Here is a 113690-nt window from a genome sequence, read left to right as displayed (position 1 = left end):
CTGCGTCAGCCCTTCGGCTTGCCGCCATAGACATGTTCCGGTCCCGGAAACGCGCGCGAGCGCACGTCGGTGGCGTAGCCCTCGATGGCGGCCTCGATCATGGGTCCGAGATTGCCGTAGCGCTTGACGAATTTCGGCACCCGCGCCGACAGGCCGAGCATATCTTCGAGCACCAATACCTGACCGTCACAAGCCGGGCTCGCGCCGATGCCGATGGTCGGGATCGGAATCGTCTCGGTGATCTTTCGCGCGAGTGGTTCTGCGACTGCTTCGATGACGACGGAGAACGCGCCGGCCTGCGCGACAGCAATCGCATCGTTCTGAATTGGCCCCGGCACGTTCTCGCCGCGCGCAATCGCTTCGGCCTCTTCCTTGCCCTGTGAGCGGAACGAACCGAGCGCCGCGATCGACTGCGGCGTCAGGCCGATATGCGCCATCACCGGGATGCCGCGCTCGGTGAGGAAGGCGATGGTCTCGGCCATACGCGCTCCGCCTTCCAGCTTCACGGCGCCGCAATGGGTCTCTTTCAGGATGCGCGCGGCAGAATGAAACGCCTGTTCCTTCGAGGCTTCATAGGAGCCGAACGGCATGTCGACGACGACCAGCGACTGCTTGGAGCCGCGCATCACAGCATGACCCTGCAAGATCATCATCTCCAGCGTCACGGGGATTGTGGTCTCGAAGCCATGCATCACATTGCCGAGCGAGTCGCCGACCAGGATCACGTCGCAATAGCGATCGACCAATGAGGCCGTATGCGCATGATACGAGGTGAGCATCACGATCGGCTCGCCGTTCTTGCGCGCGAGAATATCCGGTGCGGTCTTGCGCTTGATGGCCGACTGAACTGACATGAACTTAAGCTCCGAACACGGGAACGCCGATCACCACCGGATGGAAGGCGAAACCCAAAGCGATATAGGCGACGATGCCGACCGCGACCGCAATCGCGTCATTCATCGGACCGCCGACCGGGATCGGTGGACCGCCGGCGTCAGTGCGATGTTTCATCGAGATACGATCGATCACCGCCCAGGCCAGGAACGATCCAAACAGGATGATCGAGCCGAGATCGCCATTGGCGAGCAGATGCGCGGCGGCCCACAGCTTGATGCCGGCGAGCATCGGATGTTTCAGCGTGGTGTAGATGCGGCCGCGGATATAGGACGCAGTGACCATGATCACCGCCGGCAGCATCAGGGCGACGGTGATGTGCTTCATCGCCAGCGGCGGCGTCCAGACATTGATCCAGCCGGTCGCGCGATATTGCGCGAAGCCCCAGATGATCAGCGCGAGGCCGATAGCGGAGATCAGCGCAAAGCCGAGCTTGTAGACGCTCTCGCCCAGGCGTGCGATCAGCTCCGCGCGCGCCTCGCGCCTGATGATGAACAGGTGAATGCCGAGAAACAGCACGAGGCCGAGGATCATCACGCTCAGTCCCATGATGTTCAGTCCTCTCGCCCGGGCGGTTGCGTGCCGGATGGGTTGCCCGCCCTGAAATTCCCACTATGGTCCCGCCCGGCCAGCGGATTTTAGCCGCCTTTGGTGCCGGTCAGACGGCTTCCGGGTATCACTTTTCAGGGGACGCACGCAATGCTGCGAAACGACACGACACCTGCCCGCCTTCACCTTGCGCTCGCAGCGCTGCTGTTCGCGACGCTGCCCTTCGCAGCGCACGCGCAGGCGCCCGTTTGGCCGCCCAAGCTTGTTCGCATCATCGTGCCGTTCGGCGCCGGTGCGAGCCCGGACATCGTGGGTCGCGTGCTCGCCGACAGTCTGCAGACGCGGCATCCCGGCACCAATTTCGTCGTGGAGAATAAGCCCGGCGCCTCCGGCAATATCGGCACCGACGCCATCGCCAAATCCACGCCGGATGGTTCGACCATCGGCATCTCGCTCGGCGGCCCGCTCGCCATCAACACGCTGCTGTTTGCCAAGCTGCCCTACAATCCCGACACCGACATCGCACCGATCACTTTGCTGACGCAGCTCCCCAGCGTGCTCGCAGTGCCGACCAGCCTCGGCGTCAATACGGTCGCGGAATTCCTCGCCAAGGCCAAAGCCGATCCGAAGGGCCTCGGCTACGGCTCGATCGGCGTCGGCACGCTGTCGCAGCTCTGCATGGAAGCGATCGCGCAGAAGGCCGGCGCCAATATGGTGCACATCCCCTATCCGTCGTCCCCCGCGGCGACCACCGCGCTGATCCGCGGCGATGTGCAGGTCGCATGCCTCCCCGCCATCGGCGTCACGCCGCAGCTCGCCACCGGCGCCGTAAAGATCCTCGCCGTCACCACTGCGAAGCGCTCGCCGTTCCTGCCGGACGTGCCGACACTCACCGAGAGCGGCATCGACGTGCAGTCCGACGCCTGGAATGCGCTGGTCGGCCCGGGCGGGCTGTCGAAGGAAGTGGTGGCGACGATCAATGCCGAAGTGACGCAGACGCTGGCCGAGCCCGCGGTGATCGAGAAATTGAAGCTGCAGCTCATCACGCCCTCGCCGACCACGCCCGATCAGCTCCGCAGGCGCATGGCCGACGAGAAGGCGCTGTGGGCCGAGGTGATCAAAGCGGCGAAGATCAGGATCGATTGAGGTCTAACCTCTCCCCGTTCTTTACGGGGAGAGGTCGCCGCGTCTTCGCGGCGGGTGAGGGGCATGGCTCGAGGCCTGCCACAAACACGCTCCCTCAGGTTCCGCTGACCGACCCGCGAGTCCACGCTTGCCTTAACACCGTACAAGGCCCCTCACCCGCGCGCTGAGATGCGCGCGACCTCTCCCCGCAAATGCGGGGCGAGGTAAGAAGCACCGTCACACGAACCGGCAGTTTCGCGCGGTTTGCGCCATGCCGGACGACGACGAGGTCGGAATGCTGTAGCTCGCCTCGCTCGGCGTTTGGCCGCGTGCAGGGATGATCACCATGCCGTGGTCCTTCACCGAGCCCTTGGCGTTGGTTACCGTGACGTCGATGCCGCAGGCGATCTTGCGGGCGCAGTTGTTCTCGAAATCCATCTTGAACGAATACTTGCCGTTGTCCTGCCAGAACCCGACATACTTGTCGCCGACGCAGGCCTTGGCTTCCTCGGTCCAGTTGTCGGGCTCGGGCCAGAACAACAAGGCGCTGCCGCCGGTGAGCGCACCGACAGCGCCAACAATCGTCGCAATCAACACGAACCTGCATCCAAACATTGCCGCCTCCGGAGTGATTTCCCCTTCGTCGCGGCGGATGGCGCAGCGGTTCACGCTCTTAACCTCTCCCCGCTCTGCGCGGGGAGAGGTCGAAACGCGTGCGCAGCGCGTGTTTCGGGTGAGGGGCATGGCACAAAGCCAGCCACGAAGAAGCACCCTCGGATCTCGATACTGCAGACCCGAGATTCCGCGTCCTCCCCCCGCCATTCAAGGCCCCTCACCCGGAGCCGTCGCTACGCGCCGACTCCGACCTCTCCCCGCAAATGCGGGGCGAGGTTAGGAAGCAGCTTACTTCCCGGACTGCTTCTCCAACTCCCTGTTGTCGACATAGCGGATCATGATCGGCCGCCCGGCGATCGCGCCGCCGAGGCCTTTGGTGAGTTTCAGCGGCAGGCAACCATCGAGCGAACCGTCGATGGCCTTGAGATAGGTGCCGCGCGTGTCCTGCGGCGCATCCTTGCTCGCGAATGTTACGCGCGGCGGCGCGATCGGCCTGCCCGCCGTGTTGAACGAAAACATCACCGACATCTGCATGCCCTCACGCGCAACGTCCGTCGCTGGCGGCGACCAGCACGACCGCAAGGCAGCGAACAGGTCGCCGATCGTATCGAGATCATGATCGGGCTTGCGGTAGAGAGCCTGCTGATCGCCCGGCGGCACGCTCAGCACCGTGACCTGCAGGTTCTGGCCGATCGGATAATCGATCTCGGGAATGCACGGCCCGTGATCGAACACGCTACAGGTGGACGGCGTGCACGGCTCGCCATCGAGCACGCTGCACGGCCTGTGCGAGAAAGGCACTGCATCGCCCGCGCGCAGCCGCCGCGCCTCCGCCTGCCCGGCGAATGCCACCAGTACGCTGACGATCAACAGTAACGTGAGGTTCCGTGTCATTCGGACACCCTTGCAAATGCGCCCTCACCTGAAATGATACAGGCGTGTGGCGTCATCAAGATCGGGATGGGTCACAACTGCACGAGCAGACCAACAAGCGGAACGCCGGCCAAACGACCGATTGCAGACATTGTTGCGCCTGTGCGCAGCCCGGCACCACACGTCGTCGTCACACCCCAACCTCAGGAGACCGACATGAGCAGTCCCCAGGTGCATCGTGATACGTCCATCACTATGAAGCTCGAAATCGTCGTCATTCCCGTGTCGAATGTCGACACGGCCAAGAGTTTTTACGCAAATCTCGGCTGGAGGCTCGACGCCGACTTCGTGGTCGGCGACGACTATCGCGTGATCCAGTTCACGCCGCCGGGTTCGGATTGCTCGGTCATCTTCGGCAAGAACGTCACCGCCGCGACGCCGGGCTCGGCGCAGGGTCTGTATCTGATCGTCTCCGACATCGACGCGGCCCGTGCAGACCTGCTCGGCCGCGGAGTCAAGGTGAGCGACGCCTTCCACGCCGGAGATGTCAATGTCGGGCCGGACGAGCCTTATTTGTTCGGACGGCTTCGGGTGAACGGCCTCGATCCCGCGCGCGCCAGCTATCGCTCCTTCGCATCATTCAACGACCCGGACGGCAACGGCTGGCTGTTTCAGGAGATCACCGCGCGATTGCCCGGACGGGTCGATGCCAGTGCCACGACGTTTAACTCTTCTGCTGACCTCGCAGCCGCATTGCGGCGGGCGGCGATCGCCCATGGCGAGCACGAGAAGCGCACTGGCGGCCAGCATGACGAGAACTGGCCGGACTGGTATGCCGATTACCTGGTGCGTGAGCAGACCGGCGAGCCGCTACCGACATAGCGGCCGCATCGCGCTGCACATGGAATACATACACGACAAGGGAAATGCCGGATGACCACGACCGTATCAACGCATCCGTTCGAGCGCAGCCACTCCATCGTGATCGCGGCTGCGCCCGAAGCCGTGTTCGACTACGTCACCAATCCGAAAACATGGCCGCAATGGCTGCCCTCCTCGCACGACATCGACTGCGAGGATCGTCCGATGCGGTTCGGCGACACGTTTCACGAACACTGGTCGACGCGGTCGGGCCCGGTCGCGCTGGACTGGCTGGTGATCGCCTGCGAACGTCCGCGGCTCTGGATCGGCCTGACACATATGAGCATCACCGGCCCGATCGTCGTGCAGTATGTGTGCGATGTGGTGGATGGCGGGACGAAATTCATGCGGACTTTGCGTAATCCTGCGCGGCCGAAGGCGCCGACGCCGGAAGTGGTTCAGCGGATCGATGAAGAAGCGGAGTTGGGTCTGGCGAATATCAAGAGGATCGTGGAATCCGGCACCTGAGGCTGTGCCTCAAGGTCGCACGAATTTCGTATCCACTTCACGACAACTATGTTGGGGCAGCGACCGATTCTCTGTTGCATTGACTGACGATAGTTGCGGACACGCTTCGCGGTCAGGAATCTTTCTTTAAGAATTCAGCGATACGGTCTTCTCAAGCGGTTCATGTATTGCGTACCGCTAGCAGGTCAAGATCCGCCGGAGCGACCCGGCGGATCGTCCTGACTATGTCGGGAGGCAGCTGCGTCGGCATACGAACGCGCAGTCCCTCCCCCTGCCGGGGTTCTATTACATCACCAATCCGAAATCTGGGGCTGGGGAATGTTAAGAGGATTGTGGAGGCAATCAATGTCGTCAAGCTAACTTGATAGACCGTCGACCTTAGCGAGAACCTCATCGAAATATTTAAATTCAAACCCTTTGAGTCTTGCCGTGGTGAAAACAGCAGCAACGGCAGCAGGTGTCTTCTTGATGTCATCTACGGTCATTTTATATTCGTCGGCGACATCGTTCATTAGCTGCTCGTACTCATCTGATAGTACAGATATTAGATAATCTTCAAGATTTCCCGGCATCGCCGCGAAGAGATCAAATACGCCTTCCGGCCATTCGGTCGGCTCTGCGACCTTACAAAGTTTCTGCAGAAGAATGTTCGTTTCCGGCTTCTGCCTTTTTTCTTTCTTACTCCTGTCGTTATCAAACATCAGATAGGTCGGTATTTTTAGTTCTGAGAATATCAAATAGGGCTTATCTAGCGTTGTCTTTCCGGACATAAAGATGATCGAAATCCCCTCCTCAATTGCATTGCGCCCTTTCTCTTTGTAGGCGCCCTCAAGGATCGCTTTGTCGGTTGGCCCTTCGACTAGAATAATCTTCTCCGCAAAAAATCCCTCAGACACATCACTATTAAAGATATGAAGCTTCGCCCCGAAGGCCTCCGGCTGCATTGGCGTGACGGCATCTATTGCCGCAGCCATCAACTGACTACATTTTTCGAGAGTTAGCGAATAGCAAGTTGTCTGTATGCCATCACCTTCGCCGACTTTTCTCACGATCCGAACAGAATCAAACTGCTCAAGCTTGATTAATTTCTCAGAATGCGTGGTATAGATTATCTGAATTCGTATCCCCGTTGACTCATCGAAACGTGCCGCAATATTTCTGAATGCCTCATAGATTTGTCGTTGCTTTATCGGATGCTGATATATCTCGGGTTCTTCAATCAAAATTATTATGTCGCTCAACGGAGCATCATACACCGTCTTTGCTTCATCAGGTAATTGGCTTTGGCGTTCGGCTAAAAATTGCACGATGGCAAAAAGAACTGCCCGTTGCAGGCCATGACCAACATACTCAACCGGGACACGAGCCTTACGGTGTGACAGGAGAATCCTAGGTACTGGAAAGATGACCTTTAGCGGGTCGTCCGCGATCCAATCAGCCTCAATCAACGTCTCACTATAGAATCGCTGAACTGCCGACGTGAGAGCGTCACTGATGTTGCCAAGCTGTGGTATCCCATTTGGGTCTGTAAGCCTTTGCGCTTCGGCTCGCGCTTTCTCGATAAACTCCGTGAGTTCCTTTCGATTCTCAAATATTTGATTCGCGATGTCCGAAAGTAAGCCAAGGATCGGGCTCTTCTTTGCGTCTTGAAATTCCGACGAAGTTTCTTTGACCGCTGGGATTAAACGCAAGTTCGTTCGTTTTTTGAGTTTACCATTTGCTACGTTCGGGGCGCCGAAAAAGCCGCGCACTTTCTCAGAACTCAACTTCATGTCAGTCTTCGCTTCCCATTCGAGAAGCGCTCTCTGCATATCATCGACGGTCGATACGTCGCCAAACTCGCCGGCATATTGCTTGTTCAACTTACCAAACAATCCCCTCTTCTTTGTCCCGTTCTTTTCATTCCGGAACTCCGCAAATTCAGGATTGACTAGCGCGTTAACTGAATAGATGCCGCTTTCAGGATCGATGGCAGATAGTTCACGCGATACTGTCATCACGCCTTCAGTAACGGCTCCCTTAAACTCTTCCACCTCGTGCGGCGTCAAATTTATGAATTTGATGGTGATGACGATTGGTAGCTTAGTATTGCTGTAGAAATGATCAGTCGCTGTAATGCGCGCGGCGGCGTCAAAAAAGAGGTCAATTGCTTTCAGAATTGTCGACTTCCCAGCGTTGTTCGACCCGAGAAGGATACTATGGCCAGCCAACTCAACGCTTGGACTTTGAACTGAACGAAAATTCTCTATTGCAACCGCGCCAATTTGCATGTCATCCCCCAGAGCTTCAGTAAGCTCTCAACTTGGGAGGCAATTTGCAAGCAAAGGTTGTGGGACATAGCGAAGCGGGCGATTGCTAGTCTGTCGCCATATTGCAGCGCTCACTAAGAGGGTTGATTTTTCAGCTTAATTGAAATTCCCGGCTGAATGTGCAGCGCAAAAGACAGAGCCCAGTTGCTCTCTCACCCCTGCTTCTTCACGTCCTTGATATCCGAGAACACGATCCCTTCGGCGCGTTCCTTGGTGTAATTCAGATAGAAGTCGTTCTTCGCCAGGAACACCGGATCGCCGTCGACGTCATCGGCGACGCCGGAATTGTTGTTGGACATGAAGGTCTCGAGCTTCTTCTTGTCATCCGAAGAGATCCAGCGCGCCAGCGAGAATTCCGAGACTTCGAAACTCACCGGCAACTGATATTCCGCATCGAGCCGCGCCTTGAGCACGTCGAGCTGCAGCGGGCCGACGACGCCGACCAGGGCCGGCGCGCCGTCGCGCGGGCGGAACACCTGGACGACGCCCTCTTCCGACATCTGCTGCAAGGCTTCCTTCAGCTTCTTCGCCTTCATCGCATCGCCGAGGCGCACGCGGCGCACGATTTCCGGCGCGAAGCTGGGCACGCCGATGAAGGTGATGTCCTCGCCGTCGGTCAGCGTGTCGCCGATCCGCAGCGTACCGTGATTGGGAATGCCGACCACGTCGCCGGCATAGGCTTCGTCCGCGATGGCGCGGTCCTGCGCGAAGAAGAATTGCGGCGACGACAGCGACATGTTCTTGCCGGTGCGCACCAGCTTGGCCTTCATGCCCCTTGTCAGCTTGCCGGAGCACAGCCGCGCAAAGGCGATACGGTCGCGATGGTTGGGGTCCATGTTCGCCTGGATCTTGAACACGAAGGCCGACATCCGGGGCTCGTCGGCCTCGACCTTGCGCAAATTAGATTCCTGCGCGCGCGGCGATGGCGCAAAACGGCCGAGACCTTCGAGCAGATCGCCGACGCCGAAATTGCGCAGCGCACTGCCGAAATAGACTGGCGTCATATGGCCTTCGCGGAACGACTGCAGGTCGAACGGCTTCGAGGCTTCCTTCACCAGTTCGAGTTCGTCGGCGACCTCGCTGGCATCGAGATTGGGGTTGCGGCCGGCCAGATCGGCAATCTTGATCTTCTCGGCTGCGCCGGTCTTGGCGCCGCCGCCCTCGAGCAGGCGGATGCCACCGGTCTCGATGTCATAGGTGCCCATGAAATCGCGGCCGCGGCCGACCGGCCAGTTGATTGGCGTGGTGTCGAGCGCCAGCGTCTTCTCGATCTCGTCCAGGAGATCGAACACATCGCGGCTCTCGCGGTCCATCTTGTTGATGAAGGTGATGATCGGGATGTCGCGGAGACGACAAACCTCGATCAGCTTCAGCGTGCGCGCCTCGATACCTTTGGCGGCGTCGATCACCATGACGGCGCTGTCGACCGCGGTGAGCGTGCGATAGGTGTCTTCCGAGAAGTCTTCATGGCCCGGCGTGTCGAGCAGGTTGAAGACGTGGCCCTGGAATTCGAAGGTCATCACCGAGGTGACGACGGAGATGCCGCGGTCGCGCTCGATCTTCATCCAGTCGGAGCGCGTGTTGCGGCGCTCGCCCTTGGCCTTGACCTGGCCCGCCAGATTGATGGCGCCGCCGAACAGCAGCAGCTTTTCGGTCAGCGTGGTCTTGCCGGCGTCAGGATGCGAGATGATCGCGAAAGTGCGGCGGCGGGCGACCTCATTGGCAAGCGGGGAACGCGCGGCTGAGTCGGCGGAAAGGGCGATATCGGACATAAACGTGCCTGTGGCAGGGAAAACGGGCGCAATCAAGGGATTTTGGGCGGGAAACTGGCCGAAGTGGCGACCATCGGCCGCGTTGCGATCCGGCTGCGTGGGTCCCATATAACCCCTGCGAGGACGACCTCCAAATCATCATCATCCGGCAAAGGGAGACCTTTGCTTGCAGGGACGGCCCTGTACTTTCATCAGGAGGCCGTTCCATGGCTTGGTTGTTGCTGTTCATCGCGGGTTTGCTTGAAGTCGGCTGGGCCGTCGGGCTCAAATATACCGAAGGCTTTACCCGCCTCGTCCCCTCCGTCCTGACCCTGATCAGCATGACCGCGTCCGTCGGCATGCTCGCCCTCGCCCTCAAGGAACTGCCGATGGGAACCGCCTATGCGGTGTGGACCGGCATCGGCGCGGTCGGCACCGCAGCGCTGGGCATGTACCTGTTCGGCGACCCGGCAACGGTGGCACGGATCACCTGTATCGGGCTGATCGTGGCGGGCATTGCCGGACTGAAGCTGGTCTCGTGACCTACGTCAGATAAAGCTCAGATGCAGCAGCTTCACGATCCACCAGGTCGCGGCGGCAACGATCGCCGCGGCCGGGATCGTGATCACCCAGGCATAGACGATCGAACTCGCCACGTTCCAGCGCACCGCTGACACACGACGTGCCGCGCCGACACCGACGATCGCGCCGGTGATGGTGTGCGTGGTCGAGACGGGAACGCCGAGGAACGTCGCCGCAAATAGCGTCGCGGCACCGCCGGTCTCGGCGCAGAAGCCCTGCATCGGCGTGAGCTTGGTGATGCGCAGGCCCATGGTGCGGACAATGCGCCAGCCGCCCATCAGCGTGCCCAGCGCCATCGCCGCCTGACATGACAGCACGACCCAGAACGGCACGGAAAACTCCGTCCCGAGATGGCCCTGCGAGTACAGCAGCACAGCGATGATGCCCATGGTCTTCTGCGCATCATTGCCGCCATGGCCGAGCGAATACAGCGAAGCCGAGACGAATTGCAGGATGCGGAAGGCGCGGTCCACGGCGAAGGGCGTCGAGCGCACCGAGGCCCATGACACGATGGCCACCAGCACCAGCGCCAGCAGGAAGCCCACCAGCGGCGACAGCACAATGGCCAGCAGCGCCTTGGACAGCCCGGTCCACAAGGCTGCCGAGAGTCCTGCCTTGGCGACACCTGCCCCGAGCAAGCCACCGATCAACGCATGCGACGAGCTTGAGGGAATGCCGAGGCCCCAGGTGATCACGTTCCAGACGATGGCGCCCATCAGGGCCGCAAAGATCACCGCGGGATCGATGACGCTGGGCTCGATGATCCCGGTGCCGATGGTGTTGGCGACATGCAGACCGAATACCAGGAAGGCGATGAAGTTGAAGAATGCCGCCCACAGCACGGCATATTGCGGCCGCAGCACGCGCGTCGAGACGATCGTCGCGATCGAATTGGCAGCGTCATGCAAGCCGTTGAGAAAGTCGAACAGCAATGCGATGGCGATGAGGCCGATCAGCACCGGAAAGGCGAGCGTGGCGTCCACCTGATGGCCCTGCCTTATACTTGTTCGATGACGATGCTGTTGATCTCGTTCGCGACGTCGTCGAAGCGGTCGGCCACCTTTTCAAGGTGCTTGTAGATCTCGGCGCCGACCACGAAATCCATGGTGTTGGCGTCACGATGCTTGAGAAAGAGCTCCTTGAGCCCGATGTCGTGCAGATCGTCGACGCGGCCTTCGAGCTTGCCGACTTCCTCGGTGATCGCCGTGAGCAGGCCGACATTATCGCCGATGGCGCTCATCAGCGGCACGGCGCGACCGACAAGGTTGGCGCATTCCACCAGCAGCGTGCCGATTTCGCGCATCGGCGGCTCGAACTGGCGTACCTCGAACAGCATCACCGCTTTCGCCGTCTGCTGCATCTGGTCGATGGAATCATCCATCGCCGTGATGAGGTTCTTGATGTCGACGCGATCGAACGGCGTGATGAAAGTGCGGCGAACGGCGGTCAGCACCTCGCGGGTGATGGCGTCGGCGTCGTTCTCGAACTGGTTGACGCGCTGACAGTAGACCGGCGTCTCGTCGCCGCCTTCCAGCATCCCCGCAAGCGCCTTGGAGCCCTCGACCACGGTCACTGAATGGCGGGCGAACAGGTCGAAAAACCTTTCCTCCCGGGGCAGAAAGGACCGGAACCAACGCAGCATCATCTCATCCAACTGTCAGGAAAACGCAGCGACCGGACCGCCAGATGGCGGACATGGTCCCGCGGGGCCACCGCCGGCGGCCCTGTGTCACACGGATGTCATAAAGCATTTCCGGCCAAGACGGGCAATCGCGCACCTTTTAGGCCCGATCATCCACCGCTTTATGACAGCCTGCTTTTCCTGAGGCAGTGCCTGGATTTAGAGCGACCGCTTGAAGTAATGCGCGATTTCGCCGATGACGCCGCGGCGGAAGGTCAGCACGCAGACCACAAAGATCACGCCCTGGATCACCGTTACCCACTGGCCGAAGCCGGCGAGGTATTGCTGCATGGCGATGATCACGAAGGCGCCGACCACGGGACCGAACAGCGTACCGAGGCCGCCGACCAGGGTGATCAGCACGATTTCACCGGACATGCTCCAGTGCACGTCGGTGAGCGAAGCGTTCTGCGCCACAAACACCTTCAGCGCGCCGGCGAAACCGGCCAGCGTGCCGGACAGGATATAGGCCAAGAGCTTGTACTGGTCGGTCTTGTAGCCGAGCGACACCGCACGCGGCTCGTTCTCACGGATCGCCTTGAGCACCTCGCCGAACGGCGAGTTGATGGCGCGGTAGATGATCAGGAAGCCCAGCGTGAAGCCGGCGAGGATCACGTAATACAGCGTGATCGGCTTCGAGAGATTGAACAGGCCGAACAGCGTGCCCTGCGGAATGCCCTGGATACCGTCTTCACCGTGGGTGAACGGCGTCTGCAGATAAACGAAGTACAGGAGCTGCGACAGCGCCAGCGTGATCATGGCGAAGTAGATGCCCTGACGACGAATGGCGATCAGGCCGGTGACGACGCTGAGCGCAGCGGCCGCGACGACACCGACGACGATGCCGAGTTCGGGCGTCAGGCCCCACACTTTCAGCGCATGCGCCGTGCAGTAGCCGGCGGTGCCCAGGAACATCGCGTGGCCGAAGGACAGCAGACCGCCATAGCCGATCAAAAGGTTGAAGGCACAGGCGAGTAGCGCGAAGCAGAGCGCCTGCATCACGAAGAACGGATAGACGCCAGTGAGCGGCACGACCAGCAACAGCGCGGTCATGATCGCAAAGGCGACCATCTCGTCTTTGACGGTGCGGCGGGGTGACGGAATGGCGTTTTCAGTGATCGTTGTCATATCAGGCAGCCCGTCCCGTCAGTCCGGAAGGTTTCACAAGGAGCACCAGCACCATCAGCACGAAGACGACAGTGTTGGAGGCCTCGGGGTAAAAATACTTGGTCAGACCCTCGATGATGCCGAGGGCGAAACCGGTGATGATGGAGCCCATGATCGAGCCCATGCCGCCGATCACGACGACCGCGAACACGACGATGATCAGGTCCGCACCCATCAGCGGGCGAACCTGGTTGATCGGCGCCGACAGCACGCCCGCGAGTGCCGCCAGACCGACGCCGAGCCCGTAGGTCAGCGTGATCATCAGCGGCACGTTGATGCCGAAGGCGCGGACCAGCGTGGGGTTTTCCGTCGCGGCGCGCAGATAGGCGCCGAGCCGCGTACGCTCGATCAGGAACCAGGTCGCGATACAGACCACCAGCGAGAAGATAACGACCCAGCCGCGATAGATTGGCAGGAACATGAAGCCGAGATTCATGCCGCCCTTGAGCGCATCCGGGATCGCGTAAGGCAGACCCGACGAGCCGAAATAATTCTGGAACACGCCCTGGATGATCAGCGCCAGACCGAATGTCAGCAACAGGCCATAGAGATGGTCGAGATTGGCGATCCATTTCAGCATGGTGCGTTCCATCACCATGCCGAACAGGCCGACCGCCAGCGGCGCCAGGATCAGCGCCGGCCAGTAGCCGATGCCAGCCAGATTGAGCAGGAAGTATGCCGCAAACGCGCCCATCATATAGACGGCGCCATGGGCGAAATTAATGATGTTCAGCATGCCGAAGATCACGGCGAGGCCGAGACTTAACAGCGCATAGAACGAGCCGTTGATGAGTCCGACCAGCAATTGCGCAGACAGGGCCTGTAGATTGATCGACATGTTGTTCTCAACTCTTATCGCAGGAAAGTCTTGGCCCGGCAGCGCGGCGCCGCCGGGCCAACGATCTTATTTCTTCAGCAGCGCACAGGTGCTCTTCTCGATCGGTGTAAAGGCCTGATCGGCTGGCACTGTACCGGCAAGCTTGTAGAAATCCCACGGCGCCTTCGATTCCGACGGCTTCTTCACTTCGAACAGATAGCCCGGGTGAATCTTGCGGCCATTGGCTTCGATCTTGCCCTGCCCGAACAGCGGATCATCGGTCGGCAATTCCTTCATCTTGGCAACGATCTTCGCGCCATCATGTGGATTGCTGCCGAGCGCTTCCAGCGCCTTGAAGTAGTGGATCAAGCCGGCATACACGCCCGCCTGCACCATCGACGGCGGAGCGCCGTTCTTCATGCGCGCTGCGAACTTCTTGGAGAAGTCGCGGGTCTTGTCGTTCAGGTCCCAGTAGAAAGTCTCGGTGAAGCTGAGGCCCTGTGCGGTTTCAAGACCGATCGCCTTGACGTCGGTGATGAACAGCAGCAACGCCGCGAGCTTCTGACCGCCCTTGGCGATGCCGAATTCAGCCGCCTGCTTGATCGAGTTGGTGGTGTCGCCGCCGGCATTGGCCAGGCCGATGACCTTGGCCTTCGACGACTGCGCCTGCAGCAGGAAGGAGGAGAAGTCCGCGGTGTTGAGCGGATGCTTGACGCCGCCGACCACCTTGCCGCCCGAGGATTTGACGACTTCCGAGGTATCGCGCTCCAGCGCGGCACCGAAGGCGTAGTCGGCGGTGAGGAAGAACCAGCTGTCACCGCCGGCTTTGACCATCGCCTGCCCGGTCGAATGGGCGAGCATGTAGGTGTCGTAGGTCCAGTGCACGGTGTTCGGCGAACACTGCGCATTGGTGAGATCCGACGTCGCGGCGCCCGAATTGATGTAGACGCCGTTCTTCTCCTTGACGATGTTGTTCACCGCCAGTGCCACGCCGGAATTCGGTACGTCGACGATGGTGTCGACCTTGTCGACGTCGAACCACTGCCGCGCGATGTTGGAGCCGATGTCCGGCTTGTTCTGGTGATCGCCGGAGATGATGTCGATCTTCCAGCCCTTGGCCATCAGACCGGAGTCCTCCGCCGCCATCTGCGCAGCCAGGGTCGAACCCGGGCCGCCGAGATCGGCATAGAGACCGGACTGATCGCTGAGTGCGCCGATCTTGACGGTCTTGTCCTGGGCCATGGCGATGCCCGCCATGGCCAGCGAAAGCGCCGTGCCAAGAAGTGCGGTTGAAATCTTGTTTTTCATGGCTTCCTCTCAATGATTTGGACGACGGGCTTCTAAATTAGGTCTTCTTCAAAAGCGGACAAGCACTCTTGTCGAGCGGCGTGAAGGCCTGATCGGCAGGGATCGTCGCCACCAGCTTGTAGTAATCCCAGGGCCCCTTTGACTCCTCGGGCTTCTTCACCTCGAACAGATAGGCCGGGTGCAGCTTGCGACCGTTCGGCTGGATCGTGCCCTTGCCGAAGATGATGTCGTCGGTCGGGGTCGCCTTCATCTTGTCGACGATCTTCAACCCGTCATGGGAGTTGCCACCCATCGCATCCAGCGTCTTGAAGTAATGGATCAGCGATGAATACACGCCGGCCTGCACGGTGGTCGGCATGGCCTTGTTCTTCATGCGCTCCTGGAAGCGCTTGGAGAACGACCGCGTGCCGTCATTGAGGTCCCAGTAGAAGGTCTCGGTGAAGCTCAGTCCCTGCGCAACCGGCAGACCCAGGGCATGGACGTCCGAAATGAACATCAGCAGGCCGGCGAGTTTCTGGCCCCCCTTGATGATGCCGAATTCGGAAGCCTGCTTGATCGAGTTGATGGTGTCGCCGCCGGCATTGGCGAGGCCAATGACCTTGGCCTTGGATGTCTGTGCCTGCAGCAGGAACGACGAGAAGTCGGCGGTGTTCAGCGGCGGCCGGACGCTGCCCAGCACCTTGCCGCCCATGGCGGTCACGGCGTTGGTGGTGTCGCGCTCAAGCGCCGAGCCGAAAGCATAGTCCGCGGTCAGGAAGAACCAGGTATCGCCGCCGCTCTTGACCATCGCCGAGCCGGTGCCGTTGGCAAGCTGATAGGTGTCATAGGCCCAGTGAATGGTGTTGGGCGAGCACTGTGCATTGGAGAGATCGGATGTGCCGGAGCCGGAGTTCAGATAGACGCCGTTCTTTTCCTTGACGACGTTGTTGACGGCGAGACCGACAGAGGACGTCGGCACGTCAACGATCACGTCGACCTTGTCGCGGTCGAACCACTGGCGCACAATGTTGACGCCGATATCCGGCTTGTTCTGGTGGTCGCCGACCACGACCTCGATCTTCCACCCTTTGGCGGCAAGGCCCGAATCCTCGACGGCCATCTGCGCGGCCAGCGTCGAACCGACACCGGTTACGTCGGCATAGAGGCCGGACTGGTCGTTCAGCACGCCGATCTTGGCGGTCTTGTCCTGGGCAAACGCAAGCGAGCTTGCGCTCATCATCAGCGTAAAACCCAGCAGCGACGTCGAAACGACTTTTTTCATTCTGTGCTCCCTACCCGTATTGATGGTTGTGTCTATCGTCGGACCGTTGGCTCGGTCCGTTATTCGATATTAGACGCCGAGATACGTATGCAGCTTGTCCATATTCGCCGAGAGCTCGGAATTGGCGAAGCCATCGATGATCTTGCCGTGCTCGACGATGTAGTAGCGATCCGCTACCGTGGCAGCGAAACGGAAGTTCTGCTCGACCAGCAGGATGGTGAAGCCTTCCGACTTCAGCCGCGCAATGGTGTGACCGATCTGCTGGATGATGACGGGCGCCAGCCCCTCGGTTGGCTCGTCCAGCATCAGGAAGCGCGCGCCGGTGCGCAGAATGCGCCCGATCGCCAGCATCTGCTGCTCACCGCCGGAGAGTTTTGTCCCTTGGCTGTTGAGACGCTCTTTCAGATTTGGAAACAGCTCGAAGATCTGATCCAGAGACAACCCGCCCGGCCGGATCGTCGGCGGCAGCATCAGATTCTCTTTCACGTCGAGGCTGGAAAAGATGCCGCGTTCTTCCGGACAGAATGCGATGCCCTGCTTCGCGATCTTGTCCGACGAGGTCTTGATGATCTCGTTGCCTTCGAACTTTATCGAGCCGGTGCGCTTGCCGATGATGCCCATGATGGACTTCAGCGTCGTGGTCTTGCCGGCGCCGTTGCGACCGAGCAGCGTGACGACCTCGCCCGGCTTCACGTTGAAATTGATGCCGTGAAGAATGTGCGACTCGCCATACCAAGCTTCGAGATTCTCGATGCTGAGAATTGGATTGCCGGTTGCCGCGGTCTTTGCCGGTTCGGCCATTTTAACGTCAGCCATTAGCCGGCTCCCAGATAGGCTTCCTTGACACGCTCGTCCTTGGTGAGGTCGGCGTAGCTGCCTTCCGCAAGAACCTTTCCGCGAGTCAGAACGGTAATGATGTCCGACAGATTGGACACGACGCTGAGGTTATGTTCGACCATCAGGATGGTATACTTCGCCGAGATGCGCTTGATCAGCGCTGCGATCTTGTCGATGTCCTCGTGGCCCATGCCGGCCATCGGCTCGTCGAGCAGCATCATCTCGGGGTCGAGCGCCAGCGTAGTGGCAATCTCTAATGCCCGCTTGCGGCCATAGGGCATTTCCACGGCGGGCGTATTGGCAAATTCGCTGAGGCCGACATCGTCGAGCAGTTCAGCGGCGCGTTGATTGTACTGATCCAGCACGCTCTTGGAGCGCCAGAAGTCGAACGACGATCCATGCTGGCGCTGCAGTGCAACACGGACATTCTCCAGAGCCGTCAGATGCGGAAACACCGCGGAGATCTGAAACGAACGTACCAGGCCAAGGCGCGCCACGTCGGCGGGCGCCGTCGCGGTGATATCCTTGCCCTTGTAGAAAATCTGGCCGGCGGACGGCTGCATGAACTTGGTCAGCAGATTGAAACACGTCGTCTTGCCGGCCCCGTTAGGGCCGATCAATGCGTGAATGGTACCGCGGCGAACTTTGAGACTGACATCGCGGACTGCGAAAAAGCCCGCAAATTCCTTGGTCAATCCGTTGGTTTCGAGAATGAACTCATCGGTCAAGCAAATTTCCCCCATCGACCTTCCCGGCGTGTGTCTCCGCCAGTGGCCAACTTTTTGCGCAACCACATTTCAGGGAAAACTGAAAGTCATCCCCGCGCGGCCACATCGAGTGGCGCGAATATGCCGTCAACGCGACGGCGAACGCAAGGTGCAATGCGGCAGAATTGGGTGGACTGCCTGTCGCACCGACTTCGCCCTTAGTCGTAGGCAGTTAGCCCCCTGCGCATGCGGAAAGCAGAGTCCGCCTGCGACCGGTCTACCGCGCAGAACGCGTCACCTGTTTGCGCCGCAAGGAGCTTTGAAAATCGCTCGTTAATTGTATTGCGAGGCGACTTCCCGCGTTCATTGATTATTTGCTCGCTGTACTCATACTACCCTCGATCGATATCAGGGGGATCATTGCCGTGGACTTCCAGAGCGCCGACGCGTCCGTGGTGAAGTCCATTCGGCAGCGCGATCTGCTGAACTGCTGGCTACGCCTCTATGCGCCGCAACAGGCCCTGCCCGATATCACAAACTATCGCCCGGATCGGATGGACGACGAACGTCCCGATCTCGTCGACTACATTGTTGATCACAGCACCGCACCGCCGCGGCTCATCATCGACAGTAACGGCACCCGCATGGCGAGCGCCTATGGTACCACCGGCAAGGGCCGCTATCTCGACGACTATCTCGGCCCGATCCTCGGTCCTGTCGTGCTGCCGGCCTATCATGAATGTATCGCACGCGAGTTGCCGACTTACACCGTCTCGATGATCGACGATGTCAACGGACGTCTTGTCGCCTATGAGCGGATGCTGATGCCGTTCTCATCAGGCGATGGCGTCACCCATATCATCGCGTCGCTCAAGACGATCAGCGAGGACGGTGGATTCGAAATCAAAAATCTGATGCGCGGCCATCACACCGTGCCGGTGCCGAAACTCAGCGCGGTGATCGATCGCAGCCTGTCCTATCGTGCGCCGCACCGGCTCGCAGCCGGCGACGTCGTCGAGATCGACTGATCGCTATTTTACGTCTTTTGCGTAAATCTCCGGCTTGAAGCCAACCACAAGCTTGCCGCCAAGATCGAGCACAGGCCGCTTGATCATCGAGGGCTGCTCGAGCATCAGCGCGATTGCCTTGCTCTCGTTCAGACCTTCCTTGGCAGCGTCATCGAGCTTGCGAAACGTGGTGCCGGCGCGATTGAGCAGCGTCTCCCAGCCGACCTCCTTGGCCCAGCGCTGCAGCCGCGCCTTGTCGATCCCCTCGGCCTTGTAGTCATGGAAGCTGTAGGCGACATCGTGGCTATCGAGCCAGGCGCGTGCCTTCTTCATCGTGTCGCAATTCTTGATGCCGTAGATGGTGATGGCCATGAGATCTCGCCGTGCCTGCCAAGAGTGATCGTCGTTCTGACCTGACTAGCAGATCAGGCAGCAGCGGCTGACAGCAAATCCGCGATCATCCACAGAGGCGGCCGATGATGCTGGGGTCGGCATCATCGGTTTGTCCTCAGATCTCAGGCCGGACGCCTGCGGTTCGCGAAGATCAACCACAGCGCCGACACCAGGAAATAGAAGGCGCCGAAACCGGCATAGGGCGCGATATCCACGATCGTCGGCACTGTGGCGCCGCCCGCCTGCTTGACAAAGAACAGGCCGGCCGCGGTTGACTGCGCGCCGCTCAGGATCATCGCCCACTGCGCACCGAATGCGCGCCAGCGTCGAACGCCGGTCACGAGTTGCGCGAGGCCCGCCAATGCCGCCCAGACGCCGAACACCGCGAGTACGGCATTCATCCCCGTGCGCAAGGCGATGGCCACGGCCAGTGCGGCAATGAGGCTCACCCCCACATTCAGCGCCTGCGAGGGATTGGCCAGCAAGCCGCCGCTGCCCTGGGCATCGAACCAGTTCGCAAGTGCATCCCAGGCGGGATAGCTGACCAGCAGGATGGCGGCGGCCCCGGGCGACGAGACGCCAACGGTGAAGGCGGCTGCCACCCAGGCCGCCGCGACGATGCCGCGGACGAGGTAATAACGTGCGAGGTCTCCGCTCGCTACGGCCGGCAGGCTGGCGGTTGCCTGTGGGACGGTCATGCTGGTCTCCATCGAAGCTTGGACCGGGCGCTCTCCACCGGGCTGGCGGAAGAACCTTGGTCAAATTACATATTGCGATAACTAATATCGCGATATGTTTATTGGCTTGAGCAGGCCGCCTTGTCCATATTTATTTATCGCGATATACGTTATTGTGATATCGACGTGAGGAGAGTTGCCGTGGTGCCCGCCGACATTCCGCTGGATCACCAGCTCTGTTTTTCGCTCTACAGCGCCAGCATGGCCATCGGCCGCGCCTACAAGCCGCTGCTCGACGCGCTCGAGATCACCTACCCGCAATATCTCGTGCTGAGCACATTGTGGGAGGGCGGCGCACAGAGCGTCGGCGGCATCGCCGACCGGCTGGCGCTGGAATCGAGCACGGTCACGCCGCTGGTGAAGCGGCTCGAGCAGGCCGGCTTCGTCGCGCGCAGGCGAAATCCGGAAGATGAGCGGCAGGTCGTCGTCAGCCTCACGGCCAAAGGCACGGCGCTGCGCGAGAAGGCACGCTGCCTCGGCGAGACGTTGTTCGCCGCGGCCGGCATGACGCCGGAACGGCTGATCGCCCTGAACAGCGAGGTCCATGCCTTTCGGGATGCCGTGACCAACTACACCGGCAAGACAGGTGCGACCGTGGCGGAGAGTGCCGACTGACGCAGATGACACGCGACAGGGCGCCAGCGAATCTGTCGTAAGATACCGGACACATTCAGCGCCGGAGCGACCATGGAGTTCACCGCACTTTTCCTGGCAATCGCCATCACCATGCTCGTCGCATGGTATCGCAGCCGCACGCTCTCGCTGTCGCTGTTCGCCGTGGTGCTGATCGCCTGCGTGGCGACCTTCCTGCACCACGCCACCGACGCGCTGAAACTGTCGTTCTGAGGCCATCATGACCTCACATCGCGCTATCGCCCTCAACGTCCTCGCACTCTACGCCCTCGCCGCGCTGCTGGCGGCCGCCTTTGCTGCGCAGTTCATTTTGGGCGAACTGCCCTGCCCGCTATGCCTGCTGCAGCGGATCATGTTTGCGCTGCTGGCCATCGGCCCGATCCTCAACATTCGCTTCGGCCCGCGCGCCAGCCATTACGCGCTGTCACTGCTTGCAGCCGTCGTCGGCGCCACCGTCTCGACCCGGCAGGTGTTGCTGCACATCATGCCCGGCGATCCCGGCTTCGGCACCGCGCTGTTCGGCTATCACTATTACACTTGGGCACTGATCGGCTTCATCGCAGCCATCGTTCTGTTGTCGCTAGTGCTGCTGTTCGACCGGCAATTCGAGAAGGATCCCGCTGCTTACTCCGCGCCCAGCGTGATCGCGCATGTTGCCGTCTGGCTCGTGATCGGCCTGACGGCTGCGAACGTCGCCTCGACCTTGCTCGAATGCGGCTTCAAGGCCTGCGCGGACGATCCGAAGGTGTATGAGCTGTTGAAGCGATAGCGGCGTCGTTCCCCGCGGGTGCGAGCGACATTACAAATGCGTTGAGCTGGCACGTCAGGACAACCAACCTGCATTGTCGTAGATCTCTCCGAACGTCTGAACCGCGATACAGTTGACTCCCATCGACTCCAAGAAAAAGAGCTTTCCGGCCTGCCTGTCGTCAGACATGTCGTTTTTGTAAACATACCAAGCTGGATGAAAGCGCTCGCGAAATTTCTTGAAGTACTTGGCACGCTCAATCAGAAGCCAGCGGAGAAAGACTTCGTTTTCTTCAAGAGCCAAGCCAAAGATGAGCAAGGGCTTATTGAATACAACATGAATCCAGGTATTCGCACCTGCCCAAATGCGACGATCCTTTGCTCCAAAGAGAGGGGCGGCGCCGCTGCGATGAAGCCAAGTCCGGGCTCGCTGAACCGACCCCATATAGTGGCTAAGTCCCAAGCGAATGCTTCGCTTGTATTTTACCATTCCGTTAATGTGCCAAACGCCGAAAGAAGCGCACGGATCAGTAATAGCTGTTTGGCTAAAGTGACACTCCCACGGGTAGTAGCTCGTAAATTTCGGATTTTGCGGACGCCAGAACTGTGCATTGACGGCATTGCTCAACACTTGATCGAAGTTCGTCGTGAGCACTGGAGTGCAGTGTCGTACTGCCCAGTTCATGATCGTCCGGTGATGTGGGAGTACATCCCAACCGTCCAGGAGCGCACAAAATTGCTCCTGCAGAGCACCGATCTTACTCTCGGACAAGAGCTCCAGCACATCATAAAATTCTGTAAGCGTCGTACCAGGTGGTACCTCGACAAGCCCGGGCGAGCACTCTTGAGCAATCTCAACGAGCAGCTGATCCCAGGAATTTACACGTTTCGATTCTACGTATCGGTGGATGCCGTTTCCGATGATCAGAGCCACATTATCGCTGCTCTGCTCAAGCAAGGCGCTGAGGCTGTTGACGGGATTATTAGCCACAATTCCTCATGATGCTGTTTCGGCGACTCAGCCTTGCCGCCTGAGTTCTACCTGCTCTCAATCCGAATCTAATGACATCAGAACACGCTTGGCAACGCTCGGCGGCCAATCTAACAACGATACCATGACTGAGATCACCGCTATTGCCACAGCCTTCGCTCCGTTCGAAACGCTGGCCTCTTCACTTCTGCATCACATCGAGACCGATGACGGATCGCATGACGTCGCGCATCTGGCGCGCGTCTGGTCCAACGTCCGCATCATCCAGCAAGCCGAAGGCGGCGATTCCGAGATCCTGGCGGCAGCGACGCTGCTGCACGACTGCGTCGCCGTCGAGAAGAGCTCACCGCTCCGCGCCAATGCCTCGCGCCTCGCCGCCGAACATGCGGTCACCTTGCTGGCGCCGCTGGGCTGGGCGAGCGATCGCCTGGACCGTATCGCCCATGCCATCGCGGCCCACAGTTTCTCGGCAAAGATCGCGCCAGAGACGGTCGAGGCGAAGATCCTGCAGGATGCCGACCGGTTGGATGCCATCGGTGCCGTGGGCATCGCGCGCTGTTTTTACACCGCCGGGCGGATGCAATCCTTCCTGTACGATCCCGAAGATCCCGCTGCGCGGCATCGCGCCTTTGATGACCGCAATTTTGCGATCGACCATCTGCCGGCGAAACTGCTGACGCTCGCGGACGGCTTCAACACCGCCACCGGCCGACGCATGGCGCAGGAACGCCACGCGCGGACCGAGGCTTTCCTGACGGCGTTTCTGGCCGAGGTCGGCGTCTCGTGACGTGGGCGCTTACGGCGCCCACTTCGTGAACACGTAATCCCGCTCCTTCACGCGTGCTTCGTGACACGCAAAGCAGGTTTCGTGCTGTGCCTGATCCACCGGCTTGCCGTTAATGAAGCGGCCGAAGCCCCAGCCGCCTGACGCGGCATACTTCTTCGAATCCTTCACCATCACCTGAACCGTTGTGGCGGCACCGGGGATCGAGGCGGATTCGAATTCAGGCGATTGGGTGTGCTTCCAGGCGAGTTTCACCAGCACCGTGCCATCGGGGAACGGCAGCTTGCCATCCCGATAGGCCTTGACCGCGATGTCGTTGCCGACCACCGCGCGCAGCTCATTCAGAGGCTCGGCCTCCTGCGCCGGCGCGATCAGCTCCCATTTACGGTAGCCGTCGGGAATCGTGACGCCGTAGATCGGCGACGCGTTCTCCGGATTGGCGGCATTGGCGGCAAAGGCTGCCGCTACCGCGGATGACACCACGCCTGCGGCGAGGCTCGCTGCAAGAATCCATCGCATCGCGGCTCTCTCTCAGCGTGCCATCGCGTCGGCATCAATGATCGCCTGGGCGAATTCACGCGGCGCTTCCTGCGGCAGGTTGTGACCGATCCCGCCATTCACCGTGCGATGCTCGTACTTGCCGGTGAACTTCTTCGCATAGGCCTTGGGATCGGGATGCGGCGCGCCATTGGCGTCGCCTTCCATGGTGATGGTCGGCACCGCAATCACCGGCCCCTGCGCCAGCCGCTTCTCCAGCTCATCATATTTCGCCTCGCCCTGGGCGAGTTCGAGCCGCCAGCGATAGTTGTGGATGGTAATGGCGACGTGATCGGGATTCTCGAACGCCTTGGCTGATCGGTCATAGGTGGCGTCATCGAAATTCCACTTCGGCGAGGCCAGCTTCCAGATCAGCTTGGCGAAGTCGTGCCGGTACTTGTCATAGCCCAGCCGGCCGCGCTCCGTGGTGAAGTAGAACTGGTACCACCATTCCAGTTCAGCCTTCGGCGGCAACGGCATGCGGTTGCCCTCCTGGCTGCCGATCAGATAGCCGCTGACGGCGACCAGCGCCTTGACGCGCTCGGGCCAGATCGCAGCCAGAATGTCGGCCGTGCGGCCACCCCAGTCGTAGCCGCCGACCACCGCCTTCTCGATCTTCAGTGCGTCCATGAACGCGACGATGTCGGTGGCGAGCGCTGCCGGCTGGCCATTGCGCACCGTCGCGTCGGAGAGGAAGCGCGTGCCGCCATAGCCGCGCAGATACGGGATGATGACGCGGTAGCCGGCCGAGGCCAGCAGCGGCGCGACATCCACATAGCTATAGATGTCATAGGGCCAGCCGTGCAGCAGCAGCACAACGGGGCCGTTGGCCGGGCCGTCCTCGGCATAGGCGACGCTGAGGTCGCCGGCATTGATCTGCTTCAGCGGCTTGAACGACGTATGCGTGCCGCGCTTGATGGCCGGGAGCTGTTTGCCGACCTTGGCGGCCTGCGCCGCGGCGGAGCCGATGCCGCCGAACTGAGCCGCGGCGATGCCCATGAGCGCCGCGCCCAGCAGGCTGCGGCGGTTGAAGTGACTGGTGTCGCGCTTGTCATTCGTCATGGTGCAGGTCCTCCGGGCAATGACGGTTGAGGCCGTCGATGCGCGGACCATGCCGCGGTACCGGCATCCTCGCTTGAAGATTTCTCCGATTTTCTCTTGAGAAGGCCATGATTTATCGTTGAGACGGGGTGTGCTAGGGGACGCTCCTGCGCACAAAGCCTTGGCGCGACAACAGGTATTGGACCCCCTATCTTGCTGTTCCGGTTCGACGAATTCGTCCTCGACACTGACCGGCGGGAGCTGCGGCGGGGCACGAATACGGTGGCGGTGGAGCCGCAGGTATTCGATGTGCTGGAATTCCTGATCCGTGCGCGGGACAAGGTCGTCAGCCGTGACGATCTGCTGGCCGAAGTCTGGCATGGCCGCATCGTGTCCGAGGCGACGCTCAGCAGCCGGGTCAATGCGGCCCGCACGGCCATCGGCGACAATGGCGAGCAGCAGCGGCTGATCCGCACTTTACCGCGGAAGGGGTTTCGCTTCGTCGGCGAGGTCATCGAACGGACCGACAACCCCTCTCCGCTCGTGACGACAGCGGCTGCAACGGAACTCCTGCCCGCTACCGCCGATCCCGCAGGTCTGTCGATCGCGGTGCTGCCCTTCACCAATATGAGCGCGGACCCCGAGCAGGATTATTTCGGCGACGGCATTGCCGAAGAGATCATCACGGCGCTGTCGCGCTGCAGCGGGCTGTTCGTGATCGCACGCAATTCGTCCTTCACTTACAAGAACAAGCCGGTTGATATCCGAGACGTCGGCCGCACGCTCGGCGTCAATTACGTGCTCGAAGGCAGCGTCCGCCGTGTCGGCGAACGGCTGCGTATCATCGCGCAACTGATCGATGCGCGCTCAGGTGCATATCTGTGGGCCGACCGTTTCGATGGTGACCGCAGCGACGTGTTCGACCTGCAGGACCGCATCACTGAACGCGCCGTGGCTGCCATCGAGCCGACACTGCGCATCGCCGAGATCGAACGGCGCAGGCACAGCCGACCGAACAAGCCGGATGCCTATGATCTGTTGCTGCGCGCCTCAGGTTACGAACACGACTTCACGCCGGAGAGCATGACCGCCGCGCTGGATTGCCTGCATCAGGCGCTTGTGCTGGATCCGACCTATGCGCCGGCGATGGCGGCGGCCGCCTATTGCCATGCGCAGCGACACTTCCAGGGCTGGATCACCCCGGACGATACCCATCGCGGCGAAGGCCTGGCACTCGCACAGCGCGCCATTGAGCGGATGCCGAACGATCCGCAAATCCTCTGGATGGCCGCGTTTGCAATCTGGAATCTTGCCGAACCACAGACGGCGAAGGACCCTGCCATCGAATTGTTCAGCCGCTCCCTCGCGATCAATCCAAACTCCGCCACTGCACTTGCACTGGCCGGATGGATCGAGACCATGCGCGGGCAGCAGCAGACAGGCCGCGCTCTGCTCGACCGAGCGCGCCGGCTCAACCCGCTCGATCCACACGGCTGGTTCGTCTCCGGTGCGCTGGCCATCGCTGCGATCATCGACGAGAACTATCCGGAGGCGATCGCTTGGGCGGACAAGGCTCTGCTGCAGAATCGCCGCTTCGCCGTCGCACTCCGCGCGCTCGCCGTGGCGCTCGTCAAAACCGGCGCGCACGAACGCGCGGCACAGGTGGTGGAGGAACTGCTCACCATTGAGCCGGAGCTGACGGTGTCTGCGTTTTTCGCGCGCATCCCGGTCCCCGTCGAATCCATGGCTAAGACCTATGCGGATGCGCTGAAGGCCGCGGGGCTGCCGGAATGACCATCCGCCCGATCGTCCGCTATCCCGACCTGCGCCTCGCGCAGCCGGCCGCTGATGTCACCGTGTTCGACGATGCGCTGCGCACGCTCGCCGACGATCTGCGCGACACCATGCATGCCGCTCCCGGCATCGGCATCACCGCGCCGCATATCGGCGTGCTGCTACGCGTGGTCGTGCTCGATCTCGGCGATGGCGCCAAGACCTATGTGAATCCGGAGATCGCATGGGCCTCGCCCGAACTGATCATGCATCAGGAAGGCAGTGTCTCGATGCCCGGTGTGAATGACGACATCCAACGTCATGCGCGTATCCGACTCGCCTATCAGGATCTCGACGGCAATACGCAGCTCGAAGAGTCCGACGGCCTGCGTGCGGTTTGCCACCAGCACGAGATCGACCAGCTGAACGGCATGTTCTGGATCCAGCGCCTGTCGCGCCTCAAGCGCGAGCGGCTGGTCAAGCGGTTCGAGAAGTTGTCGCGCGCCTGAAGCGCGCGACAGCCGTCACGTCCGCCGCTGCGATTGGCGGCATCGGCCCGACATCAGCCTGAGCCAGGGCACGGTATGGAACAAACTCATCAAGGCATACATCACCGCCATTCCACTCCACGGCGATGAACGCGACGTTGAACAGAGCAGGTCCGGCGAACTGCCATCGAGCACACCCGTCAGCAGCGCCATCAATGCGAAGGCCGGAGCGGCCGCAAGGCATAGCCAGTCGGCGGCCGGCGCAAGACTACCCATTTTCCAGCGATAGGCCTTCGCACTATCCATGACATCGTTGTGGACGCTATTCATCGGTCTTCCGGAATGTCGCCTCGCCGGCGGCCGAGACCTCAACCCATTTCTTGTCGGGTGCGGCCCCGGCCACATAGTTGTCGTGCCAGTTCCACCATTTGTAGGTCGGAGTCTGAGGGTAGCCTTCGGGCGAATCCTCCCAGACCTCCTGGCGGCCGAGCGGCGTCGCGTCGAGATAGCTCCAGGTGGTCCCCATTGCCTCGTCGCCGCGGCTGTTGATGAAATAGGTGCGGAACACGCGGTCGCCATCGCGGAAGAACACGTTATGGCCGTGCCACTCGTCGACGCCGAAGTCGGCGTCGAAACTGTCTGTGATCGTGACCCACGGCATCTCCCAATCCATCCGCGCCTTCAAACGTGCGATGTCCGCCTGCGGTGCCCGCGAGGCGTATACGAGCGTGGTATCACGGGCATTCAGATGCGCGAGGTGCGCGACCTGATCGGCGCCCAGCGAACAGCCGCGGCAGGCATGATCGGGCCAACCGAATACGCCGGGCTCGAAGAAGGCGCGGTAGACGATCAACTGCCGCCGGCCGTCGAACAAATCAAGCAGGCTGGCTGTGCCGCCCGGCCCCTTGAATGCATAGGCCTTATCTACTTCCATCCACGGCATCCGCCGGCGCTCGGCAGCGAGCGCGTCGCGCGCGCGCATGACAGCCTTCTCCTTCACGAGCATGTCCGTTCGCGCTGCCTCCCATGCCTGCGGTGACACAATCGGTGGTGTTTTCATCGGTGCCGTCATGGTCTTCTCTCCACTTTCGTCCATCGTCATGCGCTGCCGACACGACTTGCCGGTTGATCGTCGTGAGGTAGATTAGGATCCGGCAATGGACGGGTGGGAGTGACAAGTGTGGCGGGATTTGAATGGACTCCCTGATCACCGCCGCAGGTCATGCGCTCGCCGCGGGTGATCCGCTGGGTGCATTGAAGCGTGTTGCATTGCGCGATGACGCGCCGGCACTTGCGCTGCGCGGCATCGCAATGGCTCAGCTCGGCGATTTCGCACGCGCGAAGGATCTCGTGAAACGAGCCGCGCGTGCCTTCGGTGCGAAGGAACCCGTGGCGCGTGCGCGGTGCATCGTCGCCGAGGCGGAGATTGCGCTTGTCTCGCGCGATCTGAACTGGCCCAGCAAGACGCTCGACGCCGCACGGCTGACACTCGACGCCCATGGCGACCATGTGAATGCGGCCTATGGCGGCTATCTCGACGTCAGGCGCCTTCTGCTCATCGGACGTCTGGACGAAGCCGAACGAAAGCTCGGCGCGCTCGATCCCGCGCCTTTGCCGCCCGCCTTGCGTACCGCACACGCGCTGGTCGTCGCCGGCATCGCGATGCGCCGCCTGCAGGCGAAAAAATCACGCGCCGCCATTGCCGACGCGCAGCGTGCCGCCAGGCTCGCTGCAATCCCGGCACTCACTGCCGAGGTCGACAGCGCATCCCGGCTCCTCGACGCTCCCGCTGCGCGTCTGATCGCACGCGGCGGCGAACGTGTGCTACTGCTCGACGACGTCGAGACGCTGCGGAATTCGAAAGCCATCGTCATCGATGCGTGCCGACATGTTATCCGCTGTCAGAAGACAGAGCTGTCGCTGGCCACCCGGCCCGTCCTGTTCGCCCTCGCCCGCGCACTTGGCGAAGCATGGCCTGCGGATGTTTCGCGCGAAACGCTGCTGGCGCGCGCATTCCGCGCCAGACATGCCGATGACTCCCATCGCGCGCGGCTCCGCGTCGAGATGGGACGACTGCGCAAACTGCTTGCGCCGCTGGCCGAGGTGAACGCGACCAAGCCCGGTTTTGCGCTGGTACTGCGCCGCGCCCGCGACGTCGTCGTGCTGGCGCGGCCGGTCGAGGAAGAACACGCCGCAGTGCTCGCGCTTCTCGCCGATGGAGAAGCCTGGTCGAGCTCTGCATTGGCGCTGGCGCTCGGCACCAGCCAGCGCAGCGTTCAGCGGGCACTCGACGAACTGGCGGTGGAGAATAAGGTGCAGCCGCTCGGTCGCGGTCGAGCACGCCGCTGGACGTCGCCATCCCTGCCAGGACTCGCGACGATGTTGTTACTCCCGCCGCCGCTGCCGGATCACTAGGGTCATCGTCACATCATCAAGGAGAGTTACATGACCAACTCAGCAGCCGAAATCATCCGCGAATATGGCCCCTTCGAGGGTGTCGACGGCGTGCACGGCGTCACCTATGACGGCACGCAGGTCTGGTTCGCATCCGGCGACAAACTCCACGCACTCGATCCCGCAAGCGGCAAGACGGTGCGCGCCATCGACGTCGCCGCTCATGCCGGCACGGCATTCGACGGCAAGCATCTGTTCCAGATCGCCGAGGACCGTATCCAGAAGATCGATCCGGCGACCGGCCGCGTGCTGAATACCATCCCTGCGCCCGGCGGCGGTGCCGACTCCGGCATGGCCTGGGCCGAAGGCACGCTGTGGGTAGGACAATATCGCGAGCGCAAGATTCACCAGATCGATCCCGACACTGGAAAGATCCTGCGCACCATCGAGAGCAACCGCTTCGTCACCGGCGTCACCTGGGTGGACGGCGAACTCTGGCACGGCACCTGGGAAAACGACGAGAGCGACATCAGGCGCGTCGATCCGCAAACCGGCGAAGCGCTGGAGAAGCTCGCACTGCCGGCAGGCAGTGGCGTCTCCGGCCTCGAGTCAGATGGTGCCGATCAGTTCTTCGCCGGCGGCGGAGCCAGCGGCAAGGTACGCGCGATCAGGCGGCCGAAGCGGAAGTGATCGGTAGCGTGAGCCGCGTCCCGTCGCGGCTCACTTCTTCCCCTGCGGATAGATCGTCTCGCCCTTCTTCAGCATCTCGACGAAGGCCGCAATCCGCTTCTTGCGGCCGGCTTCGGTCTTCATGTTGTGGACCCGAAATGCCAGCGAGAAGCGGTTCTGGGCGCTGAGCTTGGCCAGCATCGCACGGGCTTTCGGCTCGGCGTCGATCGCGGCCTGCAGATCGGCGGGGATCGCCATGTCCTTGCCGCTGCCATAGGCGCGATCCCAGCGGCCATCGGCCTTCGCCGCCTCAACATGGACAAGGCCGTGCTCGGTCATGCGCTCCTCCTCGACGAGGCGCGCAATGTTGTCAACATTGATCTTGCTCCAGACGCTCTTTTTGCCGCGCGGCGAATAGCGCTGCAGAAAGCTCGTCTCGTCCAGTCCCTTGCGGATGCCGTCGATCCAGCCCCAGCACAGCACGACATCAATCGCCTCCTTCGGCGTGATCGATGCGAGGCCGGATTTCAGCTTGTGAACCTTGATCCAGACCTCACCGGCCTTGTCGTGGTTCTTGCCGAGCCATTTATAGAAGGCGTCAGCGTTCTTAAACTCGCGCACATTCGCGGGATCGACTTTGACGGGTGCCATGCTCTGTCCTGACCGCTGCGCGCTGCGTTAGCGCGCGTCCAGCCCCATCTGCCAGAAATCAGCTTCCAGCCGCGACGCCTGGCCAAACAATTTGGCGAGCTCCGTAAAGCGCCGCTCGGTCATCGCACGCGCGGCGAGATCGTCGAGATGGCGGCGCGCTTTCACCGCGATATCCTGATAGGCCTCGCCGGCATATTCGCCGATCCATTCGCGATACGGATGATCGCCAAGTGCATCGGCACCGTCCGGCGCGAGCTTCTTGCCTATCTCGGCGTAACCGATCACGCAGGGCGCCAGCGCCACATGCAGGTCGAGCAGATCGCCGGCGGCGCCGCAATCCAGCACGAAGCGCGTATAGGCCACCGTCGCCTGCAGCTCGGGCGCAGCCTCGATATCGGCGGGCGACAGTCCCCAGCGGCCGCACAGTTTTATGTGAAGCTCCATCTCGCCGAGAATGGCCGCAAGTCCGCCTTGGGCCGCTTTCATGTCGTCAAGCGAGCGGCTCTTGTACGTCGCCAGCGCATAGGCGCGCGCGAACTGGATCAAGAACAGATAGTCTTGCACCAGATAGGCGCGGAACGCGGGTTCTGGCAGCGTGCCGGCCCCGAGCTGTCGGACGAAACTATGATCGACATAGCTGGACCAGTCATCGGCCGAAGCTGATTTGAGACGATCAAAAATATCCATGCGCATTCCAGTTCACGCGTTCATCCGTCCACTGCCCTGCGTTGCTCTACGCCACTTTGCGGTATAGGGCAGCACGAACATATAGAGACCGCTGAACATCAACAGAAACAGCGGTGGCAACGGCGAGAAGGTCACCCAGGCTGGTGGCTCGCCAAATCCGCGGACAGCGAAATTGGCGATGACCGTCACGGTAAAGGCCAGCGACAGCCAGCGGTGTGCGTATCTGATCCATAGGCTCATGTTGAGTAACCCTCAGTGCAATGCGGAAGTTGCGTGAGTTCTGTGTCGGCCGAATTCAGTCCAATCGCGCCAGAAGCTGCTCCATCGACGCTAGGAATCGCGGCCATCCGAACTTGGCGCCCTGATAGGCCTGCTCCTGATCCGGCCGGAAGCCGATCTGCTCCATCCGCAGCAGTGTCCCGTTGCTTGAAGGTGTGAGGGTCCAGGTCACGACACTCTCGAGACCCAGGGCCTCCCACGTGTAAGCGAGCTTTTGGTTCGGCTCGACTTCCGTGACCCGGCAAGCGACCACGCCCCAGTTTGCGCTCAGATCAAAACGATGCCCGAGGACGGGCTGGAAATCGTTTTTCATCAGCCACTCGGCGATCAGATGCGGCTGGGTCAGCGCGCGCCAGAGCTTTTCCGGCGCGTGGCCAAATTCCCGCTCGACGACGACGGAACGTGTTTCGGCTGCAGTATTGGTCAATTGTCCATCCTCTTCAGCAGTTGTTCGAGATCGTCGAACCGGCTCTCCCAGAAGCCGGCCATCTGGCTGGTCCAGTCGAGCAGCGGCGCCAGGGCCGCCGGTTGCGATCGATAATGTGTCTGACGGCCGCTCTGGCGATCCAGCACCAGCCCCGCCTGCTTCAGCACGCCGAGATGCTTGGAAACCGCCGGCTGCGAGACGCCGGCTTGCGCGGTCAGTGCCGCGACGGTCTGCTCTCCCTCACGACAGAGCCGCTCGAAGATCGCACGCCGGGTCGGATCGGCGAGCGTCTTGAAGAGCACATCGAAGGTGGTCAGCATCGCATCCATAACCCGTCAGCTATCGATTTGATCAATAACCGGCGAGCTATGGATTGGTCAAGCCCAAATTGGATGGAAGGCAGTTTTCGGGATCGCGGAAAGCGCGGGCGTCGTCCGAGGCGGCCGATCTACTTGCCGTCGTCGAGGCTCACGATCACCGCCGCATTGGCAATGAGAATGCCGTCGCCGCCGCTCTCGGCCGGGATGTCGAGGCCACCTTTGACCGCGGTCACGGTCACGGTGCCGTAAGGCAATTCCTTCGCGACCGCCGCCGTGTCGACGTCGTCCGGATTCGGCACCGCGACGGTCACATCGACGAACATGTCATGCGGCGTCTTGCCGACCATCCGGAAGAAGCCAACGCTGGAATGGCGGATTGCATCGGAGACCGCGCGCTTCGCAGCCTTGGTGGCATCGCGGCCGTGGACGTCGACGCCCATGCCCATCTCGGTGATACAGCGCACACGTGCCATTCATTGTCCTCTTCGCTCATCCAGAATTGTGTCGATGCCGAGTTAAGCAATCTCGCGCGACTTACACCAGCCGTCTGCTCGCCAGTTGCGATCAGCGACCAGCCAATGTGCAACCCGGCTGCGGCGAAATTCTGCCGAGCGCACGGACGGTGACCAATTCACTGCCCTGCGTCCTGGCGATGAACATGCTCATGGTCGCATAGTGGTTTGCATCGATGGTGACCGGCCCAGTCGGCGACGGGATGGTAAGCCCACCGAGTGCATCGACGATGGCCTCCTTGTCGACACGACCCGCCTTCTCGATCGCAGCCTTGAGCGCGATCAGCGTGTTGTAGTGCGTCATCACATAGTTCGACACCAGCACGTCATTTCCGGTTGCAGCGCGCACCCTGGCGACGAAGGCCTTCATCTCCGGCGCATCGCTGGTCGCCAGCGACGGCACCACGGTGATCATGTTCTGGCCCTGGCCCTTGCCCTTGAAGATGCCGAGATCGATCTCGGACAGTCCCAGGAACGCAACCGTCGTGTCCTTGAACAATCCCTGATCGTCGGCCTGCCGGATGAAATCTATGCCGTCACCCTTCAGCGCGAACAGCAGCACCTTTGGTTTGGCCGCCGCCACCTGCTTGATCAGCGGCGTGAAGTCCGTCTCGGTCCCCTGCGTGTATTGCGTGCCGACGATTTTGCCGCCGAGCTTCTCGATCAGCGGCCTGGCGATATCGAACATCTGGTGCGGCCAGACGCGATCGGCGCCGAGCAGGAAGTAGGTGTTGCCGACAGCCTCGTTCACATAGGGCAGCAACTGGCCGAGATCCTGGTTCGGCACCGTGCTGAACGAAAAGATGTAGCGGCTGCATGTGCCGCCTTCGAAATTGGTGGCGTAAAGCAGCGGCGTCTTCGTGCTCTCGGCAAGCGGCCTGATCGCATTGAAGTTGGCCGAGGTGACAGGGCCGATAACCGCCACGACGCCGCTGTCGATCACCGACCGCATCGCGCTCTCGGCGGAGGCCGGCCGGGTCTTGTCATCGACATAGATGACCTCGAGCGGCCTGCCGAGAATGCCACCCGCGGCGTTGATCTCCCTGGCAGCGAGATCGAGCCCGAGTTTTGCTTGCTCACCATAAAGTTCGACACCGCCGGAAAACGGCAGCACCGCGCCGACGCGGATGGGATCCGCCGCCAGCGCTGCGGAGCCAAGCGCTAAAGGCCCCAGCAGGGATGCGAGCGTGACAAACCCTGCAACAGATAACTTCATGCGCGCTTCCCTCTGCCATGAGCTGCGCGGTCGGCGCACCTGGACTCGCGGTCATGATTGCCCCGGAAAGATCGCAGCGCGCAAGAGCCGATCAAGACTCTGCCTGCTCAGGGCAACGCGGTCGACCTGGGCACGGGTACGGCAGGCGCGGGAGCGTCAGTGACTGGCGCGACAGGCAGCGGGGTTTCAGTTACGTCCGTTACGGGAGCGGCAGCCACGGGCGCGACACTATCAGGGACAATCGACACCGGTGCTCCAGCAACGGGAGCCGGCGTGATTGCCACTGGCGCACCTGCTGCAGGAGCGTCGCGAGCCACAGGGACAGGAGCAACCACCGGAGGGACTGCGGCATCGATCATCGGCTTGCAGAGCATCACGGCCGCAGCCGCTGAGGTCAATGCTGCCAGACTCTGGAGCTCCGGCGCTTGTCGGGGGTCCCCGGCCACTGCGGCTGCTTCGTCGCGAAGCCTGGCGTTGCAGTCGCAGTTAGGAATGCCGCTCGCCGGCGTGCAGGCATCGTGATTCATGCAAGCAAGATCGAGGGCATCAATGGGTGGCTTGCCCGGCCGGTTGCCGGCACCGCAGTAATTGCCATGAATCAGCGTCGCGCCGTCAGTGGCGACAGCCGGATTGCTGCGCGCGGCCCGCGCGCCAGACGCCCGCTCCTGCGCATGCAGAGACGCCGTTGCGACGACGGTGCATGACATCAACAGCGCCGCACACCAACAGCGCAGCCACGGAGCGATGGACAAGGGTTTTATCATTCTGGAGGGGTCCGCCTGGCGCCGACGGAAGATGTCGGCCGCCAAGCATACGCCCAACCTGCCCCAAGGTTCCCGACCGGGTTCCCTCGGGTTCCACGAACCCTGATGGTCAGCCCGCCATCAGTTCCTTCGCCAGCGCCATATAGGCCGGCAGCGTCACCGGATCGTTGGCGGCATTACCGGCGACCGGATGCGAGGCATAGCGCGCGATCACCATCTCGGCCTTCGGATCGATATAGAGCCCCTGCCCGTAGACGCCGCGCGCCATATACGCGCCGTGTTGATTGTGGGTCACCCACCACTGGTTGCGATAGGACGCGCCAGGCAGCGTGGTGTAGCCGGCCGGCTTGAACTTCTCGGGATCGGCGCCGCGCTCGATGTCCTCGACCACTGCGCTAGGCACGATCTGGCGGCCATTGAAGCGCCCGTGATTGCGCATCACCTCGCCGAAGCGCGCGAGATCGCGCAGCGTCGTCGACAGTCCGCCGCCGCCGCTTTCGGTGCCGATGCGGTCGACGTGATAATGCGCGTCCTCCTCCGCCCCCATCGGCGCCCAGATGCGCTCCGACAGAAGATCGGACAGCGTCATGCCGCTGGCGCGGCGGATGATCCAGGCCAGCACGTCGGTGTTGACGGTCTTGTAGGCGAAGGCCTTGCCATGCTCGCCCTGCTTCTGCTGCGTGCAGAGAAAGGCGAAGATGTCGCTCGCGCCTTCGTAATCCGGAGGGATCGGCGCCATGCCATTGGCGCGCCGCAGCCCCCACACATCGGAATTCTTGTCGGTATAGACCTCGGTGTATTTCAGTCCCGTGGTCATATCCATGACTTCATGCACGCGCGCATCACCAAAGGCCGTGGCCTTCAACTCCGGCACATAATCGGTCACCGGCCCCTGCGGATCGATCTTGCCTTCGGCCACCAGAATGCCGGCCAGCGTGCCGGTAAACGACTTGGTCACCGACATCGCAATATGCGGCTTGTGCGGCTTCAGCGCGCCGGCATAGCGCTCGTAGATCAGCTTGCCCTTGTGCAGCACCGCGATGCCGTCGGCATAGGTTTCATCGAACATGCGCGCAAACGTCATCGGCCGGCCATCCATGGTGGTCGACGTGATGCCGCCGATATCGCGCTCCGCGCGCGGCAAGGCCGATGCCGGCCCCGCGCCGCGCCAGACATTCACCGTCGGCACGAGCTGGCGGACATTGCTCCAGGCCCAGCGCAGCTCGGGAAAGTTGCGGAACGAGCCGTCGTGGAATTGGATGAGTTTGTCCGGCGCGGGCGGAAAGCCCTTCATCCAGCCGAGCGTCTCGGGATCACTCTCGGCGGCGGTGAGGACTTGGCTCGGTGCAGGCGCGTCAGACATGAAGGGGCTCCGGGAGGATGGTGAGCCAGTCGTACCATCGCGGAGAATGACGCACATCCCGCGTTTGAGCGGGGGTGCATTGATCAGTCGCATGTCGTCTGGCGACCGCTGCAGGCGACCGTCCTTCACTCGAACAGCCACCTCATCTTTGATCATTCTGAATCGAGCGTGTGACGCTCCGTAATTTCATCTCTAAGTTAGCAGCTCGCTCAATGGTCAATTCTCTCGGTTTCGCAGAATATCCGTGGTCCGGCGGGGTCCGATGACAGGTTCGGCCCGCGAAATTCCGCGGCCAAAAATCGAAATCGGTTGTCGGGAGAGGTGCCGCTCGTTCGTCCTGGGGATGCGAAACACCCAGGTGGAGAGAAACAATGCCCACGATTAGCGCCTTTGAACGGTCTCCCGATCGCGGAAGGGGATTGGCGCGTGACATGAGCGTTCGCTGGGCGCTCGAAGAAGTGGGCCAACCTTACGACGTTCGCCTGCTGTCGTTCACTGAGATGAAGGACCCCGCGCATCGCAGGCTTCATCCCTTCGGACAGATCCCGACTTACCAAGACGGCGATCTCATACTGTTCGAGTCGGGGGCGATCGTCTTCCATATCGCGGAACGCCATCCGGGCCTGCTGCCAGACGATGCGAATGCCCGGGCGCGCGCGATCGCCTGGATGTTCGCCGCGCTCAGCACCGTAGAGCCGCCGATCGTGGAACGCGGAGCCGCCACGCTCACGGAGCGCGACAAGACGTGGTACGCGACGCGCCAGCCGATCCTCGACGATCGCGTCCGCGCCCGACTGGGAGACCTGTCCACCCGCCTTGGCGACGCCGACTGGCTCGACGGCAGGTTCAGCGCCGGTGATCTGCTGATGGTGACGGTGCTGCGCAGATTGAACGGGTCGGGACTACTGGAGGACTATCCGAACCTCTGCGCCTACATCGCCCGCGGCGAAGCGCGGCCCGCCTACAAGCGCGCCTTCGCCGATCAACTGGCGGTCTTCACCGGCAAGCCACCGACCGGCTAACAAAAGTCCGCTCTGGGCTTACTCGAGCCTTTCATGGTCTGACCTGTGGACGGCAGCAATGGATCGAAAGCGGGATCGGTGCCCGCAGATCGATCTTGCCCTCGGCAACCAGAATGCTGGCCAGCGTGCCGGTGAACGACTTGGTCACCGGCTTCGCGATATGCGGCTTGTGCCGCTCAGCGCGCCGGCATACCGCTCGTAAATCAGTTTGCTCTCGTGCAGCACCGCGATGACGTCGGCATAGGTTTCGTCGAACATGCGAGTGAGGGTCATCGGTCGACCATCCATGGTGGTCGACGTCGATCCACCGGTATCGCGCGCCGCGCTCGGCTGGCGCAAACTAACGGGCAGAGCTAGTGGCTACCGAGGTGAGAACAGTATCCAAAATGCAATGAGGAAATCTGACGCGCGTATTCCTCTGCCAGCTCGGGCGCCACAGCTAAATCAAAGTCCGACACTTGTGCTGCCTTAATCATCTCAAAGAGATGCTGCGCATCAATACATTCCAATCGAATTCCTGCGAAACGTGCTTGCTGTTGAAGTCTTGACGCTCCGCTAGTGAAGGTTGACGTTGTTACAAAGACGCCTTGTGCGATGCCGTGCAGCAGCAGAGCACCCAAGAACGATCGTATCTCCTCGATACGAATTTTATTCTGGTGCCTTTTCACTTGGACTCCAAACGGAGAGCCAGCTTGATCGATTCCGAAGACGTCGATTCCGCCGTCGTGAGACTGCTTGGAAATTCTTGTCTGACACCCCGATGACTTGAAAACGCTTGCAACTATGTCTTCCATTTGACGAGGTTCTAACGACCATCGTCGCTCATAGCAGGCGCACAAGGCCTGCCGCATTTCTTTCACAGGGATGGCTGAAAGCGATGCCTGTTCGTTACGCAGGCACCCCGCGGCCCAATTAAACGTAATGAATGGGCGACAGGTCTCGTAGTGGATGCCTTGAACAATGCACCACCAGCCGCACGCAGCACATAGTCGAAACTGCACATCCTCGACGTGGAAGTCCGAACATATTTCAAGATTCTCTACGTAGTTGTCATCTATCCCTGAGACCGAATTGACGCGCAATTCATGCTCTTCTTTCAAAAGCGCTCGATCAAGTGGCCAACGATCGGGTATGGAAATCGCGACCAGCTTCGAGTTGCAGAACTCGCATCTTTCCTGAAACCATCGCACGTCGATTTGATCTGTCGAAGAGTTGTGGCGCCACATCTGCAAGCTCTCTGATCAACCAATCTAACGATGGTCCAGAACATCAGAGGCGGAGGCAGCGCAAACTGATGCTGGATCACGCGCTCCTTTCACTTCCATTCAAGCGTTACTGGCGGCTTGCTGGTGATGTCATACACCACGCGATTGACGCCCTTCACCTCGTTGATGATCCGCGTTGCGGTCTCGCCGAGAAACTTCATGTCGAAAGCGCAGAAGTCCGCAGTCATGCCATCGGTCGAGGTCACTGCGCGCAGGCCGACGACGTATTCATAGGTGCGGCCGTCGCCCATCACGCCGACGGTCTTCACCGGCAGCAGCATGGCAAAGGCCAGCCAGTTGGCGTCCTAAAGGCCCACCTTGCGGATATAGTCGATACAAATGGTATAGGCCTCGTACAGGATGCCCGCTCGCGTACCAGCCCCGGGGCGCGGCAGGCCTTCACCTGCCGCGCCAATTTTTGAACAACTATCGCTGTCCGCCCTTAGTAATGGACGGACGCCCCCATCGCACCGATCTTGGGCGGCGCGAACTTGGTCAGGTCGATGCCTTCGACGGCGGCCTTGTATTCCTCGGCGCTCGGCGTGCGACCGAGGATCGCCGACAGCACCACGACCGGGGTCGAGGCTAGCAGCGATTCACCCTTCTTCTCGGCGGTGTCTTCCACGACGCGGCCCTGGAACAGACGGGTTGAGGTCGCCAGAACGGTATCGCCCTTCTCCGCCTTTTCCTGGTTGCCCATGCACAGGTTGCAGCCCGGACGTTCGAGATAGAGGATGTTCTCGTAGGCGGTACGGTTCGCGGTCTTCGGCTTCACATCGTCGAATTCGAAGCCGGAATACTTCTGCAGGATTTCCCAATCCCCTTCGGCCTTCAGCTCGTCGATGATGTTGTAGGTTGGGGCGGCGACGACCAGCGGCGCGTTGAACGCGACCTTGCCTTCGGCCTTCTCAATGTTCTTGAGCATCTGGGCGACGATCTTCATGTCGCCCTTGTGCACCATGCACGAGCCCACGAAGCCGAGGTCCACCTTCTTGGTGCCGCCGTAATAAGAAATCGGACGGATCGTGTCGTGGGTGTAGCGGCGCGAGACGTCGGCATTGTTCACGTCGGGATCGGCGATCATCGGCTCGTCGATGATATCGAGATCGACGACGACTTCGGCGAAGTATTTCGCATTGGCGTCCGGCGTCAGTGCCGGCTTCTCGCCCGAACGGATTTCGGCGATGCGCGCATCGGCCTTGGCGATCAGGCCCTTCAGCGTGCCCGCGGCATTGTCCATGCCCTTGTCGATCATGATCTGGATCCGCGACTTGGCGATCTCCAGCGACTCGATCAGCGTGTCGTCCTGCGAGATGCAGATCGACGCCTTGGCCTTCATCTCGGCCGTCCAGTCGGTGAAGGTGAACGCCTGGTCGGCCAGCAGCGTGCCGAGATGGACCTCGATGATCCGGCCCTGGAAGACGTTGTCGCCGCATTGCTTGAGCATCTGCGCCTGGGTCGCATGCACCACGTCGCGGAAGTCCATATGCGGCTGCATCGCGCCCTTGAAGGTGACCTTGACCGATTGCGGGATCGGCATGGTCGCCTCGCCGGTCGCCAGCGCCAGCGCCACGGTGCCGGAATCGGCACCGAAGGCGACGCCCTTGGACATGCGGGTGTGGCTGTCGCCGCCGATGATGATCGCCCAGTCATCCACGGTGATGTCGTTCAGCACCTTGTGGATGACATCGGTCATCGCATGATAGCTGCCCTTGGGATCGCGCGCTGTAATCACGCCGAAATTGTTCATGAAGCTCATCAGCTTCGGAATGTTGACCTGCGCCTTCTTGTCCCACACCGATGCCGTGTGGCAGCCCGACTGATAGGCGCCGTCGACGATCGGCGAGATGACGGTGGCCGCCATCGCTTCCAGCTCCTGCGCGGTCATCAGGCCGGTGGTGTCCTGCGAGCCGACGATGTTGACCTTGACGCGCACGTCCGAGCCCGCATGCAGCACCTTGCCGCCGAGCACGCCCACGGCGTTGCGGTTGAAGATCTTCTCGACCGCGGTCAGGCCCTGGCCTTCGACCGAGATCTCCTTGTTCGGAGCGAAAACCGGGGTCGGCTCGACGCCGAGCGTTTCGGCGGCAAAGGTCTGCAGCTTCTTGCCAAACACGATGGCATAGGAGCTGCCGGCCTTCATGAACTCCATCTTCTGCGGCGTGAAGGCGGCAGCGACGTCGACCAGTTCCTTGCCGTTTTCGTCACGCAGCTTCTTGCCCTTGGCATCGAGCGTCAGCACGGTGCCGGTATCGACCGCAAATTTCTGTTCGAGGACCGGGTTGCCGTCGTTGTTGAGGATCGGCTTGCCGTCCGCGTCGAGCTTCTTGACCCAGTTCTTGAGATTGACGCCGATGCCGCCGGTGACGTCGACGGTGGTCGCGAAGATCGGCGAGATGCCGTTGGTGCCGGCGACGACCGGCGCGAAGTTGACGAAGGGCACATAGGGGCTGGCCGGCTTGCCGGTCCACAGCGCCACGTTGTTCACACCGGACATGCGCGACGAACCCACGCCCATTGTGCCCTTTTCGGCGATCATCATCACGCGCTTATCGGGGTGCTGCTTCTGCAGCGCCACGATTTCCTGCTGCGCCTGCGGCGTCATCATGCACTGGCCGTGCAGCTCACGGTCCGAACGCGAATGCGCCTGGTTGCCGGGCGACAGAAGGTCGGTCGAGATATCGCCTTCGGCGGCGATGTAGGTCACGACCTTGATCTCGTCTGCGACGTCAGGAAGCTTGGTGAAGAACTCGGCCTTGGCATAGCTCTCGAGCACGCCCTTGGCGACGGCATTGCCCGCCTTGAAGGCATCGCGCAGCCGGAACATGTCGGCGTCGTAGAGGAAGAACTGGGTCTTCAGAACTTCACCGGCCTGCTTCGCCAGCCCGGCATCACTGCCGAGCGTGACGTCGAGCAGCACGCCGATCGAGGGGCCGCCCTTCATATGCGACAGCAGTTCCAGCGCGAAGGTCGGCGTGATTTCCGGGACGATCGCCTCACCGAGGATAATCTCCTTCAGGAAGGCGGCCTTGACGCCTGCGGCGCTCGTGGTGCCCGGCAGGGTGTTGTAGATGAAGAATTTCAGGGCGTCGGCGCGGTATTCGCTGCCGGTGTCCTTGATCAGGGCGATGATTTCGCCGGTGAGCGCGCCGTCGTCGATCGGTTTGGGAGCGAGGCCTTGAGCTTTTCTGCTTTCGATTTCAGCGAGGTAATCTGAATAGAGGCTCATCGTCATCCCAACGTCATGAGGTGGTTGACGCTGGAAACGCAGCGCCACCAACCGTTATTGTTAAAACCGGTCTAAAGGCGAATTCGGCTTCGAGTACGTCAATCGCGACCGACTGACAAGATACTGCATTGCAGTAAAAATAGCCCTTTAAATTCAGCGTTCAACGGTCAAAACATGACGGCAGGCATGCTTGCCGGGCTGAAATGCTGGTTCTCACCCGACCTGTCGCAAGGAAACGCTCCGAAGACACGTCCGAAAGGTCGGTCTGACCCGCCGCCGTCAGCAAATTGGTGGTCGGCGACCCGCCGCGCGTCAGTCGCGCGATACGGACAGTCCCGCGAGCAGCGGCGCGTACGCGGCGAGCCTTCCGGATACGAACTCGGTGAAGAGCCGCACGCGCTTCGTCTTGCGTGTCTCCCCCTGTGTAAGAAGCCAGAGCGTCCCATGCATGGGCAGGTCGGTGCCCGGCACCCTCACCAATAGAGCGTCAGCATCTCCGACGAAGCACGGCAGTTTTGTCATCCCGATCCCTTGCCGTACAGCAACGATCTGCGTCTCGGCGTCCGGGGTCCTGAACGGAACTCCCGTGGTGTGAACCTCTCCCTCGCGCGCCCAGGCCGGGAGTCCATGATTGTCTATGACGATCCACCGGATCGGATCAGGCGTGCCCGCACGCCACGCGGCCAGTCGATCGCGAGACATGTAGACACCGCTGAACAGCTCCGGTCCCTTCAGGCCGTGAAGATTGAGCGGCAGAGTCTTGCGGTTGGCGACAATGCGGATCGCCACGTCGGCCTCTCGGTTGGTCAGATTTGCCACCTCGCCGGTCGACATGATTTCCATCTCGATGTCCGGATGCATACGCGCGAAATCGGCGAGATCCGGCATGAGCAGGTGTGTCGCGAGGAACGGTGGAAGCGTCACCCGCAAAAGCCCGCGCGCGCTCTGGTCGCGACCGAAGATGCGCGTCTCCAGCAAATGCGACGACGCTTCCATCTGGTCCGCGAACTCGAGAACCTCCTCGCCCGCAGTCGTCAGGCGGTAGCCCGAAGGCAGCTTTTCGAACATTTGCACCCCTAGGCGTGCCTCGAGCTGGGCGATGCGTCGCAACACGGTCGCGTGGTTCACCCCGAGGCGCTCGGCGGCAGCCCGCACCGAGCCTCCGCGCGCGACGGCAAGAAAATAGCGAACGTCATCCCAGTCGATCATGGTGCAATCCCGCACCGCACGGTGCGCCTTCCAAAGCCCGTATCTAACACATCGAACAGCGGCACGGGCAGTTCTCATAGCCTGTGCCAGCAAGCGCGACCCAATTCCGAACGGCGGACACCGATGGTCGCGGCTGGGGTCGTTCGTCCAGCCGGATCGATTTCGCACCACCGATGTGCGCGCTTCTGCACTCAACGCCTGACGCCGGCAGACCCATCTCGAGGTTCTCGGGGACAGTCCCGACACCACGACAGGAGAAATTATGGGAAAGCTTGACGGTAAGGTTGCAGTCATCACGGGCGGATCGAGCGGCATGGCGCTGGCGAGCGCCAAGCGGTTCGTTGAAGAAGGCGCCTATGTGTTCATCACGGGCCGGAGGCAGGAGGCGATCGACGAGGCCGTCAAGCTGATCGGCCGGAACGTGACCGGCGTACGCGGCGACGCGGCCAATCTCGACGACCTCGACCGCCTGTTCGATACGGTCAAGCGGGTCAAGGGTAACATCGATATCCTGTACGCGAGCGCCGGCACGGGCGAAGCCGTCCCACTGGGCGAAATTACCGAGCAGCATTTCGATGCGACCTTCGGCCTGAACGCGCGCGGCACGCTCTTTACGGTTCAGAAGGCGTTGCCGCTGTTCAACGATGGCGGATCAATCTTCATGACCGGGTCAGTTGCTTCGCTCAAAGGTTTTCCCGGTTACAGCGTGTATGCGGCGAGCAAGGCGACGCTGCACGCATTCGCACGCGGATGGCTCAACGAACTCAAGAACAGGAATATCCGGGTGAACGTGCTGCACCCGGGGCCGATCGCCACACCGATGCAGGACCAGGTTCTCACCCCGGAGGCGAAGCAGATGTTCGAATCCCTGATCCCGCGGGGAACGATGGGTCGCCCTGAGGAAATTGCGGCGGTCGCACTGTTTCTTGCGTCAGACGATTCAAGCTTCGTGAATGGGCTGGAGTTGTCTGTCGACGGCGGCTTCTCGGCGATCTGAAATCGCACCTCGTTCACCACAGGGACCTCTACGCGGGCGCCACCGCGGACCGAATAACCCGGCGCCCTCGAAGGCCGTGAATCAATATCAAAACAAATCGGAGAAGATTATGAGCTACGCAATTGTAGGCTTCGGCAAGATAGGCCACGCCCTCGCTTACGCCTTCGCCCGTAAGAACATCGACGTGACCGTCGCGAGCCGCCGGCCGCCCGAGGCATTGGCGCCGCAGGCCCGGGCGATTGGACCCGGGGTCGTCGCCAGGTCGCTGCGGGATGCGCTCGAGGCCGATACCATCATCCTGGCGGTCCCTTTCGGCGAGCATCGCGAGGTTGCGAAGATCCTGCCGAGCTGGGACGGCAAGACGGTCATCGACGCGATGAACCTGTTTCCGGGCCCCGACGAACCGGACGATCTCCCGGGCTCCGCCGTCGTCGCGAAGGCATTCACCGGCGCCAAACTCGTGAAAGGTTTCAATCACCTGGGCGCAGCCACTCTGGCGACCGATCCGGTCGTCGCGGGCGGGCATCGGGTCGTCTTTCTGTCTGCTGACGACGAGGGCGCGATCGCTCCCGTGGCGGCCCTGGCCAAACAACTCGGCTTCGCACCCGTCAAGCTGGGAAAACTCAACGAGGGTGGCGCGCTGGTACACGCACGCGGCCGCACGTGGGGCCAGCTGATCTTCCAGGATTTGTTCAAGAAGGAGCAGTAATCGGCGTATGGGCGCCATTCGAAGAGCCGGGAGACGCCCGACGGAGCGTGCGGATTACGCCTTGCGACGAATCCGCCCTCCGCACTGGCCGTAACGACCGCAGGCTTGCCCTCTACCGCCGCATCGACAACCGCGGAGAACTTGGCCATGGCATCGCGAAATTCAATTTCGCGCATGGCAGTACCTTTTATCTGACGTAGGAGCGAAGTCGAGGTGATGGGATATGCTCGCTGGTTGGTTGTCGTTCTAAACAGCGATCGGCTTTCGTATTGAGTGCACTGTCACCGTAATACTTGAGAGCTTTCGAATCGAAAATTCGACAAGACAACTCTTCTAAAGGCCAGATCACAACAATCGACTAACCCAACGGCCCGTCACTATCGGTGTGCCGATAACGTTCTCGCAGATGAACAGTCGTCTGATCGATGCTCGGGTACACCGTGGTAGCGTTGATATTAATTCGATCTAGCTGATCGAGGATATGCTGCTTGTTGGAGACCGTTATTCGGAAAATTTCAATGCCTTCCTGACCCGACTCAGGGAGCGCAGCTTCGTGACCGAAAAGCAGAAAAGCGCCCGACTGCGATTTGATCCGCGTATTGGTTCGTTTCGCTTTCACGCAGACGATCGACCCAAGATCGTCAGGATTGATCCGCGGTTCGAAAAAGCCCTTCTCCGATTTGATGTGATGCAGCAGTTTCTTGGCAACGCCAGTTTCGTTGAATGGGTGGGCGGCCAACTTGAGATCAATAACGTTTTTCTGCGTGTAGGTTAGGTTCGAGAGATTTGCCAAGCAACTGACGGTATCGGAGTCATAATACTTCACTTTGTCCGACGAAACTCGAAAGACGATGACTTCGCCGTCGATGGCTAACGGCGCAGGTATGTGGTAGCAGGCGAAAAACAGAGCAACTAGGGGATTTCCCGAGATATCAAGAAGACGGGTCGGCAAGCCGTAGTGCTGCATGCGGACGAGACGATCGAAGCAATATTGATCACCCTGAAACTCGTCATAGTGCGCGATAAGGAGCTCTTTGCAGAGTCGATCCTCGTTCGGCATGAATTGCCACGCTCCGTCGGGCAATTTTCTTAACAGAGATGGCGTTAGCTCAAACCGCGCGTCTTCATGCCCACGAAAGAACGTTTCAGTCGATTCTTTAGCTTGCAATCGATACAGAAACTGAAGAAAGGCTTCTACGCTGTCAGCTACGCCGATCGTATTTTTTTCACGCGGCGGCGGTTCAGCGTGTGCGGCTATTAGCTGCTGGTCCAGAGGTGCCGCGACCGCATCCGCGAGGCCCGGCTTCAGATCCGCCAGCTTTGCCAGGATGCCCTGAGCGTCCCCTTTTCGGACCGCCCAGTGAGTTCGGTAGAGTTGGAATCCATCAGCGTCGAAGATGTCCCGCGCTTGATCGACAGTTTCAAACTCAACGGTGCCAAAATCAATCAACGTCCTAAATGTGGTCGAAACTTCTTTTCGACCCGGCTTTGTATTTTCAATCCGCCCGTATTTGATGACCATCGAGGGCGCGTTGCCCGAGCGATCGATTTCACTGCAGAGGAAGGTTGGCAATTTCTCCAAAAAGGAGATCGCCTCCGGGCCAAACCCTTCAAGCCCCTTTTCAATGTCGGTGGGCGTGTATTCGAACATACGCCCCCGGCCCATTTCGATAACGTCGACCACCCCTTCGACATATTCGCTATTGCCGAACGCAATGTAATTGAAGTTTTCGGACACGTGTCTACATCCTACCGCATGTCACGACTGAACCAACGATCGCTTTCAAAAATTACGCCTTGGCAACCGGAACGACCGAGATCCGCGTAAAACAGATCTAGATGAGCAGACGCGCGTCGAATTCAGATTAATAGCGAGTGCGACAACGGTCCGTCACTCCCTACTCCCATTCGATCGTCCCAGGCGGCTTGCTGGTGATATCATACACCACGCGATTGACGCCCTTCACCTCGTTGATGATGCGCGTCGCGGTCTCGCCGAGGAATTTCATGTCGAAGGCGTAGAAGTCGGCGGTCATGCCATCGGTGGAGGTCACGGCGCGCAGGCCGACGACGTATTCATAGGTGCGGCCGTCACCCATCACGCCGACGGTTTTCACCGGCAGCAGCACGGCGAAGGCCTGCCAGATGGTGTCGTAGAGATCGGCCTTGCGAATCTGGTCGATATAGACGGCGTCGGCTTCGCGCAGGATGTCGAGTTTCTCGCGCGTGATCTCGCCGGGGCAGCGGATCGCGAGCCCGGGGCCCGGGAACGGATGACGGCCGACGAAAATATCCGGCAATCCCAATTCGCGGCCGAGATCGCGGACCTCGTCCTTGAACAGTTCGCGCAAAGGCTCGACCAGCTTCATGTTCATGCGTGCGGGAAGACCGCCGACATTGTGATGTGATTTGATGGTCACCGATGGGCCGCCGGTGAAGGAGACGCTCTCGATCACGTCGGGATACAACGTGCCCTGCGCGAGGAAATCCGCGCCGCCGATTTTCTTCGCCTCGGCATCGAACACGTCGATGAACAGACGGCCGATGGTCTTGCGCTTCACTTCGGGATCGGTGACGCCTTCGAGTTCGCCGAGGAATGTCTTCGATGCATCCACATGCACCAGCGGGATATTGTAGTGGTGCCGGAACAGGTCGACGACGGTCTTGGCCTCGTCCTTCCGCAGCATGCCGTGATCGACGAACACGCAAGTGAGCTGGTCGCCGATCGCTTCATGGATCAGCACGGCCGCAACGGCAGAGTCGACGCCGCCTGACAGGCCGCAGATCACCTTGCCCTTGCCGACCTGGGCGCGGATCTTCTCAATGGCTTCCTCGCGGAACGCGCGCATGGTCCAGTCGCCGGTGAAGCCGGCGATGTTACGCACGAAGTTGCGGATCAGCTTCGCGCCGTCGGGCGTATGCGCGACTTCCGGGTGGAACTGCATCGCGTAGAACTTTCTGGTGTCGTCGGCGATGATCGAGATCGGCGAGCCCGGCGCCTTGGCCACAGCGCGGAAACCGTCGGGCATCTTGGTGACGCGGTCGCCATGGCTCATCCAGACGTCGTATTTGCCGCCCACTTCCCAGACGCCGTCGAACAGCGCGCAGCTATCGGTGATCTCGATGGCGGCGCGGCCGAATTCGCGATGGTGCCCGGCTTCGACAGTACCGCCGAGCTGCTGCGCCATGGTCTGCTCGCCGTAGCAGATGCCTAGAACGGGAACACCTGCAGTGAGGATCGACAGCGGCGCGGACGGCGCGTTGTCGTCGAGCACCGAGGCCGGGCCGCCGGACAGGATCACGGCTTTCGGCTTCATCTCGGCGAAGGCGGCCTCCGCCTTGTTGAACGGCACGATTTCGGAATAGACGCCCTCCTCGCGGACGCGCCGCGCGATCAGCTGCGTCACCTGGGAGCCGAAATCGACGATCAGAATCTTGTCATGCGCCGCAGCCACATGGGGTGACGGATCGGCGGGCGAAACGGATGTTTTGCTGGGGGCTGTCATAGCGAGGAATTACGCGACTCACGGCGGGGTCGCAAGGCTGAAAAGGCTTCATGGCAGCCCTGCACCGCTCTATCCCCGTCATTGCGAGGAGCCCTTGCGACGAAGCAATCCAGTTCTTCTTTGTGGCTTTCTGGATTGCTTCGCTCCGCTCGCAATGACGCCGGATAGGCTCTAGCCGACCGATTGGCGTCTCAAAACACTCACGAAAAACCCGTCCGTTCCCGTCTTCCGCGGGGTCATCAGCAGGCCTTCCGGGCTCTGATAGGTCGCGGCGGCGAAATCCTCAGCCTTGTCCCACAGCACCGACATCACCTGCGCCGGCGGCACCACTGAAAACTCCGGCTGGCGGGCGGTAAAGGCGCGGATCTGGTCGCGGTTTTCCTGCGGGAGTACCGAACAGGTCACATAGGCGATCCGACCACCCGGCTTCACCAGCGCCACTGCGCGGTCGAGGACCTCGGCCTGGTCCTTGATCCGGACCTCGAGGGCGCCGGGGCGCATCCGCCATTTGGCGTCGGGATTGCGACGCCAGGTGCCGGTGCCGGTGCATGGCGCGTCGATCAGCACGAGGTCGGCCGAGTTGTGGATGTCGCTGAGCGTGTCGTCCGGGCCCTTCGGGGTGCGGATATCGGCATTGTGGATGCCGGCGCGTGACAGCCGCTCGTGGATCGGGGCGAGCTGCCGCTTGTCGGCGTCGGTGGCGATCAGCCGGCCCTTGCCCTGCATCATCGCCGCCAGCGCCAGCGTCTTGCCGCCGGCTCCGGCGCAGAGATCGATCACCTGCTCGCCCGGCTTGGCGCCGGACAGCAATGCCGCGAGCTGAGAGCCCTCGTCCTGCACCTCGATGCCGCCCTTGATGAAATCCTCCTCGGCATGGATGCCGGGATTGCGCGCATCGGCGCCGAGATCGATCCGCAGCCCCAAAGGCGACCACGGCGTCTCGGTGGCGCCGAGATGGCGCAGCGAGCCCAGCACCTTGTCGCGCTTGGCCTTTAGCGTGTTGACGCGCAGGTCCAGCGGCGCGCGGCTGGCCATGGCGGTGGCTTCCGCCACGCGATCATCGCCAAATACATCAGCCAGCTGGCCATCGAGCCATTCCGGATAATCGCCGGCGATATGCGCCGGTGCATCCGCCACCGTGCGCGACGCCAGAGCCGAACGCTCCGCGTCAGACAGCGGCGCCGGCGCAAAACCGCTGCCGTCACAGAGCGCGGCAATCGTATCGACATCCATCCTGCGCTCGGCCTTGAGCATGCCGAGCAGCCGCGCCCGCGACGTGTCGTCGTCCATGATCCAGGCGCTGGAGGCGCGCCGCCGCAGCACGTCCCAGACCAGCCCGGAAATCCCGGCCCGGTCGCCGGAGCCGGCGAAGCGGTGCGCGGTGCCCCATTCCTTCAGCGCCTTGGCGGCGGGGACACGCTGGGTGTCGATGGCCTCGATCACTTCGATCGCGGCGGAGAGGCGTGCGGCGGGAGTCATGGCAATCTTTCAACGGAGAGAGGCGCGACGCCGCTCCCGATCAGATCAGGAGAAGCATCCGTAGCGCGAAGTAGAACCACATCGCCAACAACACAAGCGCGCTGGCAAGCCAGGCTTGCGATCCCCGGCTATTGGCAATGAACCCAGCGCCCACGAAGCGGGCGATCACGAAGATCCAGGACAGGCAGACCAGCACCAGATCGATCTTGCGTAGCGGCAGGCCGATGGCGATCAGCGCGTAGAACAGCAGATCGAGCTGCGGAGCGGTATTCGGCAGGTCGCTGGTATCCTTGCGGCTCAGCAGGCCGCCGCGCCGGCCGGTCCAGAAGAACATGCCCAGCGTAATCGCCACCAGCACGAAGACCGGCAACAAAACCCATTGAATCGACATTGAAATTTCCTCAGCCCGGGGAATTCAGAGCCGCGCGGCACCCCGCTCGCGCTACAGACCCGCCCCTTGGAACATGACGATTAACCGGCCCAAGAGTTCCATATGAGGCCCATGCCGGCTCCATCACGGGTTCCATTGAACCGGCTGGGCCGCCCTCGACACCCATTTGCAGGCGCTGCCCGGCGGCGCGCCAGCCTCAAGAGTTCTGCCCGTGAGCCCTGCCATGGCCTATCTCGATGCCCTCTTTGCGATGCTGACGCCCGGCGACCCGGACAGCTGGGCCGGCCTCATGATGTCCACCCTGGCTGGCGCCGCCGCGGCGCTCGCGGTGGCCATCCTGCTGAATCTCTATTTCCGAGCCCGGTATCGCTCGGTCCATGACGTGGTCCACCACGGCGTCGCGGCGCTGGCCGTGCTGGGCCTCCTGGCCTTCGCCGCCACCGACATGCGCCACACGGCACTGGGCTATCTCGGCATCAATCCGACCAGACCCGCCGTCGAATTCGAAATCCGCCTGCCCGACGCGGTCGCGGCGAAGATCATCGCGGAAGCCACGCAGATCGAATTGCATACCGACCGCAACCAGGCCCTCGCCGCCATCAGCGAAGGCCCGACTTTCACGAACAAGGGCGAGAGCATTCTCAGGGGTAAGGTGCCGCTGAAATTTCGCACCGCGCAGCGTGTGATGATCGTGAATGTGCCCGGCGAAGCACCGCTGATCTTCAAACTGCGTCTGGCCGCAAGCCCGAGCCACTCGACTGAATTCAGCCCGTGGCATCTGGTCGATCAGGTGATCGCCTCAGCCCGTGCAGGCAAGACGGCCCGCGCCAACGACGGCTATGCGATCAGATATCGCGTGATCTAACCTTTCGGTCGCCCGAGCCATCTGACTGACATCCGAGATGGCTACACTCCCCGCCAGAGGAGTTCCCGCCATGTCCGAATTCCGCCTGATCCAGATCACCGATACGCATCTTAGCGCGGGCTTTCCGCAATTCGTCGCAAATTTCCAGCACGTCAGCGCGTTCATCGACGCGGCAAAGCCAGACCTCGTCATCAATAGCGGCGACCTTGCCTTCGACGGCCCGGGCCATCCCGATGACCTCGCCTTCGCCAGGTCACAGCATGACGCCCTTCCCGTCGCCTGCCGCTATCTGCCGGGCAATCACGACATCGGCGACAACCCGACTCTGGTCGCCCCGCCGCCAAGCCAGCTGATTTCCGAGCAAAACCGGCAGGCATTCGTGTCGGCCTTTGGACACGACCACTGGCGCTTCAACGCGGCTGGCTGGTGTTTCATCGGTCTGAACTCGTTGATCATGAATAGCGGGCTCACCTGCGAAGAGGAGCAGTTCGACTGGCTCGCCTCGCAACTGGCGGGCCTGAACGGACGGCCGCTGGCGCTGTTCATCCACAAGCCGCTATTTCTGAATGCCCCGGACGATCCGGAACTGGCCGCAACGTCGATCCGCTACGTCCCGATGCCGGCGCGCCGTCGTCTCATCGATCTGCTTGACCCTGTCGATCTGCGGCTCGTCGCCTGTGGTCATGTGCACCAGCGGCGCGACTACATATGGCGCGGCGTCAGGCACATCTGGGCGCCTTCAAGTAGTTTCATCATTGGTCCGGAGGACAAGCAGGAGACGATTGGCGTCAAGGAAGTCGGGCTCGTCGAATACATTTTCCAGCCCGACGACGTTGAAGTTCGCCACCGCCGCGCGCCGGGCCAGACCGACATCGATCTGTTCACCGTCATCAATGCGGACGGCACGGTGCGCCCGCAGTGATGACAGCCTGAAGGCGTATTCGCCTTACGCTTTGTCGGCGCCGACGCGCACGAGCTGCTTGCCGAAATTCGCGCCCTTCAGCAGCCCCATGAACGCCGTCGGCGCGTTGTCGAGACCTTCGGTGACGTGCTCCTTGTACTTCACCTTGCCCTCGCGCACCCATTGCGACATGTCACGCAGGAAGTCGCCATGCATCGACGCAAAGTCACGCACGATGAATCCGCGGAAGTTGAGGCGCTTGGTGAGCACGTTGCGCATCATGGCGCCGGCCCATTTCGGCGCCTCCGAGGTCGTATCGTTGTACTGCGCGATCAGTCCGCAGACCGGAATGCGCGCGAAGAAATTCAGCAGCGGAAACACTGCCTCGAACACGGCGCCGCCGACATTCTCGAAATACACATCGATGCCGCCCGGGCACGCGGCCTTCAGCTTCGCCGGAAAATCCGGATCGCGATGATCGAGGCATTCGTCGAAGCCGAGCTCCTCCTTCACATAACGGCACTTGTCGGCACCGCCAGCGATACCGATGGCACGTGCGCCCTTGATCTTCGCAATCTGGCCAACTGCAGAGCCCACGGCACCTGACGCCGCGGCAACGACCACAGTTTCTCCGGCCTGCGGATTTCCAATGGCAAGCAGGCCGGTATAGGCGGTCATGCCCGGCATTCCGAGAATGCCGACGGCAGTCGAGATCGGTGCCAGCTTCGGATCGAGCTTGCGCAGGCCCTTGCCGTCGGAGATCGCATGGGTCTGCCAGCCGGCATGGGCGAGCACGATATCGCCCTTGGCAAAACCCGGATTGTTCGAGGCGATCACCTCGCACACGGTGCCGCCTTCCATCACGCCATCCACCGGCACCGGCGCGGCATAGGACGGGCCGTCATTCATGCGGCCGCGCATATAGGGATCGAGCGACAGCCAGATCGTGCGCAGCAGCACCTCGCCTGCGCCTGGCGTCGGCACCGCATAATCCTCGATACGGAAATTCGATGGGCCGGGCTCACCGTGTGGGCGCGATGCGAGAACGACGCGTTTGGCTGCTGACATGGGACTTCTCCGTTTCTCTTTCTTGATCGCAAAAAAATGCGGCGCGCGATGATCGCGCGCCGCATTCAAAACGTAAACCGGCAAATATCAGGCCGTGATCTTCGCCAGCACCTTGTCGAATGCTGCAGCTGCGCTGTCGAGATCCTTGAAAGACAGACCGCCGTCGGCCGACTGCTTCTGCGCCGGCGTCGCCGTCGGACGGATTTCAGCTACCGGCTTGCCGCCGTCGAGCATCGTCAGCGGCGCGATCACCTGAAACTCATGCGCCTCGATCGGCTGATCCTTCAGCAGGAACACGCTGAGCGACGCGATATCCGTGCCGCGACGATAGGAGATGTAGCGATCGACTGCGACCGAGCCATCGCGCTGCATGCCGCCGAGCTTGGCATGACCATCGGAGCCGAGCAGCTTGTGCGCCTTGAAGCCCTTCACGCCTTCGGACTTCGCCTTGGCGGTCGCTTCGGAGAGATCGTATTTCTCGGCCATCGCCTTGCCGACGGTTGCGAGCTCCGCCGACATGTCATGCTCGAACTGCTTGGCCTCGCTGCGCGGCTGGCCGATCCTGCGCGGCTTGTCGGCGTTACGCTTGGCGAGCTCGGTGGTGCAAAGCTCAACCAGCGCCGTGACCTCGCGGCGTGTGGCGTTCTCACGCAGGTTTTTCAGTTGCGCGGTGTCGAGAGCCGCAATGCGTTCGTCCGTCCATTCAATGGCCATAGTATCCAACGTTCTTTTCTGCGGGTGTTACTTCGACGCGTGACGAGGTCATTGTCGAAAATGAGCATCACAACGCGACACGGAGCCTAGCTCCGCGGCCGGGTTCGTCCGGCCCTGGAAATCCATAACGGGACTTCCATGGCCGACAGCGCACGTGACGCGCGAACAATAGCGCGTTTTCGCCGATCTGTGGGGCTCAATTTAGGCAGCGATGCCTATGCGGCACCGCAATAGTGCCCGGTATAGTTAAGCTCCGCCCGGATAGTTCGGGCTTTCGCGGGTAATCGTCACGTCATGCACGTGACTTTCACGCAGTCCGGCACTGGTGATGCGGACGAATTCCGCCTTGTCGTGGAATTCGGTCAGCGTCTTGGCACCGACATAGCCCATGGCGGCGCGCAGGCCACCGGCGAGCTGATGCATCACATTGGCCACCGGGCCCTTATAGGGCACCTGCCCCTCGATGCCTTCCGGCACGAGTTTGAGCGTGTCCTTGATGTCCTGCTGGAAGTAGCGATCCGCCGAACCGCGGGCCATGGCGCCCACCGAGCCCATGCCGCGATAGGCCTTGTAGGAACGGCCCTGCCACAGGAACACTTCGCCGGGGGTCTCGTCGGTGCCCGCGAGCAACGAGCCGACCATGGCGATGTCAGCGCCGGCAGCGAGCGCCTTGGCGAGATCGCCTGAGAATTTAATGCCGCCGTCGGCAATGATCGGAATGTTGTGCTTCTTCGCGGCTTCCACCGCATCCATGATCGCGGTGAGCTGCGGCACGCCGACGCCGGCGACGATGCGCGTGGTGCAGATCGAGCCCGGACCGATACCGACCTTGATGGCATCCGCGCCCGCATCGATCAACGCCTGCGCGCCTTCGGTGGTGGCGATGTTGCCGGCGATCACCTGCACGGAGTTCGAAATCTTCTTGATGCGCGTCACGGCTTCCAGCACGCGCATCGAATGACCATGCGCGGTGTCGACGACGACGACATCGACGCCGGCATCAATCAGACGTTCGGTGCGCTCGAAACCACCCTCGCCCACAGTGGTTGCGGCAGCTACACGCAGACGGCCCTGCGCGTCCTTGCTGGCAAGCGGATGCGCGACGGCCTTGTCCATGTCCTTCACGGTGATCAGGCCAACGCAGCGATACTGATCGTCGACGACGAGCAGCTTCTCGATGCGATGCTTGTGCAGCATGCGCTTGGCTTCATCCTGGCTGACGCCTTCGCGCACGGTCACGAGATTCTCGTGCGTCATCAGTTCGGAAATTTTCTGGTTCGGATTGCTGGCGAAGCGCACGTCGCGGTTGGTGAGAATGCCGACCAGCTTGCCGGGGACGTCCTTGCTCGCACCGGTGACGACGGGAATGCCGGAGAAGCCGTGCTCGCTCATCAGCGCCAGCGCTTCGGCCAGCTTGGCATCGGGACCGATGGTGAGCGGATTTACCACCATGCCGGACTCGTACTTCTTGACCTGGCGCACCTGGGCAGCCTGGCCCTCCGGATCGAAGTTGCGGTGGATCACGCCGAGGCCACCGGCCTGCGCCATGGCAATCGCCATGCGGGCCTCGGTGACGGTATCCATCGCCGAGGCGATGATCGGAATATTGAGCGGAATGGCACGGGTGGCGTGGGAGCGGATATCGGCGTCGGAAGGCAGGATGTCCGACAGGCCGGGCTTCAGCAGAACGTCATCGAACGTGTACGCTTCGCGGATCTTCTGAACGACTGCCATTGCCAACTCCATGCGGCGACCTCGGGATCGCGGTAGAAACCTCTGGATGCACCAATTCGACGGCGGCGCAGGACACCGTCGTCGAATCTGAACCCATAAGTAGGATTGGCGGTGGTCGATAGCATGCTGCTGCGCGAAATCAAAGCGTTTGGCTGCCATGCACAGGGATTTTAAGCGTTTTCGGCCTTCAGCCGGGCGGGTGCAGTCACGGATGATTTAGGAGGTATTCGGCCTCTCGCAATAGCCCACGCCCCGGCAGGATGTTAAAGCGCCCGCAGCTTGGGCACTCGTAAGAATCATCAATAATTTCATGAATAAAGAACGCCTGATCCCGCTCATCGTCGCCTCCGCTTTGTTCATGGAAAACATGGACTCCACGGTGATCGCGACCTCGCTGCCGGCCATCGCCGCCGATATCGGTACCAGCCCGCTGACGTTGAAGCTGGCGATCACCTCCTACCTGCTCTCGCTCGCGGTGTTCATTCCGGCCTCCGGCTGGACCGCCGACCGGTTCGGCGCACGCGCCGTGTTCTCCATCGCCATCGGCGTGTTCATGATCGGCTCGATCGGCTGCGCGCTGTCACAATCGGTCACCCATTTCGTCATCGCCCGTATCATCCAGGGCCTCGGCGGCGCCATGATGACGCCAGTGGGACGCCTCGTGCTGCTGCGCTCCATCGACAAGAGCTCGCTCGTCAGTGCCATGGCCTGGATGACGGTGCCAGCGCTGATCGGCCCGGTGATCGGACCGCCGCTGGGCGGTTTCATCACCACCTACTTCTCGTGGCACTGGATCTTCCTGATCAATATCCCGATCGGCTGCCTCGGCATCTATCTGGCGTTGCGCTTCATCGATCCGATCCGCTCGGAGGATCCGGAGCGCTTCGATCTGCTGGGTCTGGTGCTGGCCGGCGTCGGCCTCGCCGGCATCGCCTTCGGCCTATCGGTCGCGGGCCTCAATCTGCTGCCATGGCCGATCGTCGCCGCACTGGTCGGCATCGGCACGGTGTCGATGACCCTCTACGTGATCCATGCCCGGCGCACCGCGTCCCCGGTGCTGGACTTCTCGCTGATGCGGCTGGTGACCTTGCGCGCCGCCATCATCGGCGGCTTCCTGTTCCGGCTTGGCATCGGCGCATTGCCGTTCCTGCTGCCGCTGTTGATGCAGGTCGGCTTCGGCCTGTCGCCGTTCCAGTCGGGCATGGTGACCTTCGGCTCGGCGGTGGGCGCCATGGGCATGAAGACATTGGCGGCGCGCATCATCCGCGCCTTCGGCTTCCGCAATGTCATGACCGTCAACGCCATAGTGAGTTCGGTATTCCTTGCCGCCTGTGCGCTGTTCACGGTGACCACGCCGCTGATGCTGATCCTGATTATCCTGGTGGTCGGCGGCTTCTTCCGCTCGCTCGAATTCACCGCCATCAATACGGTCGCCTATGCCGAAGTGGAGACGGCGCAGATGAGCCGCGCCACCACGCTGGTCAGCGTCAACCAGCAGCTGTCGATCTCCGCCGGCGTCGCGATCGGTGCATTCTCTGTGGAATCCACCATGCTGATGCGCGGCATGACCGAATTGTCGGCCGCCGATTTTGCACCGGCCTTCCTCGTGGTGTCCGTGATCTCGGCAGCCTCGGCCTGGTTCTTCTGGCAGATGCCGGACGACGCCGGCCACGAAATCTCCGGCCGCAAGGTGATCGATATCGCCAGCCGCAAGGGCGAGGCAAAAGCCGCCGTCAAGGCGGCCAGCGAAGGCACCGCGGATGCAAGGGATCAGAAGCTGGGGTGAGTTGTGACGCGCTCGCAATGTGCCATAGGTCTCGCCACGATCGTCCTCACGATCATCGCCGGCGTCATGTCGTTCGATTACGTGAACAGGCGACTTCCGCCGACGCCCGTTGAGCAGGTGACCGCGCAGGACGCCAAAGAGCAGACCGATCCTGCTGCCGCTAAAACACCGCCGGCCTGCGTCGAGCGTGATGGATCGTGGCGAAACTGGTCATGGCCGAACGTGCCGATGCTGTCGCCGAAATGCGAGAGCGCGAAGTAAATCATCCGACCGTAAGATGACGAGAGCCGACAGATCGCCCAAAGCGCGCCCTGTCATAAACTCCCCGCGCCCATCACCTTAAGCTGTCATTTGCAATTCACGACCAATCGGTCCATATATCACTAATGGAACATCATTCCCCTGTGCGGTTGCCGCGCGGCCGCCCCCGAGGTTTCGACACGGAAGCTGCCATCGAGCGCGCCATGAACGTGTTTTGGTCGCGCGGCTATCATGCCACGGCGCTTCCGGACCTTCTTCAAGCGACGAACCTCTCGCGTGGCAGTCTCTACGCCGCCTTCGGTGACAAGCGCGGACTCTTCCTGCGTGCGCTCGATCGCTACATTGCCGACGCCCTGCTACGAATCGACATCGAACTCGACCCGCGCCGCGCGCCAGTCGCTGGCCTACGGGCCTACCTTGCTGGTTACGTCGATCGGACGAGTGGCGCCAATGGTCGCCGCGGATGCCTGCTGGTCGCGACAGCCATGGAGTTGGGTGGCCGCGACCCGGAAGTCGATCGCCGCATCGGCGGCTTTTTCAAAGCTATGGAGACCAAAGTAGCCAATGCGCTGTTGCGCGCGAAGGCCGCAGGCGAGTTGGCTCATGGTGTCGAGCCTGCAAGCGCGGCGCGACTGCTGGTTTGCTTCGTCGAGGGGCTGCGTGTCGTAGGTAAAACGCGTCCGGCACGAAGCACATCGCAAGCCACCGTTGACGCTCTTCTCGAACGCTTCATCAGGTAACGCGAAGGCGTTGCTGGTTGAGTGCACCTATATCTAGACTGAACAGTCTTGAATGGAAAGTGTCATGTCGCTCATCCAGATTGTCTGCGCGGTGATGGTGCCCTTGCTTTGGGGTTATCAGTTCGTGGTCATCAAGGTGGGCATTGTGGAATTTCCGCCGCTCTTCTTCCTTGGCCTGCGCTTTCTGACTATGGCATTGCTGCTCGTTCCGTTCGTCAAAAAACCTGCACGTCAGGAGCTCAGCCCTGTCGCCGCGATCTCGATCTTTCTTGGTGGGCTGAACTTCGGCCTCTTCTATGTCGGCCTCGGGCTCGGCTCTGGAAGTATTTCGGCCGTCGCATATCAACTTGCCACGCCCTTCACCATCCTGTTGGCTTGGCCGCTGCTCGCGGAGAGACCGTCTCTCGTAACGTCTAGTGGGGTGTTGCTGGCATTTCTCGGCGTGGTCGTGCTTGCAGCGGGGCCTGGTCTGTCTGCAAACGCTATCCCGATTCTGCTGGTGGTCGGGGCAGCACTCGCCTTCGCGGTCGCCAACGTCTTAACGAAGCGGCACGGACCCTTTGACCCCTTGATGTTGACGGGGTGGTCCTCTCTCTTCACGGTGCCGCAGGTGATGCTGATGTCGTTTGTCCTTGAAGATGGACAATTGACGTCCCTCGTCACGGCGGATGAACGTGGTTGGCTCGCGCTCGCCTACACCGTTTTCATCGGAGGAATTGTTGGATTTGGCCTTTGGTTCTGGCTCATCGCTCGCTGCACCATGGGCCGCGTGGCGCCATTCGGTTTGCTTCTTCCGGTCTTTGCCCTGATTTCAAGCGTGCTGTTCCTTGACGAGCATATCACTCCAACGTTGATTGTCGGGGCGCTGCTCGCCATCTCCGGTGTTGCCATCACACAAGTGAGATCGAGCGCTCTACCAAATCGGACTTAGAGTCGCGTATGCGCTCACGACCTAGTTGTCGTGCTCACCGAGCCGGTGATCGCCTGCCACGCCGCGAAAACCCATCGCCAGCACGTAGCGCTCCGAGGAGTCCTTGCGGCTCGCCGCCGGCTTCACATGTTTCACCGTCGCGAAATCACGCTTCAGCTGGGTCATCAGCGTGGCGTCGGCGCCACTCTGGAACACCTTGGCGACGAAGGTGCCGCCGGGCTTGAGCACGTCGGCGGCGAAGGCTGCCGCGTCCTCGACGAGGCCGACGATGCGGAGCTGATCGGTCTTGCGATGGCCGGTGGTGTTTGCCGCCATGTCGGACATCACCACGTCGGCGAGGCCGCCCATCATCGCCTTCAATCTGTCGGGCGCATCATTGTCGAGAAAGTCCATCTGGGCGAAGGTCACGCCGACGATCTCCGGCATTTCCAAGAGATCGATGGCCACCACTTGCCCCTTGCCCTCGGCCGAGCCGACGCGCCGCGCCGCGATCTGGCTCCAGCCGCCAGGCGCAGCGCCGAGATCGACCACGGACAGGCCGGGCTTCAAGAAGCGGTACTTATCGTCGATTTCGATGATCTTGTAGGCCGCGCGCGACCGCAGGCCGTCCTTCTTGGCCTGCTGCACATAGGGGTCATTGAGCTGGCGGTCGAGCCAGAGCTTCGACGACAGTTTCATTCTGCCGGCGCTCTTGACCTGGATCCGCAGGCGTCCGGTGGTGTCTTTGGCCATGGTCTCGTGCTTGCTTTCAGCTATTCGCGTTTCCCTTAGCACGGCATGGCGGGAAACCCGAATATTCGCTCTGAATCGGGAAAATCAGGCTCAGGAGGCGCGGATCGCGCCATCCTCGCGCATCATTTCCACCAGCATGCCCTCGCGCAGCCCCCGATCCGCCACACGCAGCCGCGGCAGGGGGAACGCGTTGCGGATGGCGTCCAGAATGGCACAGCCACACAGCACCAGATCGGCACGGTCGGGGCCGATGCACTGGTTGGCGGCGCGTTCAGCGTAGGTCATGTCGAGCAGCCTGGCGATGGTCTCGTCGAGCTCGGCATTGCTGAGCCAGATGCCGTCGATGCGGCGGCGATCGTAGCGCGCCAGCCCCTGATAGACGCCGGCCAGCGTGGTCACTGTGCCCGAGGTGCCGAGCATATGCATGCCGTCGAGATCGCCGGCATGTTCGGCGGCGAACGGCGCCACGTGTCTGGCGACCTCCGCAATCATCTGCGTGTAGCTGTCCCGGGTCACGTGCTTGCCACCGAATTTCTCGGCCAGCGTCACCACGCCGAGCGGGATCGACATCCATGCCTTGATCAGCGGTTTGCCGTTGGGATCCGTGGGATCACGCTCGATGCGCACCAGCTCCGACGAGCCGCCGCCGATATCGAACAGGATGGCACCGCGGCCCTGCGGATCGATCAGCGGCGAGCAGCCAATCACAGCCAGCGCCGCTTCGGTCTCGCGATCGATGATCTCCAGCGTGATGCCGGTTTCGCGCGCCACCTGGTCGAGAAACGCGTCCGAATTCGAGGCCGCGCGGCAGGCCTCGGTTGCGATCAGCCGCAGCCGCTGTGCGTCCCGCGCGCGGATCTTGTCACGGCAGATGCTGAGCGCCGAAATCGCCCGGGCAATCGCGGCGTCGCTGATCACGCCGGATGTCGAGACGCCCTCGCCCAGCCGGATGATCCGTGAAAACGAATCGACCACGCGAAAACTGTCGCCCGTGGGACAGGCGATCAGGAGACGGCAATTATTGGTTCCGAGATCGAGCGCGGCATAGGTGTTGGCGCATGCGGCTTCGCGCCCGCCGTCGGCCAATGCCGCAACCAATCCCTGCACACCCTCGCCCGGCCCATGGCCGCCGCGAAGCCGCGTGTCATCATCCATTCAATCTGTCTTTCCGCGACCGTTCCGGCCGGCGTGGAAACCTTCTTGGAAATATCTTTCACGGAAAGTTTAGCAGGGCACAGGATCAGCGCAACCTTGGCGCACCCCCATGCCCAATCGTCCGTTGTCGTACAGGTCACGCTGCCTTATCTCAGGGACTTACAGGGGCGCGCCCCCGCGCCAAATCCTGGAATCATCCACATTTGATGGATTCATCATGCAAGATTTTACCGGCTCGCCCGTCGATAACGCCATCGCCATGCAGAAATACGGGGTCGGCCAGCCTGTCCGCCGTAAGGAGGACGACACCCTCGTCCGCGGCAAGGGCAAATATACCGACGACATCAACCTGCCCGGCCAGCTCTATGCCTGGATCGTCCGCAGTCCCCATGCCCATGGCGTGATCCGCGGCATCGATACCGAGGCTGCCAAGGCGATGCCGGGTGTCCGCGGCGTCTGGACCGGCCGGGATCTCGAAGCCGCCAATTATGGCCCCTTCACCTGCGGCCTGCCGCTCAAGAGCCAGGACGGCACCCCGCTGTTCCAGACCAACCGCCATGCATTGATGACCGACAAGGTGCGCTATGTCGGCGACCCCGTTGCCTTCGTGGTGGCTGAAACAGTCGCGCAGGCCCGCGATGCCGCCGAAGCTGTCGTCCTCGACATCGACGCCCTGCCCGCCGTCACCGATTGCGAGGCCGCAACGAAGCCCGGCGCGCCTGTTCTCTACGACCACATCCCGAACAATGTCGCACTCGACTATCACTATGGCGACACCGCCGCCGTCGAGGCCGCATTCGCCTCTGCCGCCCATGTCACCAAACTCGACATCGAGAACACCCGCGTCGCCGTGGTGTCCATGGAGCCACGCTGCGCCCTCGCGGCATACGAGAAATCCGGCGGCCGCTATGTGATCCAGGTGCCGACCCAGGGCGTCGCCGGCAATCGCAATACGCTGGCCAAGCAGCTCAACGTCGCGCCCGACAAGGTCCGCATCCTCACCGGCAATGTCGGCGGATCGTTCGGCATGAAGAACATCAGCTATCCCGAATATATTTGCCTGCTGCATGCGGCGAAGGAATTAGGCAAGCCGGTGAAATGGCTCGACGAGCGCTCCTCCAGCTTCCTGTCCGACAGCCAGGGCCGCGCCCAGGATATCCATGCCGAACTCGCCCTCGATAAGGACGGCAAGTTTCTCGCCGTGCGCCTGAAAGGCTACGGCAATCTCGGCGCCTATATCACCGGCGTGTCGCCGAGCCCGCTGTCGCTCAACACCGGCAAGAATCTCGCCAGCGTCTACAAGACGCCGCTGCTGTCGGTGGACATCAAATGCGTGCTCACCAACACCACGCTGATGGGCGCCTATCGCGGCGCCGGACGCCCCGAGGCCAACTACTTCATGGAGCGCCTGATCGACCGCGCCGCCGACGAGATGGGCATCGACCGTTTCACGCTGCGTAAGGGCAACTTCATCAAGCCGTCGCAGCTGCCCTTCGCAGCCGCCTCCGGCGTCACCTATGATAGCGGCGATTTCCAGGGCGTGTTCGAGAAGGCGCTGGCAATTTCCGATCACGCCGGCTTCGCCAAGCGCAAGAAAGATAGCCGCAAGAACGGCAAGCTCCGCGGCATTGCCGTCGGCTCCTATCTCGAAGTCACCGCGCCGCCGTCAGGCGAACTCGGCAAACTGACCTTCGGCGATGACGGCACCGTGACGCTGACCACCGGCACGCTGGATTACGGCCAGGGTCACGCCACGCCCTTCGCACAGGTCTTGTCGGCACAGCTCGGCGTGCCGTTCGAGGCCATCCGGCTCGAGCAGAACGACAGCGACCTCGTGCGCATGGGCAACGGCACCGGCGGCTCGCGTTCGATCACTGCATCGGGCCAAGCCATCGTCGAAGCCTCGGACCTTGTCATTGCCAAGGGCAAGGCCGCGGCCGCGCATCTGATGGAAGCATCCGAAGCCGATATCGAGTTCAAGGCCGGCCGCTTTACGATTGCCGGCACCGACCGCTCCATCGACATCATGGAACTGTCGCAGCGTGTGCGCGAGGGCAAGATGCCGGACGGCGTGCCCTCCTCGCTCGATGTCGACCACACCTCATCGGACGTGCCCTCGACATTCCCGAACGGCTGTCATGTCGCCGAAGTCGAGATCGATCCCGACACCGGCGTGCTGACCATCGTCAATTACGCGGCGGTCAACGACTTCGGCAGCATCGTCAATCCGATGATCGTCGCCGGCCAGTTGCATGGCGGCGTCGCCCAGGGCATCGGCCAGGCGCTGATGGAGAAAGTCAGCTACGACGCATCGGGCCAGCCGATCACCGGCTCCTTCATGGATTATGCGATGCCCCGCGCCGGCGACATTCCGCTGATGCTGGTCGGCGATCATCCCTCGCCGGCGACGACCAACCCGCTGGGCACCAAAGGCTGCGGCGAAGCCGGCTGCGCGGGCTCGCTCTGCACCATCGTCAATGCGGTGATCGACGCGCTCAGCGACTACGGCGTCACCCATATCGACATGCCGCTGACCTCGGAGCGCATCTGGCGCGCCATCCAGGACGGCAAGCAGAGCAAGGCGGCGTAAGGTCGACTATCTGAACAAGAAGCCCCGCGATCACATCGCGGGGCTTCTTTGTTTTCGTATGCGCCAACGCGCCTTCGCCAACGACAGCCTAGCTCTTGGTCCCATATTTCCGCGCGAAATCCCGCCCGGAGCGAGCGATGCAGACGGCAGCCTGCCCCTGATACATCGAGCCCTCGTTCTTCTCCGCGATCTTGTTGCACTTGGCGCGTGCCTTCTCATAGGCAGCCTTGGTGGCGGCAGCTGCCTTGGGTAGGAAGCGCGGTTCGCATTTCGACAGCACAATGTCCGACAGCGCATTATCGCCGGACGAACCGAGCTGGCAGAGTTCGAGAATCCGGTATGCGCCTTCGCAGCTGAACTCGGTCTTCATCGCAGCGGTGACGGCCTGGGGGTAACCGCCGGCTTTCGTGATGGCGGCGTCGGAGATCGCGCATTGATCGGCGGCGGAGGCCGGCGCGCTGCAGGCAATGAAAGCAATGAAAGCAAAAGTAAGTGCCGTAGAATTGGTGACCCTAATCATTCCGGTTAGCCCCTTAGCGAACGCCTGAGCCACCAACATAGCAACATGCCGTAGGATGGGTAGAGCGAAGCGAAACCCATCACCGCACGATCAACGCTCACCAAAATCATGTTCAGCGCTCGTGCCCTCTCCACCCCAATCGTCTGGATACACTCCCGAACGAACCATACGTGCGAAAGACGAATACGGCCAATCGCGAACACGACGTACATGACCGTGCTTGACCGGATTGAAATGAATATAGTCGCAGTGGCGCTCGAAATCGGTTTCGTCCCGCAGCGTGTGCTCCCAGAAGCGCCGTTGCCAGATGCCCCGTTCGCCTTTGCTCATACGGCTGTGCGACGTGCGCTCGCCCGGCGGCACCGCGCGCGAGAATGTACCCTTGATGAGCCGCCACCGCGTCGAGAAATCCGCATCGCCATCCGGAAGCGTCCAGATGGCGTGGAGATGATCCGGCAAGACCACGATGGCATCGAGAGTGAAGGGGTGACGTTGTTGGACATCACGAAAGGCGCTGCGCAGAGCAGCGATATGATCGGTCAGCAATCGTGCTCGGCGATCGGCGAGATTGACGGTGAAGAAATAGCAACCGCCGCCGCGAAAGTTACGCCGGTATTCTGCCATCACGGCACCGTACGAAAAATCGAGTGATGGGTTTCGCTATGCTCTACCCATCCTACACAAAACAAGACTCACGTCGATCCTAGGATGGGTAGAGCGCAGCGAAACCCATCACCAGAGTCAAACGAAAAATCCCGCGGCTTGCACCGCGGGATTTTTGCATTCGTGCTCTCGGCCGTTTAGTGCGCCAGGATCGCCAGCAACAACAGCGCCACGATGTTGGTGATCTTGATCATCGGGTTCACCGCGGGGCCCGCCGTGTCCTTGTAGGGATCGCCGACGGTGTCGCCGGTCACCGCGGCCTTGTGGGCGTCGGAGCCCTTGCCGCCGAAATGACCGTCCTCGATATACTTCTTGGCATTGTCCCAGGCGCCGCCGCCTGAGGTCATGGAGATCGCCACGAACAGACCCGTGACGATCACGCCGAGCAGCATGGCGCCGACCGCCGAGAATGCCGCCGACTTGCCGACTGCGCCGCCCCCCGCAATGGCGTAGATGATGAAGTACACCACGATGGGCGACAGCACCGGAAGCAGCGACGGGATGATCATTTCCTTGATCGCGGCCTTGGTCAGCAGATCCACCGCGCGGCCGTAATCCGGCTTGTCGGTGCCCTGCATGATGCCCGGCTTCTCGCGGAACTGACGACGCACTTCCTCGACGATGGCGCTGGCCGCACGGCCCACGGCCGTCATGCCCATCGCACCGAACAGGTATGGCAGCAGACCGCCGAACAGCAGGCCGACCACCACATAGGGATTGTTCAGCGAGAAGTCCGGCAGCACATCCTTGAAGTACGGATACTTCGCGGCATTGGCGATGAAGAATTTGAGGTCTTCATTGTAAGCCGCGAACAGCACCAGTGCGCCGAGGCCAGCCGAGCCAATGGCATAGCCCTTGGTGACCGCCTTGGTGGTGTTGCCCACCGCGTCGAGCGCGTCGGTGGCCTTGCGGACCTCCTTCGGCAATCCGGCCATTTCGGCAATGCCGCCGGCATTGTCGGTGACAGGACCGAAGGCGTCGAGCGCCACGATCATGCCGGCCAGCGCCAGCATCGTCGTGGTGGCAATCGCGATACCGAACAGGCCCGCGAGGCTGTAGGTGACGAGAATGCCGGCGATGATGACGATCGCAGGACCCGCTGTCGACTCCATCGAGATCGCGAGACCCTGGATCACATTGGTGCCGTGGCCGGTGACCGACGACTGCGCGATGGACTTCACCGGCCGATAGTCGGTGCCGGTGTAGTATTCGGTGATCACGATGATCAGCGCCGTGACAACGAGGCCGGCGACGCCGCATTCGAACAGCGCCAGACCCGTATACTTCACGCCTGCCAGCGGACCGAAACCGATCAGCCAGTAGATCACGGCGGCAACGCCGAACAGTGACAACACGCCGGTGGCGATCAGGCCCTTATACAGCGCGCCCATGATCGACTGGCTGGCACCGAGCTTGACGAAGAACGTGCCGGCAATCGAGGTCAGGATGCAGATGCCGCCAATGGCGAGCGGCAGCGTCATCATGTTGACCAGCAATGGCGAACTCGCAAAGAAGATCGCGGCCAGAACCATGGTGGCGACCGCAGTCACCGCATAGGTCTCGAACAGGTCGGCGGCCATGCCGGCGCAGTCGCCGACATTGTCGCCCACATTGTCGGCGATCGTTGCCGGGTTGCGCGGATCGTCTTCGGGGATGCCGGCTTCGACCTTGCCGACGAGATCGCCGCCAACGTCAGCGCCCTTGGTGAAGATGCCGCCGCCGAGACGCGCGAAGATAGAGATCAGCGACGCGCCGAAGCCGAGCGCCACCAGCGCATCGATCACGGTGCGGCTGTTGGCAGCGAGGCCGAGGGCGTGCGTGAGATAAGCGAAGTAGATGGTGACGCCGAGCAGCGCCAGACCCGCCACCAGCATGCCGGTGATGGCCCCCGCCTTGAAGGCGAGTTCGAGGCCGCCGGCCAGCGAGATCGTCGCCGCCTGCGCGGTGCGGACATTGGCGCGCACCGACACGTTCATACCGATGAAACCGGCTGCGCCTGACAACACGGCGCCGATCAGGAAGCCGAAGGCAACGAGCATGCCGAGGAAGTAAGCCAGCAGCGCGAAGATCACGACGCCGACGATGCCGATGGTGAGATATTGTCGCTTCAGATAGGCCTGTGCGCCCTCTCGCACGGCCTCTGCAATTTCCTGCATCCGTGCGTTACCCGCATCGGCCTTCAACACAGAACTCGTCGCCCAGATCGCGTAAACGATCGACAGTGCCCCGCAGAGCACGATCACCCACAATGCTGTCATGGAATCTGCCTCAGTCCTTCCTGCCCGGCGCCTTGTTAGTTGGCGCATAAAAAGGAGGCCTGCCCAGCACGTGAGGACGGCCTCTCGTTTGATGAGCATGGCAAAATCGGTATCGCCGTGCAACGCTGCCAATGGGCTAATGCAGGATTTTTGGAGGGGCTCTTAACCTCTCCCCGCATCTTGCGCGGGGAGAGGTCGAAAGCCGCGCAAAGCGCGGGTTTCGGGTGAGGGGCATGGCAATGGCCCCTCCCCTGGTCGGCAGCTTCGGATCGTTCCGAACCAGCAACAGCATTACTTGGTCAAACCGCGTGCCCCGCCCCTCACCCGCCGCGAAGACGCGGCGACCTCTCCCCGCGCAAGATGCGGGGAGAGGTTAGGTCCGCGCTTGCGGGAACGATGAGGCTAGTCAGAAGTGGCTGTAGGACAGGCGCTTCAACACGATGTCCCTGCCCGCCTGGTCGACGAAGCGGGGCGATGACGCACCTGCAACAATCGTCCCGATGACCGCGACCCGCACGCCCGCCTGATGCGCGGCCTGCACGAAACCGGTCGTGCGATTCTCTGGGATGGTGCAGAGGACTTCGTAGTCGTCGCCGCCGGCAACGACTGCTTCGAGACCGATCACACCGCGGTCCAGCAGTGCTGCCGCCGGATCCGACAGCGGAATAGCCGATGCATCGATGACGGCAGAGACGCCCGACACCGCACAGAGCTTGGCGAGATCGCCGGCCAATCCGTCGGAGACATCCATCGACGCCGTCGCGAAATCGCGCACCGCCAATGCGAGCGCGTTGCGTGGCTGCGGCACGCGATAGCGTGCCACGAGCGCGTCATGCGCGTCACTGTCACCGGCCAGCGCCGTCGCGACCGCGCCGCCTTTCAGCGCCGCAAGGCCAAGCGCGGCATCGCCGATCGTGCCACTCACGACCACGCGGTCCCCCACCGCCGCGCCGTGGCGGCGGACCATCTTGCCCACCGGAACGCGTCCGAAGGCGGTGACTGAGACCATCAGCGGCCCCGGCGTCGAGACCGTATCGCCGCCGAGCAATACGCAGCCGAATGTTGCGATGTCTTCGCCGAGACCCCGCGCGAACTCCGCCAGCCACGCCTCATCATGTGTCCGCAGTGCCAGCGTCAGCACAAAGCCGGCCGGCACCGCACCCTTGGCGGCGAGGTCTGATAGGTTCACCCGCAGCGCCTTGCGCGCGATGGTGTCCGGGGGATCGTCAGGGAGAAAGTGCACGCCCTCGACAATGGCGTCGGTGTTGACGACGATATCCTCGCCGTCGGCCTTGAGCACCGCGGCGTCATCGGTGAGCCCGAACGCGCCGGGATCACGCGCCAGCGGCTTGAAGTAGCGCGCGATCAGGGTGTCTTCGCCGGATGCGTTGGACCCGGCTGACATGATCAGTGTCCTGCGCGCGAAAACTCTTCCGCGCGAAACTGCCGGGCGATCTGGTCGAGCACCGCATTCACCATGCCGGTCTCGTCGCCTTCCACGAAGGCATGCGCGACGTCGACATATTCCGACACCACGACACGGCCGGGAATGTCCTTGCGGTGTTCCAGCTCATAGGCGCCGGCGCGCATCACCGCGCGCAGGATCGCCTCGATCCGCTGCAGCGGCCAGCCCCTGGAGAGCGCGTCGTCGATCAGCGGATCGAGCTTGTTCTGGTCGCGCACCACGCCGGACACGATGTCGCGGAAGAACGCCTCCTCGGCCGGGAGATACTGGTCACCCTCGATCTCACTGCCGAGCCAGAAGCTCTCGAACTCGGCGAAGACATCGTTGATGCCCGCGCCGCCCACATCCATCTGATATAGCGCCTGCACGGCGGCGAGACGCGCGGCGCCGCGCCGGTTAGCCTTGCGATCACCCTTGGGGACCGGCTTCTTGAGGTCGGCTTTCTTGTCGGACGATTTCTTGTCAGCCGTTTTCTTCTCAGACATCGGCTCAGGCCTTCGCCAGACGGCGCTTGATGCGCAGCACGGACAGTGCCGCACGGGCCGCATCGCCGCCCTTGTTCAACTCGCCGGCGCGCGCGCGCGCCCAGGCCTGCTCGTCGGTATCCACGGTGATGATCCCGTTGCCGAGGGGCAGGTGCAGATCGACGGACAGATCCATCAGCCCGCGCGACGACTCCATCGAGACGATCTCGAAATGGAACGTCTCGCCACGCACCACGCAGCCTAGCGCGATTGCCGCTTCATAAGGCTTGCCGCTTTTCGCGGCAGCATCGATCGCAATCGCGATGGTCGAAGGAATTTCCAGCGCGCCCGGCACCGTCAACACGTCATGGGTGACGCCGGCTGCCTTCAGCTCAACGATCGCGCCTTCCAGCAGCGCATCCTGAATGTCGTCATAGAACCGCGCCTCGACGATCAGGACGCGCGCGCCCGTGATGTCGGTCTGGTCCTGCAAATGAGCGCGTCGCGCGTCTGCCATATCTCAACCTGTTAAAAACGTTGAACATCTCCAAGAATGAAGATTGTCAACAACGCGTGTTTGTAGTCGTCGCGGGCAGCGAAGCCAAGGGCAATACTCGGCAATTTAGCGCCGTCATGCCCGGCGCATGCCGGGTATCCACGTCTTGGCCGGGCACGAAGACGTGGATAGCCGGGACAAGCCCGGCCATGACGGCCGAGAGGTCGGAGCCTTAAACAGGCATTTCGCTGAGCCGCGCCGCATAGCGGGCCATCAGATCGACCTCGATATTGACCTCGGCGCCTGCTTCCCACGCCTTGCCCAGCGTGGTGACGCTCAGCGTGTGCGGAATGATCAGCACGGCGAACTGCACGTCATCGACGGTATTCACCGTCAGCGACACGCCATCCAGCGTGATGGAGCCCTTGGTGGCGATGAAACGCGCCAGTTCGCGCGTGGTGCGGAAGGTGATCCGCGCCATGTCCGGCAGGTTCTCGCGCGACACGATGGTCGCGATGCCATCGGCATGGCCGGCGACGATATGGCCGCCAAGCTCGTCGCCGATCTTCAGCGCGCGCTCGAGATTGAGCCTGGTGCCCAGCTTCCAGTGCTTTGCCGTGGTCATGCCCAGCGTCTCGGCGGCAGCGTCAACGTCGAACCAGGTTTTGCCATTGGCCACGCCGGAGCCGACCACTGTGAGGCAGACGCCGTTGCAGGCGATCGAGGCGCCGTCGGCGATGGTGGTCTGGTCGTAGTCGCAGAGAATGCGCAGCCGGTGGAGCTGGCCCTGCGCCACTTGCGTAAGGCTCTCGATCTCGCCGATGTCGGTGACAATGCCGGTGAACATTAGCTTCTTTCGTAGATGGTCAGAGTGTCGTTTTCGATCGTCTCGCTAGCACGCTGCACGAAGTCCGGCGACTCGGTGATCGCCGATAGCGGCAATGCATCCAGCGCGGCGATGCCACCCTCGCCGATCTCCTTCGGCCCGCGAAACAGCCAGACCTCGTCGACAAGCCCCGCCGCCACGAAAGACGACGCAACTTTCGATCCGCCTTCCACCAGCAGCTTCGTAATGCCCTTCTCCGACAAGCTATGCAGCACGGCGAGCAAATCCAGCCCCGGCGGCGGCGCGGTCGTGGTCGGCACGCGCAGCACCTGCGTGCCGGCCGCGCCCAGCGCCATCGCGGCGGGCGCTTCCGACAGGCTGGAGGTCATCACCCAGAGTGGCGTCGTACGCGCCGAATGCACCAATCTGCTGTTACCGGAAATGCGCAGCGCGCGATCCAGCACCACGCGCACCGGCGAGCGCTTCATCATGCCCGGCAAGCGACAGGTCAGTTCAGGATCGTCAGCGATGACGGTGCCCATGCCGACCAGCACCGCATCGCATTGCGCCCGCAAGAGATGCACGCGCGACCGCACCATCTCGCCGGTGACGGCGACCGGCTTGTGACCGGCTGCCGCGATCTTGTCGTCCGGCGACACCGCGAGCTTCAACACGACATGCGGGCGCTTGTCGCGGATACGCCGAAAATGCCCGGCGTGATCGCGCGCGGCCTGTTCGGCGCAGAGCCCGACATCGACCCTGATGCCCGCCGCACGCAGCCGCGCATGACCTTGGCCCGCCACGTCCGGATTGGGATCTTCAATCGCCGCGACGACGCGCGCGATGCCCGCAGCGACGATCGCATCCGCGCAAGGCGGCGACTTGCCGAAATGCGAGCATGGCTCCAGCGTCACATAGAGCGTGGCACCGCGTGTGGCCTCGCCGGCCTGCGCAAGTGCGACAGGCTCGGCATGGGGACGGCCGCCGGGCTGCGTCCAGCCGCGGCCAATAATAACACCATCCTTCACGATGACCGCGCCGACCGCGGGATTGGGCCATGTCCGGCCCTGCCCGCGCCGGCCAAGCGTCAGCGCCAGCTGCATGAAGCGCAGGTCGGTTGCTTTCGCCTCTTGGGATTTTTGCGCGTATTGATCTTCCAGGATACGGAAGATCATTTTCGGACGACCACCGGCCGACCGTCGTCGTCGGCATGCAATTCGCCGAGCACCGCCTCGAAGTCCTTGGCCTCGCGAAAATTGCGATAGACCGAGGCGAAGCGCACATAGGCGACGTCATCGAGCCCGCGCAGATGCTCCATCACGATCTCGCCGATGGTCTCCGACGAAATCTCCGCCTCGCCGCCGCTTTCCAGCTCGCGCACGATGGCCGAGACCATGGTCTCCACCCGCTCCGGATCGACCGGGCGCTTGCGCAGACTGATCGACAGCGAACGCACCAGCTTGTCGCGGTCGAACGGCACGCGGCGGCCATTGCGCTTGATCACCGTGAGTTCGCGCAGTTGCACGCGCTCGAAGGTAGTGAAGCGGAAGTTGCAGGTGACGCAGACGCGCCGCCTGCGGATCACGGCGGAATCTTCCGCGGGACGCGAGTCCTTCACCTGCGTATCGAGGCTATTGCAGTTCGGACAGCGCATTCCAAAGAACCTTCCAAAGAGCCATTCCTGCGCGACCTTCTGACCGCGCAGGTCTCCGCCTCGTAGCAGGCCTTACTGATAGATCGGGAAACGATCCGTCAGCGCCTTGACCTTCTCCTTCACGGCCGCTTCGACGAGCGGCGCACTGCCGTCGCCGGACTGCGCCACCGCGCTCAGCACTTCGGCGATCATCTCGCCGGTTGCCTTGAATTCGGCAATGCCGAAACCGCGCGTCGTCGCGGCGGGGGTGCCGAGACGGATGCCCGAGGCGATCCACGGCTTTTCCGGATCGAACGGCACGCCGTTCTTGTTACAGGTGATGCCGGCGCGGACCAGCGCCTTCTCCGAGACGTTGCCCTTCAGGCCCTTCGGCCGGAGGTCGACGAGCATCAGATGGTTATCGGTGCCGCCCGAGACAATGTCGTAGCCCTGTGCGCGCAGCGTCTCAGCCAGCGCCTTGGCATTCTCGACAACGTTCTTGGCATAGACCTTGAAGTCCGGCTGCAGCGCTTCCTTGAAGGCCACGGCCTTCGCCGCGATGACATGCATCAGCGGGCCGCCCTGCAGGCCCGGGAAGATCGCCGAGTTCAGCTTCTTGTGCAGCGCCTCGTCATTGGTGAGGATCAACCCGCCGCGCGGGCCGCGCAGCGACTTGTGCGTGGTGGTCGTGGTGACATGGGCATGCGGCACCGGCGAGGCATGGACGCCGCCGGCAACCAGGCCAGCAAAGTGGGCCATGTCGACCAGCAGATACGCGCCCACGCTGTCGGCGATCTCGCGGAAGCGCTTGAAGTCCCACGAGCGCGAATAGGCCGAGCCGCCGGCGATGATCAGCTTCGGCTTCACCTCTTCCGCCTGCTTGGCGATCGCATCCATGTCGAGGATCTGGTCGTCCTTGCGCACGGTGTAGTGCACCGGCTTGAACCACTTGCCGGACATGTTGACGGGCGAGCCGTGGGTGAGATGGCCGCCGGCTGCGAGGTCGAGACCCATGAAGGTATCGCCCGGCTGCAGCAGCGCCAGGAACACCGCCTGGTTCATCTGGCTGCCGGAGTTTGGCTGCACATTGGCGAACTGGGCGCCAAACAGCTTCTTGGCGCGTTCGATGGCGAGGTTCTCAGCGATATCGACGAATTCGCAGCCGCCATAATAGCGCGCGCCCGGATAACCCTCGGCATATTTGTTGGTCATCACCGAGCCCTGCGCCTCCATCACGGCGCGGCTGACGATGTTTTCCGACGCGATCAGCTCGATCTCGTGACGCTGGCGACCGAGTTCACCCTTGATCGCCTCGGCAATCTCGGGATCGGCCTGAGCAAGCGTGGCGGAGAAGAACGAGTCGGGCGCGGAGCCGGTTTTGGCCGAAGTGGTCATAGGGCAATATCTCCACCGCCGCGGCCTTCTTTCGGCGTGCGGACGGTCACGAGTGGCGATCAGGAAACGGTGCCCCGAATACCATATCTGGCTGGCGGGGCCAAGGTTTTGCGGTTCAGGGCGCGATATTTAGGCAGCGGGGTAAATGCGGCGATTGCACAAGCTGATCGGTACTCTCACTGTCATTCCGGGGCGATATCTCGGCGAAGCTGAGAGCTCGAGCCCGGAATCCCGACATGTTCAGCGCAAAACAGCTCGGGATTCCGGGCTCGGGTTCGCCGCCTTCGGCGCCGCTCCCGCCCCGGAATGACGAGTGTGGGGCCAGCGTCGTCCAAGACCCCAATCGCCCTATTTCGCCAGCCGGTATACCCCGCCCTTCTCCACGCTGCGCTGGAACGCCGGGCGGGCATGCATCCGGCCGATCCAGGCGGCCAGATCGGGATAGGCCTTGAGCCGGTCGAAGCTGCCGGCGACCTCGGCGACGAAACTCATCTGGATATCCGCGCCGGTCAGGCTGTCGCCGACAAAGAACGCGCGGCCCTGCAGCGCCCGGTTGGCATGACCGAGATGCCGGGCCATCTCGCTGTCGATCCGCGGCCGCAACGGCGCACCGGCCTCCTTCAGGCGAGACACGTAGAGATTGAGCATCAGCGGCAACATCGCCGAGCCCTCGGCATAATGCAGCCATTCGAGATAGGCCTCATGCTCCGGAGTGCCTTCCGCCGGCCGCATCGCGCCCTTGCCGTAGCGGCGGATGACGTAATCGACGACCGCCGCGGATTCCGCGATGGTCACATCGCCGTCGACGATGACAGGCGACTTGCCGAGCGGATGCACCGCCTCCAATTCCGGCGGCGCCAGCCGCGACTGCGCATCGCGCTGATAGGTTGTCAGATCGTAGGGCGCGCCGAGTTCTTCCAGCAGCCAGATGATCCGCTGCGAGCGGGAGTCGTTGAGATGATGAAGCGTGAGCATGGGCGTGTCCTTGTGTTGTCCCCGGCCCGATCTGTAGACCGTCGGCGTGAGAGAAGTCTTCGAGGATTATCGCGCGGAAACAGCGAACAAGAAAATCTTCGCGAGCTTTTCCATGCTAGTTTGCCGGTAAGGCGACTGTCTGTCGTTGTGGAGAGGTTCGGCTCTCCTTCCCCTCTGCACCAAGCCAAGCCGCCAACCTGAGGCCTATCGCAGGAGGTTGAGATGGACGATGTACGGGCCGCCCTGGAGCGTCATTGGACTGCATCGGACGCGAACGATTTCGATATCGAACATGACATCTACCATGAGGATGCGATGCTTTATTATCCTCAATCGGGGGAGCGCATCCGCGGTCGACACAACATTCAGATGAGCCGGCTTGTCCAGCCAAACGAGAAACGTTTTACGGTTCGGCGGATTATCGGCAGCGGCGAATTATGGGTCACCGAATTCATCCTGACCTATGACGGTATACCATCTTACGCGGTGAGCATCATGGAGTTCCGCGACGGACGGGTGGCCAACGAAACGCAGTATTTCGCCGATCGGTTTGAACCTGCAGTCTCGCGCGCGCATCTTGTCGAGCGATAGTTCGAGTAGCAGAACCGCGACGACAGTGCTTCGATGAGCACGCGTGTGATGAGCGCATCGCGTCCCGCTCGTCATTCCCCACCAACTGGTGTGCCCGAGGGCAGTCCGGACTGCGAAGCGGTCGGCATGAGCCGGCATCCCGATGTGTTCAGCCACCATCGTCATTCCGGGGCGTGCGTCGCCGGCGAAGCCGGCAGAGCGCGCCCCCGGAATCCCGACATGTTTGGCGCTGACTAGAGACTCCCATGCTGGGATTCCGGGTTCGCGTCCGGCAAGTGCCGGCCGCGCCCCGGAATGACGAGTGTGAGGCGGACTCGGGCTGAGCGCACCCAAACATTTTTTCCTATCTCCCGTTGACTGCATCCCTAACTTGATTATATTCCCCTCCGTCCTGCCCCACCGAGAGGGGCGATCGCGATCGTCACGTTCGCGGGGCAGGATGCGGTGGACGCCGGAGATGCGGCGTTACGCGGTTTGGGGGTGACGTCTGTCTTCGGGCAGGACGGATCTGCGCCAGCACTGCCACTGGCAAGGAGACGGCCGGCCTTGGGATGGAAAGACTCCCTGGACAGTGTGACGGACGACCAAATCAAAACGCGTTCGGCTTACTCGCTTGAGGCTCCCTTCCCATCGCCTTGGGACTTTAATTCGCGATCGGAGCGTTCGTCGAGGCAAAGTGCAAGCAACCGAAAAAACACCGCAGGCGGAACGTCGGGCACTTGCTCGGCGCCTCCGAAAGTCCTGATGCACTCACAATTGCGGAAGACCGCATTCGCATCAGGCCCCAGGGTGCAACGGGCACCCGGCGTTCCGCACGCCCTCTCACAAGGGGCGGGAATGCAGCAGACGACGGCGCCCCCGCGCCGCAAACAATGGGGGTGATGACGCATGTCTGAAGAGCAGTGGCTGTTTGACAGTTGAATCTGATGAAGCCCTGGACAGGGCGCCAGCGCTTAAACGCAGCGCTATTGCGCCCAACTCCCTCAAAGCCCGGTAAACCCGGCCTTCACCGGATCGTTGCTGCCATCGAGCTCACGCAGATAGGTCAAGCCGAACACCGTCAGCCGGTGCGGATCCTTCTCGCCACCGTCGAACAGCGACTGCACATAGTCGGTCACCTTGGTGCGGGCTTCGTCCGATGCCGCCTGGGTGCGGCTCATCATCAGGTCATAGGTGTGCATGATGCGGTCGATGGCAATCTGCATGTCGTCATTTTCCCCGTTGGACATCAGAAAACCGGCTACGCGGCTTCAGCCCGTGCAGCCTGGAATTGCGCGATCGCTTTGTTCGCAAGGCGAAGCTTGTTGTCTTCGCCGCGATGAAACATCCGGACGATGATTTCGAGCAGCCGATCGTTGGTGAGATAAGTATCGGGGATCGCGCCGGACTTGCGCAGGTAGTTCGCAGCGATGGCATAGGCGTCGCCCACCGCCTCGACATTCATCACTTTCAGACCGCGTTCGACCAGCATGACTTGATCCCTTCTGACGAAGCGATAAGCCGCGAGAATGGAACCGGTTCCACGAGAGACGAAGGAAATTTCACGAGCGGGCAGAACGGAACGCTTCTCCGCCGGCAAGCAAGCCCGGGATGGAGTGAGCCAACAGGTCACGCGAAGCGCGCCCGATGTTAAACTCCGCAAAACCCATCAAGGCTTGGCACGAGCGATGCATCGCTCACGCATTTACGATTTCCTCTGGTTTATTTGACAGCCACGAACACACGGCGGCTGGAATTGCGCCGATCAGACCGAGTGCCACGAGTTGCTTGCTGGAGCCGAGAAGCAAGGCCATCACCAACACCGACAGCCCGTAGGCAAGAAGTGTCGTCGTCATGACCGCAGGCATGGACGTTCTGGCAATCAGCCAGTCGAGCAGAGCGACCAAGAGCCCCGGCACAATAAAGACGAGATACATGAACACCGGCCCTGTACCGCTATCCACCGCTGCGCCGGTCAGGACGTACGTCACTGCGTAGAACGCGACAGTCGCAACGGCAGGAAAGAGGAGCAAAAAGATCAACAAGCGCTTCATGAAATCATCTCCAATATCTCTGTGTCTGTCTTGGAGGTGTTTTCGTTCAGCAAGCGTGGGATGCGCGTAACGCCAAAGAAAAAGGCGCCCTGCGAGGGCGCCTTGATCAATTTCAGTCTCGCATGCGTCTTGCGCGCATTTCGATGTGCTTTCGGAGGGCAATCCGTCGGCAGTGGTTCGGCGACTTGGAGGTCGAAAGTCTCAGAGACGATACAGAATCTGGTCGGTCCAGAAGCGCTCGAGGCGGTGCAGCGACTTGTTGAGGGTCGCGAATTCCTCGTTGGAGATGCCACCGACCTGCTCGACCGTCTTGACGTGCTTCTGATACAGCGCGTCGACGATGTGGCGGATTTCCTGGCCCTGCGCCGTCAGACGGATGCGAACCGAACGACGATCGACGCGCGAGCGCTGATGATCGAGGAAGCCGAGTTCGACGAGCTTCTTCAGGTTATAGGACACGTTGGAGCCGAGATAGTAACCACGGGTGCGCAGCTCGCCGGCGGTCAGTTCCTTGTCGCCGATATTGTAGAGCAGCAGTGCCTGGACCGAATTGATATCAGCGCGGCCGCGGCGATCGAATTCATCCTTGATGACGTCGAGCAGACGGCGATGCAGACGCTCCACCAACGTCAAGGCTTCCAGATAAAGCGGCTGAACCGGCGCCTGGCCCGGAACGAGATCGACGCTTTCCACCGTCGCAACGGTCTTCATCATGACACTACCCCTGTTGTCGTTTTTATCGACTTATTCGACGAAACTTGTGTCCCGTCTGATAGGGCCAACTTAAGGGGGAGCGTTTGAAGAACCGCTTAAATAAGACAATAAAGAGATCATGAATTTGAGACAGTGAATCTGAGATTAAGCCGGTGAAACAAGGGGTTTTCGCAAGGTTTGATTCACGCTGCAGAGCCCATGTTCCAGCTTTGTCCGCCCGATCTGTCGCATAGCGGAACAGCTTGCCTAAAATTCGAAACACTCGCGTAAGGTTCGTAACCGGGGTGTTAGGGTGACCGAAGTCTTACCGCCAACGCCCCGAAAATTAATTCGACAATTTTACGCAACTCCGCGCGTTCGCCCGTCCCAATAAGGCGCGCGCAAAGCCTTGCGATCGATCTTGCCGAGGCCAGTCACGGGGATCTCACTGACGAAATCGATGGTCTTCGGCGACCACGGCGCGCCGCGCTTGTCTTTCACATGCGCCTGAAGTTCCTCCACAGAATTATTCGCGCCGGCTTTCAGCACCACGAAGGCTTTCACCGCCTCGCCCCACTTCGCATCGGGAATTCCGATCACGGCGGCGGACGCCACCGCATGATGCGCCATCAAGGCATCCTCGACTTCACGCGGATAGATGTTGAAGCCGCCGGAGATGATCATGTCCTTAGTGCGGTCGACGATATAGAAGAAGCCGTCGCTGTCCTTCACGGCGACATCGCCGGTGTGCAGCCAGCCGCCGCGGAACGCGTCTTCGGTGGCCTCCGGCCGTTTCCAGTAGCCATCCATCACCAGCGAGCCGCGCACGCAGATCTCGCCGGGCTCCCCTGTCGCCACTTCACGCATCTCGGCGTCGAACAGTTTGACCTCGACCATCGGATTGGCGCGGCCGCAGGAACCGAGACGGCCCGGCTTGCTGTCGTCGTGATCGATCTTGCGCATGGTGGTGATGATCTGCGGCGCTTCGGTCTGGCCGTAGAGCTGCACGAACACATTGCCGAAGATGCCAACGCCCTCGCGCAGCCGGTCCGGCGACATCGGCGCCGCGCCATAAACGATCATCTGCAATGACGACATGTCGTATTTGGCGCGCAGCTTCGGCGCGTCGATCAGCGCATAGATCAGCGTCGGCACCAGGAAGGTCGCGGTAATCTTCTCCTCATGCACCACGCGGCAATAGGTCTCCGCATCGAAGCCCTGCACCAGCCGTGCGAAGCCGCCGCGCAGCATCACCGGAAACAGCGTGATGCCGGCGGCATGGCTGATCGGCGTCGCGGCGAGATAGCGGATATCGGCCGGCCAGTCCCAGTCCGCATAGATTGCCAGCGACATCGCCACCAGCACGCGATGCGGCAGCATCACGCCCTTGGAACGGCCCGTGGTGCCGCCGGTATAAGCCAGCCAGCAGATATCGCCGGTGCTGCTCTCGTCCACCAGCGGCGCCGGCGTGACGTTCGGCAGCTCGGCCAAGAGATCGCGCGCGCCATCGAGCGCGCCGAAGGACAGCAGATGTTTCAGGCCCGGCACGCGGCTGCGCAGCGAGAGGCCGCGCGCGGCGAACTTGCCGGCCTCCACGATCAGCGCGGAGATCTCGGCATCCTCAAGAATGAAGGCGTGATCGTCCTCGGCGGCCATGGGATGCAGCGGCGTGTAGCGCAGGCCCATGACGGCGGCGGCGGAAATCGCGGCCCAGCTCTCAGCGCGGTTGCCGGAGAGAATGGACAGCGCATCGCCCCTCTTCAGGCCAAGGCTGCGGAACAGGCTGATGAAACGCGCGACCACGTCGCCGAATTCGCGGTAGCTCCAGCGGACATGGCCGTCCGCGAGCGCAGGCTGATCGCCATAGCGGGCGATGGCGCTGACAATGATGCTGCCGGCGGTGCCGCCGGAATAAAGCTGGTTCAAAATGACCTCCCTGAATGCAGGGCCTTCTGCGAGGCCTCTGCTTGACGTCCTGAGCCTATGGCGGCCGTTCGCGCGCCGCCATCCATGCCAGCGCAAGGTAGCCTGCGAGAAACGCAGCCTGGACGCCGACGATCAGGAGGTTGCCGCCATAGATGGTCGGAAACATCAGCTCGATAACCGCCATGGACACCACGGTTGTCAGCCAGACGACGGCGCCCCATGGCGTCGCGAGCCAGAGGCCGACGGCGCTGACCAGCTCGATGACGGCGAAATAGACCGTGGCGGTCTGCCAGCCCATGGTCTGGACCTCGAAGGCGTCATCCTCGGTACCGACAAAGCCGGTGACCTGCGCCCAGTGATAAAGGCCCTGCATCATCGAGACGACGGCCATCACGCGCAGGAACAGGACCAGGCGCCGGGTCCAGATGTTCTCGTCGGATTCGATGCGTCCGGACGAGATCGCCGCAACCGACATGGCATGGTCCCGCGACGTGGGGTCTCTCGACCCGAGGTCGCGCGGCATCTGCTCAGACATGCGAATGCGATCTCACGGGTGGGAACTGGACGTTTGGGCGATGGTTTGAGCGATTCATGGGAGCTTTTTGTGAGCCTTTGGGCCTGCAAAATCAATGACCCAGCCCGTCACGTCACGTGCGCATGACGTGCATGATCGCGGTGACGCCGGGACATCAAGGTGCTAGACTTAGAACAGGTCGAATTTAAGGGGCTTTCGACCTCACGAAGGCCCGCGGGAGAGACGGTATTATGGCAATCAAGTTCGGGCGCCCCATCGAATTGCGCGATCACGCTCCCCGCCCGGCCACTTATGATGCCCCCTCCCTCGGCTTGACCACCCGCCCCCGCCGTAACCGCAAGTCCGAATGGGCCCGCCGGCTGGTCCGCGAGAACGTGCTGACCACCGACGACCTGATCTGGCCGCTTTTCGTGATCGACGGCGACAACCAGCGCGCGCCAATCGCCTCGATGCCTGGCGTGGAACGCCTCAGCGTCGATCAGGCGGTCCGCGATGCCGAGCGCGCCGTGAAGCTGGATATCCCCTGCATCGCGCTGTTCCCCTATACCGACCCGTCGCTGCGCGACGAGATGGGCACCGAGGCCTGCAACGCCAACAATCTGGTTTGCCAGTCCGTGCGCGCCATCAAGAAGGAATTCCCGGATCTCGGCGTGCTCTGCGACGTGGCACTCGACCCGTTCACCAGCCACGGCCATGACGGGTTGATCCAGAACGGCAAGATCCTCAACGACGAGACCGTCGCCGTGCTGGTCCAGCAGGCGCTGGTCCAGGCCGAAGCCGGCTGCGATATCATTGCGCCATCGGACATGATGGACGGCCGTGTCGGTGCGATCCGCGAGGCGCTGGATGACGCCGGATTCCTAGACGTGCAAATCATGGCCTATGCCGCGAAATACGCCTCGGCCTTCTATGGCCCGTTCCGCGACGCCATCGGCTCGGCCAAGACGCTGACCGGCGACAAGCGTACCTATCAGATGGACAGCGCCAATTCCGACGAGGCGCTGCGCGAGGTCGAACTCGATCTGGCCGAAGGCGCAGACATGGTCATGGTCAAGCCGGGCATGCCCTATCTGGATATTGTGCGCCGCGTGAAGGACACGTTCGCGGTTCCGACCTTCGCCTATCAGGTGTCCGGCGAATACGCGATGATCATGGCCGCCGCGAATAACGGCTGGATCGATGGCGACCGCGCCATCATGGAAAGCCTGCTCGGCTTCAAGCGCGCCGGCGCCGATGGTGTGCTGACCTATTTCGCGCCGCATGCCGCGGAACGCATCAAGGCTGCGCGCTGAGCGCATCCGCGCTCAAGCCTCGCCTGATTTACATCCACGCCTGATTTACGTCATGGACAGTCTGTAACGATTCCGCGCACTTGTTGCGCGGTCTGGTGATATCCATGTGATGGATCGTGAGGATGCAAACGGAGGGATGCGTCATGTCTGATACCGGCCCGAATGCTGGCGGCCCCAATAACGGAAGCTGGCAGGGTGACACCTGGCGCAGTGCCGGTACCCCGCCCCGCGCCCATGCCTTCGATCCCTATGCGCAGCCGGATTTGTTCCGCGGCGTGTTGATGCGCCGCGTTGTCGCCTTCCTGATCGATCTCGTCGTGCTGGCGATTCCGATTGTGCTGGCGTGGGTTTTCATCCTTCTGTTCGGCGTCGTCACCCTCGGCCTCGGCTGGGCGCTGTTCTGGCTGATCTCGCCGGCGACGGTGATCTGGCCGGTCGTCTATTACGGCATGTCGCTGGGCGGCCCGCATTCGGCCACCGTTGGCATGCGGATGATGGATCTGCAGATGCGCACCTTCTCAGGCACGCCGGGCTACTTCGTGCTTGGCGCCGCACACGCGGTCTTGTTCTGGGCCTCGGTGTCGCTACTCACGCCGCTGGTGCTGGTGGTCGGCCTGCTCAACGGCCGCCGTCAGCTGCTGCACGACCTCGTGCTGGGAACCGTGGTGGTGAATAATTCCGTGGTCCGCGCCGCTTACGCCCAGCCGCCCGGCCGTGCCTACTAACAGCCGCGAAGGACGCCAACTTGGCCGGGCAAAGCGATTGACCGTTTGCCCGGCCGGCGCGATGCTACGCCAAACTGCTTCGGAGACCGACGGCAACCCGTGACCCAGCACTCCCGCGACACTCCGCAATTCTACCTCACGGCGCCGTCGCCCTGCCCCTACCTGCCGGGCCGGCACGAACGGAAAGTTTTCACCCATCTGGTCGGCGACAAGGCCGGCGATCTCAACGACCTGCTCACCCATGGCGGCTTCCGGCGCAGCCAGTCGATCGCCTATCGCCCGGCCTGCGACCAGTGCCGCGCCTGTGTTTCCGTCCGGGTCATCGCCAATGAGTTCAAGCCGTCGCGCAACTTCCGCAAGATCCAGGCACGCAATGCCGACGTGATCGGCGAGCAGCGCAGCGCGGTGCCGACCTCCGAACAGTATTCCGTGTTCCGCGCCTATCTCGACCAGCGCCATCGCCATGGCGGCATGGCCGACATGACCGTGCTCGACTACGCCATGATGGTGGAAGACAGCCACGTCGAAACCCGCATCATCGAATATCGCCGCCGCGGCCCCGATACAGGCATCACCGGACGCGGCGAGGACCTGCTCGCGGTCGCGTTGACCGATGTGCTCAGCGATGGGCTGTCGATGGTGTATTCATTCTTCGAGCCCGGTGAAGAAAGCCGCTCGCTCGGCACCTTCATGATCCTCGACCACATCGCCCGCGCCAGGCGGCTCGGCCTGCCTTACGTCTATCTCGGCTACTGGATCGAAGGCTCCAAGAAGATGGACTACAAGGGCCGCTATCTGCCGCAGCAGCGGCTGGCGCCATCAGGATGGCTGCGCGTGGACGCGACCGGCGAGACCATGCCCGAGCCGCAGGATTAGCTGGCCCGGCTGACGACCGCCTTCGGCATCATCCGCGACCGTCCTGGATTTCAGGTCTTCAGCCGAAAAAGGTGTCGTAAAGCAGCTTGCAGTTCAGGATCACGATGATGCCAGCGATGATCCATGCTACCGTGGCGACCGACCGCGAAATTACGAAGTCACCCATCTTTCGCCGATCCGAGACAAACTGCACCAGCGGGATGATCGCAAATGGCAGCTGCATCGACAGGATGACCTGACTGAAGACGAGGAGTTGTCCGATGCCGCGTTCGCCATAGAGCGCAGTGACGACCACGACCGGGACGATCGCGATCCCGCGAGTCAGCAGCCGGCGTGCCCAGTTCGGCAGACGCAGCCGGAGAAAACCTTCCATCACGATCTGGCCGGCCAGCGTTGCCGTTACCGTCGAGTTGAGGCCGGATGCCAGCAGTGCGATCGCGAAAAGCGTCGATGCGATGCCGAGGCCTAGCAACGGCGACAACAACTCGTAAGCCTGACCGATCTCGGCCACATCGGCATGATCTGACGTATGGAAGGACACCGCGGCATCGACGGAGTGCCGTCTGCAATCGTCGAAACTGGTCGATCCGATCGTCACGCGCCACATTGCTCTGGCGATGTCGCGTCATGGAAGCCTGACGCTGGCATGTCGGACTGTCATGGAGCTCATGCGGGAGATCGCGAAATCCAGCGCTGCGGGACTACGCCGCGCGTAGTCGAGGCCCGATCAGCGGCATCGGTGATCCCGGTCGCGCATGCGGCTGGCAGGGCCGCAGCCATGGCTTGCTCTTCCGGCGCCACAAGCCCATTGTTACCAGGGATCCAGGGCCTGTTCGACGAGGTCCAGGATTAGATCGTGCCATCGCGGCTTCCGCGAGGTCTTGATCCATGAACTGCTCGTGTTGCGGTTTCGAGGTTCAGAGCGGCTTTGCGTTCTGCCCAAAATGCGGCGCGAAGCAGCCGGACCCATGCCCCAGTTGCGGCTACGCGTGCGCACCGGATTTTGCGTATTGCCCGAAATGTGGCGCCCGCGTCGATCACGCCCCCAAGGCCGGCAACCAGCGGGAGCCGTCATCGCCAACAATTCCGGCGACGGTCACGACTGGCGCCCGTTCACCGGCGCTGATGCTTGTCGAGCCCGAGCGCGCCCCCCGGCGGACGCTCCATAAGGTCGACAGCGAAGCTAACCGCCGCACCATCACGGTGCTGTTTGCCGACCTCAGCGGCTTCACCACGATGAGCGAACGGCTCGACCCGGAAGTCGTGCAGGCGTTTCAGAACGAATTATTCGAGGAACTGACCGCAGCGGTGCAAAATTTCGGCGGTTTCGTAGACAAATTCATTGGCGATGCGCTACTCGCTCTGTTTGGTGCGCCGGCCGCGCACGAGGACGATCCTGAGCGGGCACTCCGCGCGGCCCTCGACATGATCAAGCGGACGGCGTGCTTGAGCGAACGTTCGAAGATATCCGCCGGATCGCCGCTCATGCTTCATATCGGAATCAACACCGGGCACGTGGTTGCGGGTGGATTGGGCGCAGGCGTTGCCAAGTCCTATTCTGTGACCGGCGACACGGTGAATACCGCTCAACGCTTGCAGTCGATGGCCCCCCCGGGCGACGTGCTGGTGGGACCGCTGACCTACCGCCTCACCCGGCATGCATTCTCGTATGAATCTCTCGGCGACGTTGCGCTGCGCGGCAAGGCAGGCAGCGTCCTGGTCCATCGTCTGAGGGGCCCGCTCGAGACACCGCGTGCGGCACGCGGACTCGAGATACTGGGCCTGAGCGCGCCGCTGATCGGGCGCGACGCGGAGATGGCCCGTATGATGGGGTGCCTTGATCTGGCGTGTGGCGGAGCTGCCCAGCTGATGCGGCTGGTTGGCGAAGCCGGCATCGGAAAATCGCGCCTGGTGGATGAATTCGCTACCCGCGCTCGCGATGAGGATCGCTTCGCAGGCGTGGCGATCCGGCGGGCCGCTTGCTCGCCGCTGGGCGAGCAATCCTACGGTACTCTTGCCGCAGTGCTGCGTAGCGCCTACGGCATCGCGCACAAAGCTTCGGCGGCAGAGGCGCAAGCCAAGCTAGCCGAAGCGTTGTCGGGGCTGGGCATGGCGACCGAAGAGGTCGAGCGGCTGATGCCCCTCTATTTTTATGTTCTTGGTCTCTGCGACCCCGACGACGCCCTGCAGCACGTTGAACCGGAACAGCTTCGACGGCAGATTTTTTTCGCGATCCGCACCGTCTTCGAACGGCGTCTGGCCCTATCGCCCCTCCTGATCATTGTCGAGGACCTGCACTGGGCCGACGCCGTATCGCTTGAGGCGCTGCGGTTCGTGATGGATCGGCTGGAGCGCGGGCGGCTGATGCTATTGTTCACACACCGGCCGACACTTGAAATGGATCAGCTCGACTCAAGTCGAATTAGCCATACAACACTGCGGCTGGTACCCCTTGGCATCGCCGACGGACAAAAGCTGCTCGCGGCGTTCTTCGGTGACGGTTGGAATGGATCATCCGGCAATCTGTTCAATCGAATTCTTGAACGCGCAAGCGGGAATCCGCTGTTCGTTGAAGAAATCATACGCGGTCTCATCGAAGCTGGCATTTTGGAACGTGACGGCTCGCATTGGCAGATCAAGTCAGATGAAGCGGCCGCTGACATCCCGGCGAGCATTCAGGCGTTGCTGCTCGCGCGAGTGGACCGACTGCAACACGGCGTGCGCAGGTTGGCTCAGGAGGCAGCGGTCATCGGGCCGCGCTTTGATGCGGCCCTTCTCGGTGCCACAGCGACCGACCCGGCGAAAGTAGAGGCAGGGCTTGAACTGCTATGCGACGCCGAGATCATCGAGGAGATCGCGGGCGCAAACTCGATTTCGCTGCAATCCTATCGTTTCACGCAAACCATGCTTCAGGATGTGATCTACCAAAACCTCCTTCTGCAACGGCGCATTGAGATGCATGGGCGGATCGGTGCTGTCCTGGAGCGGCTGTGCGGAGATGATCCGGAGCGGCTCGAAGACCTCTCCCTACTGGGACATCATTTCAGCCTCAGCGCGAGCAAGCCGAAGGGTGCACATTACCTGAGTGCGGCCGGCGATCGCGCACGCGCGATCTATGCCAACGACGACGCCATCCGCCTCTATCAGCAGGCCCTCGCCGTCTTGTTGACCGCTGGCGATCAAGGACCGGAACGGCTTGTGCTATACGAACGAATTGCCGACCTGTGTGGAGCGGCGGGCCGGCGTGACACGGCCGACGAACATTACCAGACGGTATTGGAGGCCCACCGCGCGGCCGGGGACCGCGCCGCCGGAGCGCGGATACTTCGCAAGCTTGGCCGTTTGATGTGGGACGCCGGCAAACGAAACGGGGCGGAGGCGCATTACGCCGAGGCGGCTGCGTTGCTCGAAGGAACGGACGCGCCGATCGAGTGGGCGCACCTGTTACAGGAGCGCGGCCACCTCGCGTTTCGCATCGGCGATCATGCTGCGGCCGCGAGATGGGCAGACGATGCGCTTGGCTACGCTCAATCCGTGCCGCCGGAGGTAGACAAGCAAGCCGGACTAGAAGCGGCTCGCGCCACCGCGGAGGCGCTCAATACCAAGGGAGTTGCATTGGCGCGGCTGGGCCGAAGCCAGGAGGCCGTTCGCGAGGTGGAGCGAAGCGTCGCAGTTGCCGAAGCCGCTGGCCTTCTCAGCGCAGCCTGCCGCGGCTACACCAATCTTGGCGTGCTCTACACGATGGTCGATCCGGCGCAAGCCATGGAAGTATGCCGGCGCGGTCTTGATGTCGCCCGCCGGATCGGCGATCTCGGTTTTCAGGCGCGTCTCCTTGTCAATCTCGCTGTCGCCTGTTGCACCTTCACGGACAGGTGTGCCGACGAAGGCGTGCCGGCGGCCGAAAAGGCGATCGAACTCGACCGCTCGCTTGATCAGCGCGAACATCTCGCTGTGCCATTGATTGTGCTCGGGCAAATTCATCAATGTCATGGCCAGCCGGAACTCGCCGCCCGCTGCTACAATGAAGCAATTGAGGTGGCGCAGGAAACGGGCGAGCCCCAGCAGCTCTTTCCATGCTATGATGGTCTCGCGACGCTGAACCTCGATCGAGGCGACATGCCTGAGGCCGAGCGGTATTTTGCTCTGGCGCACGATGTCTGCGCCCGGCACGGGCTTAATCCCGAAGCGCTGGTCGTACTGCCATTTCTTGATTAGCAAGTAGAGGAGGTTGACCATGTCTGAGCATCATGTCGATGGGTTACTCCACCCGGGCGACCGCGCACCGAACATTGTGCTGGATGCGATCACACGTGACGGCAAGATCGCGCTTGATGACTTTCGCGGCCACAGCCCAGTACTGGTCGGCTTGTTTCGAGGTCTGCACTGCCCGTTCTGCCGGCGCCATCTCGCGGCCCAGGCACAACTTGACCCGGCCCTGCGCGAGAAAGGCGTCGAGAGTCTCGTGGTGGTCAACACGCCTATCGACCGTGCGCGGCTCTATTTCCGGTATCATCCCTTGCCCAATCTGCTCGCCGCGTCCGACCCCGAGCGCGTCTCGCACCGCGCGTTTGGCTTGCCCAATCTCGAGTTCACGGAGAGCGAAACCGAATGGCCGCGCAAGCTGGGTATGAACGCCGTCATGAGCATGCGGATGGACATGCCGGGCGAACTGCCCGAGCCGATGAACCCGATGGCGGCGGCCGATCTTCTCAACACGAAGGACGGCTACGAAATAACCGAAGCCGACGAGCACATGCTGACAACTGGCCAGGGTCAGCTCTTTGGCCAATTCCTGCTTGACCGGGAGGGCATCGTACGTTGGAGCTTTACCGAAGTTCCTGAGGGGGGCAATCGCATGTTCGGGGCTCCCACTCCGCGAGAGCTGATGTCAGCGGCTTCCGAGGTTGCAGGCTAAGGCATTTCGCTCAACGTCGCCTTGGAGGCCGATTCACTCAGCCTGCAAACGCATATTGTCGCCGAAGGAAGCATCTACGCTTTGCTGGGACCCTATGCAGTCGCCGCGGCATCGAAGGATGTGCCGTCTGCAATCGTCGAAACTGGTCGATTCGGTCGTCACGCGCCACATTGCTCAGGCGATGTCGCGTCACGGAAGCCTGACGCTGGCATGCCGGACTGTCATGGAGCTCACGCGGGAGATCGCGAAATCCAGCGCGGCAGGATTACGTCGCACATGGCCACAAAGGCCAGTCCCCTTCACCAAAGTCTGGTGGCATCATCTGCAGCTGCCTTAAATTTCAAGGCTTCAGCCGAAAAAGGTGTCGTAAAGCAGCTTGCAGTTCAGGATCACGATGATGCCAGCGATGATCCATGCCACCGTGGCGACCGACCGCGAAATTACGAAGTCACCCATCTTTCGCCGATCCGAGACAAACCGCACCAGCGGGATGACTGCAAATGGCAATTGCATCGACAGGATGACCTGACTGAAGACGAGGAGTTGTCCGGTGCCGCGTTCGCCATAGAGCGCAGTGACGACCACGACCGGAACGATCGCGATGCCGCGAGTCACGAGCCGGCGCGCCCAGTTCGGCAAGCGCAGCCGGAGAAAGCCCTCCATCACGATCTGGCCGGCCAGCGTTGCCGTTACCGTCGAGTTAAGGCCGGATGCCAGCAGTGCGATCGCGAAAAGCGTCGATGCGATGCCGAGACCGAGCAACGGCGACAACAACTCGTAAGCCTGACCGATCTCGGCCACATCGGCATGACCTGACGTATGGAAGGACGCCGCGGCGACGATGAGGATCGCCGCATTGATGAACAGCGCGAGCATCAGCGCGATGGTGCTGTCCGCCGTCGCCCACTTGATCGCGTCGCGGCGGCCTGCATCGGTGCGCGGATAGTCGCGGGTCTGCACGATCGATGAATGCAGATAGAGGTTATGCGGCATCACGGTTGCGCCGATAATGCCGATCGCAATGTAGAGCATTTCGGGATTGGTCACGATCGCGGTGGACGGCAGGAAGCCGCTCAACACGGCAGCCACGGGCGGCGCCGCAGCGACAATCTGAACCGTGAAACAGACTGCGATGACGATGAGCAGCGCGATCACGAAAGCTTCCAGAAAACGGAAACCCTTGTTCATCAGCAACAGCAACAAAAAGGCATCCAGCGCGGTGATGAGCGCCCCCCCGATCAGCGGAATGCCGAACAGCAGCTGCAGCGCAATCGCGGTACCGATCACTTCCGCCAGATCACAGGCGATGATCGCCGTCTCGCAGGCCAGCCACAGCATGATGTTGACCGGCCGGGAAAAGCTGTCGCGGCAGGCCTGCGCCAGGTCGCGGTCGGTGACGATTCCCAGACGCGCGGCCAATGCCTGCAGCAGGATCGCCATCACGTTCGACAGCAGGATCACCGAGAGCAGCGTGTAGCCGAATTTCGAGCCACCTGCGAGATCGGTCGCCCAGTTGCCGGGGTCCATATAGCCGACCGAGACCATGTAACCCGGTCCGGCGAATGCCAGCAGCCGCCGAAACCAGTGGCCGCCGATCGGAACCGGGATCGACGAATTGACCTCCGAGAGGCTGCGGCGGAAATCCCCGCCAAGGCCGGAGCGCCAGCCCGCCGCGTCTGGAACGCTGCCAGGGATTGGAGACGTTGACGAATCGGGCGATGTTTTCGGCGAAAGTGCATCCATCAGAGCTGCATAGAGCAATCCCTCCCTTGTTGCAACTCATTTGCAACTGCATCTAGCCGGTTGGTGGGCACTCCCTGTCACGGCGTGCGCTCAGTAATCGGGTGGCTGCGTGCTCGTCCGGCCCCCATGGTGGCTGTCACAGACAGGAATCGCCATGTCCCACTCCTCCATTGATCGACTGCCTGACACTTTCAACCGCCTCGCCTGGTCGAACCTCGCGGCGCAGTCTGCCGAGCAGATCGCGCTAGCGGCCGCGCCCATCGTCGCGGTGCTATTGCTCGGCGTCGGCGAAGGCCAGACCGGATTGCTGCAAACCGCGCTGACCTTGCCCTTCGTGCTGTTCGCCATTCCCGCCGGCCTGCTCGCCGACCGCATGTCGCGCCGTGCCCTGATGGCCGGAGCTGAGGCGCTGCGCGCGATCGCGCTGTTGCTGATCCTGGCACTGATCTGGTTCGGCGCGCTGACGATGCCGCTGCTCGCTTTGCTCGGCTTCGTCGCGGTGTGCGGCACCGTGGTCTACAGCGTCGCCGCGCCGTCGCTTGTGCCATCGCTGGTCGTACCGCAATTGCTCGGCGCGGCGAATGCGCGGATCGAACTCGCGCGCACCGTGGCTTTTGCGAGCGGTCCTGCCGTCGGCGGCGCGCTCGTCGGCTTCACTGGCGCCGCGCCTGCTTTCGGCTTTGCCGCAGCGCTGTCGATCATCGCTGTCGCGTTGCTATCGGGCATCCACGAGCCTACGCGCACGACAGTACAGCGACGCAATCCGGTGCAGGACATCGCCGAAGGTCTGTCCTTCGTCTGTTATCACCAGTATTTGCGACCGGTCTTCATCACGCAGTTCATCTTCAGCGCCGCATCCTTCATGGTGCTGGCAGTGTTCGTGCCTTACGCGGTTCGCCGTCTCGGCCTCTCCGCCTCCGGCGTCGGCGTGACACTCGCGATGTATGGCGTCGGCATGGTGATCGGCGCACTGCTGGCAACACGTGTGATGAGACGGTTGCCGTTCGGCACCGTGATCGCGCTTGGCCCCGTCACCGGCTTCGTTTCCGCCGTTGTGATGGCACTGACCACATGGATCCCCTCGCCGGCTTTGGCGGGCCTGAGCTTCTTCCTGCTCGGCGTCGGTCCGATCCTGTGGGTGATCTCCACCGCGACGTTGCGACAGTCGGTAACGCCGCCGAGCCTGCTCGGACGCGTCTCCGCGATCAACATCCTGAGTTACGGCGCCCGTCCGATCGGAACCGGGATCGCGGCCGTTGTCGGCGGGCTCTATCACGCGGAGGCGTGCCTCTACCTCGCCGTCGCGGGTTTCGCCTGGCAGGCCGTGGTGATCCTGACCTCTCCGGCGGTTACACTGGAACGGCAGCCGGACATGGTCGGCGATGTGACCGGATACGTTCCGACGAAAGTCTAACAGGCTTGGTGTAGTTCATCTGTAGTTCGCACTCGCTCATGATCTCCCCGCACCGCAGCACGGATAGTTAGTGTAGTTACGCCGCGTCGAAGCGTCGCAGCAAAGCGAACTTTCTTGCCAAAGCGGCAAGCAAGCCTTTGTCTTGTCACCAATCAACAAGGTCAGTCCGCAAAAGGACGACCATTCGGGGAGAACACAATGGCTTCATCCAAGGACAGGACTCCGTCTCGGCGCCGTTTTCTGAAGGTCGCCACCGCCGGTGCCGCTGCAAGCGTCGTCGCACCGGCAATCGCCCAGGCGCAGGGCCCGATCAGCATGCGCTGGCAGAGCACCTGGCCGGCCAAGGACATCTTCCACGAATACGCGCTCGACTACGCCAAGAAGGTCAACGACATGACCGGTGGCGACCTGAAGATCGAGGTGCTTCCGGCTGGCGCCGTAGTCCCGGCCTTCGGCCTGCTCGATGCGGTCTCCAAAGGCACGCTCGACGGCGGCCACGGCGTGATGGTCTATCACTACGGCAAGCAGACCGCGCTGGCGCTGTGGGGCTCTGGCCCGGCCTATGCGATGGATGCCAACATGCTGCTGGCCTGGCACAAATTTGGCGGCGGCAAGGAGCTGCTGGCAAAGCTCTATGCATCGATCAATGCCAATGTCGTGTCACTTCCCTACGGGCCGATGCCGACCCAGCCACTCGGCTGGTTCAAAAAGCCGGTGACCAAGGCCGATGATCTCAAGGGTGTGAAATTCCGCACCGTCGGCATCTCCATCGACGTGTTTACCGGCCTTGGTGCTGCAGTGAACGCATTGCCAGGGGGAGAAATCGTCTCAGCGATGGATCGCGGCCTGCTCGATGCAGCCGAGTTCAACAACGCCTCGTCGGACCGCATCCTCGGATTCCCCGACGTATCCAAGACCTGCATGCTGCAGAGCTATCACCAGAACGCCGAGCAGTTCGAAATCCTGTTCAACAAGACCAAATATGACGCTCTGCCCGAGAAGCTGCGGGCGATCATCGCGGGCGCCGCCGATGCGGCCGGTCAGGAGATGTCCTGGAAGGCCATCGACCGCTATTCGCAGGATTATGCGGAGATGCAGAGCAAGGACAAGGTCAAGTTCTACAAGACGCCGGACTCGATCCTGCAGAAGCAGCTTGAGGTCTATGACGAGGTCGTCGCCAAGAAATCGGCCGAGAATCCCCTGTTCAAGGAAATCTCCGAGTCCCAGCAGGCCTTCGCTAAGCGCGCCACGCAGTGGGAGCAGGACACGGTCGTGAATCGCCGCATGGCCTACAACCATTACTTCGGCCCGAACGCGAAGAAGAAGACCTGACGCCATCAGGCGCACATATCCCGCATCATCCGGGACTTTCTCCCGGATGATGCTTTGTTGTTGCCTGATATCGCCGATCTTCACCTACCCACATGTCCTGTAGACTGGCCTCCATGAAATGACCGCCGAGCGTTTCCTGCAATCCATCGACGGTATCAGTACATTCGCCGGCAAGGCCGCGGCCTGGCTCATTTTGGGATTGATGGGCCTCGTCTGCGCCGAAGTGTTCAAGCGCTATATGCTGAACATGCCGACGGCATGGATCTTCGACGCGTCGAACATGCTCTATGGCACGCTATTCATGCTGTGCGGCGCCTATACGCTGGCGCAGAACGGTCATGTCCGTGGCGACTTTCTATACAGCTCGATGCGGCCGCGCACGCAGGCCTCGCTCGATCTCGTTCTCTACATCGTGTTCTTCCTGCCCGGCATTGCCGCGCTGGTCTATGCGGGCTGGGACTATGCGGGCGACAGCTGGCGCATCCGCGAGCATTCCAACGTCACGGCGGACGGACCGCCCGTCTATCATTTCAAGGCAATGATCCCGCTCGCCGGCGCGTTGCTGTTGTTGCAGGGCATGGCTGAAATCACCCGCGCCGCGATTTGCCTGAAGACAGGGGTGTGGCCGAGCCGGCTCAAGGACGTGTCCGAAATCGATGTCGTCGAGGAGCAGCTCGCGCATAGCGAACACGTCGATGATGACGTGCGCAGGAACGCCATCGCGCAGGCGCAGGAGATCGAGGAGAGCGCACGCCAGCGCGGCATGGGCGGGGAGACGCAAAAATGAGCGATCCTGCACTCGGCCTCCTGATGCTCGGCCTCATCGTTGTCGTGATCATGCTGGGCTTCCCCACGGCCTTCACGCTGATGGGTCTCGGCATGTTCTTCGGCTTCTTCGCCTATTACCGCGCGGGTGAGTCCTGGGCCGACAACCACATCTTCGACCTGATGGTCCAGCGCACCTATGGCGCCATGACCAACGACGTCCTGATCTCCATTCCGCTCTTCGTGCTGATGGGCTATGTGATGGAACGCGGCGCGCTGGTCGACAAGATGTTCTATTCGATCCAGCTCGCCTTCCGCCGCGTCCCGGCCTCGCTGGCGGTGGCGACGCTGATCGTCTGCACTTTCTGGGGCATTGCCTCAGGCCTCGTCGGCGCTGTCGTCGTACTGATGGGCGTGATCGCCTTCAATCCGATGCTGAAGGCCGGCTATGACGTCAAGCTGGCATCGGGCGTAATCACGGCCGGCGGCACGCTGGGTATCCTGATCCCGCCATCGGTGATGATCATCGTCTATGCCGCCGTCGCCGGACAGTCTGTCGTGAAGCTCTATGCCGCGGCGATGTTTCCGGGCTTCTTTCTGGCCTTCCTCTACCTCGTCTACATCATCGGCTGGGCGCTCATTAACCCGAAGATCGCGCCGAAGCTGCCCGAGAGCGAAACGCGCGTGCCCGTCCGGCCGTGGATCGCCGATCTGCAGCAAGCCTATTCGCACAAGATGCTGCCGGCTTTGCTGACGGCAGCCGTGGCGCCGTCGCGCGCGATGGCCCTGACCATGGATGGCGCACGGATCACCTATGCGACGATCCTGAAGAATCTCGGTTTTGCATTGGTGCCACTGATCCTGGCGCTGACCACGCTATGGGCCGCGTGGTGGTATGTCGTCATCCATCCGCAGCCCGACGCCCCCGCAGCCGCGATCACCGAGCGGGTTCAGTCCGGCGACGCCAGCACCGCCACACCTGAAGAAGAAAAACTGGAGGAGCTCGGCGCCGCCCAGTCCGGCTCGGCAAAAGAGAGTGAACCGGAAGTACTCCAGCAGATGGGCAATGCCGATCTGCAAAACAGTCCCACGAATGCGCCGGTCGATGCCGGACCGCCGCCGGAATTCTATACCTACTTCGCCTTCACGGCGGCCATCATCGCACTGATGCTGTTCTATTATTACTGGACCATGGGCGCCGCCCAGTTCGAGGTGCTGCGGCTGCTGACATCGTCCGTGATGCCGCTCGGCATCCTGACTGCCATCGTGCTGGCCGTGATCCTGCTCGGCATCACGACGGCAACGGAGTCCGCCGCCGTCGGCGCCGCCGGCGCGTTCCTGCTCGCCTTCCAGGCGCGCACGCTGGACTGGAAGCGCACCAAGGAAGCCGTGTTCCTGACCGCCAAGACCACATCCATGGTGTGCTGGCTGTTCGTCGGATCGGCGCTGTTCTCCGCGGTGTTCGCCATTCTCGGCGGACAGGCGCTGCTGGAGAGCTGGGTACTGTCGCTGAACCTGACGCCGGTCCAGTTCATGATCCTGTCGCAGGCGATCATCTTCATTCTCGGCTGGCCGCTGGAATGGACCGAGATCATCGTGATCTTCGTGCCGATCTTCCTGCCGATGCTGAAGCATTTCGGCATCGACCCGATCTTGTGGGGCGTGCTCGTCTTCGTCAACCTGCAGGCCGCCTTCCTGTCGCCGCCGGTCGCGATGTCCGCCTTCTATCTGAAAGGCGTCGCGCCATCGCATGTGACGCTGAACCAGATCTTCTCCGGCATGATGCCCTATATGCTCATCGTCATCATCTGCATGGTGCTGATGTATATCTGGCCCGGCCTGACGCTGTGGCTGCCGAATTACCTCTACGGAAACTGATCCATCAGCCTCGACCACCGCCGGGAACGCGGCGGTGGCACTCACGTCCTCCCGGAATACCGCATGACTGCCCTGCTCTTTGCAGCTCGCTTTATATGATGTACATCATTTATAAAATGAGGATCATCATATGACCGACCGCACGGCAGACGCCATGGCAGACACCCCGCCGCAGGAAGCATCCTCCACCGCACTGCAGATCGCGGTCCTCGCGGGGCTGGCCTCGATGGGTACCCTGGCGACCAACATTCTGCTGCCATCGCTGCCACAGATGGCGGTATCGTTGCAGGTAACGACGCCCGCGGTTACGGCATCGATCACCGTGTTTTTGCTGGTCTTCGCGCTTGGCCAATTGCTGGTCGGGCCGATCTCCGACCGTTACGGGCGTCGCATGCCGGTGCTGGCCGGTTTCGCTGTCTTCATCATCGGCAGTATCTGGTGTGGCGTCTCGACTGATCTTCCTTCGCTACTGGTTGGCCGCGCGATCCAGGCCGCCGGTGCCTGTTCGACCTCGGTTCTCTCGCGCGCCATCGCCCGCGACCTGTTCAGCGGCGCCGCGCTGGCACGCGCACTCACCTTGGTGATGATCGCGCAGGCCGCAGCCCCTGGTTTCTCCCCGCTGCTTGGTGGCGGACTCGATTATTTTTTCGGATGGCGTTCAGAATTTGTTTTCGTCGGCGCCTTCGCTGTGTTGTCGGCTCTCAGCTATGTCCTGGTGCTCGGCGAAACCCACAACACGACGCGCATCCCGCTCAATCCGCTCGCCGTCAGTACAACCTATCTCAAGCTCTCGGTGAACCGCCATTTCCTGATCCCAGCCGCCACAGTGGGCCTGATCATGGGTGGACTGTTCTCGATCTTCTCCACAGCACCTCGCGTTCTCATTGAGGGCTACGGCTTCACACCGATTGCGCTCGGGTTGTTCTTTGCGGGCACCGTGCTGGTCGTGTTCGGCTCCGGCATGCTGGCCGCCCGCCTCGCTCCCCGCTTCGGGCTGGATCGGGCTATTCGCTATGGATTGCTGATCGCGTTCATCGGCAGCATCGCGGTGCTCGCGACCGCCTATTTCCACGGCAACGTCGTCACCTTCATCGCCGCGACCTGCGTGTTCCTGCTGGGCATGGGCGTGGTCAACCCGCTCGGCACAGCTCAGGCGCTGTCGCCATTCGGCACCCATGCCGGCGCCGCCTCGGCACTGCTCGGATTCTGGCAGATGATGGGGGCTGCGATCGGCGTATCCCTGTCGGCCACAATCGTGCCGCAGGCCGCATTGGCACTCGGCATCGTTCTCGGCGCAGCCTGCCTGATCGCTATCGTGCTCTACACGATGCGCCAGCAAACCACAGCGGTCCGCTAACGCGCCAGATAGCGCTCATAGCCACCGCGCACGACCTCGTCGCTGTCGATCTCGGGATCCAGTGTGTAGAGGTCTTGCGCGCGGCCGATGCCGCGCAAGGCGTAGCGACCAGTGGAGACCAGATACTTGCGGCCGGCCGCGTCGAGCCCGGCCTGGAACGCAGACGAGGTCAGCAGCGGCCGATCGACCGACGAGCACATGGAAGCGATTCGGCTCACCTCGTTGACCGAGGGACCAACCACGGTGAAATCGAGCCGCTCGTCGCTGCCGATATTGCCGTAGAATACTTCGCCCTCATGCAGACCGACATAGGCAGTCGTGACCGGCCGGTTCGCCGCCAGTCGTTTCGCATTCAGCTTGGCGATATTCTTGCGGAACTGATGTTCGGCGCGCAAGGCGTTGCGCTTCGCCTTCACCATGTCGTCGCCGGTGAACATCGCCAGAATACCGTCGCCGATAAGTTTGAGCACGTCGCCGCCGACATCATGGATCGCGGCGATCGAGGCTTCGGCATAGTCATTCAAGAACGGGATGATCTCGTCCGGTCCGATCGCCTCGCTGATCCCCGTGGAGTTGCGCAGGTCGGAAAACCACAGCACCGCATTGATACGCTCAGTGACGCCTCGCGCGATCTTGCCACGCAGAACCTGTTCGGCGGCATCGCGGCCGAGATAGACGCGGCCAAGCGTGCGCGCGATCTCCATCTGGGCTCCCGACTTGATGGCGAGACCGAGCATCGGCACCAGTTCGCGCAGCGCCGACATCTGGCGCTCGTCGAACCCGTCTTCATGGCGCGTGGCCCAATAGGAATAGAGGCAATCCATCTGCCCCATCGAGCCAGCCTCGCCGAACTTGTGCAGGAACACGGCGCCATGGCGGTGACCGCCTTCCTGCAAGCTGCTGACCATCGAGAAGCGGTCAGCGATCTCGGGCGCGTGCAGATCGAGCCGCAATTCGTCGTGCCCCTCTTCCAGCATGTGGAAGAACACCGATCGTCGCCAGTTCGCGGCGGCCTCGCCAATCTCGGTCGAGCCGTATTCGAACACGTCGCTCTCGTTGCTGGCCGTGTCGTTCCAGCGGAAGCCACGGCCCTCAAAGATCGGATGCAGCGTGTCAATGAAGACGAGGCCACGGGATACATCGATGCCGCCGGCACGGCAGCGCTCGCAGAAGCCACGGATCAGGTCGTTTTCGGGAAGGCCGGTCAGACCCTCGCCGACCAGCCAGCTCATCAGTTCAATGCGTGCGGCAGTTTCCATGAGACACTTGTAGGATGGGTTGAGCTTTTGCGAAACCCATCCTGCGGCGCTTTAACCATGCGCGCCTTGCTTCTTGGCGTGAATCTCGACGGAGCCGGGAAACAGGCGCCGGATCAGGATGTAGAAGACTGGCGTGAAAACGAGGCCGAAGATCGTGACGCCGATCATGCCGAAGAACACCGCAACACCGACAGCCTGACGCATCTCCGAGCCGGAGCCCGACGAGATCACCAGCGGCAGCACGCCGAGAATGAAGGCGAAAGACGTCATCAGGATCGGGCGGATACGCAAACGGCAGGCCTCGATCACGGCTTCGAGCTGATCGCGGCCTTCCTGCTCGATGTCGCGGGCAAACTCGACGATCAGGATCGCATTCTTTGCCGCCAAGCCGACCAGCACGACGAAACCGATCTGGGTGAGGATGTTGATGTCCTGCCCCATGATGCGTACGCCGATGGTGGCCGCGAGCAGGCACATCGGCACGATCAGGATGATCGTGAACGGCAATGTCCAGCTGCCATATTGCGCGGCCAGCACCAGGAACACGAACAGCACGCAGATCGGGAAAATATAGAGACCCGCATTCGCGCCGGTGGACTGCTGATAGGACAGATCGGTCCATTCGAAGGCAAAGCCGCTCGGCAGCGTGTCGTCCGCGAGCTTCTTCATGGTCGCCAGCGCCGTGGCCGAGCTGGTGCCCGGCAGCGTGTCGCCCTGCAGTTCCGAGGAGGGATACAGATTGTAACGCGCGACGCGGTCCGGACCTGCCGTGTCGCTGAAATTCACGACACTGCCCAGCATCACCATATTGCCGGCGCTGTTGCGGGTCTGCAGCCGCGCCAGATCCGCCGTTTCCTTGCGGAACGGATAATCGGCCTGCGCCGTGACATGATAGGTACGGCCGAGAATGTTGAAGTCGTTGACATAGGTCGAGCCGAAATAGGTCTCGATCGCCTCGGTCACATTCTGCATGGGCACGCCCAGCATCTGCGCCTTCTGGCGGTCGATATCGACGAACACCTGCGGCGTGTTGGCGGAGAACGGCGAGAACACCGACGTCAGGCCCGGCGCACGGCGCGCGGCATTGACGAGCTCATCGGTCGCCGCGGCCAGCAGCTGCGGCCCCCTGCCCTGACGATCCTCGATCCGCATGGCGAAACCACCGCCGGTGCCGATACCCGGCACCGCGGGTGGCGGCAGCACGATGATGAAAGCGCCTTCGATCACCGAGAGGCGCTTGCGCAATTCAGCCGTGATGGCTCCCGCGCTCAGCCCCTTCTTGGCGCGCTCCTCGGGATTCTCGAACACGGGGAACATGGCGGCCGCATTGCCGGCTTGGGTGAAGGTCGCACCGGACAGGCCGGCCAGCGCCGGCATGCGCGCGACACCGGGCGTATCCAGCACGATGCCTTCGATCTGCTTGACGATCGCCGTCGTGCGCGCAAGCGACGAGGCACCGGGCAATTGCGCGACCACGATGACGTAGCCACGGTCCTGGGCTGGAATGAAGCCCTGCGGCGTAGCGTAAAGTAGCCAGCCGGCGGAGCCGATCAGGGCGACATACAGGATCAGCATCAGCGCCGAATGCTTGATGACGAAGCCTGCGAGGCCGCCATAGGCATGCGACAGGCGGTCGAAACCGCGATTGAACACGCCGGTAAACGCCGCCCATCCTCGTGCCAGAAAATTCCAGCTCGCCGGCGGCTTCTTCTCGTGATGCGGCTGCAGGATCAGCGATGCCAGTGCCGGCGACAGCGTCAGCGAACAGAAGCATGAGATCGCCGTTGCGACCGCAATCGTGATAGCGAATTGCTGGAAGAACTGCCCGGAGATGCCGCCGAGAAATGCCGTGGGCACGAACACCGCACACAGCACCAGCGCGATCGAGATCAGCGCGCCGCCGACCTCGTCCATGGTCAGCAGTGCCGCGTCACGCCGGCTCATGCCGTCGCCGAGATGGCGCTCGACATTTTCCACCACCACGATGGCGTCGTCGACGACAATGCCGACCGCGAGCACAAGCCCGAACAGAGTAAGGTTGTTGATCGAGAAGCCCAGCGCGGCCATCACAGCGAATGTGCCGACCAGCGACACCGGAATGGCGATGATGGGAATGATCGCCGGTCGCCAGCCCTGCAGGAACACCAGCACGACGATGACTACCAGCACCATGGCTTCATAGATGGTCTTGATCAGCTCCGAGACCGACTGGGCGATGAATTCGGTCGGGTTGTAGCCGATATTGTAGTCCAGCCCCTTCGGGAAATCGGCCTTGAGCTTCTTCATCTCCTCTTCGATGTTCTTCGCGGTCGCCAGCGCGTTAGAACCCGGACGCTGATAGACCAGCATGGCCACCGCTTCCTTGCGCAGCAGGAAGCCGTTGGTGGTCGACGACAGCGCGCCTATCTCGACGCGCGCAACATCGCGGAGACGCACCAGACGGCCATCGTCGCCCGCTTTCAGCACGATGTCCTCGAACTGCCTCGGCTCCTTCAGACGACCGGTGAAGGTCAGGTTAGGCTGAAACGCGCGATCTGCAATCGGCGGCTCCGCGACCTGGCCGCCCGCAATCTGCAAATTCTGCGCGCGGATGGCAGTCAGCACGTCGCCTGCGGTCATGCCCAGCGTGGCAATCTTGTCAGGATCCAGCCACAGCCGCATCGAATAATCGCGCGCGCCGAAGATGGTAATGTCGCCAATGCCATCGAGGCGCAGGAGCGGATCGCGGACCTGACGCAACGCGTAATTCGAAATGTAGAGCTGGTCGTAAGTGTCGTTAGGCGACAGCATGAACACGACCATCATCAGATCGGGACTATTCTTGCGGGTGACGACGCCGTTGCGCTGGACCTCCTCCGGCAGCCGCGGCTGCGCGATGGCGACGCGGTTCTGCACCAGCACCTGGGCTTTATCCAGATCGGTGCCGAGCTTGAAAGTCACGGTGATGTTGAGCTGGCCGTTCGAGGTGGCCTGGCTGTAGATATACAGCATGTCCTCGACGCCATTGATTTCCTGCTCGATCGGCGTCGCCACGGTGTCCGACACTGTCTGTGCCGATGCGCCGGGATATTGCGTGGTCACGACCACGGTGGGCGGCGCCACCTGCGGATATTCCGCAACCGGCAAGGTCGTGTAAGCAAGCGCGCCGACGATCAGCAGCACGATGGAGAGCACCATCGCCAGGATGGGCCGGTTGACGGAGAGGCTGCCCAGATTCATGGCTTTGTGCCAGCTGCTGGTGCGGGCGTCGCGGCCGCCATCTTCGGCGCCACCTTGGCGCCCACACGGGCGCGCTGAATCCCGTCGACGATTACCCGATCGTCGGGTTTGAGTCCTTCCCTGATCACCCGCAATCCGCCATCCAGCGGACCAAGTGTCACAGGCCGCGCCTCCACCGTGTCATCGGCTTTCACCACCATCACGATCTTGCGTGACTGGTCGTTGGCGACCGCAGCATCAGGAATCAACAGCGCTTCATATTCGCCGCTGGCGATGACCCGGACCCGGGCGAACTGCCCCGGCAGGATGGAGAGGTCCTTGTTGTCGACAATAGCACGACCGCGCAGCGTGCCGGTGCCGACATCGAGCCGGTTATCGAGGAAATCCATCTTGCCCTCATGCGACGGCTTGGTTTCGCCGACCAGCGTGATCTGCACGGGATTGGGCGTATCGCGCGAGCTCGGCCGCTTGCCCTCAAACCACAGCTTGCTGTTGCGGACGTAAGTGGCTTCATCGGTGTCGAAATAGACGTAGATGGGGCTCAGCGACACGATCGAGGTCAGCAGCGTCGCGCCACTCTCGCTGCCTTGCACCAGATTGCCGACTGTCACGAGATGGCGGCTGACACGGCCGGCGATCGGCGCGACTACCTTGGTATATTCGACATTGAGTTGCGCTTGCTTCAGCGCACCTTCGGCCTGCAGCGTCGCGGCCTGCGCGGCCGCTATTGCCTGGCTACGTTGATCGACGATGTTTTCGGAGATCGCCTGGGTCTTGATCAACGTGGTGGCGCGTTCGAGCTCCTTCTCTGCCAGCACGACCTTGGCCTTGGCATCGTCGAGCTGGCCCTGCGCCTGCTCCGCTGCAGCCTGATACTGGCGCGGGTCGATTTCGTACAGCAGATCGCCGGCCTTGACGACGGCGCCGTCCGTGAAAGCAACCTTGGTAACGAAGCCGGTTACGCGGGCGCGGATCTGCACCTGTTCGATCGCATCGAAGCGGCCGGTGAATTCATCCCAATCGGTCGTGACCTTCTTGGTGGGATTGGCGACCGTGACCGGTGGCGGCGGAGGTGCAGCGGCCTCCTCCTTCTTGCCGCAGCCGGCGAGCAGGAGAAGAGCCACAACAGGCGCTGCGACCGACAAACACGACGCAAAGGCATTTCCAACGTCATATAATCGCGACAAACTGATTGAATGTTTCAAAACCAGACCCCCGCCACGACACGCGATATGGCGGTCATCATGCGCTATATCAATTCGACATCAAGCGAAATAATTGATGCCCGAATGGGCTGCTATCCTGCGGCCATTGTCTTGCCACATCCACGCGACGCCTCGCGTCATACCGACGTTATAATAACGTCCTGCTGCGGGACGTGCGCCTGCGCAAGGCGTCGGTTCGGGGGGAGCGACCTATGGGCGCACCGAGGAATTCAACCCGCCCGGCGGAGTGTCGCAACGCCACTTGCCACCATGGCGCGAGATAAGCGGATCGACTATAATACCTGCCCATCATCCAAAAGGATTGAGCGTGTTATCTCTCGAACTCGGGATCGTTGCGATCCTGATCGTCGTCAACGGTCTGCTGGCAATGTCGGAGCTGGCGATCGTATCCTCCCGTCCTGCCCGCCTCGCCGCTTTGGTTGAAAAAGGCGTGACAGGTTCACGCCGCGCACTGACGCTGGCCTCCGATCCCGGCAAGTTCCTCTCCACCGTACAAATCGGCATTACACTGATCGGTGTTTTGTCGGGCGCCTTCTCCGGTGCGACGCTGGGCCAGCGTCTCACCGTACTGTTGCTTGACCTTGGCGTATCGAAAGGTCTCGCCGATACGCTCGGCGTCGGCATCGTCGTATCGATCATTACTTACGCTTCGCTCATCATCGGCGAACTCGTGCCGAAGCAGATCGCACTGCGCGATCCCGAAGCCGTGGCCGTGCGCGTTGCGCCGGCCATGGTGTTGCTCGCAAAAATCTCACTGCCGCTGGTGTGGCTGCTTGACCGCTCCGGCAAGGCGATCCTGTTTCTACTTGGGCAGCGCGGTGAAGCCGAAGAGAAGGTCAGCGAAGACGAAATCCGCACGCTCGTGACTGAAGCGGAAACCGCCGGCGTGCTTGAGCCCGGCGAGAAGGAAATGATCGCAGGCGTGATGCGCCTCGGCGACCTACCCGTCGGTGCCGTCATGACGCCGCGCCATGAAGTGGCGATGATCGATCTTGCCGACCCCATCGAGACCATCCAGGCCGAACTCGCCGGCAGCTCGCATTCGCGCTTTGCGGTGTTCGATGGCGACGGCGATTCCGCCATCGGCATCGTGCAGGCCAAGGATCTGCTCGATGTGTATTTGAGCGGCAAGACGCCGGACATCCGCGCGCTGGTGCGCGAGGCTCCGGTCATTCCCGACACGGTCGATGCGCGCGACGTGGTGGCGATCCTGCGTGACTCGCCATTCCATATCGGCCTCGTGCATGATGAATACGGCGTGTTCCAGGGGGTGGTGACATCAGCGGATATTCTGGAGTCGATCGTCGGCGCCTTTCACACCGAGGAAGGCCCGGCCGAGGTCGCCTTCCACAAACGCGAGGACGGCTCCTACCTCATCTCCGGCTGGATGCCCGCGGTGGAGTTCGCCGCCCTGCTCGGCATCGACTTGCCCGCGCAGTCGCGCCCCTATCAGACCTTCGCCGGCTTCCTGCTGCAGGAATTCGGCAAGATTCCCGAGGTCGGCGACGAGATCATCTCGCATGCCTGGCGGTTCGAGGTCATGGACCTCGACGGCCGTCGCATCGACAAGGTGCTGGCGAGCCGCGTCAAGGAAGAAGCGCTAGGGTAAATTCATCCCAGCGCTCCATGTATCGGGACATCAGGCCGTGAAGAGCGGCCGCAGCGAGCGGATATCCTTGACCTTCTCCAGATTGTTGATCTGATCGATCAGCTTCTTCGCCTTTTTGGCCCCGAGAACCGGCGCGATCAAGTCACGGGCCTTTGCACTGACGGCTTCGGTGCTCAGCGGATTTTCCTTGGTGCCGGGCGGGAACTTGGTGAAGTGCTCCACCTTCTTGCCATCCATCATCTCCACCTCGACGATAGCGCCGCGCGGCGCGGCCGGATCCATCAGGGCCTTATCACCGACCACGGTTACCTTGGCGCGCTGCTCAAGGATCTTGGAATCCTTCATCAGCGCCTGGTCATGGCTGTCGACGAACGACACGGCACCCTTGACGAGCGCGACCGCCACCAGATGCGGGCAGTTGACGTCGGGCATCGCGCTGGTGCCGACGATCCCCGTCGCATCGGTCGGAATCTTGACAAGGATGCTCTTCACATTGCCCGGCGTCAGGCCATTCTGCTTGCGCAGGGTCAGGATCGCGTCGAGAGGCGACTGGATGGGATAACCGACCGAGAATGTCTTGATCGCCGTTTCAGTGACGTAGAAGCGGCTGCCAAGACCGGCGAGCATCTCTTCCGGCTTCGGATCCGTGGACAGCGCAATGAACAAGTTATGCGTGCCATCGAGGACGTCATGAACGCCGGTCAAACCGGCCTGAACCATGGTCACGGCGGTCAGGCCGTTGCGGGCGCCCATGCCCGCGAAGTCGAAAGCCTTCTCGACGTGATCCTCGTCCTTCACCCAGCTCCACAGACCAGCCACCTGCTGCGAGGAATAGGAGATCGCATAACGCATACCCTTCTCGTCTAGCCGAGCCAGCGATGCGGCTGCACCGAGCGAGCCGAAGGTGGAACTCGTCCCTTCCGCGCTACGATGGCTGCCGCGCACGAGGTCAGGTCCGAGCGCCATCAACAGACGGCAAGTGAGATCATAGCCGAGCGTCACCGCGCGTATGAACTCGATGCCCGAACGGCCGCCTTCCTTCTCCGCCATGGCCAGCGCGGACGGCACGACAGCGCTTCCCGGATGCGCCTTGGTGACCGGCTCGAAATCATCGGTCTCGTCCGCATGCGCGCGCATGGCATTGGCCAGCGCGGCGTTGACGGCGGTAGTGCGGAAACTGGATCCGATCACCGACGCCTGCTGTTCGCCGCCGAGCCCGCGAACATATTTCAGGACCATCTCGCCCGGATGCATCCGCGCACCGGAGACCATCGCGCCGAACGTATCGAGGATGCGGTGTTTGCATTCCGTCATCACCACATCAGGAAGCGCCTTGTCGCGCGCCGAGACCATGTAGCGCGCAAGACGCCCGGTGACATCCGCATCCGCTGCTGCAGCCTTGCGAATGATGGACGGCGAAAGCGTTAATGCGGCGAGAGCACTGGCAGACTGGAGAACGCGACGGCGTGAAGGCGTACGACGCTGGGACATGTCATCCTTTAAGGAGTGTTGGCCGCAAGGCTCCCTGGAGGGATGCGGCGAGGTTTCTGCTCACAATACTGACGGCGTGACGATTGACGTACGTTCAGGCCACCTCGCGAAGGCCTCAATGCTTCATCGCGGGCAACGGCTGTCAGGCAGTGGATCGCGCGCCTGCCCTTGCAATATCTCCGGCGCTCACCAAGCCCTCCACCTTCCAGCACAGCTCCATGACCTTTGCCGCCTGCTTGTGCGGCAGGATTCCTTCAGCGAGATCCTTGAACTTGCGTTCGAGATCGGCATCGCTCATGGGCTTCTCGAGGCTGCCGATGGCGTGCTCGATCCGCTTCTTGAGCATGCGCCCGTCATTCAACTCGACGGACATCTCGACCTGTTCCGGCTTGATCGATTGATCGACAGTCGGAACGACTTTGCCGCGCAATTCGATCGTCTTCGCGTCGCGCACCGCCCCATCGCTGAACTGCTTCTCGCCGCCGGCGCCTTCGATAAAGGCGATGGCAACCGCATGATAGACGCTGAATTTTCCTTCGAGCCCCTCCTTGGGGGTCTTCTTGCCGGTAAGCTCGAGCACCAGCGGATGAACCTTCACGTCGACCTGTTTGATCATATCCGGCGTCAGCTTGTTCTCATTCCTGAGCTGGATCGCCGCGTCGATCAGCGGATGCAGGACGATGCCGCAGGCAAACGGCTTGTAGGTGTTGAGCGCTGACTCGTAACGCTTGCCGAGCCCCTCGGTGATCTCGGCATAGTCCTGCTTGGTGCTGATGGCATTGGCCCAACCGCGCTTGGCCTCGATCATGCCATCGGAGCTGGTGTAATTCTTTGACGCGAGGATAGCGGCAAAGATGCCGTTGCTGGCAGCACGGCCGGGATTGAAGCTCTTGTTCATCGAACCGAAGGACTCCCGCAGGCCGACAGGCTGCGAGGCCGCGAGCCCCAGCGCCCAGATCATCTGCTGTTCGTTGAGACCGAGCAGCTTGCCAGCCGCGGCGGCCGAGCCGAATACGCCGGCGGTGCCGGTGATGTGCCAGCCGACGTCATAGTGGTTCGGATAAACGGCATTGCCGATCCGGCATTCGGTCTCGATACCGAGCACCAGCGCATTGAGGAAATCCTTGCCGGACACCGGCTTCATTTCCGCAATCGCCAGAATCGCAGATGCGACTGGACCAGCCGGATGAATGATCGTCTTCAGATGAGTGTCGTCATAATCGAAGATGTGGCTCGAGACACCATTGATGAAAGCGGCGTTCATGATGTCGAAGCGTTCGTTGCGCCCGAACAACGAGGCCTTCGCCGGACCGGAGAATGGCGCCAGCGCCGACGCCGCGATGTCCACCGTCTGATGATGCGAACCGCCAATGGCGACACCGACCCAGTTCAACAGCGTGCGCACGCCTTCCTTGCGAACATTAGCCGGAAGGTCATCGTATTTGGCGTTGACGATGTAGTGCGCGAGAATCTGCGTCACATGCGGCGGAGCAACCGATGCGACTTTCTTCGGCGCCTCACTGGCAGCTGGCTCCGCAGCCAAGGCACCACGCCCCGCTGCAGCCAGAGCCGGGAGTGCAGCAGCTGCCTGCAAGATGGTCCTGCGATTGGTGTACGCCATGGGATTTCCTCCGAACTATCATTCTTCGCGCGATCGACGCGCCGCTTCGTCGGGCTGCGGCGATACGCCTATTACAATTCGATAGCAAGCTGTTCGAATTCAGGCGACCTTACGGATTTGCAATATATGCACGAGATAGCGCTATTATCCCGAATTTCTCATTTGTTTCATAAATTCACCCCCACTAGTTTTGATGCGGTCTGTTTCCGTTGCACGTCATGCGCGCTCTGGATTCCAACAAATAACTTTCAGGGTGAAACGCTGCAGAGATTCATCATCCGGCCGTGAGCGCAGCTCGTATTCCAGCAGAGACATATATCGTTTCGACAGCCAACAAATTTGCAGGTGCCGCTCTACGGCGACACATGCACCGATGATTCACGTCTGGTGCATGCCGCAGCGCATGCAGACGCAAGGAGATTAAATGCACCGACGTGACGTTCTGGCCGCGATGGCATCACTTGGCCTCACAAATGTGATTGGAAGCCGAATAGCGCAGGCTGCCGACGAACCCGCAATCCCCGCCATTGCCGGCCCCGATCTCAATACAATTCCTCCAAAGTTCCGCGCGCCCGCCGGAAGCGTCGATACGCATACACACATCTTTGGCCCTGCCGCGGTGTATCCGTTCTCGCCCAAGCGCCCCTACTCGCCGCCTGACGCTCCGCTCGAGATGTTTCGCAAGCTGCATGAAGCGATCGGCGTCGAACGGGCCGTCATCGTCAATGCGACCGTCCATGGGTTTGACAACCGCGTGGTGATCGACGCGATCGCGCAGAGCGGCGGCAAGTACAGGGGCGTCGCCAATGTGAACAACAGCATGTCGGAAGCCGATCTAATGGCGCTCGACAAAGGCGGCATCCGCGCCTGCCGCTTCGCCTTCCTCAAACGACTTGGCGGCGTCGGCGACATGAAGGTCTTCCGTACGCTGGTCGACCGCGTCGCCGCCATCGGCTGGCATGTGGACATTTATCTCGAAGCCGGCACAGTCCGTGAGTTCGTGCCGATCCTGAAAGCGCTCCCGGTAACTTACGTGATCGATCACATGGGGACGATCAGCGCCGCCAAGGGCCTCGACGATCCCGAATTCAAGGCACTGCTCGATCTGCAGGCCAGCGACGATAAGTGCTGGATAAAAATTACAGGTCTCGAACGCGCCTCGGCTGGCGCAGCGCCATTCCATGACTCCGTGCCGTTCGCGAAGCAGTTGATCGACAATGCGCCGGACCGCGTGTTGTGGGGCACCGACTGGCCGCATCCGAATGTCAAGATCATGCCCAATGACGGCACGCTCGTGGATCTGATCCCGCTTTACGCGCCGGATCCCGCGGTTCAACGCAAACTGCTGGTGACCAACCCAGAGAAGCTGTTCAAGTTCACGCCAGTGACGTAATTGCCGCGGCCCATCTGGCGCCGAGACCTGCAGCCCTCATGGTGAGGGGCGCGCCCTTTGCGCTCGTCTCGAACCATGGGCCCGTTGACACCAACCTTGCCGCCGTTCTTCGAAACGCCGCGCAAGAGCGCGATTCCTCAGGATGACGCCGTCGTTTGATCGGCGAGTTGGATCCCTAGAGCAGCCCCAGCACCACATCTGCCGGCCGGCACAATCGCGTGCCCTTCAGCGTCTCGACGATGGGTCGGTTCATCAGGATCGGATGCGCGATGATCGCGTCGATCAGCGCGTCATCGCCGAGCGCGGGATCAGCAAGCCCAAGCTCGCCATAGACACTTTCCTTCTCGCGTAACAGCGCCCGAACGCCTCCGCCCATGGCGCCGATGAGCGCGACCAGCCGGGCGCGATCCGGCGACGTCTTGAGATAATCGATCACCACCGGCTCAATCCCGCTCTGCCGGATCATCGCGAGCGTAGTGCGCGATGTCCCGCAGGAGGGATTGTGGAAGATGGTGACCGTCATGGTGCGCGAGGTTACTCGATCACCCGGCCGAACTTGTTCGACTTCGGCAGGCCGGTCGCGAGACGGCCGGCGTCCGCGCGATTGCCGCGCCAGTCGGCCAGTTCCTTCCAGGTCAGGCGATGCTCGCGGTCGGACGAGTCCTTCCAGGTCAGGCCTTCCTTGGCCACGAGAGTGGTGACATCCGACAGGCCTGCGCTGGTGTATTTTTGCAGCCGCACACCGCGGCCACGCGCCATTTCGGGCACCTGGTCGAGCGGGAAGATCACCATCTTGTGGTTGGTGCCGATGACAGCGACCTGATCGCTGCCTTCGCCGACCACCGTCAGCGCCCGCGCCTCGTTCGGCATCTCGACATTCAGCACCTGCTTGCCCTTGCGGGTGGTGCCGACGCAGTCGTCCTCATTGACGAGGAAGCCCTGACCGTCATGGCTGGCAATCAGGAACTTGCGGCCGCCCTTGTGCACGAACATCGAGACGATGGCGGCATCGCCCTCCATGTCGATGAACAGGCGGATCGGCTCGCCATGGCCGCGACCGCCCGGCAGCTTCGAGACGTCGAGCGAGTAGAACCGGCCATTGGTGGCCAGCAGCATCAGCTTCGAAGTCGTCTCGGCAAAGAACGCCTTGTCGAGCTTGTCGTCGGTCTTGAAGGTCAGGTTGGAGAGATCCGCAACCTGGCCCTTCAGCGTGCGGACCCAGCCCTTCTCGGAAATCACGACCGTGACGGGCTCGCGCTCGACCAGCGACTCTTCGAGGGCTGCGAGATCGTGCTCCGGCGCATCGGCGAACACCGTGCGGCGTTTGCCGAGCGGCGTCTTCGGCCCGAAGATGTCGCGCACCTTGCGGACCTGCTCGCCGACCTTGGCCCACTGCTCGGTTTCGGACTTCAGGATCGCGTTGATGCCCTTGAGCTCCGCGCGGAGCTCCTTGTCTTCTTTCCTGATCTCGAACTCTTCGAGCTTGCGCAAGCTGCGCAGCCGCATGTTCAGGATCGACTCGGCCTGCAATTCGGTGAGGCTGAACGCCTTCATCAAAGCCGGCTTCGGCTCATCCTCGGTGCGGATGATCCGAATGACTTCATCGATATTGAGATAGGCGATCAGGTAACCGCCGAGCACTTCCAGCCGATGTTCGATCTGGTTCTTGCGGAAGTTGGAGCGGCGCAGCAGCACGTCGCGCAGATGGTCGAGCCATTCCCGCAGACATTCGGCAAGGCCGAGCACCTTGGGGATGCGCCCCTTCACCAGCACGTTGAGATTTAGCGGAATCTTGCTCTCAAGCTCGGTGAGCTTGAACAGCGACTCCATTACCAGGCCGGCATCGACATTGCGCGTCTTCGGCTCGATGACGACGCGGATGTCTTCGGCGGACTCGTCGCGGATGTCACCGATCAGCGGCAGCTTCTTGTCGTTGAGCAGCTCGGCGATCTTCTCGATCAGCCGCGACTTCTGCACCAACCATGGAATCTCGGTGACCACGACATTCCAGGCACCCCGGACGCCCTCTTCTACATGCCACTTGGCGCGGGTGCGGAACGAACCGCGCCCGGTCATATAGGCTTCGGCGATGCTTTCCTTGGAATCGACGATGATGCCGCCGGTCGGGAAGTCCGGACCTTTCACCCAGCGCATCAGCGATTTCGATTTGGCGTCGGGCTTGTCGATCAGATGCAGCGCGGCGTCGCAGAGTTCGGCGACGTTGTGCGGCGGGATCGAGGTGGCCATGCCGACCGCGATGCCCTGCGCGCCATTGGCCAGCAGGTTCGGGAAACCGCCCGGCAGCACGGCCGGCTCTTTGGTCTGGCCGTCGTAATTCGGGCGCAGCTCGACCGCGTCTTCGTCGATGCCTTCGAGCAGCAGCCGCGCAACATCGGTCATGCGGGCTTCGGTGTAACGATAGGCCGCGGCACTATCGCCATCGATATTGCCGAAATTGCCCTGGCCATCGACCAGCGGATAACGCGACGAGAAATCCTGCGCGAGGCGCACCAGTGCGTCATAGATCGACTGGTCGCCATGCGGATGGAACGAGCCCATCACGTCGCCGACGATCTTGGCGGATTTCTTGAATGGCGTGCCCGGATCGAGCCGCAGCAGGCGCATACCATAGAGGATGCGGCGGTGAACCGGCTTCAAGCCGTCCCGCGCATCCGGCAGCGCCCGATGCATAATCGTTGACAGCGCATAAGCGAGATAGCGCTCCTCGAGCGCGTCCCGCAGCTGCACTTCGTGAATTTCAGCCGGCTCCGGCGGAATCAGTCTTTTTCCCATGGCGAGGGGTTAGCGCCTCCCGGCGAATCGGGCAAGAAATGAATCACGCGCCACCGATCAAGTTCCATCGATATCGGGGCGCCCTCGCCCCGGGGAGAGGTCGCCCACGTCATTTCGTCAGCCATTAGGCGATGGGATAGATGGCGGTTCCAGGCTCAGCCTGGACGCCATCTTCCCGCGGCTATTTGGATTTCTGGATGGAGGTCACGACGATCTGACCATCGACGCGACCGGCATCGAACTTCACCTTGTCGCCCACCTTGACCGATTTCAGGATCGCCGGGTCTTTCACGCGAAAGACCATGGTCATGCCCTCGTCCATATCGAGGCTCTTGATCGGACCGTGCTTCAGCGTGATCTTGCCTGCCGCTTCATCGATCTTCTTCACTTCTCCGCGCACCGCAGCGTCCTGCGCGTAACCCGCGACGCAGAACATTGAGAGCGCAACAAACGCGACAAGCGCGACAAATCCATTGGTCTTCATAGTGCAGTCCTTTGCGTGAGATTGAGCTGTTCGCATCGGGCTATTTCACGATGACCTTGCCGATCATCCCCAATTCGCGATGCGTCGGGATCAGGCATGAATATTCGAACGTCCCTGCCTTCGAGAACTTCCACAGGATTTCCCCGGACTTCTTGGCAGCGAGACGCAGGCCGTTGGGCTCGTCATGCTCCATATCGGGATTTTTCTTCATCGCTTCGCCGTGCTTCAGATTCTCTGCCGTGGTCGCCAGCAGGAATTCATGTGCTTCTGTCCCGGCGTTACGGATGACGAAGCGAATCTGCTCGCCGCGCTTGACCTCAATGACCGCAGGCGAATAATCCATCTCGTTCATGCTGACGACGATCTCCCGCGCCGGCTTCTTGGGATCGCCGGGTTCGCCGGCCGAATATCCTCCGTGCTTGTCGTGGGCCACAGCAGCGGCCGAGTAAGCCATCGCGGCCAGCATGACGCCGCGACCAATGTATTTTCGAGTCTCGTTCATTTCAGTTTTCCGTGTTGATTGTTGTCTGTGATGACGATGTGCAGTCCCGGCCCTACATTCCCTTCATTTTCATGCCCTTCTTCATATCCATCGGCTTCGATCCCTGGCCTTTGATGGTTTTGTCCTTCACGCCCGTCTGTCGTGGAGCTTCGCTTGGGGGCGCCTCGATCTCATAGGCCACCGTGCCCTTCGGGAAATCGTAAGGACCCGGATCGCGGTAATCGTCGCGCGCGAGTCCGTCCCGCACCTTCATGATGCTGAACATGCCGCCCATCTCGATCGGACCGAACTGACCTGATCCCGTCATCATCGGCAGCGTGTTATCCGGCGCCGGCATCTCCATCTCGCCCATGGCGCCGCCGGTGGATCCCATCACCATCGCATCCGGCGCGAGCTTGCCGACTGCCTTCGCCAGATCCTTTTTGGAGACGCCGATCAGGTTTCTGACGTCGTGACCCATCGCATTCATGGTGTGATGCGACTTATGGCAGTGGAACGCCCAATCGCCGGGATTGTCGGCGACAAAATCGAATGCGCGGATCGCACCCACCGGCACGTCAGTGGTGACTTCCGGCCATTGCGCGCTGTCAGGCACCCATCCTCCATCGGTACAGCTGACCGCAAACTTGTGCCCATGCAGATGGATCGGATGGTTGGTCATCGTGAGATTGCCCACCCGTATCCGCACACGGTCGCCGAGACGCACCGGCAACGGATCGATGCCGGGAAAGACGCGACTGTTCCACGCCCACATATTGAAGTCGGTCATCTCGTTGACCTTCGGCAGATAGGTGCCGGGATCGATGAGATAGCTGCTCATGATGAAGACGAAATCGCGATCGGCGGGCCGGAAGCTGTTGTCGCGGGGATGCACGACCATCATCCCCATCATGCCCATCGCCATCTGGACCATCTCGTCCGAATGCGGGTGGTACATGAACGTGCCGCTGTGCTTCATCTCGAATTCGTAGACGAAGGTCTTGCCGGGCTTGATGTGCGGCTGGCTCAGCCCGCCGACGCCATCCATGCCACTTGGCAGGATCACACCGTGCCAATGCACGGTGGTGTGCTCCGGCAGTTTGTTGGTAACGAAGATGCGAACCTTGTCGCCTTCGACAGTTTCGATCGTCGGCCCCGGCGACTGGCCGTTGTAGCCCCAGAGATATGCTTTCATGCCGTCCGCGAATTCGCGCTCGACGGGCTCGGCGACCAGATGGAATTCCTTCCAGTCGCCATTCATACGCCACGGCAATGTCCAGCCGTTGAGCGTAACCACCGGATTGTAGTCGGGCCCGCTCGGCGGATGCAGCGGTGGCTGCATCGTTACTTTGTCCATCATGGGCGCTTCGGGAATACTCGCCGCCTGGGCGCGGCCGGTCACCGCAGCCGCACTGGCAAGCACCGTGGCTGTGCCGAGAAAGTTTCGCCGGGACAACATGGTTTTCTCCATTTCAGTGCCCTCCTCCACTGGACGCCTGCGCGGCCGTCGCGGATCTTGTTTCGGATGATGGTTCGCTGCGGCCGCCGCCATTGATCGCGGTCTGCAGTTCCGACTGCGCGAGCCAGAAATTGCGCTTGGCTTCAATGGCTGCGCGCAAAGCTGCGATGCGTTGGCGGGCCTCGGTCAACAGCGCGAATACATCGACCTGCATGCTGCTGAAGCGCAATTGCATCTCCTCCGAGATGATCTTGCGGAGCGGCAGCACCTCGCGCTGGTAGTGACCGGCGATATCGTAGGTCGAGCGATAGACCCTGAAGGCA

At 61.8% G+C, this 113690-nt stretch carries 107 protein-coding genes and 2 pseudogenes (1 of these 109 running past the window's edge); 36 read left to right on the top strand and 73 right to left on the bottom strand.

All coding sequences use genetic code 11. From position 1 onward, the window contains the following. Positions 1-5 precede the first annotated feature (5 nt). Positions 6-854: a 3-methyl-2-oxobutanoate hydroxymethyltransferase gene (panB, locus tag AB8A23_RS18285; protein WP_439058648.1), complete on the bottom strand. Its 849-nt coding sequence runs from the start codon at positions 852-854 to the stop codon at positions 6-8. Between the two features lie 4 nt (positions 855-858). After that, positions 859-1443 carry an NnrU family protein gene (locus AB8A23_RS18280; RefSeq protein ID WP_320444432.1) on the bottom strand — a complete coding sequence of 195 codons (585 nt, stop codon included), beginning with the start codon at positions 1441-1443 and terminating at the stop codon, positions 859-861. Between the two features lie 150 nt (positions 1444-1593). On the opposite strand from AB8A23_RS18280, the gene AB8A23_RS18275 reads away from it, so the two are divergent. Beyond that, a complete protein-coding gene (locus AB8A23_RS18275; RefSeq protein WP_439058649.1) occupies positions 1594-2589 on the top strand; it encodes a Bug family tripartite tricarboxylate transporter substrate binding protein in 996 nt (331 codons plus the stop codon). Positions 2590-2805: 216 nt separating this feature from the next. On the opposite strand, the gene AB8A23_RS18270 is transcribed toward AB8A23_RS18275, so the two are convergent. Continuing rightward, a complete protein-coding gene (locus tag AB8A23_RS18270) occupies positions 2806-3165 on the bottom strand; it encodes a hypothetical protein (RefSeq protein WP_439058650.1) in 360 nt (119 codons plus the stop codon). A gap of 306 nt (positions 3166-3471) precedes the next feature. Further along, positions 3472-4077, bottom strand: coding sequence for a hypothetical protein (locus AB8A23_RS18265; RefSeq protein ID WP_439058651.1), 606 nt, complete (start codon positions 4075-4077; stop codon positions 3472-3474). A 195-nt stretch (positions 4078-4272) separates the two neighbouring features. Between AB8A23_RS18265 and AB8A23_RS18260 the strand changes: the two genes are divergently transcribed. Next, positions 4273-4938: a VOC family protein gene (locus tag AB8A23_RS18260; protein ID WP_439058652.1), complete on the top strand. Its 666-nt coding sequence runs from the start codon at positions 4273-4275 to the stop codon at positions 4936-4938. 51 nt (positions 4939-4989) lie between these two features. Continuing rightward, positions 4990-5445 (top strand): SRPBCC family protein, encoded by a 456-nt coding sequence (locus tag AB8A23_RS18255; protein WP_439058653.1) that lies wholly within the window; start codon positions 4990-4992, stop codon positions 5443-5445. Positions 5446-5801: 356 nt separating this feature from the next. Here the strand turns inward: AB8A23_RS18255 and AB8A23_RS18250 are convergent, their stop codons facing one another. Together AB8A23_RS18250 and AB8A23_RS18245 are read right to left on the bottom strand one after the other, a co-directional pair. Next, complete coding sequence (locus tag AB8A23_RS18250) at positions 5802-7715, bottom strand: ATP-dependent nuclease (RefSeq protein WP_439058654.1); 1914 nt, start codon at positions 7713-7715, stop codon at positions 5802-5804. Between the two features lie 191 nt (positions 7716-7906). After that, positions 7907-9526: a peptide chain release factor 3 gene (locus tag AB8A23_RS18245; protein WP_439058655.1), complete on the bottom strand. Its 1620-nt coding sequence runs from the start codon at positions 9524-9526 to the stop codon at positions 7907-7909. Between the two features lie 206 nt (positions 9527-9732). Between AB8A23_RS18245 and sugE the strand changes: the two genes are divergently transcribed. Continuing rightward, complete coding sequence (gene sugE, locus AB8A23_RS18240; RefSeq protein ID WP_068731015.1) at positions 9733-10047, top strand: quaternary ammonium compound efflux SMR transporter SugE; 315 nt, start codon at positions 9733-9735, stop codon at positions 10045-10047. 6 nt (positions 10048-10053) lie between these two features. Here sugE and AB8A23_RS18235 read toward each other — a convergent pair whose 3' ends face one another. From AB8A23_RS18235 to AB8A23_RS18200, 8 genes are all read right to left on the bottom strand, one after another. Next, positions 10054-11070 (bottom strand): inorganic phosphate transporter, encoded by a 1017-nt coding sequence (locus AB8A23_RS18235; RefSeq protein WP_089263901.1) that lies wholly within the window; start codon positions 11068-11070, stop codon positions 10054-10056. Between the two features lie 14 nt (positions 11071-11084). Beyond that, positions 11085-11729 carry a DUF47 domain-containing protein gene (locus AB8A23_RS18230; protein WP_089264630.1) on the bottom strand — a complete coding sequence of 215 codons (645 nt, stop codon included), beginning with the start codon at positions 11727-11729 and terminating at the stop codon, positions 11085-11087. A 198-nt stretch (positions 11730-11927) separates the two neighbouring features. Continuing rightward, positions 11928-12896 (bottom strand): branched-chain amino acid ABC transporter permease, encoded by a 969-nt coding sequence (locus AB8A23_RS18225; RefSeq protein ID WP_093758258.1) that lies wholly within the window; start codon positions 12894-12896, stop codon positions 11928-11930. Position 12897: 1 nt separating this feature from the next. Further along, entirely contained in the window at positions 12898-13773 is an 876-nt protein-coding gene (locus AB8A23_RS18220) for a branched-chain amino acid ABC transporter permease (RefSeq protein WP_089263899.1), read from the bottom strand. Between the two features lie 66 nt (positions 13774-13839). Then, the gene (locus AB8A23_RS18215; protein WP_120292249.1) at positions 13840-15060 is read right to left on the bottom strand and encodes an ABC transporter substrate-binding protein; all 1221 of its coding nucleotides are present in this window, start codon (positions 15058-15060) and stop codon (positions 13840-13842) included. 37 nt (positions 15061-15097) lie between these two features. Continuing rightward, complete coding sequence (locus AB8A23_RS18210; RefSeq protein WP_439058656.1) at positions 15098-16321, bottom strand: ABC transporter substrate-binding protein; 1224 nt, start codon at positions 16319-16321, stop codon at positions 15098-15100. A 69-nt stretch (positions 16322-16390) separates the two neighbouring features. Further along, complete coding sequence (locus tag AB8A23_RS18205) at positions 16391-17137, bottom strand: ABC transporter ATP-binding protein (RefSeq protein WP_149532345.1); 747 nt, start codon at positions 17135-17137, stop codon at positions 16391-16393. Beyond that, the gene (locus AB8A23_RS18200; RefSeq protein ID WP_439058657.1) at positions 17137-17886 is read right to left on the bottom strand and encodes an ABC transporter ATP-binding protein; all 750 of its coding nucleotides are present in this window, start codon (positions 17884-17886) and stop codon (positions 17137-17139) included. The genes AB8A23_RS18205 and AB8A23_RS18200 overlap by 1 nt, the downstream gene beginning before the upstream one ends. Positions 17887-18290: 404 nt before the next feature. On the opposite strand from AB8A23_RS18200, the gene AB8A23_RS18195 reads away from it, so the two are divergent. Further along, entirely contained in the window at positions 18291-18893 is a 603-nt protein-coding gene (locus AB8A23_RS18195) for a hypothetical protein (RefSeq protein ID WP_093761530.1), read from the top strand. Positions 18894-18896: 3 nt separating this feature from the next. Here the strand turns inward: AB8A23_RS18195 and AB8A23_RS18190 are convergent, their stop codons facing one another. Together AB8A23_RS18190 and AB8A23_RS18185 are read right to left on the bottom strand one after the other, a co-directional pair. Next, the gene (locus tag AB8A23_RS18190; RefSeq protein WP_093761528.1) at positions 18897-19244 is read right to left on the bottom strand and encodes an ArsC family reductase; all 348 of its coding nucleotides are present in this window, start codon (positions 19242-19244) and stop codon (positions 18897-18899) included. Positions 19245-19387: 143 nt separating this feature from the next. Beyond that, on the bottom strand, positions 19388-19963 hold the full coding sequence (locus AB8A23_RS18185) for a DUF308 domain-containing protein (protein WP_439058658.1): 576 nt from the start codon (positions 19961-19963) through the stop codon (positions 19388-19390). A gap of 180 nt (positions 19964-20143) precedes the next feature. Here AB8A23_RS18185 and AB8A23_RS18180 point away from each other — a divergent pair, with 180 nt between their 5' ends. From AB8A23_RS18180 to AB8A23_RS18170, 3 genes are all read left to right on the top strand, one after another. Then, a complete protein-coding gene (locus AB8A23_RS18180) occupies positions 20144-20617 on the top strand; it encodes a MarR family winged helix-turn-helix transcriptional regulator (protein WP_439058659.1) in 474 nt (157 codons plus the stop codon). 72 nt (positions 20618-20689) lie between these two features. Then, on the top strand, positions 20690-20848 hold the full coding sequence (locus AB8A23_RS18175) for a DUF5993 family protein (protein WP_170849827.1): 159 nt from the start codon (positions 20690-20692) through the stop codon (positions 20846-20848). 7 nt (positions 20849-20855) lie between these two features. Beyond that, positions 20856-21404, top strand: a complete 549-nt coding sequence (locus tag AB8A23_RS18170; RefSeq protein ID WP_093761526.1) for a disulfide bond formation protein B — start codon at positions 20856-20858, stop codon at positions 21402-21404. A 54-nt stretch (positions 21405-21458) separates the two neighbouring features. Here the strand turns inward: AB8A23_RS18170 and AB8A23_RS18165 are convergent, their stop codons facing one another. After that, positions 21459-22373: a hypothetical protein gene (locus tag AB8A23_RS18165; protein ID WP_439058660.1), complete on the bottom strand. Its 915-nt coding sequence runs from the start codon at positions 22371-22373 to the stop codon at positions 21459-21461. A gap of 124 nt (positions 22374-22497) precedes the next feature. Between AB8A23_RS18165 and AB8A23_RS18160 the strand changes: the two genes are divergently transcribed. Continuing rightward, entirely contained in the window at positions 22498-23160 is a 663-nt protein-coding gene (locus AB8A23_RS18160; protein WP_439058661.1) for an HD domain-containing protein, read from the top strand. Positions 23161-23169: 9 nt separating this feature from the next. Here the strand turns inward: AB8A23_RS18160 and AB8A23_RS18155 are convergent, their stop codons facing one another. After that, a complete protein-coding gene (locus AB8A23_RS18155) occupies positions 23170-23676 on the bottom strand; it encodes a cytochrome P460 family protein (RefSeq protein WP_309945458.1) in 507 nt (168 codons plus the stop codon). Positions 23677-23688: 12 nt separating this feature from the next. Then, a complete protein-coding gene (locus tag AB8A23_RS18150; protein ID WP_309946265.1) occupies positions 23689-24693 on the bottom strand; it encodes an alpha/beta fold hydrolase in 1005 nt (334 codons plus the stop codon). 255 nt (positions 24694-24948) lie between these two features. On the opposite strand from AB8A23_RS18150, the gene AB8A23_RS18145 reads away from it, so the two are divergent. After that, positions 24949-26529: a winged helix-turn-helix domain-containing tetratricopeptide repeat protein gene (locus AB8A23_RS18145; RefSeq protein ID WP_439058662.1), complete on the top strand. Its 1581-nt coding sequence runs from the start codon at positions 24949-24951 to the stop codon at positions 26527-26529. Next, positions 26526-27017 (top strand): peptide deformylase, encoded by a 492-nt coding sequence (locus AB8A23_RS18140; RefSeq protein ID WP_439058663.1) that lies wholly within the window; start codon positions 26526-26528, stop codon positions 27015-27017. The genes AB8A23_RS18145 and AB8A23_RS18140 overlap by 4 nt, the downstream gene beginning before the upstream one ends. A 15-nt stretch (positions 27018-27032) precedes the next feature. On the opposite strand, the gene AB8A23_RS18135 is transcribed toward AB8A23_RS18140, so the two are convergent. Together AB8A23_RS18135 and AB8A23_RS18130 are read right to left on the bottom strand one after the other, a co-directional pair. Further along, positions 27033-27326, bottom strand: a complete 294-nt coding sequence (locus AB8A23_RS18135; RefSeq protein ID WP_439058664.1) for a hypothetical protein — start codon at positions 27324-27326, stop codon at positions 27033-27035. Further along, positions 27319-28068, bottom strand: coding sequence for a DUF899 domain-containing protein (locus tag AB8A23_RS18130; RefSeq protein ID WP_439058665.1), 750 nt, complete (start codon positions 28066-28068; stop codon positions 27319-27321). The genes AB8A23_RS18135 and AB8A23_RS18130 overlap by 8 nt, the downstream gene beginning before the upstream one ends. Positions 28069-28190: 122 nt before the next feature. On the opposite strand from AB8A23_RS18130, the gene AB8A23_RS18125 reads away from it, so the two are divergent. Next, complete coding sequence (locus AB8A23_RS18125) at positions 28191-29411, top strand: helix-turn-helix domain-containing protein (protein WP_439058666.1); 1221 nt, start codon at positions 28191-28193, stop codon at positions 29409-29411. Positions 29412-29441: 30 nt separating this feature from the next. After that, on the top strand, positions 29442-30080 hold the full coding sequence (locus AB8A23_RS18120) for a Vgb family protein (RefSeq protein WP_439058667.1): 639 nt from the start codon (positions 29442-29444) through the stop codon (positions 30078-30080). Positions 30081-30110: 30 nt separating this feature from the next. On the opposite strand, the gene AB8A23_RS18115 is transcribed toward AB8A23_RS18120, so the two are convergent. The 8 genes from AB8A23_RS18115 to AB8A23_RS18080 all read right to left on the bottom strand — a co-directional run bounded on the left by AB8A23_RS18115 (position 30111) and on the right by AB8A23_RS18080 (position 36278). After that, positions 30111-30710 carry a YdeI/OmpD-associated family protein gene (locus AB8A23_RS18115; RefSeq protein WP_439058668.1) on the bottom strand — a complete coding sequence of 200 codons (600 nt, stop codon included), beginning with the start codon at positions 30708-30710 and terminating at the stop codon, positions 30111-30113. A gap of 27 nt (positions 30711-30737) precedes the next feature. Continuing rightward, on the bottom strand, positions 30738-31397 hold the full coding sequence (locus AB8A23_RS18110; protein ID WP_439058669.1) for a TenA family protein: 660 nt from the start codon (positions 31395-31397) through the stop codon (positions 30738-30740). A gap of 12 nt (positions 31398-31409) precedes the next feature. Continuing rightward, a complete protein-coding gene (locus AB8A23_RS18105; protein ID WP_175366198.1) occupies positions 31410-31637 on the bottom strand; it encodes a hypothetical protein in 228 nt (75 codons plus the stop codon). 55 nt (positions 31638-31692) lie between these two features. Beyond that, positions 31693-32103, bottom strand: a complete 411-nt coding sequence (locus tag AB8A23_RS18100) for an SRPBCC family protein (protein WP_175366199.1) — start codon at positions 32101-32103, stop codon at positions 31693-31695. Continuing rightward, positions 32100-32423 (bottom strand): ArsR/SmtB family transcription factor, encoded by a 324-nt coding sequence (locus AB8A23_RS18095; protein WP_439060502.1) that lies wholly within the window; start codon positions 32421-32423, stop codon positions 32100-32102. The genes AB8A23_RS18100 and AB8A23_RS18095 overlap by 4 nt, the downstream gene beginning before the upstream one ends. Positions 32424-32551: 128 nt before the next feature. Further along, positions 32552-32896: a Lin0512 family protein gene (locus tag AB8A23_RS18090; protein WP_089263881.1), complete on the bottom strand. Its 345-nt coding sequence runs from the start codon at positions 32894-32896 to the stop codon at positions 32552-32554. 91 nt (positions 32897-32987) lie between these two features. Beyond that, a complete protein-coding gene (locus AB8A23_RS18085) occupies positions 32988-34151 on the bottom strand; it encodes a substrate-binding protein (protein WP_439058670.1) in 1164 nt (387 codons plus the stop codon). Between the two features lie 873 nt (positions 34152-35024). After that, a complete protein-coding gene (locus AB8A23_RS18080; protein WP_439058672.1) occupies positions 35025-36278 on the bottom strand; it encodes a serine hydrolase domain-containing protein in 1254 nt (417 codons plus the stop codon). A 371-nt stretch (positions 36279-36649) separates the two neighbouring features. On the opposite strand from AB8A23_RS18080, the gene AB8A23_RS18075 reads away from it, so the two are divergent. Next, positions 36650-37300 (top strand): glutathione S-transferase family protein, encoded by a 651-nt coding sequence (locus AB8A23_RS18075; RefSeq protein ID WP_439058673.1) that lies wholly within the window; start codon positions 36650-36652, stop codon positions 37298-37300. Positions 37301-37444: 144 nt separating this feature from the next. Here the strand turns inward: AB8A23_RS18075 and AB8A23_RS18070 are convergent, their stop codons facing one another. The 5 genes and pseudogenes from AB8A23_RS18070 to AB8A23_RS18050 form a co-directional block, all read right to left on the bottom strand. Further along, positions 37445-37573: a hypothetical protein gene (locus AB8A23_RS18070; RefSeq protein ID WP_439058674.1), complete on the bottom strand. Its 129-nt coding sequence runs from the start codon at positions 37571-37573 to the stop codon at positions 37445-37447. Between the two features lie 80 nt (positions 37574-37653). Next, positions 37654-38526 (bottom strand): restriction endonuclease, encoded by an 873-nt coding sequence (locus AB8A23_RS18065; RefSeq protein WP_439058675.1) that lies wholly within the window; start codon positions 38524-38526, stop codon positions 37654-37656. An 89-nt stretch (positions 38527-38615) separates the two neighbouring features. Beyond that, positions 38616-38900 (bottom strand): annotated as a pseudogene (locus AB8A23_RS18060) (glutamine-hydrolyzing GMP synthase); the annotation flags it as partial. Positions 38901-39007: 107 nt separating this feature from the next. Next, positions 39008-41794, bottom strand: a complete 2787-nt coding sequence (locus AB8A23_RS18055; protein WP_439058676.1) for a bifunctional aconitate hydratase 2/2-methylisocitrate dehydratase — start codon at positions 41792-41794, stop codon at positions 39008-39010. A gap of 312 nt (positions 41795-42106) precedes the next feature. Continuing rightward, positions 42107-43003 carry a LysR family transcriptional regulator gene (locus AB8A23_RS18050; RefSeq protein WP_089263875.1) on the bottom strand — a complete coding sequence of 299 codons (897 nt, stop codon included), beginning with the start codon at positions 43001-43003 and terminating at the stop codon, positions 42107-42109. 262 nt (positions 43004-43265) lie between these two features. Between AB8A23_RS18050 and AB8A23_RS18045 the strand changes: the two genes are divergently transcribed. Both AB8A23_RS18045 and AB8A23_RS18040 read left to right on the top strand, forming a co-directional pair. Beyond that, on the top strand, positions 43266-44000 hold the full coding sequence (locus AB8A23_RS18045) for an SDR family NAD(P)-dependent oxidoreductase (protein WP_439058677.1): 735 nt from the start codon (positions 43266-43268) through the stop codon (positions 43998-44000). A 109-nt stretch (positions 44001-44109) separates the two neighbouring features. Continuing rightward, entirely contained in the window at positions 44110-44709 is a 600-nt protein-coding gene (locus AB8A23_RS18040) for an NADPH-dependent F420 reductase (RefSeq protein ID WP_439058678.1), read from the top strand. A 358-nt stretch (positions 44710-45067) separates the two neighbouring features. On the opposite strand, the gene AB8A23_RS18035 is transcribed toward AB8A23_RS18040, so the two are convergent. The 4 genes from AB8A23_RS18035 to AB8A23_RS18020 all read right to left on the bottom strand — a co-directional run bounded on the left by AB8A23_RS18035 (position 45068) and on the right by AB8A23_RS18020 (position 50085). Further along, positions 45068-46447 carry an FRG domain-containing protein gene (locus tag AB8A23_RS18035; protein ID WP_439058679.1) on the bottom strand — a complete coding sequence of 460 codons (1380 nt, stop codon included), beginning with the start codon at positions 46445-46447 and terminating at the stop codon, positions 45068-45070. Between the two features lie 160 nt (positions 46448-46607). Further along, complete coding sequence (gene guaA, locus AB8A23_RS18030; protein WP_439058680.1) at positions 46608-48215, bottom strand: glutamine-hydrolyzing GMP synthase; 1608 nt, start codon at positions 48213-48215, stop codon at positions 46608-46610. 171 nt (positions 48216-48386) lie between these two features. Next, positions 48387-49694 (bottom strand): RsmB/NOP family class I SAM-dependent RNA methyltransferase, encoded by a 1308-nt coding sequence (locus AB8A23_RS18025; protein WP_439058681.1) that lies wholly within the window; start codon positions 49692-49694, stop codon positions 48387-48389. A gap of 40 nt (positions 49695-49734) precedes the next feature. After that, a complete protein-coding gene (locus AB8A23_RS18020; RefSeq protein WP_093761480.1) occupies positions 49735-50085 on the bottom strand; it encodes a hypothetical protein in 351 nt (116 codons plus the stop codon). A gap of 211 nt (positions 50086-50296) precedes the next feature. Here AB8A23_RS18020 and AB8A23_RS18015 point away from each other — a divergent pair, with 211 nt between their 5' ends. Then, a complete protein-coding gene (locus tag AB8A23_RS18015; protein ID WP_439058682.1) occupies positions 50297-50950 on the top strand; it encodes an acriflavin resistance protein in 654 nt (217 codons plus the stop codon). Between the two features lie 70 nt (positions 50951-51020). Beyond that, on the top strand, positions 51021-51872 hold the full coding sequence (locus AB8A23_RS18010) for a metallophosphoesterase family protein (protein WP_439058683.1): 852 nt from the start codon (positions 51021-51023) through the stop codon (positions 51870-51872). A gap of 24 nt (positions 51873-51896) precedes the next feature. On the opposite strand, the gene AB8A23_RS18005 is transcribed toward AB8A23_RS18010, so the two are convergent. From AB8A23_RS18005 to guaB, 3 genes are all read right to left on the bottom strand, one after another. Then, positions 51897-52919 carry an NADP-dependent oxidoreductase gene (locus tag AB8A23_RS18005; RefSeq protein ID WP_439058684.1) on the bottom strand — a complete coding sequence of 341 codons (1023 nt, stop codon included), beginning with the start codon at positions 52917-52919 and terminating at the stop codon, positions 51897-51899. A gap of 87 nt (positions 52920-53006) precedes the next feature. After that, a complete protein-coding gene (locus AB8A23_RS18000; RefSeq protein ID WP_093761476.1) occupies positions 53007-53633 on the bottom strand; it encodes a hypothetical protein in 627 nt (208 codons plus the stop codon). Between the two features lie 246 nt (positions 53634-53879). After that, positions 53880-55367, bottom strand: coding sequence for an IMP dehydrogenase (gene guaB, locus AB8A23_RS17995; RefSeq protein ID WP_089263865.1), 1488 nt, complete (start codon positions 55365-55367; stop codon positions 53880-53882). Between the two features lie 310 nt (positions 55368-55677). Between guaB and AB8A23_RS17990 the strand changes: the two genes are divergently transcribed. From AB8A23_RS17990 to AB8A23_RS17975, 4 genes are all read left to right on the top strand, one after another. Next, positions 55678-57153, top strand: a complete 1476-nt coding sequence (locus AB8A23_RS17990; protein WP_439058685.1) for an MFS transporter — start codon at positions 55678-55680, stop codon at positions 57151-57153. A 3-nt stretch (positions 57154-57156) separates the two neighbouring features. Beyond that, the gene (locus AB8A23_RS17985; protein ID WP_439058686.1) at positions 57157-57414 is read left to right on the top strand and encodes a hypothetical protein; all 258 of its coding nucleotides are present in this window, start codon (positions 57157-57159) and stop codon (positions 57412-57414) included. A gap of 143 nt (positions 57415-57557) precedes the next feature. Further along, the gene (locus AB8A23_RS17980) at positions 57558-58154 is read left to right on the top strand and encodes a TetR/AcrR family transcriptional regulator (RefSeq protein WP_439058687.1); all 597 of its coding nucleotides are present in this window, start codon (positions 57558-57560) and stop codon (positions 58152-58154) included. Positions 58155-58218: 64 nt separating this feature from the next. Next, complete coding sequence (locus tag AB8A23_RS17975) at positions 58219-59085, top strand: DMT family transporter (protein WP_439058688.1); 867 nt, start codon at positions 58219-58221, stop codon at positions 59083-59085. A gap of 21 nt (positions 59086-59106) precedes the next feature. On the opposite strand, the gene AB8A23_RS17970 is transcribed toward AB8A23_RS17975, so the two are convergent. Both AB8A23_RS17970 and AB8A23_RS17965 read right to left on the bottom strand, forming a co-directional pair. Next, complete coding sequence (locus AB8A23_RS17970; RefSeq protein ID WP_068730972.1) at positions 59107-59817, bottom strand: RlmE family RNA methyltransferase; 711 nt, start codon at positions 59815-59817, stop codon at positions 59107-59109. 90 nt (positions 59818-59907) lie between these two features. Then, the gene (locus tag AB8A23_RS17965) at positions 59908-60972 is read right to left on the bottom strand and encodes a Ppx/GppA phosphatase family protein (protein WP_439058689.1); all 1065 of its coding nucleotides are present in this window, start codon (positions 60970-60972) and stop codon (positions 59908-59910) included. Positions 60973-61189: 217 nt separating this feature from the next. On the opposite strand from AB8A23_RS17965, the gene AB8A23_RS17960 reads away from it, so the two are divergent. Further along, positions 61190-63562 carry a xanthine dehydrogenase family protein molybdopterin-binding subunit gene (locus AB8A23_RS17960; protein ID WP_439058690.1) on the top strand — a complete coding sequence of 791 codons (2373 nt, stop codon included), beginning with the start codon at positions 61190-61192 and terminating at the stop codon, positions 63560-63562. Between the two features lie 88 nt (positions 63563-63650). Here AB8A23_RS17960 and AB8A23_RS17955 read toward each other — a convergent pair whose 3' ends face one another. The 11 genes from AB8A23_RS17955 to AB8A23_RS17905 form a co-directional block, all read right to left on the bottom strand. Continuing rightward, positions 63651-64082: a hypothetical protein gene (locus tag AB8A23_RS17955; protein ID WP_439058691.1), complete on the bottom strand. Its 432-nt coding sequence runs from the start codon at positions 64080-64082 to the stop codon at positions 63651-63653. Between the two features lie 90 nt (positions 64083-64172). Then, positions 64173-64706 carry an REP-associated tyrosine transposase gene (locus AB8A23_RS17950; protein WP_439058692.1) on the bottom strand — a complete coding sequence of 178 codons (534 nt, stop codon included), beginning with the start codon at positions 64704-64706 and terminating at the stop codon, positions 64173-64175. 176 nt (positions 64707-64882) lie between these two features. Then, positions 64883-67003, bottom strand: coding sequence for a sodium-translocating pyrophosphatase (locus tag AB8A23_RS17945; RefSeq protein ID WP_093761466.1), 2121 nt, complete (start codon positions 67001-67003; stop codon positions 64883-64885). Positions 67004-67409: 406 nt separating this feature from the next. After that, positions 67410-68408: a thiamine-phosphate kinase gene (gene thiL, locus AB8A23_RS17940; RefSeq protein WP_439058693.1), complete on the bottom strand. Its 999-nt coding sequence runs from the start codon at positions 68406-68408 to the stop codon at positions 67410-67412. A 2-nt stretch (positions 68409-68410) separates the two neighbouring features. Then, on the bottom strand, positions 68411-68953 hold the full coding sequence (nusB, locus tag AB8A23_RS17935; RefSeq protein ID WP_093761462.1) for a transcription antitermination factor NusB: 543 nt from the start codon (positions 68951-68953) through the stop codon (positions 68411-68413). Positions 68954-68957: 4 nt separating this feature from the next. Beyond that, positions 68958-69449, bottom strand: a complete 492-nt coding sequence (ribH, locus tag AB8A23_RS17930; RefSeq protein ID WP_439058694.1) for a 6,7-dimethyl-8-ribityllumazine synthase — start codon at positions 69447-69449, stop codon at positions 68958-68960. Positions 69450-69660: 211 nt separating this feature from the next. Next, complete coding sequence (locus AB8A23_RS17925; protein ID WP_093761460.1) at positions 69661-70275, bottom strand: riboflavin synthase; 615 nt, start codon at positions 70273-70275, stop codon at positions 69661-69663. Beyond that, positions 70275-71429, bottom strand: coding sequence for a bifunctional diaminohydroxyphosphoribosylaminopyrimidine deaminase/5-amino-6-(5-phosphoribosylamino)uracil reductase RibD (ribD, locus tag AB8A23_RS17920; RefSeq protein WP_439058695.1), 1155 nt, complete (start codon positions 71427-71429; stop codon positions 70275-70277). Before ribD ends, AB8A23_RS17925 begins: the two co-directional genes overlap by 1 nt. After that, a complete protein-coding gene (gene nrdR, locus AB8A23_RS17915) occupies positions 71426-71908 on the bottom strand; it encodes a transcriptional regulator NrdR (RefSeq protein WP_068732542.1) in 483 nt (160 codons plus the stop codon). The genes ribD and nrdR overlap by 4 nt, the downstream gene beginning before the upstream one ends. Positions 71909-71980: 72 nt before the next feature. Continuing rightward, positions 71981-73282: a serine hydroxymethyltransferase gene (gene glyA / locus AB8A23_RS17910; protein WP_439058696.1), complete on the bottom strand. Its 1302-nt coding sequence runs from the start codon at positions 73280-73282 to the stop codon at positions 71981-71983. A gap of 348 nt (positions 73283-73630) precedes the next feature. Further along, the gene (locus AB8A23_RS17905; protein WP_439058697.1) at positions 73631-74257 is read right to left on the bottom strand and encodes a glutathione S-transferase family protein; all 627 of its coding nucleotides are present in this window, start codon (positions 74255-74257) and stop codon (positions 73631-73633) included. A gap of 222 nt (positions 74258-74479) precedes the next feature. On the opposite strand from AB8A23_RS17905, the gene AB8A23_RS17900 reads away from it, so the two are divergent. After that, a complete protein-coding gene (locus tag AB8A23_RS17900; protein ID WP_320444487.1) occupies positions 74480-74848 on the top strand; it encodes a nuclear transport factor 2 family protein in 369 nt (122 codons plus the stop codon). Positions 74849-75831: 983 nt separating this feature from the next. Here AB8A23_RS17900 and AB8A23_RS17895 read toward each other — a convergent pair. The 6 genes from AB8A23_RS17895 to AB8A23_RS17870 all read right to left on the bottom strand — a co-directional run bounded on the left by AB8A23_RS17895 (position 75832) and on the right by AB8A23_RS17870 (position 80035). Beyond that, positions 75832-76053 (bottom strand): hypothetical protein, encoded by a 222-nt coding sequence (locus AB8A23_RS17895; protein ID WP_068732570.1) that lies wholly within the window; start codon positions 76051-76053, stop codon positions 75832-75834. Between the two features lie 35 nt (positions 76054-76088). Beyond that, positions 76089-76319, bottom strand: a complete 231-nt coding sequence (locus AB8A23_RS17890) for a hypothetical protein (RefSeq protein ID WP_093761448.1) — start codon at positions 76317-76319, stop codon at positions 76089-76091. A 205-nt stretch (positions 76320-76524) separates the two neighbouring features. Beyond that, positions 76525-76881 carry a hypothetical protein gene (locus AB8A23_RS17885; RefSeq protein ID WP_439058698.1) on the bottom strand — a complete coding sequence of 119 codons (357 nt, stop codon included), beginning with the start codon at positions 76879-76881 and terminating at the stop codon, positions 76525-76527. Between the two features lie 201 nt (positions 76882-77082). Continuing rightward, positions 77083-77595, bottom strand: a complete 513-nt coding sequence (gene ldtR / locus AB8A23_RS17880; RefSeq protein ID WP_068732529.1) for a transcriptional regulator LdtR — start codon at positions 77593-77595, stop codon at positions 77083-77085. A 339-nt stretch (positions 77596-77934) separates the two neighbouring features. After that, complete coding sequence (locus tag AB8A23_RS17875) at positions 77935-79500, bottom strand: AMP-binding protein (protein WP_439058699.1); 1566 nt, start codon at positions 79498-79500, stop codon at positions 77935-77937. A 55-nt stretch (positions 79501-79555) separates the two neighbouring features. Continuing rightward, entirely contained in the window at positions 79556-80035 is a 480-nt protein-coding gene (locus AB8A23_RS17870; RefSeq protein WP_089263845.1) for a DUF6163 family protein, read from the bottom strand. 230 nt (positions 80036-80265) lie between these two features. Here AB8A23_RS17870 and hemB point away from each other — a divergent pair, with 230 nt between their 5' ends. The 3 genes from hemB (at position 80266) to AB8A23_RS17855 (ending at position 82928) form a co-directional block, all read left to right on the top strand. Then, positions 80266-81327 carry a porphobilinogen synthase gene (gene hemB / locus AB8A23_RS17865; RefSeq protein WP_439058700.1) on the top strand — a complete coding sequence of 354 codons (1062 nt, stop codon included), beginning with the start codon at positions 80266-80268 and terminating at the stop codon, positions 81325-81327. Between the two features lie 143 nt (positions 81328-81470). Then, a complete protein-coding gene (locus AB8A23_RS17860) occupies positions 81471-82052 on the top strand; it encodes an RDD family protein (RefSeq protein WP_439058701.1) in 582 nt (193 codons plus the stop codon). A gap of 99 nt (positions 82053-82151) precedes the next feature. After that, a complete protein-coding gene (locus AB8A23_RS17855; RefSeq protein ID WP_089263842.1) occupies positions 82152-82928 on the top strand; it encodes an arginyltransferase in 777 nt (258 codons plus the stop codon). Between the two features lie 58 nt (positions 82929-82986). Here the strand turns inward: AB8A23_RS17855 and AB8A23_RS17850 are convergent. Beyond that, positions 82987-83481, bottom strand: a pseudogene (locus AB8A23_RS17850) (divalent metal cation transporter); the annotation flags it as partial. Positions 83482-83816: 335 nt separating this feature from the next. Here AB8A23_RS17850 and AB8A23_RS17845 point away from each other — a divergent pair. After that, positions 83817-87143, top strand: a complete 3327-nt coding sequence (locus tag AB8A23_RS17845) for an adenylate/guanylate cyclase domain-containing protein (protein WP_439058702.1) — start codon at positions 83817-83819, stop codon at positions 87141-87143. 19 nt (positions 87144-87162) lie between these two features. Continuing rightward, positions 87163-87843 carry a peroxiredoxin-like family protein gene (locus AB8A23_RS17840; RefSeq protein ID WP_089263840.1) on the top strand — a complete coding sequence of 227 codons (681 nt, stop codon included), beginning with the start codon at positions 87163-87165 and terminating at the stop codon, positions 87841-87843. Positions 87844-88191: 348 nt separating this feature from the next. Here the strand turns inward: AB8A23_RS17840 and AB8A23_RS17835 are convergent, their stop codons facing one another. Next, complete coding sequence (locus tag AB8A23_RS17835; RefSeq protein WP_231080382.1) at positions 88192-89586, bottom strand: Nramp family divalent metal transporter; 1395 nt, start codon at positions 89584-89586, stop codon at positions 88192-88194. A gap of 154 nt (positions 89587-89740) precedes the next feature. On the opposite strand from AB8A23_RS17835, the gene AB8A23_RS17830 reads away from it, so the two are divergent. The 5 genes from AB8A23_RS17830 to AB8A23_RS17810 all read left to right on the top strand — a co-directional run bounded on the left by AB8A23_RS17830 (position 89741) and on the right by AB8A23_RS17810 (position 96332). Continuing rightward, positions 89741-91000, top strand: coding sequence for an MFS transporter (locus tag AB8A23_RS17830; RefSeq protein ID WP_439058703.1), 1260 nt, complete (start codon positions 89741-89743; stop codon positions 90998-91000). 198 nt (positions 91001-91198) lie between these two features. Continuing rightward, the gene (locus AB8A23_RS17825; protein WP_089263837.1) at positions 91199-92332 is read left to right on the top strand and encodes a TRAP transporter substrate-binding protein; all 1134 of its coding nucleotides are present in this window, start codon (positions 91199-91201) and stop codon (positions 92330-92332) included. Between the two features lie 118 nt (positions 92333-92450). Next, positions 92451-93119 (top strand): TRAP transporter small permease subunit, encoded by a 669-nt coding sequence (locus AB8A23_RS17820; protein WP_120292142.1) that lies wholly within the window; start codon positions 92451-92453, stop codon positions 93117-93119. Continuing rightward, positions 93116-94975, top strand: a complete 1860-nt coding sequence (locus AB8A23_RS17815; protein ID WP_439058704.1) for a TRAP transporter large permease — start codon at positions 93116-93118, stop codon at positions 94973-94975. The genes AB8A23_RS17820 and AB8A23_RS17815 overlap by 4 nt, the downstream gene beginning before the upstream one ends. Positions 94976-95105: 130 nt before the next feature. After that, entirely contained in the window at positions 95106-96332 is a 1227-nt protein-coding gene (locus tag AB8A23_RS17810) for a multidrug effflux MFS transporter (RefSeq protein ID WP_439058705.1), read from the top strand. Here the strand turns inward: AB8A23_RS17810 and AB8A23_RS17805 are convergent. From AB8A23_RS17805 to AB8A23_RS17795, 3 genes are read right to left on the bottom strand one after another with little or no spacing between them, the layout of a single operon-like run. Continuing rightward, on the bottom strand, positions 96329-97591 hold the full coding sequence (locus tag AB8A23_RS17805; protein ID WP_184517658.1) for an adenylate/guanylate cyclase domain-containing protein: 1263 nt from the start codon (positions 97589-97591) through the stop codon (positions 96329-96331). The genes AB8A23_RS17810 and AB8A23_RS17805 overlap by 4 nt on opposite strands. 51 nt (positions 97592-97642) lie before the next feature. Further along, positions 97643-100810, bottom strand: coding sequence for an efflux RND transporter permease subunit (locus AB8A23_RS17800; protein WP_184517660.1), 3168 nt, complete (start codon positions 100808-100810; stop codon positions 97643-97645). Next, entirely contained in the window at positions 100807-101955 is a 1149-nt protein-coding gene (locus tag AB8A23_RS17795; RefSeq protein ID WP_420882336.1) for an efflux RND transporter periplasmic adaptor subunit, read from the bottom strand. The genes AB8A23_RS17800 and AB8A23_RS17795 overlap by 4 nt, the downstream gene beginning before the upstream one ends. Before the next feature lie 388 nt (positions 101956-102343). On the opposite strand from AB8A23_RS17795, the gene AB8A23_RS17790 reads away from it, so the two are divergent. Next, positions 102344-103645 carry a hemolysin family protein gene (locus AB8A23_RS17790; RefSeq protein WP_439058706.1) on the top strand — a complete coding sequence of 434 codons (1302 nt, stop codon included), beginning with the start codon at positions 102344-102346 and terminating at the stop codon, positions 103643-103645. Positions 103646-103675: 30 nt separating this feature from the next. Here AB8A23_RS17790 and AB8A23_RS17785 read toward each other — a convergent pair whose 3' ends face one another. Next, entirely contained in the window at positions 103676-105136 is a 1461-nt protein-coding gene (locus tag AB8A23_RS17785; RefSeq protein WP_439058707.1) for an MmgE/PrpD family protein, read from the bottom strand. 142 nt (positions 105137-105278) lie between these two features. After that, positions 105279-106757, bottom strand: coding sequence for an MmgE/PrpD family protein (locus AB8A23_RS17780; protein WP_439058708.1), 1479 nt, complete (start codon positions 106755-106757; stop codon positions 105279-105281). A 424-nt stretch (positions 106758-107181) separates the two neighbouring features. On the opposite strand from AB8A23_RS17780, the gene AB8A23_RS17775 reads away from it, so the two are divergent. Next, on the top strand, positions 107182-108150 hold the full coding sequence (locus AB8A23_RS17775; protein ID WP_439058709.1) for an amidohydrolase family protein: 969 nt from the start codon (positions 107182-107184) through the stop codon (positions 108148-108150). A gap of 175 nt (positions 108151-108325) precedes the next feature. On the opposite strand, the gene arsC is transcribed toward AB8A23_RS17775, so the two are convergent. The 6 genes from arsC to AB8A23_RS17745 form a co-directional block, all read right to left on the bottom strand. Further along, positions 108326-108673 (bottom strand): arsenate reductase (glutaredoxin), encoded by a 348-nt coding sequence (gene arsC / locus AB8A23_RS17770; protein ID WP_439058710.1) that lies wholly within the window; start codon positions 108671-108673, stop codon positions 108326-108328. A gap of 11 nt (positions 108674-108684) precedes the next feature. Continuing rightward, positions 108685-110943, bottom strand: coding sequence for a DNA topoisomerase IV subunit A (parC, locus tag AB8A23_RS17765; protein WP_439058711.1), 2259 nt, complete (start codon positions 110941-110943; stop codon positions 108685-108687). 181 nt (positions 110944-111124) lie between these two features. Continuing rightward, complete coding sequence (locus AB8A23_RS17760; RefSeq protein ID WP_439058712.1) at positions 111125-111427, bottom strand: copper-binding protein; 303 nt, start codon at positions 111425-111427, stop codon at positions 111125-111127. A gap of 40 nt (positions 111428-111467) precedes the next feature. After that, positions 111468-111929 (bottom strand): cupredoxin domain-containing protein, encoded by a 462-nt coding sequence (locus tag AB8A23_RS17755; protein WP_439058713.1) that lies wholly within the window; start codon positions 111927-111929, stop codon positions 111468-111470. A 52-nt stretch (positions 111930-111981) separates the two neighbouring features. After that, positions 111982-113367, bottom strand: a complete 1386-nt coding sequence (locus AB8A23_RS17750; RefSeq protein ID WP_439058714.1) for a multicopper oxidase family protein — start codon at positions 113365-113367, stop codon at positions 111982-111984. 13 nt (positions 113368-113380) lie between these two features. Beyond that, positions 113381-113690, bottom strand: the 3' portion of a protein-coding gene (locus AB8A23_RS17745; RefSeq protein WP_439058715.1) for a TolC family protein. 1157 nt of this gene lie beyond the right edge of the window; the window shows 310 of its 1467 coding nt (coding positions 1158-1467); the start codon falls outside the window, past its right edge; it ends in the stop codon at positions 113381-113383.

It is taken from the genome of Tardiphaga sp. 619_E2_N8_4 (assembly GCF_051810905.1).
In the GTDB taxonomy this organism is placed as follows: domain Bacteria; phylum Pseudomonadota; class Alphaproteobacteria; order Rhizobiales; family Xanthobacteraceae; genus Tardiphaga; species Tardiphaga robiniae.
This window is presented reverse-complemented; position numbering and strand designations above follow the sequence as displayed.

Bases quoted from the DNA above. Each gene is read 5' to 3' on its own strand.
- panB (WP_439058648.1), bottom strand. From the start codon at position 854: ATGTCAGTTCAGTCGGCCATCAAGCGCAAGACCGCACCGGATATTCTC.
- AB8A23_RS18280 (WP_320444432.1), bottom strand. From the start codon at position 1,443: ATGGGACTGAGCGTGATGATCCTCGGCCTCGTGCTGTTTCTCGGCATT.
- AB8A23_RS18275 (WP_439058649.1), top strand. From the start codon at position 1,594: ATGCTGCGAAACGACACGACACCTGCCCGCCTTCACCTTGCGCTCGCA.
- AB8A23_RS18265 (WP_439058651.1), bottom strand. From the start codon at position 4,077: ATGACACGGAACCTCACGTTACTGTTGATCGTCAGCGTACTGGTGGCA.
- AB8A23_RS18260 (WP_439058652.1), top strand. From the start codon at position 4,273: ATGAGCAGTCCCCAGGTGCATCGTGATACGTCCATCACTATGAAGCTC.
- AB8A23_RS18255 (WP_439058653.1), top strand. From the start codon at position 4,990: ATGACCACGACCGTATCAACGCATCCGTTCGAGCGCAGCCACTCCATC.
- AB8A23_RS18250 (WP_439058654.1), bottom strand. From the start codon at position 7,715: ATGCAAATTGGCGCGGTTGCAATAGAGAATTTTCGTTCAGTTCAAAGT.
- AB8A23_RS18245 (WP_439058655.1), bottom strand. From the start codon at position 9,526: ATGTCCGATATCGCCCTTTCCGCCGACTCAGCCGCGCGTTCCCCGCTT.
- sugE (WP_068731015.1), top strand. From the start codon at position 9,733: ATGGCTTGGTTGTTGCTGTTCATCGCGGGTTTGCTTGAAGTCGGCTGG.
- AB8A23_RS18230 (WP_089264630.1), bottom strand. From the start codon at position 11,729: ATGCTGCGTTGGTTCCGGTCCTTTCTGCCCCGGGAGGAAAGGTTTTTC.
- AB8A23_RS18225 (WP_093758258.1), bottom strand. From the start codon at position 12,896: ATGACAACGATCACTGAAAACGCCATTCCGTCACCCCGCCGCACCGTC.
- AB8A23_RS18220 (WP_089263899.1), bottom strand. From the start codon at position 13,773: ATGTCGATCAATCTACAGGCCCTGTCTGCGCAATTGCTGGTCGGACTC.
- AB8A23_RS18215 (WP_120292249.1), bottom strand. From the start codon at position 15,060: ATGAAAAACAAGATTTCAACCGCACTTCTTGGCACGGCGCTTTCGCTG.
- AB8A23_RS18210 (WP_439058656.1), bottom strand. From the start codon at position 16,321: ATGAAAAAAGTCGTTTCGACGTCGCTGCTGGGTTTTACGCTGATGATG.
- AB8A23_RS18205 (WP_149532345.1), bottom strand. From the start codon at position 17,137: ATGGCTGACGTTAAAATGGCCGAACCGGCAAAGACCGCGGCAACCGGC.
- AB8A23_RS18190 (WP_093761528.1), bottom strand. From the start codon at position 19,244: ATGGCCATCACCATCTACGGCATCAAGAATTGCGACACGATGAAGAAG.
- AB8A23_RS18185 (WP_439058658.1), bottom strand. From the start codon at position 19,963: ATGACCGTCCCACAGGCAACCGCCAGCCTGCCGGCCGTAGCGAGCGGA.
- AB8A23_RS18175 (WP_170849827.1), top strand. From the start codon at position 20,690: ATGGAGTTCACCGCACTTTTCCTGGCAATCGCCATCACCATGCTCGTC.
- AB8A23_RS18170 (WP_093761526.1), top strand. From the start codon at position 20,856: ATGACCTCACATCGCGCTATCGCCCTCAACGTCCTCGCACTCTACGCC.
- AB8A23_RS18160 (WP_439058661.1), top strand. From the start codon at position 22,498: ATGACTGAGATCACCGCTATTGCCACAGCCTTCGCTCCGTTCGAAACG.
- AB8A23_RS18155 (WP_309945458.1), bottom strand. From the start codon at position 23,676: ATGCGATGGATTCTTGCAGCGAGCCTCGCCGCAGGCGTGGTGTCATCC.
- AB8A23_RS18150 (WP_309946265.1), bottom strand. From the start codon at position 24,693: ATGGGCATCGCCGCGGCTCAGTTCGGCGGCATCGGCTCCGCCGCGGCG.
- AB8A23_RS18140 (WP_439058663.1), top strand. From the start codon at position 26,526: ATGACCATCCGCCCGATCGTCCGCTATCCCGACCTGCGCCTCGCGCAG.
- AB8A23_RS18135 (WP_439058664.1), bottom strand. From the start codon at position 27,326: ATGAATAGCGTCCACAACGATGTCATGGATAGTGCGAAGGCCTATCGC.
- AB8A23_RS18130 (WP_439058665.1), bottom strand. From the start codon at position 28,068: ATGACGGCACCGATGAAAACACCACCGATTGTGTCACCGCAGGCATGG.
- AB8A23_RS18125 (WP_439058666.1), top strand. From the start codon at position 28,191: ATGGACTCCCTGATCACCGCCGCAGGTCATGCGCTCGCCGCGGGTGAT.
- AB8A23_RS18120 (WP_439058667.1), top strand. From the start codon at position 29,442: ATGACCAACTCAGCAGCCGAAATCATCCGCGAATATGGCCCCTTCGAG.
- AB8A23_RS18115 (WP_439058668.1), bottom strand. From the start codon at position 30,710: ATGGCACCCGTCAAAGTCGATCCCGCGAATGTGCGCGAGTTTAAGAAC.
- AB8A23_RS18110 (WP_439058669.1), bottom strand. From the start codon at position 31,397: ATGGATATTTTTGATCGTCTCAAATCAGCTTCGGCCGATGACTGGTCC.
- AB8A23_RS18105 (WP_175366198.1), bottom strand. From the start codon at position 31,637: ATGAGCCTATGGATCAGATACGCACACCGCTGGCTGTCGCTGGCCTTT.
- AB8A23_RS18095 (WP_439060502.1), bottom strand. From the start codon at position 32,423: ATGCTGACCACCTTCGATGTGCTCTTCAAGACGCTCGCCGATCCGACC.
- AB8A23_RS18090 (WP_089263881.1), bottom strand. From the start codon at position 32,896: ATGGCACGTGTGCGCTGTATCACCGAGATGGGCATGGGCGTCGACGTC.
- AB8A23_RS18085 (WP_439058670.1), bottom strand. From the start codon at position 34,151: ATGAAGTTATCTGTTGCAGGGTTTGTCACGCTCGCATCCCTGCTGGGG.
- AB8A23_RS18080 (WP_439058672.1), bottom strand. From the start codon at position 36,278: ATGTCTGACGCGCCTGCACCGAGCCAAGTCCTCACCGCCGCCGAGAGT.
- AB8A23_RS18075 (WP_439058673.1), top strand. From the start codon at position 36,650: ATGCCCACGATTAGCGCCTTTGAACGGTCTCCCGATCGCGGAAGGGGA.
- AB8A23_RS18070 (WP_439058674.1), bottom strand. From the start codon at position 37,573: ATGACCCTCACTCGCATGTTCGACGAAACCTATGCCGACGTCATCGCG.
- AB8A23_RS18065 (WP_439058675.1), bottom strand. From the start codon at position 38,526: ATGTGGCGCCACAACTCTTCGACAGATCAAATCGACGTGCGATGGTTT.
- AB8A23_RS18055 (WP_439058676.1), bottom strand. From the start codon at position 41,794: ATGAGCCTCTATTCAGATTACCTCGCTGAAATCGAAAGCAGAAAAGCT.
- AB8A23_RS18050 (WP_089263875.1), bottom strand. From the start codon at position 43,003: ATGATCGACTGGGATGACGTTCGCTATTTTCTTGCCGTCGCGCGCGGA.
- AB8A23_RS18045 (WP_439058677.1), top strand. From the start codon at position 43,266: ATGGGAAAGCTTGACGGTAAGGTTGCAGTCATCACGGGCGGATCGAGC.
- AB8A23_RS18040 (WP_439058678.1), top strand. From the start codon at position 44,110: ATGAGCTACGCAATTGTAGGCTTCGGCAAGATAGGCCACGCCCTCGCT.
- guaA (WP_439058680.1), bottom strand. From the start codon at position 48,215: ATGACAGCCCCCAGCAAAACATCCGTTTCGCCCGCCGATCCGTCACCC.
- AB8A23_RS18025 (WP_439058681.1), bottom strand. From the start codon at position 49,694: ATGACTCCCGCCGCACGCCTCTCCGCCGCGATCGAAGTGATCGAGGCC.
- AB8A23_RS18020 (WP_093761480.1), bottom strand. From the start codon at position 50,085: ATGTCGATTCAATGGGTTTTGTTGCCGGTCTTCGTGCTGGTGGCGATT.
- AB8A23_RS18010 (WP_439058683.1), top strand. From the start codon at position 51,021: ATGTCCGAATTCCGCCTGATCCAGATCACCGATACGCATCTTAGCGCG.
- AB8A23_RS18005 (WP_439058684.1), bottom strand. From the start codon at position 52,919: ATGTCAGCAGCCAAACGCGTCGTTCTCGCATCGCGCCCACACGGTGAG.
- AB8A23_RS18000 (WP_093761476.1), bottom strand. From the start codon at position 53,633: ATGGCCATTGAATGGACGGACGAACGCATTGCGGCTCTCGACACCGCG.
- guaB (WP_089263865.1), bottom strand. From the start codon at position 55,367: ATGGCAGTCGTTCAGAAGATCCGCGAAGCGTACACGTTCGATGACGTT.
- AB8A23_RS17990 (WP_439058685.1), top strand. From the start codon at position 55,678: ATGAATAAAGAACGCCTGATCCCGCTCATCGTCGCCTCCGCTTTGTTC.
- AB8A23_RS17975 (WP_439058688.1), top strand. From the start codon at position 58,219: ATGTCGCTCATCCAGATTGTCTGCGCGGTGATGGTGCCCTTGCTTTGG.
- AB8A23_RS17970 (WP_068730972.1), bottom strand. From the start codon at position 59,817: ATGGCCAAAGACACCACCGGACGCCTGCGGATCCAGGTCAAGAGCGCC.
- AB8A23_RS17965 (WP_439058689.1), bottom strand. From the start codon at position 60,972: ATGGATGATGACACGCGGCTTCGCGGCGGCCATGGGCCGGGCGAGGGT.
- AB8A23_RS17960 (WP_439058690.1), top strand. From the start codon at position 61,190: ATGCAAGATTTTACCGGCTCGCCCGTCGATAACGCCATCGCCATGCAG.
- AB8A23_RS17955 (WP_439058691.1), bottom strand. From the start codon at position 64,082: ATGATTAGGGTCACCAATTCTACGGCACTTACTTTTGCTTTCATTGCT.
- AB8A23_RS17950 (WP_439058692.1), bottom strand. From the start codon at position 64,706: ATGGCAGAATACCGGCGTAACTTTCGCGGCGGCGGTTGCTATTTCTTC.
- AB8A23_RS17945 (WP_093761466.1), bottom strand. From the start codon at position 67,003: ATGACAGCATTGTGGGTGATCGTGCTCTGCGGGGCACTGTCGATCGTT.
- thiL (WP_439058693.1), bottom strand. From the start codon at position 68,408: ATGTCAGCCGGGTCCAACGCATCCGGCGAAGACACCCTGATCGCGCGC.
- nusB (WP_093761462.1), bottom strand. From the start codon at position 68,953: ATGTCTGAGAAGAAAACGGCTGACAAGAAATCGTCCGACAAGAAAGCC.
- ribH (WP_439058694.1), bottom strand. From the start codon at position 69,449: ATGGCAGACGCGCGACGCGCTCATTTGCAGGACCAGACCGACATCACG.
- AB8A23_RS17925 (WP_093761460.1), bottom strand. From the start codon at position 70,275: ATGTTCACCGGCATTGTCACCGACATCGGCGAGATCGAGAGCCTTACG.
- ribD (WP_439058695.1), bottom strand. From the start codon at position 71,429: ATGATCTTCCGTATCCTGGAAGATCAATACGCGCAAAAATCCCAAGAG.
- nrdR (WP_068732542.1), bottom strand. From the start codon at position 71,908: ATGCGCTGTCCGAACTGCAATAGCCTCGATACGCAGGTGAAGGACTCG.
- glyA (WP_439058696.1), bottom strand. From the start codon at position 73,282: ATGACCACTTCGGCCAAAACCGGCTCCGCGCCCGACTCGTTCTTCTCC.
- AB8A23_RS17905 (WP_439058697.1), bottom strand. From the start codon at position 74,257: ATGCTCACGCTTCATCATCTCAACGACTCCCGCTCGCAGCGGATCATC.
- AB8A23_RS17900 (WP_320444487.1), top strand. From the start codon at position 74,480: ATGGACGATGTACGGGCCGCCCTGGAGCGTCATTGGACTGCATCGGAC.
- AB8A23_RS17895 (WP_068732570.1), bottom strand. From the start codon at position 76,053: ATGCAGATTGCCATCGACCGCATCATGCACACCTATGACCTGATGATG.
- AB8A23_RS17890 (WP_093761448.1), bottom strand. From the start codon at position 76,319: ATGCTGGTCGAACGCGGTCTGAAAGTGATGAATGTCGAGGCGGTGGGC.
- AB8A23_RS17885 (WP_439058698.1), bottom strand. From the start codon at position 76,881: ATGAAGCGCTTGTTGATCTTTTTGCTCCTCTTTCCTGCCGTTGCGACT.
- ldtR (WP_068732529.1), bottom strand. From the start codon at position 77,595: ATGATGAAGACCGTTGCGACGGTGGAAAGCGTCGATCTCGTTCCGGGC.
- AB8A23_RS17870 (WP_089263845.1), bottom strand. From the start codon at position 80,035: ATGTCTGAGCAGATGCCGCGCGACCTCGGGTCGAGAGACCCCACGTCG.
- hemB (WP_439058700.1), top strand. From the start codon at position 80,266: ATGGCAATCAAGTTCGGGCGCCCCATCGAATTGCGCGATCACGCTCCC.
- AB8A23_RS17860 (WP_439058701.1), top strand. From the start codon at position 81,471: ATGTCTGATACCGGCCCGAATGCTGGCGGCCCCAATAACGGAAGCTGG.
- AB8A23_RS17845 (WP_439058702.1), top strand. From the start codon at position 83,817: ATGAACTGCTCGTGTTGCGGTTTCGAGGTTCAGAGCGGCTTTGCGTTC.
- AB8A23_RS17840 (WP_089263840.1), top strand. From the start codon at position 87,163: ATGTCTGAGCATCATGTCGATGGGTTACTCCACCCGGGCGACCGCGCA.
- AB8A23_RS17835 (WP_231080382.1), bottom strand. From the start codon at position 89,586: ATGGATGCACTTTCGCCGAAAACATCGCCCGATTCGTCAACGTCTCCA.
- AB8A23_RS17830 (WP_439058703.1), top strand. From the start codon at position 89,741: ATGTCCCACTCCTCCATTGATCGACTGCCTGACACTTTCAACCGCCTC.
- AB8A23_RS17825 (WP_089263837.1), top strand. From the start codon at position 91,199: ATGGCTTCATCCAAGGACAGGACTCCGTCTCGGCGCCGTTTTCTGAAG.
- AB8A23_RS17820 (WP_120292142.1), top strand. From the start codon at position 92,451: ATGACCGCCGAGCGTTTCCTGCAATCCATCGACGGTATCAGTACATTC.
- AB8A23_RS17815 (WP_439058704.1), top strand. From the start codon at position 93,116: ATGAGCGATCCTGCACTCGGCCTCCTGATGCTCGGCCTCATCGTTGTC.
- AB8A23_RS17810 (WP_439058705.1), top strand. From the start codon at position 95,106: ATGACCGACCGCACGGCAGACGCCATGGCAGACACCCCGCCGCAGGAA.
- AB8A23_RS17805 (WP_184517658.1), bottom strand. From the start codon at position 97,591: ATGGAAACTGCCGCACGCATTGAACTGATGAGCTGGCTGGTCGGCGAG.
- AB8A23_RS17800 (WP_184517660.1), bottom strand. From the start codon at position 100,810: ATGAATCTGGGCAGCCTCTCCGTCAACCGGCCCATCCTGGCGATGGTG.
- AB8A23_RS17785 (WP_439058707.1), bottom strand. From the start codon at position 105,136: ATGTCCCAGCGTCGTACGCCTTCACGCCGTCGCGTTCTCCAGTCTGCC.
- AB8A23_RS17780 (WP_439058708.1), bottom strand. From the start codon at position 106,757: ATGGCGTACACCAATCGCAGGACCATCTTGCAGGCAGCTGCTGCACTC.
- AB8A23_RS17775 (WP_439058709.1), top strand. From the start codon at position 107,182: ATGCACCGACGTGACGTTCTGGCCGCGATGGCATCACTTGGCCTCACA.
- arsC (WP_439058710.1), bottom strand. From the start codon at position 108,673: ATGACGGTCACCATCTTCCACAATCCCTCCTGCGGGACATCGCGCACT.
- parC (WP_439058711.1), bottom strand. From the start codon at position 110,943: ATGGGAAAAAGACTGATTCCGCCGGAGCCGGCTGAAATTCACGAAGTG.
- AB8A23_RS17760 (WP_439058712.1), bottom strand. From the start codon at position 111,427: ATGAAGACCAATGGATTTGTCGCGCTTGTCGCGTTTGTTGCGCTCTCA.
- AB8A23_RS17755 (WP_439058713.1), bottom strand. From the start codon at position 111,929: ATGAACGAGACTCGAAAATACATTGGTCGCGGCGTCATGCTGGCCGCG.
- AB8A23_RS17750 (WP_439058714.1), bottom strand. From the start codon at position 113,367: ATGTTGTCCCGGCGAAACTTTCTCGGCACAGCCACGGTGCTTGCCAGT.